This window comes from Mycobacterium sp. OAS707 (assembly GCF_014873705.1).
Taxonomy (GTDB): domain Bacteria; phylum Actinomycetota; class Actinomycetes; order Mycobacteriales; family Mycobacteriaceae; genus Mycobacterium.
Genome location: NZ_JADBDS010000005.1, coordinates 399392 through 514418 on the forward strand (window position 1 = coordinate 399392; position 115027 = coordinate 514418).

The 115027-nt window shown below is 64.6% G+C and carries 108 protein-coding genes and 3 pseudogenes (2 of these 111 cut by a window edge); 59 read left to right on the top strand and 52 right to left on the bottom strand.

Annotated elements, in window-relative coordinates:
- The 4 genes in view from GGC64_RS30460 to GGC64_RS30475 are tightly spaced (at most 4 nt apart) and all read right to left on the bottom strand, a layout consistent with a single transcriptional unit that may run on beyond the window.
- On the bottom strand, nucleotides 1-13 hold the 5' portion of the coding sequence (locus tag GGC64_RS30460; RefSeq protein ID WP_192726304.1) for a hypothetical protein. Its footprint begins 200 nt before the window's first position; the window shows 13 of its 213 coding nt (coding positions 1-13); its start codon is at nucleotides 11-13; its stop codon lies beyond the left edge, outside the window.
- Entirely contained in the window at nucleotides 6-440 is a 435-nt protein-coding gene (locus GGC64_RS30465; RefSeq protein WP_192726305.1) for a Zn-ribbon domain-containing OB-fold protein, read from the bottom strand. Before GGC64_RS30465 ends, GGC64_RS30460 begins: the two co-directional genes overlap by 8 nt.
- On the bottom strand, nucleotides 437-1636 hold the full coding sequence (locus tag GGC64_RS30470) for a thiolase (protein ID WP_192726306.1): 1200 nt from the start codon (nucleotides 1634-1636) through the stop codon (nucleotides 437-439). Before GGC64_RS30470 ends, GGC64_RS30465 begins: the two co-directional genes overlap by 4 nt.
- 4 nt (nucleotides 1637-1640) lie before the next feature.
- Entirely contained in the window at nucleotides 1641-2780 is a 1140-nt protein-coding gene (locus tag GGC64_RS30475) for an amidohydrolase family protein (RefSeq protein ID WP_192726307.1), read from the bottom strand.
- Nucleotides 2781-2955: 175 nt separating this feature from the next.
- On the opposite strand from GGC64_RS30475, the gene GGC64_RS30480 reads away from it, so the two are divergent.
- The 7 genes from GGC64_RS30480 (at nucleotide 2956) to GGC64_RS30510 (ending at nucleotide 9354) form a co-directional block, all read left to right on the top strand.
- Nucleotides 2956-5427 carry a CoA transferase gene (locus GGC64_RS30480; RefSeq protein WP_192726308.1) on the top strand — a complete coding sequence of 824 codons (2472 nt, stop codon included), beginning with the start codon at nucleotides 2956-2958 and terminating at the stop codon, nucleotides 5425-5427.
- Nucleotides 5420-6037: a TetR/AcrR family transcriptional regulator gene (locus tag GGC64_RS30485; RefSeq protein ID WP_192726309.1), complete on the top strand. Its 618-nt coding sequence runs from the start codon at nucleotides 5420-5422 to the stop codon at nucleotides 6035-6037. The genes GGC64_RS30480 and GGC64_RS30485 overlap by 8 nt, the downstream gene beginning before the upstream one ends.
- A 53-nt stretch (nucleotides 6038-6090) precedes the next feature.
- The gene (locus GGC64_RS30490; RefSeq protein WP_192726310.1) at nucleotides 6091-6897 is read left to right on the top strand and encodes an NAD(P)-dependent oxidoreductase; all 807 of its coding nucleotides are present in this window, start codon (nucleotides 6091-6093) and stop codon (nucleotides 6895-6897) included.
- 213 nt (nucleotides 6898-7110) lie between these two features.
- Nucleotides 7111-7842, top strand: a complete 732-nt coding sequence (locus tag GGC64_RS30495; protein WP_192726311.1) for a hypothetical protein — start codon at nucleotides 7111-7113, stop codon at nucleotides 7840-7842.
- Complete coding sequence (locus GGC64_RS30500; protein ID WP_370582418.1) at nucleotides 7839-8447, top strand: cytochrome c oxidase subunit 3; 609 nt, start codon at nucleotides 7839-7841, stop codon at nucleotides 8445-8447. Before GGC64_RS30495 ends, GGC64_RS30500 begins: the two co-directional genes overlap by 4 nt.
- A 3-nt stretch (nucleotides 8448-8450) precedes the next feature.
- A complete protein-coding gene (locus tag GGC64_RS30505; protein ID WP_192726312.1) occupies nucleotides 8451-8717 on the top strand; it encodes a cytochrome C oxidase subunit IV family protein in 267 nt (88 codons plus the stop codon).
- Between the two features lie 10 nt (nucleotides 8718-8727).
- On the top strand, nucleotides 8728-9354 hold the full coding sequence (locus tag GGC64_RS30510) for a TetR/AcrR family transcriptional regulator (protein ID WP_192726313.1): 627 nt from the start codon (nucleotides 8728-8730) through the stop codon (nucleotides 9352-9354).
- A 149-nt stretch (nucleotides 9355-9503) separates the two neighbouring features.
- Here the strand turns inward: GGC64_RS30510 and GGC64_RS30515 are convergent, their stop codons facing one another.
- Entirely contained in the window at nucleotides 9504-9701 is a 198-nt protein-coding gene (locus GGC64_RS30515; protein WP_192726314.1) for a hypothetical protein, read from the bottom strand.
- A gap of 659 nt (nucleotides 9702-10360) precedes the next feature.
- Here GGC64_RS30515 and GGC64_RS30520 point away from each other — a divergent pair.
- The 3 genes and pseudogenes from GGC64_RS30520 to GGC64_RS30530 all read left to right on the top strand — a co-directional run.
- Nucleotides 10361-11029, top strand: coding sequence for an Mce protein (locus tag GGC64_RS30520; RefSeq protein ID WP_225952647.1), 669 nt, complete (start codon nucleotides 10361-10363; stop codon nucleotides 11027-11029).
- A complete protein-coding gene (locus GGC64_RS30525) occupies nucleotides 11026-11676 on the top strand; it encodes a hypothetical protein (RefSeq protein ID WP_192726315.1) in 651 nt (216 codons plus the stop codon). The genes GGC64_RS30520 and GGC64_RS30525 overlap by 4 nt, the downstream gene beginning before the upstream one ends.
- 2 nt (nucleotides 11677-11678) lie before the next feature.
- Nucleotides 11679-11903: pseudogene (locus GGC64_RS30530) on the top strand (alpha/beta fold hydrolase); the annotation flags it as partial.
- A 561-nt stretch (nucleotides 11904-12464) separates the two neighbouring features.
- On the opposite strand, the gene GGC64_RS30535 reads toward GGC64_RS30530, so the two are convergent.
- Nucleotides 12465-13319 (bottom strand): DUF2637 domain-containing protein, encoded by an 855-nt coding sequence (locus GGC64_RS30535; protein WP_192726316.1) that lies wholly within the window; start codon nucleotides 13317-13319, stop codon nucleotides 12465-12467.
- A gap of 269 nt (nucleotides 13320-13588) precedes the next feature.
- Between GGC64_RS30535 and GGC64_RS34885 the strand changes: the two genes are divergently transcribed.
- Both GGC64_RS34885 and GGC64_RS35205 read left to right on the top strand, forming a co-directional pair.
- Entirely contained in the window at nucleotides 13589-14521 is a 933-nt protein-coding gene (locus GGC64_RS34885) for a DUF4226 domain-containing protein (protein WP_370582421.1), read from the top strand.
- Between the two features lie 578 nt (nucleotides 14522-15099).
- Entirely contained in the window at nucleotides 15100-16128 is a 1029-nt protein-coding gene (locus tag GGC64_RS35205) for a hypothetical protein (protein ID WP_192726317.1), read from the top strand.
- A gap of 212 nt (nucleotides 16129-16340) precedes the next feature.
- On the opposite strand, the gene GGC64_RS30550 is transcribed toward GGC64_RS35205, so the two are convergent.
- Complete coding sequence (locus tag GGC64_RS30550; protein WP_192726318.1) at nucleotides 16341-18842, bottom strand: hypothetical protein; 2502 nt, start codon at nucleotides 18840-18842, stop codon at nucleotides 16341-16343.
- A gap of 766 nt (nucleotides 18843-19608) precedes the next feature.
- Between GGC64_RS30550 and GGC64_RS30555 the strand changes: the two genes are divergently transcribed.
- The 4 genes from GGC64_RS30555 to GGC64_RS30570 all read left to right on the top strand — a co-directional run bounded on the left by GGC64_RS30555 (nucleotide 19609) and on the right by GGC64_RS30570 (nucleotide 24329).
- The gene (locus GGC64_RS30555; RefSeq protein ID WP_192726319.1) at nucleotides 19609-19983 is read left to right on the top strand and encodes a hypothetical protein; all 375 of its coding nucleotides are present in this window, start codon (nucleotides 19609-19611) and stop codon (nucleotides 19981-19983) included.
- Nucleotides 19984-20452: 469 nt separating this feature from the next.
- Nucleotides 20453-22225, top strand: coding sequence for a PQQ-binding-like beta-propeller repeat protein (locus GGC64_RS30560; protein ID WP_192726320.1), 1773 nt, complete (start codon nucleotides 20453-20455; stop codon nucleotides 22223-22225).
- A 505-nt stretch (nucleotides 22226-22730) separates the two neighbouring features.
- Nucleotides 22731-23387: a PGRS repeat-containing protein gene (locus GGC64_RS35210; protein ID WP_304611135.1), complete on the top strand. Its 657-nt coding sequence runs from the start codon at nucleotides 22731-22733 to the stop codon at nucleotides 23385-23387.
- A 666-nt stretch (nucleotides 23388-24053) separates the two neighbouring features.
- On the top strand, nucleotides 24054-24329 hold the full coding sequence (locus tag GGC64_RS30570) for a hypothetical protein (RefSeq protein ID WP_192726321.1): 276 nt from the start codon (nucleotides 24054-24056) through the stop codon (nucleotides 24327-24329).
- An 853-nt stretch (nucleotides 24330-25182) separates the two neighbouring features.
- Here the strand turns inward: GGC64_RS30570 and GGC64_RS30575 are convergent.
- Nucleotides 25183-25551: a hypothetical protein gene (locus GGC64_RS30575; RefSeq protein WP_192726322.1), complete on the bottom strand. Its 369-nt coding sequence runs from the start codon at nucleotides 25549-25551 to the stop codon at nucleotides 25183-25185.
- Nucleotides 25552-26699: 1148 nt separating this feature from the next.
- Here GGC64_RS30575 and GGC64_RS30580 point away from each other — a divergent pair.
- From GGC64_RS30580 to GGC64_RS30605, 6 genes and pseudogenes are all read left to right on the top strand, one after another.
- Nucleotides 26700-26789: pseudogene (locus GGC64_RS30580) on the top strand (pyridoxamine 5-phosphate oxidase); the annotation flags it as partial.
- Between the two features lie 275 nt (nucleotides 26790-27064).
- Nucleotides 27065-27646 carry a hypothetical protein gene (locus GGC64_RS30585; RefSeq protein ID WP_192726323.1) on the top strand — a complete coding sequence of 194 codons (582 nt, stop codon included), beginning with the start codon at nucleotides 27065-27067 and terminating at the stop codon, nucleotides 27644-27646.
- A gap of 128 nt (nucleotides 27647-27774) precedes the next feature.
- Nucleotides 27775-29010: a toll/interleukin-1 receptor domain-containing protein gene (locus GGC64_RS30590; protein WP_192726324.1), complete on the top strand. Its 1236-nt coding sequence runs from the start codon at nucleotides 27775-27777 to the stop codon at nucleotides 29008-29010.
- A 69-nt stretch (nucleotides 29011-29079) separates the two neighbouring features.
- Nucleotides 29080-30309, top strand: a complete 1230-nt coding sequence (locus GGC64_RS30595; RefSeq protein WP_225952728.1) for a toll/interleukin-1 receptor domain-containing protein — start codon at nucleotides 29080-29082, stop codon at nucleotides 30307-30309.
- A gap of 69 nt (nucleotides 30310-30378) precedes the next feature.
- Nucleotides 30379-31560 carry a toll/interleukin-1 receptor domain-containing protein gene (locus tag GGC64_RS30600; protein ID WP_192726326.1) on the top strand — a complete coding sequence of 394 codons (1182 nt, stop codon included), beginning with the start codon at nucleotides 30379-30381 and terminating at the stop codon, nucleotides 31558-31560.
- Nucleotides 31561-31946: 386 nt separating this feature from the next.
- On the top strand, nucleotides 31947-32087 hold the full coding sequence (locus GGC64_RS30605) for a hypothetical protein (protein WP_192726327.1): 141 nt from the start codon (nucleotides 31947-31949) through the stop codon (nucleotides 32085-32087).
- Between the two features lie 9 nt (nucleotides 32088-32096).
- Here GGC64_RS30605 and GGC64_RS30610 read toward each other — a convergent pair whose 3' ends face one another.
- Entirely contained in the window at nucleotides 32097-32501 is a 405-nt protein-coding gene (locus GGC64_RS30610) for a hypothetical protein (RefSeq protein WP_192726328.1), read from the bottom strand.
- 667 nt (nucleotides 32502-33168) lie between these two features.
- Between GGC64_RS30610 and GGC64_RS30615 the strand changes: the two genes are divergently transcribed.
- Complete coding sequence (locus tag GGC64_RS30615) at nucleotides 33169-34695, top strand: hypothetical protein (protein ID WP_192726329.1); 1527 nt, start codon at nucleotides 33169-33171, stop codon at nucleotides 34693-34695.
- 1707 nt (nucleotides 34696-36402) lie between these two features.
- On the opposite strand, the gene GGC64_RS35400 is transcribed toward GGC64_RS30615, so the two are convergent.
- The gene (locus GGC64_RS35400; RefSeq protein WP_192726330.1) at nucleotides 36403-36924 is read right to left on the bottom strand and encodes a helix-turn-helix transcriptional regulator; all 522 of its coding nucleotides are present in this window, start codon (nucleotides 36922-36924) and stop codon (nucleotides 36403-36405) included.
- 695 nt (nucleotides 36925-37619) lie between these two features.
- On the opposite strand from GGC64_RS35400, the gene GGC64_RS30625 reads away from it, so the two are divergent.
- Nucleotides 37620-37865: a hypothetical protein gene (locus GGC64_RS30625; RefSeq protein ID WP_225952648.1), complete on the top strand. Its 246-nt coding sequence runs from the start codon at nucleotides 37620-37622 to the stop codon at nucleotides 37863-37865.
- Nucleotides 37866-37902: 37 nt separating this feature from the next.
- Here GGC64_RS30625 and GGC64_RS30630 read toward each other — a convergent pair whose 3' ends face one another.
- The 12 genes and pseudogenes from GGC64_RS30630 to GGC64_RS30685 form a co-directional block, all read right to left on the bottom strand.
- Complete coding sequence (locus GGC64_RS30630) at nucleotides 37903-39498, bottom strand: MFS transporter (protein ID WP_370582423.1); 1596 nt, start codon at nucleotides 39496-39498, stop codon at nucleotides 37903-37905.
- A 48-nt stretch (nucleotides 39499-39546) separates the two neighbouring features.
- The gene (locus GGC64_RS30635) at nucleotides 39547-39882 is read right to left on the bottom strand and encodes an ANTAR domain-containing protein (RefSeq protein ID WP_192726332.1); all 336 of its coding nucleotides are present in this window, start codon (nucleotides 39880-39882) and stop codon (nucleotides 39547-39549) included.
- Nucleotides 39879-42827: an FAD-binding and (Fe-S)-binding domain-containing protein gene (locus GGC64_RS30640; RefSeq protein WP_192726333.1), complete on the bottom strand. Its 2949-nt coding sequence runs from the start codon at nucleotides 42825-42827 to the stop codon at nucleotides 39879-39881. Before GGC64_RS30640 ends, GGC64_RS30635 begins: the two co-directional genes overlap by 4 nt.
- A gap of 23 nt (nucleotides 42828-42850) precedes the next feature.
- Nucleotides 42851-43975, bottom strand: coding sequence for an enolase C-terminal domain-like protein (locus GGC64_RS30645; protein WP_192726334.1), 1125 nt, complete (start codon nucleotides 43973-43975; stop codon nucleotides 42851-42853).
- A 15-nt stretch (nucleotides 43976-43990) separates the two neighbouring features.
- Nucleotides 43991-45784, bottom strand: a complete 1794-nt coding sequence (locus tag GGC64_RS30650; protein ID WP_192726335.1) for a thiamine pyrophosphate-requiring protein — start codon at nucleotides 45782-45784, stop codon at nucleotides 43991-43993.
- 194 nt (nucleotides 45785-45978) lie between these two features.
- Nucleotides 45979-46332, bottom strand: a complete 354-nt coding sequence (locus tag GGC64_RS30655) for a hypothetical protein (RefSeq protein WP_192726336.1) — start codon at nucleotides 46330-46332, stop codon at nucleotides 45979-45981.
- Nucleotides 46329-47357 carry an SDR family oxidoreductase gene (locus GGC64_RS30660; RefSeq protein ID WP_370582424.1) on the bottom strand — a complete coding sequence of 343 codons (1029 nt, stop codon included), beginning with the start codon at nucleotides 47355-47357 and terminating at the stop codon, nucleotides 46329-46331. Before GGC64_RS30660 ends, GGC64_RS30655 begins: the two co-directional genes overlap by 4 nt.
- Before the next feature lie 159 nt (nucleotides 47358-47516).
- Nucleotides 47517-48077: a hypothetical protein gene (locus GGC64_RS30665; RefSeq protein WP_192726337.1), complete on the bottom strand. Its 561-nt coding sequence runs from the start codon at nucleotides 48075-48077 to the stop codon at nucleotides 47517-47519.
- A gap of 165 nt (nucleotides 48078-48242) precedes the next feature.
- A pseudogene (locus GGC64_RS30670) lies at nucleotides 48243-48537 on the bottom strand (DUF4193 family protein).
- 318 nt (nucleotides 48538-48855) lie between these two features.
- Nucleotides 48856-49293: a hypothetical protein gene (locus GGC64_RS30675; protein WP_192726338.1), complete on the bottom strand. Its 438-nt coding sequence runs from the start codon at nucleotides 49291-49293 to the stop codon at nucleotides 48856-48858.
- A gap of 93 nt (nucleotides 49294-49386) precedes the next feature.
- Nucleotides 49387-51198, bottom strand: a complete 1812-nt coding sequence (locus GGC64_RS30680) for a glycoside hydrolase family 15 protein (protein WP_192726339.1) — start codon at nucleotides 51196-51198, stop codon at nucleotides 49387-49389.
- 2 nt (nucleotides 51199-51200) lie between these two features.
- The gene (locus tag GGC64_RS30685; RefSeq protein WP_192726340.1) at nucleotides 51201-52259 is read right to left on the bottom strand and encodes a glucose 1-dehydrogenase; all 1059 of its coding nucleotides are present in this window, start codon (nucleotides 52257-52259) and stop codon (nucleotides 51201-51203) included.
- A 371-nt stretch (nucleotides 52260-52630) separates the two neighbouring features.
- Between GGC64_RS30685 and ctaD the strand changes: the two genes are divergently transcribed.
- The gene (gene ctaD, locus GGC64_RS30690) at nucleotides 52631-54445 is read left to right on the top strand and encodes a cytochrome c oxidase subunit I (protein ID WP_192726341.1); all 1815 of its coding nucleotides are present in this window, start codon (nucleotides 52631-52633) and stop codon (nucleotides 54443-54445) included.
- Nucleotides 54446-54487: 42 nt separating this feature from the next.
- On the opposite strand, the gene GGC64_RS35405 is transcribed toward ctaD, so the two are convergent.
- The 3 genes from GGC64_RS35405 to GGC64_RS30705 all read right to left on the bottom strand — a co-directional run bounded on the left by GGC64_RS35405 (nucleotide 54488) and on the right by GGC64_RS30705 (nucleotide 55615).
- Nucleotides 54488-54667: a lipoprotein LpqH gene (locus tag GGC64_RS35405; protein WP_192726342.1), complete on the bottom strand. Its 180-nt coding sequence runs from the start codon at nucleotides 54665-54667 to the stop codon at nucleotides 54488-54490.
- 295 nt (nucleotides 54668-54962) lie between these two features.
- A complete protein-coding gene (locus GGC64_RS35410) occupies nucleotides 54963-55457 on the bottom strand; it encodes a DUF3618 domain-containing protein (RefSeq protein ID WP_370582426.1) in 495 nt (164 codons plus the stop codon).
- 2 nt (nucleotides 55458-55459) lie between these two features.
- Nucleotides 55460-55615 carry a hypothetical protein gene (locus tag GGC64_RS30705; protein ID WP_192726343.1) on the bottom strand — a complete coding sequence of 52 codons (156 nt, stop codon included), beginning with the start codon at nucleotides 55613-55615 and terminating at the stop codon, nucleotides 55460-55462.
- Between the two features lie 1413 nt (nucleotides 55616-57028).
- Here GGC64_RS30705 and GGC64_RS30710 point away from each other — a divergent pair.
- Nucleotides 57029-57916, top strand: coding sequence for a SigB/SigF/SigG family RNA polymerase sigma factor (locus tag GGC64_RS30710; protein WP_192726344.1), 888 nt, complete (start codon nucleotides 57029-57031; stop codon nucleotides 57914-57916).
- A gap of 104 nt (nucleotides 57917-58020) precedes the next feature.
- On the opposite strand, the gene GGC64_RS30715 is transcribed toward GGC64_RS30710, so the two are convergent.
- Complete coding sequence (locus tag GGC64_RS30715; protein ID WP_192726345.1) at nucleotides 58021-58593, bottom strand: TetR/AcrR family transcriptional regulator; 573 nt, start codon at nucleotides 58591-58593, stop codon at nucleotides 58021-58023.
- A gap of 170 nt (nucleotides 58594-58763) precedes the next feature.
- Between GGC64_RS30715 and GGC64_RS30720 the strand changes: the two genes are divergently transcribed.
- The 4 genes from GGC64_RS30720 to GGC64_RS30735 all read left to right on the top strand — a co-directional run bounded on the left by GGC64_RS30720 (nucleotide 58764) and on the right by GGC64_RS30735 (nucleotide 61631).
- A complete protein-coding gene (locus GGC64_RS30720) occupies nucleotides 58764-59696 on the top strand; it encodes a sigma-70 family RNA polymerase sigma factor (RefSeq protein ID WP_370582427.1) in 933 nt (310 codons plus the stop codon).
- Nucleotides 59697-59790: 94 nt separating this feature from the next.
- Nucleotides 59791-60297: a MarR family winged helix-turn-helix transcriptional regulator gene (locus tag GGC64_RS30725; RefSeq protein WP_192726346.1), complete on the top strand. Its 507-nt coding sequence runs from the start codon at nucleotides 59791-59793 to the stop codon at nucleotides 60295-60297.
- A gap of 192 nt (nucleotides 60298-60489) precedes the next feature.
- The gene (locus GGC64_RS30730; RefSeq protein WP_192726347.1) at nucleotides 60490-61203 is read left to right on the top strand and encodes a sigma-70 family RNA polymerase sigma factor; all 714 of its coding nucleotides are present in this window, start codon (nucleotides 60490-60492) and stop codon (nucleotides 61201-61203) included.
- Nucleotides 61200-61631 carry an SPW repeat protein gene (locus GGC64_RS30735; protein WP_192726348.1) on the top strand — a complete coding sequence of 144 codons (432 nt, stop codon included), beginning with the start codon at nucleotides 61200-61202 and terminating at the stop codon, nucleotides 61629-61631. Before GGC64_RS30730 ends, GGC64_RS30735 begins: the two co-directional genes overlap by 4 nt.
- A gap of 847 nt (nucleotides 61632-62478) precedes the next feature.
- Here GGC64_RS30735 and GGC64_RS30740 read toward each other — a convergent pair.
- Nucleotides 62479-63411: a DMT family transporter gene (locus GGC64_RS30740; protein ID WP_192726349.1), complete on the bottom strand. Its 933-nt coding sequence runs from the start codon at nucleotides 63409-63411 to the stop codon at nucleotides 62479-62481.
- A complete protein-coding gene (locus GGC64_RS35095) occupies nucleotides 63408-63533 on the bottom strand; it encodes a hypothetical protein (RefSeq protein WP_255529009.1) in 126 nt (41 codons plus the stop codon). Before GGC64_RS35095 ends, GGC64_RS30740 begins: the two co-directional genes overlap by 4 nt.
- A gap of 259 nt (nucleotides 63534-63792) precedes the next feature.
- Between GGC64_RS35095 and GGC64_RS30745 the strand changes: the two genes are divergently transcribed.
- The 4 genes from GGC64_RS30745 (at nucleotide 63793) to GGC64_RS30755 (ending at nucleotide 67472) form a co-directional block, all read left to right on the top strand.
- Nucleotides 63793-64593: an endonuclease/exonuclease/phosphatase family protein gene (locus GGC64_RS30745; protein WP_192726350.1), complete on the top strand. Its 801-nt coding sequence runs from the start codon at nucleotides 63793-63795 to the stop codon at nucleotides 64591-64593.
- Between the two features lie 93 nt (nucleotides 64594-64686).
- On the top strand, nucleotides 64687-64839 hold the full coding sequence (locus GGC64_RS34900; RefSeq protein ID WP_225952649.1) for a hypothetical protein: 153 nt from the start codon (nucleotides 64687-64689) through the stop codon (nucleotides 64837-64839).
- Between the two features lie 36 nt (nucleotides 64840-64875).
- Nucleotides 64876-65343, top strand: coding sequence for a hypothetical protein (locus GGC64_RS30750; RefSeq protein WP_225952650.1), 468 nt, complete (start codon nucleotides 64876-64878; stop codon nucleotides 65341-65343).
- A 56-nt stretch (nucleotides 65344-65399) separates the two neighbouring features.
- Nucleotides 65400-67472: a phosphatase PAP2 family protein gene (locus GGC64_RS30755; RefSeq protein WP_192726351.1), complete on the top strand. Its 2073-nt coding sequence runs from the start codon at nucleotides 65400-65402 to the stop codon at nucleotides 67470-67472.
- 156 nt (nucleotides 67473-67628) lie between these two features.
- Here GGC64_RS30755 and GGC64_RS30760 read toward each other — a convergent pair whose 3' ends face one another.
- Nucleotides 67629-68552 carry a Rieske (2Fe-2S) protein gene (locus tag GGC64_RS30760; protein ID WP_192726352.1) on the bottom strand — a complete coding sequence of 308 codons (924 nt, stop codon included), beginning with the start codon at nucleotides 68550-68552 and terminating at the stop codon, nucleotides 67629-67631.
- A gap of 72 nt (nucleotides 68553-68624) precedes the next feature.
- Entirely contained in the window at nucleotides 68625-68858 is a 234-nt protein-coding gene (locus GGC64_RS30765; protein ID WP_192726353.1) for a CsbD family protein, read from the bottom strand.
- A gap of 210 nt (nucleotides 68859-69068) precedes the next feature.
- Between GGC64_RS30765 and GGC64_RS30770 the strand changes: the two genes are divergently transcribed.
- On the top strand, nucleotides 69069-70520 hold the full coding sequence (locus GGC64_RS30770) for a sugar porter family MFS transporter (RefSeq protein ID WP_370582428.1): 1452 nt from the start codon (nucleotides 69069-69071) through the stop codon (nucleotides 70518-70520).
- A gap of 19 nt (nucleotides 70521-70539) precedes the next feature.
- Here GGC64_RS30770 and GGC64_RS30775 read toward each other — a convergent pair whose 3' ends face one another.
- Entirely contained in the window at nucleotides 70540-71292 is a 753-nt protein-coding gene (locus GGC64_RS30775; RefSeq protein WP_192726354.1) for a GAF and ANTAR domain-containing protein, read from the bottom strand.
- A gap of 450 nt (nucleotides 71293-71742) precedes the next feature.
- Nucleotides 71743-72495, bottom strand: a complete 753-nt coding sequence (locus GGC64_RS30780) for a ZIP family metal transporter (protein WP_192726355.1) — start codon at nucleotides 72493-72495, stop codon at nucleotides 71743-71745.
- Between the two features lie 193 nt (nucleotides 72496-72688).
- Here GGC64_RS30780 and GGC64_RS30785 point away from each other — a divergent pair, with 193 nt between their 5' ends.
- The 3 genes from GGC64_RS30785 to GGC64_RS30795 all read left to right on the top strand — a co-directional run bounded on the left by GGC64_RS30785 (nucleotide 72689) and on the right by GGC64_RS30795 (nucleotide 76100).
- The gene (locus GGC64_RS30785) at nucleotides 72689-73624 is read left to right on the top strand and encodes a cation diffusion facilitator family transporter (protein ID WP_192726356.1); all 936 of its coding nucleotides are present in this window, start codon (nucleotides 72689-72691) and stop codon (nucleotides 73622-73624) included.
- A 63-nt stretch (nucleotides 73625-73687) separates the two neighbouring features.
- Nucleotides 73688-74257, top strand: a complete 570-nt coding sequence (locus GGC64_RS30790; protein WP_192726357.1) for a hemerythrin domain-containing protein — start codon at nucleotides 73688-73690, stop codon at nucleotides 74255-74257.
- A 127-nt stretch (nucleotides 74258-74384) separates the two neighbouring features.
- Nucleotides 74385-76100 (top strand): molybdopterin-dependent oxidoreductase, encoded by a 1716-nt coding sequence (locus tag GGC64_RS30795; protein ID WP_192726492.1) that lies wholly within the window; start codon nucleotides 74385-74387, stop codon nucleotides 76098-76100.
- Between the two features lie 6 nt (nucleotides 76101-76106).
- On the opposite strand, the gene GGC64_RS30800 is transcribed toward GGC64_RS30795, so the two are convergent.
- The 4 genes from GGC64_RS30800 to GGC64_RS30815 all read right to left on the bottom strand — a co-directional run bounded on the left by GGC64_RS30800 (nucleotide 76107) and on the right by GGC64_RS30815 (nucleotide 80044).
- A complete protein-coding gene (locus GGC64_RS30800; RefSeq protein WP_370582429.1) occupies nucleotides 76107-77063 on the bottom strand; it encodes a YihY/virulence factor BrkB family protein in 957 nt (318 codons plus the stop codon).
- Between the two features lie 341 nt (nucleotides 77064-77404).
- Nucleotides 77405-77854, bottom strand: a complete 450-nt coding sequence (locus GGC64_RS30805; RefSeq protein ID WP_192726359.1) for a PPC domain-containing DNA-binding protein — start codon at nucleotides 77852-77854, stop codon at nucleotides 77405-77407.
- Between the two features lie 129 nt (nucleotides 77855-77983).
- The gene (locus tag GGC64_RS30810) at nucleotides 77984-79195 is read right to left on the bottom strand and encodes a cation:proton antiporter (protein ID WP_192726360.1); all 1212 of its coding nucleotides are present in this window, start codon (nucleotides 79193-79195) and stop codon (nucleotides 77984-77986) included.
- A 360-nt stretch (nucleotides 79196-79555) separates the two neighbouring features.
- Nucleotides 79556-80044, bottom strand: a complete 489-nt coding sequence (locus tag GGC64_RS30815) for a lipoprotein LpqH (protein ID WP_192726361.1) — start codon at nucleotides 80042-80044, stop codon at nucleotides 79556-79558.
- A gap of 441 nt (nucleotides 80045-80485) precedes the next feature.
- Between GGC64_RS30815 and GGC64_RS30820 the strand changes: the two genes are divergently transcribed.
- The 3 genes from GGC64_RS30820 (at nucleotide 80486) to GGC64_RS30830 (ending at nucleotide 82583) form a co-directional block, all read left to right on the top strand.
- Nucleotides 80486-81688, top strand: a complete 1203-nt coding sequence (locus tag GGC64_RS30820) for an AI-2E family transporter (RefSeq protein WP_192726362.1) — start codon at nucleotides 80486-80488, stop codon at nucleotides 81686-81688.
- Between the two features lie 228 nt (nucleotides 81689-81916).
- Nucleotides 81917-82219 carry a DUF3040 domain-containing protein gene (locus GGC64_RS30825; protein WP_192726363.1) on the top strand — a complete coding sequence of 101 codons (303 nt, stop codon included), beginning with the start codon at nucleotides 81917-81919 and terminating at the stop codon, nucleotides 82217-82219.
- Between the two features lie 73 nt (nucleotides 82220-82292).
- The gene (locus GGC64_RS30830; protein ID WP_192726364.1) at nucleotides 82293-82583 is read left to right on the top strand and encodes a hypothetical protein; all 291 of its coding nucleotides are present in this window, start codon (nucleotides 82293-82295) and stop codon (nucleotides 82581-82583) included.
- 270 nt (nucleotides 82584-82853) lie between these two features.
- On the opposite strand, the gene GGC64_RS30835 is transcribed toward GGC64_RS30830, so the two are convergent.
- From GGC64_RS30835 to GGC64_RS30845, 3 genes are all read right to left on the bottom strand, one after another.
- A complete protein-coding gene (locus GGC64_RS30835) occupies nucleotides 82854-83663 on the bottom strand; it encodes an ion transporter (protein WP_192726365.1) in 810 nt (269 codons plus the stop codon).
- 203 nt (nucleotides 83664-83866) lie between these two features.
- Nucleotides 83867-84412: a bacterioferritin gene (locus GGC64_RS30840; protein WP_370582430.1), complete on the bottom strand. Its 546-nt coding sequence runs from the start codon at nucleotides 84410-84412 to the stop codon at nucleotides 83867-83869.
- Between the two features lie 200 nt (nucleotides 84413-84612).
- Nucleotides 84613-84915 carry an ANTAR domain-containing protein gene (locus GGC64_RS30845; RefSeq protein WP_192726366.1) on the bottom strand — a complete coding sequence of 101 codons (303 nt, stop codon included), beginning with the start codon at nucleotides 84913-84915 and terminating at the stop codon, nucleotides 84613-84615.
- 396 nt (nucleotides 84916-85311) lie between these two features.
- Between GGC64_RS30845 and GGC64_RS30850 the strand changes: the two genes are divergently transcribed.
- Together GGC64_RS30850 and GGC64_RS30855 are read left to right on the top strand one after the other, a co-directional pair.
- Nucleotides 85312-86226 (top strand): aldose 1-epimerase family protein, encoded by a 915-nt coding sequence (locus GGC64_RS30850; RefSeq protein WP_192726367.1) that lies wholly within the window; start codon nucleotides 85312-85314, stop codon nucleotides 86224-86226.
- A gap of 325 nt (nucleotides 86227-86551) precedes the next feature.
- Nucleotides 86552-86923, top strand: a complete 372-nt coding sequence (locus GGC64_RS30855) for a hypothetical protein (protein ID WP_192726368.1) — start codon at nucleotides 86552-86554, stop codon at nucleotides 86921-86923.
- A 115-nt stretch (nucleotides 86924-87038) separates the two neighbouring features.
- Here GGC64_RS30855 and GGC64_RS30860 read toward each other — a convergent pair whose 3' ends face one another.
- Together GGC64_RS30860 and GGC64_RS30865 are read right to left on the bottom strand one after the other, a co-directional pair.
- Nucleotides 87039-87470 (bottom strand): hypothetical protein, encoded by a 432-nt coding sequence (locus tag GGC64_RS30860; RefSeq protein ID WP_370582432.1) that lies wholly within the window; start codon nucleotides 87468-87470, stop codon nucleotides 87039-87041.
- Nucleotides 87471-87594: 124 nt separating this feature from the next.
- The gene (locus GGC64_RS30865) at nucleotides 87595-87960 is read right to left on the bottom strand and encodes a hypothetical protein (protein WP_192726507.1); all 366 of its coding nucleotides are present in this window, start codon (nucleotides 87958-87960) and stop codon (nucleotides 87595-87597) included.
- Between GGC64_RS30865 and GGC64_RS35415 the strand changes: the two genes are divergently transcribed.
- Complete coding sequence (locus GGC64_RS35415) at nucleotides 87955-88107, top strand: hypothetical protein (RefSeq protein WP_370582450.1); 153 nt, start codon at nucleotides 87955-87957, stop codon at nucleotides 88105-88107. The genes GGC64_RS30865 and GGC64_RS35415 overlap by 6 nt on opposite strands.
- Before the next feature lie 63 nt (nucleotides 88108-88170).
- Here GGC64_RS35415 and GGC64_RS30875 read toward each other — a convergent pair whose 3' ends face one another.
- Nucleotides 88171-89235 (bottom strand): sodium:calcium antiporter, encoded by a 1065-nt coding sequence (locus GGC64_RS30875; RefSeq protein ID WP_192726370.1) that lies wholly within the window; start codon nucleotides 89233-89235, stop codon nucleotides 88171-88173.
- A 359-nt stretch (nucleotides 89236-89594) separates the two neighbouring features.
- On the opposite strand from GGC64_RS30875, the gene GGC64_RS30880 reads away from it, so the two are divergent.
- The 3 genes from GGC64_RS30880 to GGC64_RS30890 all read left to right on the top strand — a co-directional run bounded on the left by GGC64_RS30880 (nucleotide 89595) and on the right by GGC64_RS30890 (nucleotide 92792).
- Nucleotides 89595-90020: a low affinity iron permease family protein gene (locus tag GGC64_RS30880; RefSeq protein ID WP_225952651.1), complete on the top strand. Its 426-nt coding sequence runs from the start codon at nucleotides 89595-89597 to the stop codon at nucleotides 90018-90020.
- Nucleotides 90021-90568: 548 nt separating this feature from the next.
- On the top strand, nucleotides 90569-91540 hold the full coding sequence (locus GGC64_RS30885) for a glycosyltransferase (RefSeq protein ID WP_192726371.1): 972 nt from the start codon (nucleotides 90569-90571) through the stop codon (nucleotides 91538-91540).
- 13 nt (nucleotides 91541-91553) lie between these two features.
- On the top strand, nucleotides 91554-92792 hold the full coding sequence (locus tag GGC64_RS30890; protein ID WP_192726372.1) for a glycosyltransferase: 1239 nt from the start codon (nucleotides 91554-91556) through the stop codon (nucleotides 92790-92792).
- A 5-nt stretch (nucleotides 92793-92797) separates the two neighbouring features.
- Here GGC64_RS30890 and GGC64_RS30895 read toward each other — a convergent pair whose 3' ends face one another.
- The gene (locus tag GGC64_RS30895; RefSeq protein WP_192726373.1) at nucleotides 92798-93676 is read right to left on the bottom strand and encodes a glycosyltransferase family 2 protein; all 879 of its coding nucleotides are present in this window, start codon (nucleotides 93674-93676) and stop codon (nucleotides 92798-92800) included.
- Nucleotides 93677-93716: 40 nt separating this feature from the next.
- Between GGC64_RS30895 and GGC64_RS30900 the strand changes: the two genes are divergently transcribed.
- The 10 genes from GGC64_RS30900 to GGC64_RS30950 all read left to right on the top strand — a co-directional run bounded on the left by GGC64_RS30900 (nucleotide 93717) and on the right by GGC64_RS30950 (nucleotide 104864).
- On the top strand, nucleotides 93717-94700 hold the full coding sequence (locus GGC64_RS30900; RefSeq protein WP_192726374.1) for an NAD-dependent epimerase/dehydratase family protein: 984 nt from the start codon (nucleotides 93717-93719) through the stop codon (nucleotides 94698-94700).
- A gap of 10 nt (nucleotides 94701-94710) precedes the next feature.
- Nucleotides 94711-96324, top strand: coding sequence for a carbamoyltransferase C-terminal domain-containing protein (locus tag GGC64_RS30905; protein WP_192726375.1), 1614 nt, complete (start codon nucleotides 94711-94713; stop codon nucleotides 96322-96324).
- Nucleotides 96321-97811 carry an HAD-IIIA family hydrolase gene (locus tag GGC64_RS30910; RefSeq protein WP_370582433.1) on the top strand — a complete coding sequence of 497 codons (1491 nt, stop codon included), beginning with the start codon at nucleotides 96321-96323 and terminating at the stop codon, nucleotides 97809-97811. The genes GGC64_RS30905 and GGC64_RS30910 overlap by 4 nt, the downstream gene beginning before the upstream one ends.
- On the top strand, nucleotides 97808-98830 hold the full coding sequence (locus GGC64_RS30915) for a glycosyltransferase family 9 protein (protein WP_370582434.1): 1023 nt from the start codon (nucleotides 97808-97810) through the stop codon (nucleotides 98828-98830). Before GGC64_RS30910 ends, GGC64_RS30915 begins: the two co-directional genes overlap by 4 nt.
- Nucleotides 98823-99392: an SIS domain-containing protein gene (locus GGC64_RS30920; protein ID WP_192726377.1), complete on the top strand. Its 570-nt coding sequence runs from the start codon at nucleotides 98823-98825 to the stop codon at nucleotides 99390-99392. Before GGC64_RS30915 ends, GGC64_RS30920 begins: the two co-directional genes overlap by 8 nt.
- Nucleotides 99385-100737 (top strand): PfkB family carbohydrate kinase, encoded by a 1353-nt coding sequence (locus GGC64_RS30925; protein WP_370582435.1) that lies wholly within the window; start codon nucleotides 99385-99387, stop codon nucleotides 100735-100737. Before GGC64_RS30920 ends, GGC64_RS30925 begins: the two co-directional genes overlap by 8 nt.
- Nucleotides 100738-100756: 19 nt before the next feature.
- Nucleotides 100757-101443, top strand: coding sequence for an SDR family oxidoreductase (locus GGC64_RS30930; RefSeq protein WP_192726379.1), 687 nt, complete (start codon nucleotides 100757-100759; stop codon nucleotides 101441-101443).
- The gene (locus GGC64_RS30935; protein WP_370582436.1) at nucleotides 101434-102381 is read left to right on the top strand and encodes a glycosyltransferase family 9 protein; all 948 of its coding nucleotides are present in this window, start codon (nucleotides 101434-101436) and stop codon (nucleotides 102379-102381) included. Before GGC64_RS30930 ends, GGC64_RS30935 begins: the two co-directional genes overlap by 10 nt.
- A complete protein-coding gene (locus GGC64_RS30940) occupies nucleotides 102378-103676 on the top strand; it encodes a UDP-glucose/GDP-mannose dehydrogenase family protein (RefSeq protein ID WP_192726380.1) in 1299 nt (432 codons plus the stop codon). Before GGC64_RS30935 ends, GGC64_RS30940 begins: the two co-directional genes overlap by 4 nt.
- Before the next feature lie 240 nt (nucleotides 103677-103916).
- A complete protein-coding gene (locus GGC64_RS30950) occupies nucleotides 103917-104864 on the top strand; it encodes a 2-hydroxyacid dehydrogenase (protein ID WP_370582437.1) in 948 nt (315 codons plus the stop codon).
- A gap of 758 nt (nucleotides 104865-105622) precedes the next feature.
- Here the strand turns inward: GGC64_RS30950 and GGC64_RS30955 are convergent.
- From GGC64_RS30955 to GGC64_RS30990, 8 genes are all read right to left on the bottom strand, one after another.
- A complete protein-coding gene (locus GGC64_RS30955; protein WP_192726382.1) occupies nucleotides 105623-105826 on the bottom strand; it encodes a hypothetical protein in 204 nt (67 codons plus the stop codon).
- A 265-nt stretch (nucleotides 105827-106091) separates the two neighbouring features.
- Entirely contained in the window at nucleotides 106092-107033 is a 942-nt protein-coding gene (locus GGC64_RS30960) for a pentapeptide repeat-containing protein (protein WP_192726383.1), read from the bottom strand.
- A 385-nt stretch (nucleotides 107034-107418) separates the two neighbouring features.
- Entirely contained in the window at nucleotides 107419-108144 is a 726-nt protein-coding gene (locus tag GGC64_RS30965) for a DUF5995 family protein (protein ID WP_370582438.1), read from the bottom strand.
- 693 nt (nucleotides 108145-108837) lie between these two features.
- Nucleotides 108838-110025, bottom strand: coding sequence for an IS110 family transposase (locus tag GGC64_RS30970; protein WP_225952652.1), 1188 nt, complete (start codon nucleotides 110023-110025; stop codon nucleotides 108838-108840).
- A gap of 353 nt (nucleotides 110026-110378) precedes the next feature.
- On the bottom strand, nucleotides 110379-111305 hold the full coding sequence (locus tag GGC64_RS30975; RefSeq protein WP_192726384.1) for a hypothetical protein: 927 nt from the start codon (nucleotides 111303-111305) through the stop codon (nucleotides 110379-110381).
- A gap of 242 nt (nucleotides 111306-111547) precedes the next feature.
- The gene (locus tag GGC64_RS30980) at nucleotides 111548-111934 is read right to left on the bottom strand and encodes a glyoxalase (protein ID WP_192726385.1); all 387 of its coding nucleotides are present in this window, start codon (nucleotides 111932-111934) and stop codon (nucleotides 111548-111550) included.
- Between the two features lie 43 nt (nucleotides 111935-111977).
- Nucleotides 111978-112262 carry a hypothetical protein gene (locus tag GGC64_RS30985; RefSeq protein WP_192726386.1) on the bottom strand — a complete coding sequence of 95 codons (285 nt, stop codon included), beginning with the start codon at nucleotides 112260-112262 and terminating at the stop codon, nucleotides 111978-111980.
- 42 nt (nucleotides 112263-112304) lie between these two features.
- Nucleotides 112305-112574, bottom strand: coding sequence for a hypothetical protein (locus tag GGC64_RS30990; RefSeq protein ID WP_192726387.1), 270 nt, complete (start codon nucleotides 112572-112574; stop codon nucleotides 112305-112307).
- 388 nt (nucleotides 112575-112962) lie between these two features.
- Between GGC64_RS30990 and GGC64_RS30995 the strand changes: the two genes are divergently transcribed.
- Entirely contained in the window at nucleotides 112963-113145 is a 183-nt protein-coding gene (locus GGC64_RS30995) for a hypothetical protein (protein WP_192726388.1), read from the top strand.
- Between the two features lie 41 nt (nucleotides 113146-113186).
- On the top strand, nucleotides 113187-114932 hold the full coding sequence (locus tag GGC64_RS31000) for a hypothetical protein (RefSeq protein WP_192726389.1): 1746 nt from the start codon (nucleotides 113187-113189) through the stop codon (nucleotides 114930-114932).
- Nucleotides 114933-114948: 16 nt separating this feature from the next.
- Here GGC64_RS31000 and GGC64_RS31005 read toward each other — a convergent pair whose 3' ends face one another.
- Nucleotides 114949-115027: the 3' portion of a hypothetical protein gene (locus tag GGC64_RS31005; RefSeq protein ID WP_192726390.1), read on the bottom strand. Its footprint extends 440 nt past the window's final position; the window shows 79 of its 519 coding nt (coding positions 441-519); its start codon lies off the right edge, out of view; it ends in the stop codon at nucleotides 114949-114951.

Sequence of the window (115027 nt, forward strand, 5' to 3'; positions counted from 1 at the left end):
CGTCGTCAGCCATGTCGGAACACCGGAAGCATCCAGCCGTCGGCGATTGGTGAAAAGTCAACGCGCAACGGCATTCCGATCGAAACGTCGGCTGGCGCGATGTCAATGATATTGCTAATCAGCCGCGCGCCCGGTGCATCAGGAAGGTCAACAACTGCCGCTACCAAGGTCAGATCCGACATCCCAGGGATGCCGTGCACAACCGCGAAGCTGTAGACGGTGGCGTCGCCACTGAGTTCCACCCAGTTGACGGCCTTGGACTGACAGCCAGGGCAGAACGGCGTGGGCGGCAGCCGGAAGGTGCCGCAGTCTGGGCACTGCGGCGCGATCAGCCGTTGGTCTTTCGCTGCCTGCCAGAAGGGTTCGGTGTCTTTGTTGACCGCGATCCGCACGTGCTCACCGGGCAGGGTGGTCGCTATTGTGGCGGGAGGTGTGCTCATGCTGCACGCCCCAGGATCAGGCCGCTGACCGGCAGACTGGCAGGCCCCCCGGTGACGAGCGCGAGTTCGGCGCCGGTCACCTGATTGATGGCCGTACCGCGCATCTGCTCCACTCCTTCCATGATGTGGGTCATGCCGATGACGTAGGCCTCCGAGAGTTGGCCACCATGTGTGTTGACGGGGATCGAGCCGCCGTTGTAGCGGATGGCTCCGCTTTCCACGAACGCGCTTCCCTCGCCTTTGGCGCAGAAGCCGTAGTCCTCGAGTTGCATCAGCACCATCGGTGTGAAGTGGTCGTAGAGCAGCGCCACGTCGATGTCGTCGGCGGTGATGCCTGCCTGCCGGTAGAGCCGTTCGGCGATCGGCTTATTTCCTGAGGAGGCGAAGTATTCGTCGGGCATCCCCATCCAGGCAAACGCCCGGCCCCAATCCTTGACCCCACCGTGCGCGGCTGCCACCACCGGCACTGGGGTCTGGCGAAGGTCGCGTGCGCGGTCCATGCCGGTGGTGATCACCGCGACGGCACCGTCGGTCTCCTGGCAGAAGTCGTAGAGGCACAACGGTTCTGCGATCATGCGCGCGTCGAAGTAATCCTGCAGGGTGAGCGGCTTGCGGTGCATCGCCTTGGGGCGGTTCACCGCATTCGTGCGTGTGGAGATCGCGATCTCGGCGAACGCCTCGCGGCGGGTGCCGTAGAGGTGCATGTGCCTGCGCGCCAAGACCGACATGAGCTGACCGGGGCCGAACAGGCCGGACGGCTGCAAAAACGAGTTGATGGGGTCGGGCTCTAGTGCCGAAAACACCGATCCCAGACGCTGTTTGGACTGCTGCAGCGCCATGACAGTGACGACGACGGACGCATCGCCGGCCACGATGGCTGCGCGGGCCAGCCCGATCGCCCCTGCGGAGCCGCCACCGCCGGACGTCAGTGCCGCGGTGAATCGGACCTCGGGAATACCGAGGGTTTCCATGAAGTCCGCGGTGTCCATCTTCTCTGTGTAGCCCGCGCTGGCGCCCGAGTAGTACGCGAAGCCGTCGATGTCGCGAACCGACAATCCGGCGTCTTCGCAGGCCCCGAGGATCGCCTCGCCTGCGAGTTCGGTGATGGACTTCGGCAGCGATTCGCCGCGCTTGTAGTAGGGGGTGCCGCCGATTCCGACGATCGCGACGTCACGTAGGCCGGTGGGATTCGGCACTGGCTCAGATACTTTCGGCCGGCACGGGCGGGACATCGGGGAACAGTTCGTGGAACGTCCCCTGCGTGATCCGTAATCGGGTCTCGTCGCTGACCCCGTCGAACAACCCCTTCAGCGTCTCCTGGGTGTGGCCGAACGTACCTTCCATGTGTGGGTAATCGCTGCCGAACATCACGTTGCGGTAGCCCATGTGGTCGAAGGCGGCGATCGCGGTCTCGTCATGCTGGAAGGACGCGTACACCTGGCTGAAGAGAATATCTTTCGGATTTCGGGTCAGTTTCGGCCTGACCGCCATGTGGTGCTGGCGGTACCCCTCGAGCAGCCGATCACCCAGGAATGGAACCCACGTTGCGCCACCTTCGGAGATCAGCACCTTCAGATTCGGATGGCGGTCCAGGGCGCCGGAGGCCACCATCTTCATCGCGGCGCGCTGACCTGAGAACGTTGTCTCGGCGTAGTTCATGATCGCCCCACCAGGACCGCGGTACAACTGACCTGCACCGCCAGTAGCGCTGTTACCTGCCTCCACGTCCACCGGATCGGTGCCGATGTGGAAGGCGATCACCATGCCCGCCTGGTCGGCGGCGGCCCAGAAGGGCTCCCACTCCTTACGGTGCCAGTCCGGGGCGCTCGGGTGCGGAGTCGTCGGAAGGAAGACTGCCTTGAAGCCATGCTCCGCAGCCCAGTTCAACTCTTCGATGGCATCTTCGACCACCAACGTGGACACCTGTGCGGTCACCACGTACCGCGGCGAAACCGCGCAGATCGCCTCGAGGGCCCACTCGTTGCTCGCTCGCATGCAGGCCTTGAGCAATTCCGGCGTACGGAAAGTGGAGGCCCACATTCCCAACGACGGGAAAATTACCTCGCCCCACACACCTTCGTTGTCCAGATCCGCGAGTCGTGCTCGGGCATCACGAATGCCCTGCGGCTTGGAACTCAGTTCGGCGAAGGCAACCATCGCCGACGACGGAAGCTTGCGTCGAAAAATCTGGCCGTCGACGTGAACGGTCTCGTATTCGCCGTCGGGATCCTTTTCCGCCCGCGGCGTCAGATCGGCCAGTCGCTTGGGTAGCCGCGACTGCCAGAGATCGTCGGGCTCCAGGAAGTGGGAATCTCCGGAGTTCGTCCAGATCTTCGTCATACGTTCTCCCGACGTGAAAATGCGTTTTTCAGAGGCTATGCGTCGATCGGGCGGAGTGTCAACCGCCACCCCATTCGAATTCTCCCTAGAATCGGCAATTTGTCTGCGTTAGCATGCGAACGAGCTCACATGTGTGGCTCAACTCGAAAATTGTCTTTTCACCCCGGGAGTTCGGATGTCAACCTCAGCCGGCGCCAAGGGCGCGCGAGAGCCAGTCGAGCCCCTGGCCGGAATCCGCGTCGTCGATCTATCCACCACGCTGCCTGGTGCTATCTGCACCCAATTCCTGGCCGATGCCGGCGCAGATGTCGTGATGCTCGAGCGGCCCGGCGGCAGCCCAGTGCGCACACAGCGCGGTTGGCCGGCGCTAGGGCGAGGCAAACGCAGCCGGGTCGCCGATTTGAAAACCGGGACCGGCGCGGCTTTGCTCGACGAGGTGCTCGCGGCCGCCGACGTCCTGGTCACCACGTTCAGCCCTACCGGGCTTGCCGACATCGGCGTCGATTCCGCGGAGTTGCTCGCCCGTCATCCGAAGCTTGTGATCGCTCACATCACTGGGTGGGGCCGAAGTGGTCCCTGGCAGGATTTCAAGGGATACGAGGGTCTGGTGTTCGCGAAGGCTGGCCTGTCGCACGCCGTGCGCCGCATGTCGAATCCGCCGCAGGCGTCGTTTGTCACAGTTCCCTACGCGAGTTATGCCGCGGGACACATTGCCATCCATGGCATCTTGGCTGCACTGCACGAAAGGCGCCGCAGCGGCATCGGGCAGATCATCGATGCCGATCTGGTTCGCGGCGCTCACGCCATCGATGCATGGAATTGGTTCGGGGAGATGGTCGGAATTCGGTGGCCCGAGGCCTACAACACCGTGGAGGCGTGGACCGCGCAGGGCGATCCGCAGAGCCCGATGCTGTTGGCACTTCTGGCCGGCCCTACCAAGGACGGTCATTGGCTGCAGTTCGCCCAGGTATCTCCGCACTTGTTCCAGGCGATGCTTACCGAGTTCGGGGTGCTTCCCCTTCTCGCTGATCCGAAGTTCAAAGGCTTTCCCGCACTGGAAGATCCGGCGTTGTACAGGGAAATCTGGGGCATCCTGCTATCGAAGATCTCAGAGCGCACGCTGAACGAGTGGCAGCAATGCTTCGATGCAAATCCGAACCTTTGCGCCGAGCTGTTCCGCTCTGGACCACAGGTCTTCGACCATCCGCAGCTGGTTCACGACGGGCGTTCGGTCATCGTGAGCGACCCCGACGTCGGCTCGGTCCGCCAGCCCACCACCCTGATTCACACCCCTAATGGACCATTGCGGCAACCGTCTCCCGCACCCCGCGTCGACGACGCTGCCGCTGGCGGCTGGCGGTCGCCGGACCCGGTCGCGCGGCAGAGCGGCGGCGAGACAAGCACCCAGGAGTCGCCGCCCCTGGCGGGAATCACCATCCTCGAGTTCGGTGAGATGTTCGCCGCGCCCTACGCATCGAGTGTCCTGGCCGATCTTGGTGCTCGCGTCATCAAGTTCGAGGCCATGAAGGGCGATAACATCCGATCCCTTCTGCCGTTCCCGGAAGCCGCCGGCGCCAAGGTGATGCAGGGCAAGGAAAGCATCCAGGTGGATTTGCACTCTGAGGAAGGTCGCCACGTCGCTCACCGGCTGGTCGCCTCCGCCGACGTCGTCCTGCAGTCGATGCGGGCGGGAGCCGCTGACCGGCTTGGCATCGGCACGGCTACGCTGCTCGCGATCAACCCGGATCTCATCTGCGTGTCTGCGCCTGGATACGGCAACGATGGCCCCTATGGCGATCGGCCTGCCTACGCCCCTAGCATCGCCGCCGCCGGCGGTGTTGCGCTGACCAATACTCCGGATGCCATCTGCGCGACGGCGGGTCTCGACGACACCATGTATCACGTGCCACGGGTGCTGACCGCCGGGACGGCCCCGGAGCTGCAGTGCGATGGGCTGGCGGCGCTCGCCGTTGCCTCTGCAATTCTCACCGCCGTTGTTGGCCGCGACCGGGGGCACACGCTCAGAGACGTGCGCACCTCGATGCTTGCCACTGCTACACACGTGCTCACCGACTGGGTCGTCGACTATCCGAACGCCGCTGAGCCGTTAACACCGGCGCATGGGGGCAGAGGGCTGTCGGCGCTGTACCGGATGTACGACGCCGGCAAGGGACGCGTATTCCTGGCAGCGCCGCAGCAGAAGGAATGGCAGACACTCGTCGCGTCGCTGAGCGACTTCACCGACTTGGGTGACGACGAACGGTTTTCGACACCGGACGGGCGGAGGGAGTTCGATGAGCACCTTGCCCAGCGGTTGGCCACGGTGTTCGTCAAGGAATCCGCTGAAATGTGGGAGAAGCACCTCAGCGCTGCCGGCGTCGGATGCGTAGAAGTCTATGAGGGCGCCCCCGCGCGGCTTATGCAGGTCGACGCGCAACTCGCGGCGGAATACACGGTGCAGGCGTCGAGCCCAGTATTCGACGAGCACCTCCGGCTGTCGCCGTTGGTGGGAATGAGTAGGTCATCCACCCAGGCGGCGGGTGGGGGCCTCGCCGGCCAGCACACCTCTTCGGTGCTTCGGGAGTTCGGTTACGATGACGCCACTATCGCGAATTGGCAGGACGCCGGTGTAATCCACTGTGGCTGAGACAAAGACGGTCGATCGCTCGCTGGAACGACAGCACATCATCGATGCCGCGTATCGGTGCCTGGACCGCAATTCCGGTTCTTCGACGTCCATCACCGAGATTCTCGACGAGGCCGGGCTAGGCACCCGGGCGTTTTATCGGAACTTCGGTACCAAACACGATCTCCTGTTGGAGATGTTCCGGCGGGATCGGGAAGCGGTGCTCGCGCAGCTTCGTGAGATCATCGCGCGCGCCGAAACTCCGATCGAGGCGCTGCGCCTCTGGATGACTCACATGTTCGGCCTCGTCTCGGATCCCCGTAAACGCAAGCGGGTGGCCACCTTCTATTCCGAGGAGATGCGCCGCACGCCTGGGTATCAACGCGAACTGGAGCTTTTCGCGACTGCAGAGGAGGCCGCACTCGCCGCCATCCTGCACCAGGGGCGGGCGGACGGAACATTTGTTGCATGCGCGCCAGAATCGGACGCCCGCTCGATACGCGCCGCCTTTGAGGCCGCATTTCTCAACCGGTTTCAGCAGAAAGCGACCACGGATGCTGCCGAGGATGTGGAGCAGCTGCTGGGATTTGTGTTACGCGGTCTTGGGACCGTAAACGCCGGTGCGCCATAGCATTGCCTGTCGCGCGGGGCAGAGTGTGGTCATCTTCGGGAATGGGAGTGCGCATGGCCAAGGTCATAGGTTTCGTCGGTGCGGGGCAACTCGGAGAAGCTATGGTTTCGCGGTTACTCGGGGCGGGCCACGACATGCTGGTGTACGCCCGTCGACCCGAGGTGCGCGAATCGGTGGCATCCCAAGGCGCGACCGTGGCCGACTCGGTGGCCGACCTGGCCCGGCAGAGCGACATCCTGATCTCCTGCCTGTTCTCTGACGCCCAACTCAATGAGGCCGGTCTCGGACCCGACGGCTTCATCGCTAACGCCAAGCCAGGCTCGATATTCGTTTCACACACGACCGGCACCGTGGCCACCCTGACTGCGTTGCGGGACAGCGACCCCTCCCCGCCCGTCATCCTTGATGCTCCTGTCAGCGGTACCGTCGACAGCATCGTCGCCGGTAACCTGACGGTGTTGCTCGGGGGACCGAGCGATGCGGTGGAGCTGGTCACGCCCGTGGTGGCCGCGTATTCCGATCCGATCGTGCCGACGGGCGAATTGGGTAGCGCCCTGGCCATCAAGCTTGTCAACAACCTGTTGTTCTCCTGCAACGCTCAACTTCTGGCTGCAGCAATACAATTGGGTCAAGCACTTGGTGTCGACCGCGCGTCACTACTCTCGGCGCTACAGGTCTGTAGCAGCGCAAGCCACGTGGCTGCGCAGGCCCATCGCGTTGGCGGAATCGAGAACTTCGCGGAGCGAGCGACGCCGTTTCTACGTAAGGACATCGCCGCCGCATCGGCGGCGGCAGGCGAGTCGGGCGTCGATCTCGGTCTGCTGGGCATGGTCGTGGCGGCGGGCCCTTTGGACCTCTGACGTGATTGGCGCGCAACAACATTCGCGTCACCGCATCGGTGCCGACCCCGGGTCGTGACCACGATGATCGTCGAAAATCTAGGGGTGTCGAATTGATCGAGAAACCCGTGGAACGTCGCATGATCGTTCGTTAGTCAATCAATGGTTGACTAACGTCGGGCGCCCGGCTTACTGTGACGGACGTCGCACCGCTACGACGGTAGGAGCACGTCCATGCACGTGAAGGTCGAGAAAGCCTCTATCTGGCTCGGATTGGGCATGACGGCTGCATTCATGGTCATGTTCTGGTTCATCGCAGGGGTCATCCCGCCGCTGAACCCCAACGACACCGCGGAGCAGACCGCGCAGATCTACACCGACAGACAGCTGCGCATGCAGATCGGCTTCGCGCTGATGATCTTCTTCGCGTATCTCTACGCGCCGTTCTTTGCGGTGTTGTCGCGTCAGGTGCGGAGAATCGAAGGCTATTGGGGTGCTATGTCGGTCACCCAGATCCTGCTGAGCGTGACTTTCCCGTTCGGGTTCTCGTTGTGTTCGGTCTTCGCCGCTCTCGCCGCCTACCGCCCGGAGCGGAATCCCGATGTAACTCAGGCGCTTAACGATGTGTTCTGGTTCATCTTCGTCGGACTGGTCGGGCCGCTCATCACCCAGGTGGTCATCGTGGCCCTCGCCACGTTCATCGACAAACGCGAAGTTCCCAGCTTCCCTCGGTGGTTCGGCTACTTCAACATCTGGTATGCCGTGCTTGGTGTGCCTGGTTGTGCGATCTATGTGTTCAAGACCGGGCCGCTGGCGTGGAACGGGATATTCGCCTTCTGGATTCCGCTGACCGTCTTCGTCATCTGGATCATCGTTACGGCTGTGGTGCTCTTGAAGGCGACCGACATCGAAGCCGTCGAACGCGAAAAGGCTGCGGCGGAACGGACGTGGGAACCTGCGGCGTGAACCAAGTGACTCTGAGCTCGGCCGTCGACGACGGCCCGATTGCGAAGGCGGCTCGCCATGTTCCGGGCGAGCCCGGCGTGTGGATCTTCCTGTTCGGCGACATGGTTGTGTTCGGGATTTTCTTCGCGACCTTCATGTACCAGCGATCCTTGGCTCCAGAACTTTTCGACCAGTCGCGTCACGCCCTCAGCATCGGCATCGGCCTGACCAACACGCTCATCCTGCTGACCAGTTCGCTGTTCGTCGTAACGGCGGTGCGGGCGATCCGCAATTCCCAGCGTCGGGCCGCGCAGGCGCTACTCGCCGGCGCGCTCGTGTGCGGACTGGCATTCGTCGGATTCAAAGCCATCGAATACACGGCCAAAGTGTCGCAAGGCCACGTTCCGACCGAGAACAACTTCTACCTGTATTTCTTCATCCTGACCGGGCTGCACCTGTTTCATGTGCTGATCGGCTTGGTCGTGCTGATCCTTCTGTACACCCAAGCACGTCGCACCGAACTCAGCGCCACCAGAATGACCTTCGTCGAGGGCGGGGCGTGCTTCTGGCACCTTGTCGACCTCTTGTGGATCGTCCTGTTCCCGTTGCTGTATCTGGTGAGTTGACCGATGACCCTTTCACTTCTACGCGCCAAGTCCACCTTCGTTTGGCTGGCGCTCGTCGCCGTCACGATCCTCTCGTGGGCGGTGGGCGCCGACCACGAGGTCGGCTCGGGCATCGCTGTGGTTGTTCTCGCTCTCGCGGCGATCAAGGTGCGGTTCGTCGGTCTGGATTTCATGGAGTTGCGCGACGCGCCGCTCCTGTTGCGCGGTGTCTTCGAGGCATACTGCATCATCTTGTGGATGGTTCTCGCCGGTATGTATCTCCTGCTCTGAGGAATTCGCGATGGCTGGTCAGACGCGACGTGTTCGGCGCGGCAGCGCTCCAGGACTACTCGAGGAGGCCGCTCGTGAGGTGTTCGCAGAGCGCGGTTATGACGCGACAACGCGCGAGATCGCCTCGCGCGCAGGCGTATCCCATGATCTGATCTTTCGGTACTTCGAGAGCAAGGAAAAGCTCTTTTTCGATGCCGTGGCGACACCATTGCTCGATGCTGTAGGGGGACTGCATCAACAGTGGCTCGATGATCCTGCCCTGACGACGATGGATCACGACCGCCTGGTGCGGCGCTTCGTCACCGGCTTCTATGGATTCATGTCGGAGAATCAGCCCATCGCACGCGCGATGGTGCACCTGTTCGTTAGTTCCTCGACTGAGGGAGCACTGCAGCGCTTCCGCGAACTAATCACTGAGACGCTGGGGCCCATGATCGCGCCCGTGGGCGGATATCTGGCGGCGCAGGGTCTTCGGCACTCGTCGACGGCGCTGCAGTTGCGGCTCATGATGCTGTTCGTCGGAGTGACAGCGACCTTCCTTCGCGGCACATATGCCACCGATGACGACGTCCCGGACGCCGAGGAGATCATCGACGAATTGTCGAGATTCATCTCGAACGGTCTGCGCGACCGATAAGCATCGACGCCTGCGACCCCCCGGACCAGGGACGGGGTAATCGTTGCGCGGCCGACCTCGTCACCCGTCCTCGCATCCCCCTTACGGCCCAAAAAAAGAGATAGATAGTTATATAATTATCTGATACCGTGACCTGGTGTCGACGATCCTCAGAGCCCCGGTATGGTGTGCGGACGTCGGATGCCCGCCGCTGGTGGCCATGGCCGGGAATCGAAATGGTTGACACCGAGTTGGCGTGGGAACTGGCCGATGCTGCCCGCGGCCATCTCGATGCCTGCCAGCGCGACAGGGTTTATATCGACATCGCGGTAGGTGACGCTTTCGGGACCGTGACGTTTTTGCTTCATACGATCGTGCGGGACGGGCTCCCTGTTCGGGCTGACTTGGCGCCGAAACTCTTGCGGTGGATTGCCTCCTACAATGACCATCCCGCCCAGGCGCACCTTCGTTACCTCGTCGGACGTGTCAGGATCCAACCTTCTCATCCGCCCAGGGGTGTCCCCTCGCCCCCGGTACGGTTGGCGGCGCTGAGGCGTCACGCCTCATCCGGCTCCAAGGGGGAAGTGGTTAGTAATGACGATTTACGGCGGTAATGATGTGGACACTCATCACCAGTGATGGCCGGCGGCTAGCGAACATCCGCTCGGAGGAAGATGCGCGCCGTAGTGTGCATGCGCTGGGGACTACGCAATTGCGCGGCCCTTTTTCGTGGGACGTTATCGACAACCAGGGGCGTCGGTTCGTCGCGGAGATCAGGCATCGGGTCGGTGTGCGCGGCAAGTAGGCAGCGGCGCGGGACTCAAGGTCGGACCGGACGGAACAAGGGGAGCCACACCCGGTTGTCCTCTTCATCAGACATCGCCAAATAGTAAACTATTTATCGCCGTGACAAACAGCTGGTGGCGCCCGAGCATCGCTAGTTAGCGCAGCGCGTGAGCTTTAGCCGACCTGTGTACTGACCCGACCTGGGCCCCCACGGCACGTAGAGGAACCGAGATGGCAGACGATGCAACCCGCTGAGGCGGAAAATAGCCAATCAACGCCCACCATCGATGGTGGGGTGCAAGAAGGTGAATCCGCGGTTGCTGAGCCTGCTGCGTCCGCCGGCGATGACACCTCCGATTGGGGAGAACGTGAAGCCGACGTAGCCGCTGACTCCGAGGAAGCCGCATCGGCCAAGCCGCGGATGTCGCACGTGCGGCTGGCGTTGATCGCCGGTCTGGTTCTGGTGGTCGCACTGGCGGGCTTGACGGGTTGGTTGGGCTTTCGCGCGTATCAGTCGCATCAGGCCGATGAGCAACAGAAGCTGTTTCTGTCCGTCGGCAGGCAGGGTGCGTTGAACCTGACGTCGATCGACTGGCAGCATGCGGACGCGGATGTGCAGCGCATCCTCGACTCTGCGACCGGCACCTTCTACGACGACTTCCAGAAGCGCGCTCAGCCGTTCATGGAGGTCGTCAAGCAGGCGCAATCCAAGTCGGAGGGCACCATCGCCGAGGCAGGGCTCGAGCCGCAATCCATCACCGCCAACGGTGCTCAGGTCTTGGTTGCGGTGACGGTCAAAACCTCCAATGCCGGTGCGCCCGACCAAGCGCCGCGCGGGTGGCGAATGCGCCTGACGGTGCAGAAGGTCGGGGATGAGGCCAAGGTCTCCAATGTGGAGTTCGTGCCATGAGTAACCACAGCCAAGACCAGACCACAGAAGAAGAGACCACTGTGCCTTCCGATACGGATACCGAGCAGGTCGAGGATGCGGTTGCCGAGGCGGACGCGCCCGACGACGCCGAAAATGTCGATGAGTCAACGGAACCCGCTGAACCGGACAAGCCCAAGCGGAAGATCCAGTGGGCGCGGGTTTTCGCCTTCGGGGTATTGCCCGCGATAGCGCTGCTGCTTGCGCTGGGTGCCGGATACCTGAAGTGGATGGACAATTCGGTGCGCAACGACGAGTCGGCGCGCGATGAGTCGCTGAAAGCCGCCAAGGACAGCACCGTCGCGTTGCTGTCCTACAAGCCCGACACCGTGGAGCAGCAACTCCACGCGGCACGCGACTTGTTGACCGGAGACTTCCGCGACTCGTACACCTCGCTGACCAACGATGTCGTGATCCCGGGCGCCAAGCAGAAGCAGATTTCCGCGGTGGCAACGGTTCCGGCGGCGGCGTCGGTGTCGGCGAATCCTCGGCATGCCGTGGTGTTGGTGTTCGTCAACCAGACGGTGATCGTCGGTCAGGACGCGCCGACCGATACCGCCTCGAGTGTGCGGGTGACGATGGACAAGGTCGGCGATCACTGGCTGATCTCGAAGTTCGACCCGGTGTAGCAGTGGTCGAACCTCAATGGCTCGACGTGGCGGCGCCGACCGTGCAGTTGCGCGCGTTGACGTGGGGTCCGGCGGATGCACCAGTAGCGTTGTGCCTGCACGGTTTTCCGGATACCGCGTACGGGTGGCGCAAGGTCGCGCCGACCTTGGTCGACGCGGGATGGCGGGTGGTGGCACCGTTCATGCGCGGCTACGCGCCCTCCTCGTTGCCCTCGGATGGCAGCTACCTGTTGTGAATGTGCCGCCGAAGACAAGTAGCCACGGTCCCGGGTGGCGCCCCCCACATTCCCGTGAACATCGCGCTGGCATCGGTGACTGGCGGGACCCACGTCTGAAACACCTCAGCCGGGCCCGCGACGTCTAACAGGGTCACACCCTCGTAGACGAGGATCGCGACCCGCCGTGGCACCGGCTTCGCGCTGCGACCGACGGTTTCCGGAGCAGCAGTCGGCCGTGGAGAGGGCCGGCGTTGTGAGGGCCGGGCGGTCACGGGAATAGCGGATGGGGGCGCACCCATCAGCCGATTATCGTCGGCTCTTTCAGTGTGATACCAGACTGTCCCGTTGGATGTTCTGATCGCACCATGGCCCGCGTCGGAATACTGCCGATGACGCCGTTGGCATTATCTGGGTGTCCCGCGGTTCTATGAGGCTTGCTTATTGCGTCCGCTCCGAAAGCTGGTCTCCGACAGTAAGAACATCGGCAACGGCGCCAAGCCTCCTTCGAAGTCCACGGTGATCGACCGGGGAACGTGAATGGCGTACACCAACGTCCGTGTTTCAGTACGGCTATCGCGCGAGATCGGCTGCACCGGCCAGGATGCGGCCCACAGTACTGTGGTGCACACCGCGCCGACGGCTGATAGTGCTTGGTGGGGTGCCAGCCGCGTGTTCGGCGAGAATCGCGGCGACTATCTCCGGGTCTTTGGATGTCGTCCCATTGCGGACAAGCTGATGCGCGGTGTGCCTCCATCGCCTGGTTTCGGTCTTGTTCGCCGGCACCGTGGCAGCGTCATTGACACTTGTCGCGACGTCGATCGTCTCATCTGCTGGGTGCGCGGGAACTGCGCAGGGCTCCTCGGCGAGTCGACCCGCGCCTACTGTCGCGCCATTGCAAGGCAACTGTTGTCGCGCTCGTGGCTTCGGCGGTGGGGGCACCACGGCTGGCTCATCTTCGACACACGTTGGCGGTGGATGTGCCGAATGAGTGGTTTCGGGCGTCAGTGACAATAGCCCGAAGGTCGCCTGGGCAATCGAAACGTCGATCGCGACCGGAAACAGCCACGCTCTGTCTGGCGGCCACCCGAGAATCACCGCGAGCGCGCGCAGCGCATCGAAGGAGAGAAAAAACGCGCACGCGGCGATGCCGATCGTCATCAACAGCCCCATCACGTAGGCCATGGCGAAACGGCGGGTCCGTAAGCTCAGCGCAACCGAATGTGTGGACCCCAATACGAAGGCCGGCGGCACGACAGATGCCACAGCCGCGAGCAGCCGAAAGCCGCTCGGCGCGACCAGAAGTGCGTGAGTGATGTTGCCGAGCACCGACACCGAGGTCGCGAAAACCAGCCAGCACCAATAGAACCGTGCGACACCACGGGCCGCGCCGCCAACCGCCGGAGTGGCTGCGGGGCTATTGCTCATTGACCCTTCTTTCGCGCGCATGACGAATCCATCTGCCGCCCTTGACATCTAGTGCCGTCAGCTATCCTGACTCGTAGTGCACCTGTTCCATACAGACAGGATGCCGATCTCACTTCACAATATTCGAGGCTGACGGCAGTTCCATGCACAAGTTCAAGCCCCCCAGCCGCCATCGACGACCGCGCCGTAGGCCCACCACTAACAACTGAGCGGCCCCACGCCGCCATTTGGTGTCGCGACCACGGCGGACTCTAAGGGATACTTGATGGGTGTCCGTTGCGCAGGCAGCTGCCGAAGTCCAGGCTGTGGTGGATCGCGCACGCTCATTGTTCGCGTCGTCCCCCGAGTCGGTGCCCCAGGCAGGTGCGCCGCTTCAAACAGCCGGGCGATCAGCCGCCGACGCAGGGGAGCGCGCGGCGGAGCTGTCCGGCGACTTGATCAATCGGCATCGTGACTTTGTCACCACCCAATCCCAGAGCCTGACGAATGCCAGTGGAACCGACTCCGCGTTGCAGACGCAGCTCAGCGCTGCGGCGATGGCGACCGAGACAGGCGCAAGCCAACTGGACGCGATCGCCGCACAAACACGCACGATCGCACAAGCTGCGGAGACAGCCCAGACACCCGCAGCGCAACGGACCATCCTCGCCGCGCTGCGCTCTCAGGTGGCCCAGGCCAACGAGGTCGTGAGCGCGGCCCGGCAGCAAGCCGGCGATGTCGCCGGACAGGTCCGCGCACTGAACTACGGGCACGGGGACGTGCCGCAAGCCCCACCGCTGGACGACCCGCCGCACGGCAAGGATCCGCGCTATTGGATTGACGTCACCAAGATCATTCACGTCCCCGAGGGGCAGAAGGCGCCCTCTGGATACACCCAGATTGGGCCCGACCTGTACTACCCCTACCAGGACAACTCACTGACGATGCACGACCCGCCGCCCCCGGCGCAGTACCCGCTGGACATCGCCAAGATCACGACGGTCAAACCCGGGGATCTCGGCCCCTACGGCACCAGCGAACTCGTACCGGGCGTCTTCGTTCCTGACCCGCGCCAGAGCTATCAGCCCGAACCTCCCTGGGGGACACCGCAACAGCCGATTGATGTCCGCGACATCATTCACGTCGCGCCTGGGCAGCTCGCCCCATCGAACTACGTCGAGTACCTACCCGGCTGGTGGTGCCCGCGGTACCACCAGCCGTAGAATCACCATCTGTCGAGATCGGTGAATTGACAAGGACGCATCTGTTGTTCGACAACGTTGTCAGTCGCACTTGCTTCGTCAGGCCAAATTGCACTTCATCGACTGAATCATCATCACGGCGGGGCCGCACTTCGGGGTTCGCCTGGCGGTACTGACGCCTCGCCGCGGGCGATTGCGCCGGCAATAGACTCGTGGTGGCGCAACTCTGGCTAGAGGGCGGTCCATTGAAAAATGACTGAATAATCATGCAGCACAGTGCAACTCGCGACGGTTAGCCGGTGCCGCACGTGCTGCTCACGTGCTGCGAGTGAATGCCATCAACGTCGGGAAGAGTGGATGTCGGTTGATGCACGCTCTTACGTACGACCGTCTTTGCGGCAGGGCACGTGCAACTACACAGCCGTAGCCAACGACCACCTCCGCGGTAGGAGATAACTGGAAGTTGACGGGCAGCTAGCTGTGAATTGCGCTAATTGACTGTGCCGTCACACTTTTGAAAGAAAGTCGACTCCCGACATGTGCAGGGACCACCGAGGTATTATTTGCTGGATCGTTGCATGCGCAAACGGGAGTTCCCGATGGTCAGATCCGTTCGGCCCTACCTCACTGCTGGACTTGTCATTGCGGGAGCAGGGTGTTGGCTCGCCGCCACCACCCACACCTCACCGCAGACTGCCACCAGGGCGGTACGGCTGGCATCGATCGAATCGACCCCGGTGTCGTCGTCACTTTCGCCGGGACACACCACCGTGTGTGACGGCGATCCGTTATGCATCATGACCGCGCACGGCATCGGCACCCCGCCGAAGCTGGCCGCGGTGCTGATGCCCGCAGCCGACCCGGCGGTATCGGCGAATGATCCGATCACGGCTTTCATCGCGGTGTTTGTCAGTAACGGCACTGCCGATCACCCCAACGCGGGTCTACTGATCGGCAACGGCTACCAAGGCGGACCCGGACGAAACGGTGGGCACGGCGGATTGTTGTCGGGTAGCGGCGGAGCCGGTGGCCACGGCGTGACTGGGATCAACGACGGCGCCGGCGGTAATGGCGGAAACGCTGGGTTGTTCGGCAACGGCGGCGCTGGCGGTAGAGGTGCCGATGCCACCGCCACCACAGCGGCCGGTCGGGGTGGTAACGGTGGAAACGCTGGGTTGTTCGGTAACGGCGGCGCCGGTGGTGCTGGCGGGCTCGGGGCCCCGGGCGCGCCGGGTGTTAACCCGACCCCGACCGGCGAGGTGGCGCGCGCAGGGGACAACGGCCACAGCGAGATCGCCCCGTTTGACTGTCTGCTGTGCAATCCAGAGTTCCCGGCGGAGGGCGGTGACGGCACGAGTGGCGCCGACGGCGTTGCTGGCGTCGGCGGTGGCGATGGGGGGCGGGGTGGTGGCGCGGCCAGCGTGCCCAGCGCTACCGGTGGCGGCGCAGGAGGAACGGGCGGAGCCGGTGGTAGCGGCGGAAACGGCGGCGCAGGCGGAACGGGGGGACTGACCGGCCACCCGGGGACGCCAGGCGCGACTGGAGCGACGGGCAACCCCGGAACCGACGGAGCCAAAGGGTCAAACGGCACTAACGGTGCCCCGGGCCAAGTCCGCCCACCCCTCTGACACAACTCACAGCGCCACCAGCCGTCCGCCATGGACGAATTCAACAGCTCCCCGCGCCGCCGGCAGTGCCCCCGCGCAACCAAACAGGGATAAGAACGCCCCGGCGGAGAAGGACGAAATCCCATGGCGCTCAGTCAAGGCGATGTCAGCACCATCAATGTCGTCACGCGGTGATCCTGGCGATCACAAGAAACGCGAGGCGACCCGTCACCTCACGTGACCTCGCCAGTGGCCTTTCCCGATTGTTCGGCTTGCGTAATCTGCTGCTGCGCCCAGCTCTGCACCGAGGACGCCGGAATCCACACCAGCAGCGCGATACTGGCCTCGGTCGACTGCCTAAACAGGAGCTCGAACTTGCCGCAACTGTAGTGGAAGTTGCCTTGAGTGACGTAGTAGGTGAGTTCCCGTGTTTCGAACAGAAACACCGTCCACTTGTGGGGGCTCTGCCAGAACGTGCTGGCTGGGTCCGGCTCGCCGACCTTGCTGAAGTCGAGGAAGAAGCGCAGCGGGTTCTGTTCGCTTCCGACTGTGCTCCCCGGCTGGTCGTATCGCAATGTGTTCCATTGCAGCTGCGGCTGTGTGGTGTCATCATCGACGAGCTGTTGCAGCTGCCAGAAGAAATTTGCGCCCGCGGTGGTGGCCATGTTCTGAAATTCCAGCATTCCGGTCTGGTCGCCGGCCTGGATCTGCCCCCCCACATTGGCCTGTCCCTCGATGGTGCCGTGCCCCTGCAGAATTCCGCCGGGGGCAGGAGAGGTGGTGCCGGCGGGGGCGATGGACAGGGACCCCCGCACTGTGCCACCGGTCAGATTGAGGGTGGCGCCCTCGGCCACAGTTACTGCGCTCGGCGCGATGCCCGAAAGTTCTAGGGTGGCAGTGCCTTGGACGATGATCTCGCTCGCGCCGGTGCCCGATCCGCCGGGGGCGCACGAAACCAGCGCGCCCTCGTTGATGGTGATCGGTCCGGTCAGAGTGCTGGAGTTGTCGGCTGACAGCATCACGGTGCCGGGCCCGAAAATCGTCAGTCCGTCACTGCCCCAGATGTTTCCGCTGATTTCCAGGGCACCACGTCCCGCGCTCGCGTAGAGGACGCCTTCGGAGTCGGCGAAACGAATGGCCGTTTCGATGATCGCGTTCTGGGCAGGCATCGTGTCGGCACCGTTGAGGATGACTCCGGGGTGTGCGCCGGACAGCACGACCGTGCCGCCCGGTCCGAGGACAGCGCCGGGCGCGTCGACTTCCAGACCGACGAGGGTGACTGTGCCGCCGTCGGGAATCGCCTGCTCGTCCACCACTTGATAAAGGTCGCCGGGTGCAACTTTGCCGATCGGCGTTGTCGTGGATAGAACGGTGCTCGCTTGGCTCAGGCCGATCGCCGAACCGTAGGTCAAGAATTTGCCGCACCCCAGACCGGTGTCGAGGCCGAGGATGTAGGCGGGCACGATGCCCTCGCTGTATCCGTCGATCAGGATGTTTTGGCCGTTGCCCAGCTGCGCGATGCCGGGGTAGGGGACCACGGCCAGTGAGCGACCGGCCAGTGTTCTCAGGCCGCCGATCTTGACTTGGAACTTGTTCGTGCCGTAGAGCGCAAGCGAACCGCCGCCGGATTCCAACGTCACACCCTCGCTCGGTGCGATGTCGACGACGACCGCATCAGCCGAACCGGGTTCGAGCATCAGCACGCCGCCGTTGGTCAGCGTCATGGCGCCGGTGCCGAATGGTGTGCCAGCGGTTTGGCTGCTGGCCAGTGTCCCGGCTATCACACTGTGGGCGCCGGTCAGTGCGTTGGTGTTGGCGAGCAAAAGGGTGCCTGCCCCCGTCTTTGCCAGGCCGCCCGCGCCCTGCAGTTGGGCGAGGACTTCGAGCTGTCCGCCGTTGGTGTTGATCGTCTTGATGGTGTCGATTTGCCATGGTTGCGGGTCGTAGCCGGAGGGCGGCGGACACGCCGACCTGTTGATCGCCCACGCGTATCCACCGGTAAGAACCGCCCATCGATCGGTTCCCAGTGTCGGTGTCACGATTTGGCAGTACGGCGGGCTGGGAAAAGGCAATGGTGGCGTTGTCGCGGCGACCACGACGGTCTGCGGGTTGCTGCTCGGGATGTTCGGAACATCGAAGAACGACGCCGGAAATGGATTGTTCAGCATCAGCCAGTTGCCACCGACAGGCTCAACGATCAGCGGGGTGAGGAAGTGGCCGCCGCGATGCAGCGGCGCATCGTTGACTTCGACATACCAAGCCACTCCGAACACCGCCAACGTGACGACGTCGGAATCCGGGGTGACGTTCGGTGTCAGCGCCGCCGCGAACCATTGCAGATCCGGCGCATCGGTAAACGACGTCGTGTACGGGACCGGATCCGATCCCCCGATGCCCCGGGCGGCGAAATAATCCTGCACCCCTTGTTCGAACATGTCCCGGCCGGTGCCGCCGCCGTCCACGGACGTGTTCATCAGTCCAGCCAGCACCTGCTCGAGGTTGAGCGCGGCTTCGAATGATTGGAGGTCGTCCGGGTCGTAGGCCGTCGGTGCAAGTTGGGTGAAACCGTTGGCATACGGCCAATAAATCCCCATCAGGGCCGCCGTTGGCCCGCAGTAGGTCAACCCGTCGCCGGGCAGATCCTGCCCGTATGCGCCGAAACCGTCCTGGATGATCGACGGTGTGTTGTTTATCGGGTTAACGGAGGACTCCGTGTGAGCATCGGTAATCGCCATTGATCTCCCCTTACCGCAGGCATCGCGATTTGCAGAGTAAACCTGAATTAGCAAGCCCGACAGTGGATTAGCCCGACAACCCGCACGAGTCGTTGACGTGTCGCAACGGCATGCTTCGACGCCGTGTCGCGGCAGTTTCGCTACTGTCTGGCCGGCAAGCGGCTCGCCACGCCACACTGACCTGTCACGAGGCCACCTGCCTGGTAAACTGCACCACTGGCGAATTGAGGCGGCGTCGCTATTCGTCGGCATCTGGTGCCAAAACACCCGAAACGGTTGATATAATTGACGTTTGGGAAATGCGGTCAGTTGAGTGTTTGCACCTCACGGCCGAGGCGCTGGGCGATCTCGTCTAGCATCGTGCAGTCGCCGATCTCGGCTCTCACGGCGTGGATGTCGATGAACATTGCTATGCCTCCAAGCTTGGCTGTGTCTGCGAAATCCTATCGGCGCCGGGTGTATCGGTTGCCCCCTGATAATCGCGACGAGGCGGTCCGCCGGCGCGTTCGCCGCCGGTTTCATCGGCTACGTGCACGAGTGGGGTGATCCCGCGGTCGGGGCATGCGGCTTCGCTGCGCCCTAGACGCCCCCGTCGTAGTACGACCGGGCCACGATCGCCAGCGCGGAATGCGGTCGCCCCTCAGCAGAGTGGTGGCTCGATTCCTCAAAAAATTCTCCTTCAGAAAGTGTGGGAATTGGTGCGGCTAGTCGCTCCTAGGACGTGAACGCAGCCCACAAGGGGCAGTGACCAGTCAAGGAGAACACCATGAACACCAACCACAACAGTTCATTACGCCGCCGCAAGTTCGCAGCGGCCACCATGCTGCTCGCCAGCAGTGCCATCGCTGTCAGCGCCCTCGGGACGGCCGCATCCGCTAACGCCAGGTTCGACACCGACAAACTCAACAAATTTTATGACTGCGTTTGGCACGCACAGCAGATCTCTGTGCCCGGCTACGACCGCAATGCCCTCATGGAGAGCTGCTGCTTCTCGGCCGGCGGCGCCCCGAGGTACGACGAGGACGGCAATTTCTCCGAGTGCTACACCGGCGACGATGCCGCGGGTAGACCGACGACGCCGCCCAAGCCGGGAACCGTCATCGCGGGACACCCGCCAACCAACGTCGGAGGTTTGCAATAGGCCGCCATTTCACGGAGCCTTCCGCGCTTGGTCGCTGTCGATTACAGCCAGTTGACCCGGTACAGCGACGGCCCTTGATTCAGGTGGCGACAGGTGGATCCGTGCCCTACACCCATTACGGGTGATACCCCGGTGCACGGGACCTCAACCCAGCCCTCGAGGGCCGACAGCGGCGCCCGTTCGCAGTCGCATTGCGTGGATCATTCAGGCCCGCCCAAGTTGGGTGGGATCAGCCAGATTCGACTGTAGCGCCACATCGGACGCCGCATCTGGTGCACGGCGCATTGCGCTACCGACCCTAGGATCGGTTGAGTGAAGCGCCTTCGTGCCTGGCCGCAGTCGGTATAGGTGACATGAGAGCCATCCCATCCCGGCGGTGCGGCGAGCACCATCGCCGTCGTTGCGCCGCTGCGCGGCGCATGACACCTGTCATCGGCTAACAGCAGTGACGAAGCCATAGGAGTGTCGTATGCGACCCGAAACCCACGCCCCGGTAGGGGACAGAGCGCAGCAGCTGCGAGGAAGCCGAATCCGCAACGGCTGCCTGGGATTCGGTGTTACTGCGCTGCTCGGCGCGATTGCGGTCGGCGTCTACGGGCTGAGTTCCAGTCAGGCGCACTGCCTTGACCGTTGTGCCGCGCGCACAAGCTTCGCGGCGTGGGGTTGGGCGGCGGTCAGCGCGTCGGTCGTGCTGGTTACCGCGGCCGCGGTAGTCGTGGCACGGGGCCGCGACCGCGGTCCGCGCGAATCGGGCATCGACGCCGTCGCTTGGCTATCGACGATGTATGTGATCAGCGCCGCGGTGGCGGTTGTCGCGCTGGCTCCGTGGGCTGTGCTGCATGATGCGCTGACGCTGGGACCGCCAAGCATGCAGGGCCCTGCGGTGGCGGGCGCCGTCGTGCTCAGTGTGCTGGGCGCCCTCGCATTGGGACTTGGCCGGCGCGCCCTGTTGGAGTCGCGGAAGGCGATGCGGCGCAGCCGCGTTGGCGGCAGCGTGCTAGCGCTTGTCGTGATCCTCGCGCTCAGCGCGACGGGGTTGCACGCTGGCGACGACGGCCGCTTCGTCCAAGCTGACACCGCAGACCCGGCAGCCGTCTCGCCGACGCCGGCGCAATTCGGTCAGCAGCGCTTCCACATCAAAATCGGCGACCTGTCGGGTGCCGATGTCTCCGCCCTCGATCAGACGCAGTTCCAGTTCTTCGTCGCCGGAGCCGGTTTCGTCGTCTTCGATGGCGTCGGTGGTGAACTGGTTGCCTACGACTCCGCCGGCCGACAGCGCTGGCATTACCGGCGCACCGGTCCCGACGCGGTACGCGTACGGGCGGTGCACGCCTACGACGGAGGAGCCACCCTGGTGGCCCTTCTGTACAACGGAAATGCCGGCCCCGACGCCCCCGAGACATTCGTCGGGTTCGACGCTGTCACGGGCCGCCAGTTGTGGAGCGGATCCGGTGAGCTTCTCGAGCTCGCCTTCGGCAATGTCGCTCACCCGGGCCCGTACTTTGTTGCGCGCCAGAAAGACTCGTGGACCTTGGTCGACGCGCGCACCGGGCGGCAGGTGTGGCGGATGCCCAATCCACAGACGTGCGGAGACAATTCGGGCGATATCTACGCCGTCGGCGGTCTGCTCGTGGAGGCCTATGGGTGCCAGGATCACGAAGACGTCGTCGACACGCTGCTCACTGTGGAGGCGGCCACCGGCAAGGTCGTCCGTCAACAGCAGCTGCGCCGCATCGACGCGGCCAGCGGGCCGGTCGACATCATCGACATCAGTCGCGGCGGGCGCGACGGAATTCTGTGCATGGTGAAATGGGTCGACGGCCGGCGCAGCACCCTCTACGCCAACGCCGTCACAGGCCAGATCGTCGACCTCGGAGATCGCCTCGCGCGTTCCGACACCGTCGGCGACGGGAACTTCTTCGCGCTCTCGTTCACCACACACATGTGGGACATGTTGGGCACCAACGCAGTTGTGCATTGCACGCTGCCCCCCTCTGAAGGGCAGAGCATCGACGAGTGGATGGACGTCGGCATCGCCTGGTATCCAAACCAATTCGCCTACGTCGCCCCCGGAGGGCGGTTGGTAATCGCCGACCGCGATTCCTGTCAGACCCTGACGACCGTGCCATTGTCGGGTGACCCGTTCGCGCTGCGCGTCGCGGGCGGCGTGACGCTGCTGGTGAGTGGCGAAGGCGCCGACTTGTATGTGACGGGATACGCACCTAACAGCCCGGCCGCATAGAGCACCAGCGCGCATTACAGCCCCAAACGCCGCACACCATCAGTGCGGGGCCGGTGCACGAAAGAGCCGTTCGCACAGCACAACTCGCGTGCCACTGTGCCGACAAACGCAGCATGGAATCGTGCCGGCCAAACGGTGGCTGCGCGAAGGGGACGCAGGCTCATCGTCTCCGCGTAAGAAGTTGGCTTGTGAGTCGCCGTCTGTCTGGAAGGTAAGCGGGTTTCGCCGCTGGCTGTTGCGGTGAGATCGCGATCGGAAAGGGAGGACCTTCCGGAGCTTGGAGATGCCGGCGCAAGTCGATGTCGGTCGACAACTGGCGGTTTCGGACGGGGGAGGCCGTCCGCAGCGTCTAGGACTGCGAGGTTGCTGTGTGGGACCGCGGAGGAGTACGCGGCAATGATGAAAACGCAACGAAATCTCGTTGAATGTGCAATAAATACGCCGCCGCCGTGATAAGGATGAATGCCGAGCATGTCAGGTCAGCTAAGTAGCTAAGGGATCGCTGATGCCCAATTTGATTCGCCCGTCCGTCACTGCTGGGATCGCGATCGCCGGGGCCGGGGTGTGGTTGGCCACCGCTCACGGTGCGCCTGCACCATCGGGCAGCCCGGCGGTGCAGCTGGCGTCGGTGCAGTCGATGCTGCCCCCACCGCCGCTGTCACCACCAACCAATGTCGCCTGCACCGGCGTGTTGGTGTGTGACCTTGTTGGCAGCAGCGCTTCTGGCCCCAGCCCCCGCGCGCTTGTCGCCGCGGTTACGCCCGCCGTTGATCCGGTTACAACCGATCCGCTCGACGCGTTGGTAGGGGCGTTGTTCAACAGGTGCGGGCTTATCTGCAACGGCGCCAATGGCACCGCAGCCAACCCGAACGGCCAAAACGGTGGCTTGTTGTTCGGCAACGGCGGCGCGGGTTTTAGCAGCACCACCGCGGGGGTGGCCGGCGGCAACGGCGGCAACGGCGGGTGGCTGATCGGCAACGGCGGCAACGGCGGGGCTGGCGGCCAAGGCGGCAGCGGCGGCGCCCCCGGCACACCCGGCGCCGGCGGCAGCGGCGGCACCGCCCACAACGACGCGGAAGGACCGGCCACTAACGGCACGCCCGGGAGCACCGGAAAGACCGGCACCGCCGGCAGCACGGGCACCGCGGGCGCACACGGCTAGCGTGAACTCCTCGGTACTCAACTCGAGATAATCCGTGTAGTACCTCGTGGCCGAAACCATCTGTGCCACAGGCCGAATCGCCATCTTGTTTTAGCGCGCCTGCCGCCACCGGGTCCTGAGCGTGTCGCGCGAGAGACTCCACCACCGCACCGGCGAAGATCTGCATCGGCGCTTCCGGCGCGCGGGGCTTAGCCGCGCCGACACTGACTATCAGCGCACCGGTCGGCACCGGCAAAGACACCGAACACGCTGTCTACGTTGCTAATTCATGGCGACTCATGCGGGCGTTCGCCGAACAACTCGGCGACGTTGACGGTTGGCTCGCCGACCTAGAGACTCTGCAATCCAACCTGAGCAACGAAATCGCCACCGCAGATGGGATTGCCGTGCGCCAGCATTGATTACTGCCTGGTCTCGGCGTTGAGCCGCCGACGGACCTGGATCGTCGTGGTTTGATGCTTTGTTAATGAGGGCACGGCGCTGGCCTCCAACCTGTGGAACGTCCGGGCTGTCGCCCCAATCTCCTCAGTGAGAACATCGCAAACGGCGCCAAGCCCCACGCCGAGGTCGGTGATCGGCCCGGGAACGCCAACGGGGCACATCAGTGTCCGTGTGATCGAATCGGTACCACAACGGTTGCGCCACTTGCACGTTCATCAGGGCCACATGATCGAGATGAACGACGCGGATCAGGAAGCGTGGCATCCCGGTGGCTATCTCTCGGTTCAATCCGCCACCCTTACCGGATGCGCCGACACAGTCCGACAGCGGTTGGCCGACATGGTGGATGCTGGCACCACCGAGATCATCATCGAGCCCTCAGGCCCTGACATCACCCGGGAAATGAGTGCCTTCATGACTGCCCTGGGCCAGACAGCCCCACGGGCATCGAGTCATGCTGATACACAACCGGACTCGGTCCATACCCGTCAACCGGTCTAGAGGCTCCTGCGCCGTAACCCGTCCACCGCGCGGCCGTATGTAGTGAGGCGATGCCATCGACGTACACGAGGCCCTGTACACCACGCGAATGATGCGACAGGTGCGCCCTGAGTCGATACCATTGCCACCCAGGCGCGGATTCTCGATGCCGCCATCCGCGCGCCCAACGGCGGGAACACCCAGCGGTGGCATCGTTGCCGTGGACGATTTGCACTGAAAAGCCGTTTGGGCCAGATCTATCGCCGATGCCGGGCGCGTGAATACGAAGATCGCAGCCGCCCGGTTGGGGACCAGCACCCACGATCCGGACGAGCATGCCGAAAGCCTGCGCAAGATTAAGGCGCGTCTGTCGAATAATAGCGGCGCCGGGTATATCGGTTGCCCGTGATCGCGGCGACCTTCGACGCCCGCCGAGCAGAGGGCTGCTCATGCACTTGGTCGAACCTCAACCAGCACTTGACGAAATGGCGCGCGTGAGCCGACCCGGAGGCCGAGTCGGTGTGGTCGACTTCGACCAGACCTTACTGATCGATCCTATGACGAGCCCACCACCGACGCGCTGGTGCGCGGCTTCGCCGATGACCCGCGATATTCGCATTGGCCGCAAACTTCGCCGCATGTTCGTCGAAGCCGGGCCGGGCCCACCAGTGGTCCAATAGACATTACAGCCGCCGGGGGCTGCCCGAGCAGTGCCAGAAGGTGCATGAAGACAGCTGAATGTGCTTGCCGCACAACATTTTTCGTGACTGAGCCGTCAGCGCAACAGTGCGGACCTGATCGGCCAGTGAAGTGATTGGCGTGGACATGCAGAACGCCCGCTTCGTGCGCGCCGCGAATCAGGGGCCCAGGCGAGTCAGGTCGCCCTGGCGCAGGCCGCGATAAGCGCGTCAGGATCGTCGACGCTGACAGTAAGCTTTCTCAGTTCGATTGACATGCGGACTCCCTGTGCGGGCACGGGTGGTTCGATGACCAGATCGACAAGGCCCCGAGACGATCCGTTGACCAGCCAGCCACGTCGCGGCGAGCCGTGCACACCCCAGCCGAACACTCGGCGGGTACTTGGCTGAGCGCTGGCAATCGACGCGAGCGGAATGGTCGCGTCGAATGCCCAGCCCATCTTCACCTGCAGATTGGCGCCCGAAACGGCGACGGTGCTGGCTTTCGGCCCTAGTCCCAACGGAATAGTCAGCGGAAGCATCCAGCGGTCGTAGCGAAGGTTCATTCTGGGGTGATCTCCATATCGTTGGTCACCGCACCGGCACATCATCTGAGACAAGAGTCAGCGCACGTGCTTGAGTTCGAAATCATAAGTGCTAGTAAACGGCCGTGTGAACGCATCGGAATTAATTGCCTGAGTTGTCCTCTCGCCAGTACCTTCCGCATCACACACCGCCCACACGTCGGCAGGTCGTGACATGCGCCGTAAACGCGATCGGGCCGGTTACATTCGTGCTTGCCGTTAATCCACGGTGTCGGCATGCAGAGGCCGTACACCATTTCCGCGTTCGACCGCTGTATGCCAGGACGCTTCGAGTGCCTAACGACCGAGGATATTGGGATCGGGCCCTGTCGGTGACGCGAGCACGGCCGGCGGTGCGGATTCCAGCAAGTAACGTCGGATTCTTCGCAGCACGAACGATTTATCAGAGCGATCGATGTACAGACACAGACGTTAGCGTTGCCGCACAAGCTAGTTCGTCATTCTGACGAATCGCGGCGCTGGGACCCAGGAGGTGTTCGAGGCGGTGCCAAATTCGGGGATCCAGTGCGGCTTTTGTCGTGATGATGGACTGTGGGGCGGGGTGACGTCGAACTCCGATTGCACTGGTGCAGAGCAGATGTCACGCGCGGGTAAGTCCGCCTGGGCAGTTTGGGTTGGATCGTTGACGAGTTGCCCACCAAGCCGGATGTTTCCTGTGAACTTGCTGGATCTACCCGCAATTTACCTGATAGCAAATAATACTTGCGTTGGAATGATCCCTCAAAACGCTTGGCCTACACACAAATGATGTGATAGTCGAGGAGCAGCGAATCGCCACGTAGCTAAGGATCGATGATGGCCGCTATCGTTCGCCACTCCTTGACAGCCGGTATCGCCATAGCGGGAGCAAGCTTCTGGTTGGCGGCCCCGCACGGTGCGCCGGCTGCGTCGGCTCCGCCGGCGCTACTCCTGGTCTCGATGGATTCGCCGCTGCCCCTGGCGCCTGTGCCAAAGCCTTCTCGGCCCCCCTTTCAAGGACGCTAGGCAGCGCTCCCGTCGGGCGACTCCCGGTTAGAGACGAGACACCATCGCGATATAGAAGCCGCGAGCCGGGCAATAGCGGTCGACTTGGGCATCGTTGGCATGCGACGGTGAACCCATGGCGGCCGGCCTTCGCGCGCAGCATGGAAGGCGTCGAAGAAGTGCTGTTCACCATCCACCCCGACCGCTGGCTCACCGCCGACTTCACCGGCGATCTTCAATCACTCCACGGGAATGTTGCAGGGCAGGCATCGGGTTTGCCGATAACCGTGTCGGCAACTCGACACCGTGCAAAAATTGACGCTGACGTAGAGAGATTGGGCCATCGTACGCAGCACGGGGGATGAGCGCATGAAAGTCGGACTCGCAGTCTTCGGGATGCCCGGTGGGGGCGCCATATGCCTCGCACCACTGTCGATAATCACGTCTGGAGCAGTCCGGGCCGACTCGCGCGTTGCGATGAATCGGAGATCCCGCAGCACGGTGGGCCACCATGACTGACGGACCACAGGGGCGCGATTGGTGGCAGGCGTCGGACAAGAAGTGGTACCCCCCAGAGGATCACCCTCAGTACATAGCATCGCTACCGCCCCCACCCGTCGCCTCGACGGCCGCCCAGCTGCGGGCGGATCCCCAGCGGCTCAGCGACGCCGAACGCGCTCGAATCCTGACCCAAGAACTGGCGTTTGTTACCCAGCCCACCAGCTACACCGGAACAGTCGGCCCTAATGGGAGAGTCAGCTTGGGCGCACGCGGCCCGAAAATTAAGCAGCGTGGCCAGTTCTCGGCCGTGGTTTGGACGGGCATGGATTACGCGCACCCGGCGTATATCGTCTTACACCTGCTATTTACCGTTATGACCTGCGGTACCTACTTGCCGTTCTGGTGGTGGGGACTGCGCAAGAAGCCCAAGGTGTACACCGTGGCCGTCGATGAGCACGGCAACATCACTCACACCCAGCACGAAATCTCTTTAGCCCAACGTATCCAACGCTGGTTGGTGCTGGTCGTGTTGGTGTGGTGGCTCTGGCAGGTCATGCAGCTGCTGAACGCATATGGACAGATGCAGACATGAGGTTTGCCGTCATCCTGGCGGCGGTTGGCTTAGCGGTTCTTCCGCCTGCGTGCGGACAGCGGTGATCGCGCCGGTGCTTACCGGGCGATCTGCCGCCGGTAGATCTTCTGCGCCACGAGGTGAGAGTGGTGCAACCAGTGGCCCATGACGTGTTCATCAGTCATTCCTCGTTGGACAAGACCGCCGCCGATGCCGTCTGTGCGGCCCTTGAGGCCAGGGGCATTCGCTGCTGGATCGCGCCCCGCGACATCAGGCCAGGTCAAGATTGGGCCGCTGCGATCGTCGATGCGATCCGCGGCGCCCAGATCCTTGTGTTGGTGTTCAGCGGGCACGCCAACGACTCGCCGCAGGTCCGACGCGAAGTCGAACGCGCGGCCAATCTGGGCAAGGGGCTGCTTCCGCTGCGCATCGAGGATGTCAAGCCGCAGCAGTCCCTCGAGTACTACCTCAACGAACCGCACTGGCTGGACGCGATCACCAAACCCTTTGCCGCGCATCTGGATAAGCTGGCCGATGCGTGCGTGGGCATGCTGGACTTCACCGGGCGATCACCCCAAGATATGCCAACTATTTCACGTCGGCCGGCCGACGACCGACTGGCCATGCCGTGGTGGCGCCGTCAGCGCAAGGCGGTGACGGTAGCGCTTATCGCCGCGGCAGTGGTGGCTGTGGTCGTCGCTGCCGGCATCACCGTGCACCTGCTGACACCCGTTCCAACACACGACGCCGCACCGAGTCCCACCCCAACCGCCCCAGCCCCTGTTCCCTCGGTCGCCGCGCCCGTCCCAGCCGTCGCCCCAGCCGGGAACTCCGACCCGCGCGCACAGATCGTTCAGCTCACGGGCTCATGGTCCGACCAAGGCTTCACCGACGCCATCATCAACCGCGACACCACCATCGTCGCGCTGTACCTCAAGTCGGGCATGAAGGCAACGACCCTTCACCAAGGCGCGAGTGCCATCCTCTACGGATTTCAAGGCGTGCCCCAGAACGGCGATCCAGTCGATCTGGTCAAAACCTTCCAAGCCAACGGTTTCCAGCTCGACGACCAGCTGCAAGACAACGTTCTGATGCACAAGCTGATCGACGTCTTTCCGTTGCCATTCGATACGCCCCTGACGCCGAAGGGCTACACGGGCGGATATCAGGATGGAACATTCGTCGGCTCTTTGCTGTTCTGGATCGTCCAGCGGGCGGCCGGGTCGGGGCCCACCGACCAAGACACCCAGGTCATCGACTACTTGACGAGCCAAGGCGCGGATTGCAAAGTGCCACTGTCCTTTTTGGAATTCAACAAGAACATGCTAGACGACACGAGTCCATATCAGCCGCTGCTCACGATGATGCAAAAGTGTGCAAAGTGAACAAACGACCAGCCGGTCATCCAGCGGCGTATCCGAATGTGGTGCCACAACGTGGAAGCGGTATCGGCGATGGCCCATGACGTGTTCATCTGTCATTCCTCGTTGGACAAGGCCGCCGCCGATGCCGTCTGTGCGGCCCTTGAGGCCAGGGGCATTCGCTGCTGGATCGCACCCCGCGACATCAGGCCAGGTCAAGATTGGGCCGCTGCGATCGTCGATGCGATCCGCGGAGCCCAGATCCTTGTGTTGGTGTTCAGCGGGCACGCCAACGAGTCGCCGCAGGTCCGACGCGAAGTCGAGCGCGCGGCTAATCTGGGCAAGGGACTGCTTCCGCTGCGCATCGAGGATGTCAAGCCGCAACAGTCCCTCGAGTACTACCTCAACGAACCGCACTGGCTGGACGCGATCACCAAACCCTTTGCCGCGCATCTGGATAAGCTGGCCGATGCGTGCGAAGGCATGCTGGCGGTCACCGGGCGATCGCCACAAACGATGCCAGGTATTTCTCCGCGGAGCGCTGGCACCGACCGGGCCGGGCGGTGGTGGCGCCGTCGGCGCAAGCCGGTGACGCTGGCGCTTATCGCCGCGGTAGCGATTCTGCTCGCCGTTGCCGGCATCACCGTTCACCTGCTCCGACCAGATCCAACACACCGATCCCCGTCGAGTCCCGGGGCGGCCGCTACTGGTCCGTCTTTTGGCTCACCCACCCCGGTCAGTCCTGCGGAGAGCAACGCGGCCCGCGCCCAGGTCGTTCAGCTCACCGGCTCTTGGTCCGATCAGGGGTTCGTGGATGCGATCGTCGGCCGCGACACCAACATCGTGGCGCTGTACCTCAAGTCAGGCCTGAAGGCGACCACCCTGGAACAGGGCACAAGTGCGATCGTCTACGGATTTCAGGGGGTCTCACAGGACGGCGATGCCGTTGACTTGGTGAAGACCTTCCAAGCCAACGGCTTCAAGGTCGACGACCAACTGCAAGACAGCTTTCTCCTGGGCAAGCTCACCAACGATTTCTTACCGTTGATGTTCGGCTCGGAACAGGCGCCGAGGGGCTACACGGGTGGCTATCAGGATGGAAAATTCGTTGGCTCCCTGCTGTTCTGGATTGTCCAGCGGGGCGTCTGGATGGGTCCTACCGACCAAGACATCCAGGTGATCAACTATTTGATCAGTCAAGGCGCGGATTGCAAGGTGCCCCTTTCATTCCTCAACTACAACGGCAGAGAAAGAACCAATAAGGTAACAGGCACCAATCCATACGACCAGCTGATTCCGATGATGCAGGACTGCGCCAAGTGAAGGGCCGGGGAATCAATCCCCGAGCGGCGCAGGCGAATACGGCGCCACTAAGGGCGGGCGGTATCCGCTATGGCGCATGACGTGTTCATCTGTTATTCCTCGTTGGACAAGACCGCCGCCGATGCGGCCTGCGCGGCCCTTGAGGCCAGGGGCATTCGCTGCTGGATCGCGCCCCGCGACATCAGGCCAGGACAGGATTGGGCCGCTGCGATCGACGAGGCGATCCGCGGCGCCCAGATCCTTGTCTTGGTGTTCAGTGGCCACGCCAACGACTCGCCGCAGGTCCGACGCGAAGTCGAACGCGCGGCCAATCTGGGCAAGGGGCTGCTTCCGTTACGTATCGAGGATGTCAAGCCGCAACAGTCCCTCGAATTCTATCTCAATCAACCGCACTGGCTGGACGCGATCACCAAACCCTTTGCCGCGCATCTGGATAAGCTGGCCGATGCATGCGTGGGCATGCTGGACCTCACCGGGCGATCACCCGAAGACATGCCGAGCGTTTCTCCACGACTCCCGCGGCCTCAGGCAGCCGTGCCGTGGTGGCGCCGTCAGCGCAAGCAGCTCACATTGGCGCTCATCGCCGCGGCAGTGGTGGTTCTGGTCGTCGTAGCCGGCATCACCGTTCACCTGCGGACGCCAACTCCAGCACCAGATGCCGCACCGAGCCCCACCCCGGCCACGCCAACGGTCAGCCCCGCCGAGAGCAACGCTGCCCGCGCCCAGGTCGTTCAGCTCACCGGCGCCTGGTCCGACCAGGGATACCACGATGCGATCGTCAACCGCGACACCAGAATCGTTGCGCTGTACCTTAAGTCGGGTAAGAAGGCGACCACTCCTTACAAAGGTGCAAGTGCCATCCTCTACGGATTCCAAGGCGTCCCCCAAAACGGCGACCCCGTCGAGCTGGTCAAAACCTTCCAAGCCAACGGCTTCAAGGTCGACGACGAACTAGAAGACAGCTCCCTCATGAGCAAGCTCACGAACTCCGCGTTTCCGCAGCAATTCCATACGGACCTGACGCCGAAGGGCTACACGGCCGGCGTCGCAGGCGGGACATTCGTCGGCACCTTGCTATTCTGGATCGCCCAGCGCGACCTTTGGGTTGGCACCGACCAGGACATCAAGGTCGTCAACTACCTGATCAGTCAAGGCGCGGATTGCAAGGTGCCGTTGTCCTTCGAAGATTCCACCCACAATGCGAACGCTGGCACCTCGCCTTACAAGGAGTTGCAGAGCTGCGCCAAATGAGCGCCGGGAAGCCACTTCTCGAGCAACCCTTGCAAAATTGAAGCAGCGCCAGTCGACGCGGCTAAAAAAGGCGCAAAGCCATAACGGCTGAGCGGCTGCCGCCGACCCACAGGATGTTTGGATCGACTCCACGCAGCCAATCACATAGCGGGACTCGGGAATCCAGCGCCGACCGTCAAACGGTCGCCCTGTTCTTGAATAAGACTGGTCGTCGCCTCAAGTTCCGCTAAAAAGTCCGCCTGCGCACAGGAGAAATCTGTCGCCTGGCCTCAGTGACACCCGGGCGTAGTCAATATCCGCGTCCGGACCGGGGCCGATCGCCCGAGTACGCGTGCGACGCGTCGGGATCAAAGATTCGTGTGATCAATGTGTGATGAATAAGGAAGGTGCGGTCGTCCTCCGTCATTCTGGTCGTGTCCAAGCCGACCCGGTTTACTCGAACGGAGTCGATCTGGGATCTCGCCTACGGCGACCCGCTACGGATCGCCGCACACCGAGTAGGCATCGCGGCGGCGGCCGAGGGGTAATGCAGACGTCTACTTGCGTGGGTCCGGCCACGGCGGCGGCCCATTGTGCTCTCCTCGCTGAGGCGGCGAGTTCCACTGCGGTGGCGGGGGAGGAGGTGCAGCGCCGTGGTTTTGAGGCCAGCCCGTCCCGGGCGGCGGGTACGGCGGCCGCTGATATGACTGCCATCCGGCTGGCGGGTATCCGGCCGGTCCATGCCACCCCGGCGGCGGCGGATACTGCCCTCCCTGGTAGGGCACATCGTAGGGCGGCCATCGAGGCGGAGGCTGTCCAGGCTTCCCGGTGTTGCGCGACCGCATCACGAGGATGACGACGGTGATAGTGACCAACGCGATCGGCACCGCCATGTACCCGATTGCGCGGAAGGGATGGCTACCGGCGTCGGGGCCAGCCACGAAGATCAGATCAACAGGCACACACCCATTGTGGGGCAACATCGTGTAACCAGTGATCCTCAATCCAAGGCCGACCGAGAAGCGGCAAGTAGGCGCAGAAGTCCAGACTTGTTGAAGCCGCATCGCGGCGGGACTGGTACGGCGCGCAATACGGTCCCCGCGTCAGTCCCCCCAAAGGGGGAGAGGCATCCCGGTGAAGCCACCGTCGGGGCCGTTGCTAACTAGGGCGCGCCTCCCACTGTCGGACCGAATAACCAATTCCAGGCCTGTCACGTCGCTGATGTCGATAGATGTACATACCGACATTTAGCGTTGCCGCACACGCTGATTCGTCATTCCGACGGATCACGGCGCGGGGAAAGTCAGGTGGTGTTCGAGGCGGTGCCAAATTCGGGGATCCAGTGGCTCTTGTCGCGATGATCGCCTGTGTGGGGCTCGGAGATGTCGAACTCCGATGCACTGGTGCAGAGCAGATGTCACGCGCTGGCAGGTCCGTTTCGGCAGTTGGTCGGATCGTTGACGAGTTGCCCACCAAGCTGGATGTTTCCTGTGAACTTGTTGAATCGATCCGTAATTAACCTTCTAGCAAATATTACTTGCGTTGGAAAAATCATCGAAAACGCTTGGCCTACATATAAATGATGTGCTATTAAGAGTCAGCGAATCGTCCCGTAGCTAAGGACCGATGATGACCGCTATCGTTCGCCACTCCTTGACAGCTGGTATCGCAATAGCGGGAGCAAGCTTCTGGTTGGCGGCCCCGCACGGTGCGCCGGTTGCGTCGGCTCCGCCGGCGCTACGGCTGGTCTCGGTGGATTCACCGCTGCCACTGGCGCCCGCGTCGGCAACCCCGTGCGGGGAGCTGTTCTGTCCCAGTTTGTTCGGGTCGGCGTTGTCCACCCCGGACCGGCCTAGGTCGACGGCCGCCGTTACCGTGACAGCCGCGCAGCCGAGCGATCCCCTCAAAGCGCTGATCGGGCTGTTCATCAGCAACGGCACGGCCGATCACCCGGATGCGGGACTGTTGATCGGCAACGGTTATCAGGGGGCACCCGGACAGCGCGGCGGCAACGGCGGACTGCTATTCGGAAACGGCGGCGCCGGCGGGGTCGGCGTCGCCGGAGTCAACAACGGGGCCGGCGGCCACGGCGGCAACGCCGGCTTGATCGGCAATGGCGGCGCTGGCGGCGCCGGAGCGAACGCCACCGCGACGAGCGCCGCGGGGGCTGGTGGTAACGGCGGCAACGCTGGACTCCTAGGCAACGGCGGGGCCGGCGGGGTCGGCGGCAACGGCGCCCGAGGCGCCGATGGAGTCAATCCTGTCGAGAACGTGACAAATGGCAAAGCCCCGACAGGCGATCACGGTGCCAGCGCCGCACATGACTTCGGCGACATCACCGGGGGTCAAGGCGATCCCGGGACTGCCGGAGGTCCTGGACAGATCGGCGGCGACGGCGGTGGAGGCGGGGCCGGGTCCACTTTTTCTGGCCACGCGACCGGTGGAGCTGGGGGTGCCGGTGGGGCCGGAGGCGAGGGCGCTCCGGGCGGCAACGGCGGTGCGGGCGGCACAGGCAGTTCCGACGTCGGCGAGGGCGTCGGTGGTGTCGGCGGCGCTGGTGGCAACGGAGGCGCGGGCGCTTCCGGTGGAAACGGCGGTTTCGGCGGCACAGGCATCACGACCGATGGCACAGGCCGCGGCGGAACCGGCGGCGCTGGCGGGAACGGCGGGACAGGCGCCAACGGTGGCAACGGCGGAACGGGCGGCGTCGCTCAAGGAACCGACGCTATCGGCGGCAATGGCGGCGCCGGCGGTAACGGAGGTAGCGGTGCGCCCGGTGGCGCCGGCACAAACGGGGCGCCGGGCGGCCAGGGTGGCCGCGGCGGCGTCCTCGCCGGCACCGGAGGCGCGGGCGGTGCCGGCGGCACAGGCGGTACGGGCGGCACCGGTGCCAACGGTGGCAACGGTGGCAATGGCGGCGACGCTGGGCGGGTGTTCGAAAACGGCGGGAAGGGCACTGGCGGTATAGGTGGCGCCGCGGGTCTTGGCGGAGCTGGCGGAGCAGGAGGTGCCGGTGGTAGCGGCGGTTCCGGGGGCGCCGGCGGTGCCGGCGGCCTGATCGGAGGCACTGGCGCAACAGGGTCTAATGGCACTAACGGCACCGCCGGCGACAACGGCCAATCCGGCAGCGACGGCACAGCGGGGCACAACGGCTGACACGGTCGACCGCGTTAAATAACGAGTTGTGCGGAGCCAGGCTGGGGATCCTCGGGTGTAGGCCGAGCGGTCGCCGTCGCAATCTCGACGTCGCACTCGGCATGACCGTGCTGATCCACCAGCTGCCTCGGCATATGCGGGGTTCAGTGCAATTCGTCGCTCGCGGTCCTGCCATCGGGGGAGCTCCTAGCCACAGGAGGACTCAACCGACGCGAATAGTCATGTACGGCCACATCGTCGAAATCGTTGCGGCACTTATAGTCGAGGCCCAGCGAGGACTGCAAGAGTCGGCACGGCACCGTCCAAGCTGCCTGTCGCGGACGGGTGCGTCAGTCCCCCGGCGGGGGAGCGGCGCCCAAGGTGAACCACCATCGGGACTTGTTCCTCACCACAGTGCCCCGGCCGTGCTGGATTCATCCGATGCATTAACCCGCTGCGTTATTGCCGCGCACCCGCACCGCTTCCAATTCGGGACTATCTCGTTAACGGTGTTTCCGGCGGTTTTCATCAGTAGGTTTCGGCCACCGAGGCGGCGGTCGCCGAAGGTGAGCGCTAACGCGTCGAGCGCTGGCTTGCACCCCGTCTTCGGTGGTGCCAACCGAGGAAGGGCAACTGAGAACACCGTTTGGGAATTGAAATGCCTTGTAGAACAGCGGATGTCACGTCGAGCTTAACATAATCTCTGTTATCAGGCGGACTCCTTCACAAGCCGTGGTGTAGTGGGGAGTGGAGGCAATCTGGGCGCGATGGAGGAGGCAATTTATCGGCGGATCTCTCACCGAATCTCGCCATGGGCTTGGCGTGGTCGCGCAACGCAACTGAAGACTGATTGCCTGTTACAGCACGTCGAACCCTTCTCACTCATTCTGATCCGTGCACGTCACAGAAACCGGCCCGGCGGAGAGTGGTTGAAAGGGACGTCCCGTAGAGGACGGTGGCAGGCGGCAACTATCGACGGAGTTGAGCACGCGATGCCTCAGCCACGCCGTGTCCGTGATGGTGGGGTCTGGGCACAGGTGGAGGTCGTTCCGCGCTTATCTTCGCAGTGTCATGTGGAGAAATGAGCGATCAATCACCTCAACGGATTTCTTGTGGTCGTGCCCTGAAAAGACGGCATCCACCCCTACCTCGACAGCACGCTATTTCACATCGCGTGCGCGCGATGTCAGACCGCGAGGTCGGTTCTCTACGCCAGCCACAGTCCAGTTGTTTACCGACGAAAGACTTCACTATTGGACGAGCCGCGGCCTCACCCCAGGGAGATGAACGCGTCGCGCGCACGGTCGAGCATCGAAGCGAACGGATCAAGTGTCGCACTGGCAGTCGCGAGGTTTGCGCTCTTGTGAGGCCGAGTGGGTGCGATGCTTTCTTTCGGCCATCCGCGCGCGCCCTCGTGACTGCCCGGTCGAGGTCGTCATCATCGAAGACGTCGCGCAGCTTGCTGAACTCTTCAGCATCTTCGTGCTCTGCGTGGGTCAGCACGGCCCTCTGAAGTTCCTTGGCGTTCTTTTCCTCCTGGAGACGCGCATTGGCGATACCTTCACCGTACGGGACTTTTCGGCGTGTCATGGGGCGGATCACCAATCCGCGTCAGATCGCCAGCGGCGCCGACCGTGGGTGGAGCGCAGCGGGACCACGCTGCAGCACGCGAGCCAGCCAGCGACTGGCACCGATCATCGAGTAGACCGTGCGAGACCAGCGTCGGTCCTATCTACGTGCCTGCAGTGGACGGTCTGTAGTGGTACGTCGGTTGTGGACAGCCTGCAGTGGCCTCCAATTACCGTTCCAGACAGCGGTTCTCGGCGTCGTCGTGGGCTCGGGCCGTGGATTGTGCGCCGAGCTGCTGCTGCTTCTGATCTCTGCTAAGCATTTGGTGGGAGGATCGGTTGGATCCCGTCCGGACGTCGAAAATGGTGCGCTGCGCAAGGTCTCATCCGGATTGTGTCCGTAGGTTTGGCGGTAAAGGCTGGCGAATCGACCTGGGTGGGTGAAGCCCCAGCGTTCGGCAATGGAGCTGACGCAGGTCTGGTGCCGGTTCGATGATGACAGTTCGCAGTGCGCGCGTTCTAGTTTGACTCGCCGCACATATGTCATTGGTGTGGTGTTGAGGTGTTGGCGGAATAGGTTCTGCAGCGTTCGAGGTGTGACGTAGGTGGCCGCCGCGATGTCGGTAAGAGCGATCTTGTTGTGGAGGTTGTCGTCGATGTAGTGCAGCGCGGCGCGCAGCACGGTGCTGTCGACCCGTGCGGCCGACTCGCATTTCTGGATGGCATCGTCTGCCTGGGAACTGATCTCGATCGCGGCGAGCAGGCGCAGTGCGGCGTCGATGATGGGTGACGGTGTGGTAGCGCATTGAAGGACGGTGGCCGCGAAGTCGGCAGTGTGTCGGCGCAATTGTTGCGCTGACACATCGGTCGTGGATCCGAAAACGTCGACGGAATGCGCCGTTGTGGGGGGGTCGGGCGCATTCTGGTGGTTTGCGTGGGAGGGGCTGCGGCGGATGGCTTGGTGAGCTTTGGCGGGCCCTGTTGTGGGTCTTCCTGGTCGTGCGGGGCCTGACTGCTTACTCGTTGGCGCGAACATGGTTGGGGGGACGTCGGGATGTGTGATCCACCCCGGTGTAAAGGAATCGACGGTGCCCGGCCGCTGGCCGCCCCGGGCTTCTGCTGGCGATCTCATCGCCGGTTTATTCCCCGGGCTGAAGTTGCGTATACGAAATTCGCTGTGCGAAATTCGCCGGGACGACCATGTCGGCCGAGCTCCAGTGGCGGGGTTTGGGTATACGACTGGAGCGGACGGGGAATCGACACACTATGGTGCTACGGCGCATTGGGCTGTTTTTGGGAGCGGTGGCAGTGCTCGTTGGGGTTGTGGGGCTGCTTACGCCGGTGTCGGTTTCTGCGGATCGACATTCTCTGCCCCGGGTGGATTGCGGAACGGCGGTAGCGCCTGATCTGTCTGCTGCCCGCGCCCATGACGACGGCAACGCCGCCAACGTTCCGGTGGGTGATGTGGTCGTGGTGGATACCGATTTCACGCGGTTGTGTCGGATGGAGCTGGAGGATCGCCGGCTCTGGACGATTCCCTTGGCGGCAGCGGGCGTGCTGGCTGCGGCGGCTGCCGCCGTCGGGTTAGCGCGTGGTGCGGGCTCGCGCGCTCAGCCGGGCTGACACCGATGCCGTCGCGCCGACCAGGTTTGTCGGCTGGTCACGGCGGCGGTGCGGTGGCGTGCTCGGAGGCCATGGCGGTGGCCACATCAGGTGGGTAGGTGCGCCGGGCGATCGCAAGGATGAATGCGCCGCCGCTCACCAGCGGGATGAGCATGACCAGGAATGCCTGGTCCAGGCCGGTGCCGGTGGCCGCTGTGATGTCGGACGAAGTGCTGTCGGTGCCGGCTAAATGTGCTGCGTTGGTTGCGTATTCGGGGTGTGTCGGTGCGCCGAGGTGGGTGGAGACAATCCCGAACAGCAACGGTGCCAGCGCGGTAGCCAGGGAGCGCAGGGCGGTGCGGACGGCTTCGGCGCGTCCCCACAGCCCTGAGTGCATGATGTCGAGCCGTCCGGCGTCCAGCGGCGGGTTGGCTCCGCCCAGCCCGATTGCTGACAGCGCCGCCAAACCTATTGTGGCGACCAGGCTATGGGAGAGCAGGGCGGGCAGTGCGAACAGGGCGGCGAGGAGAAACGCGGTGCCGGCCACTGTCATGCGGGCGCTGATGTGGCCGCGGCTGATGAGCCAGTCGGCGAGTCGTCCGCTGGTCAGTGCGCCGATGAGCGCTCCCACGCCGATGAGCCCGATGAGCAGCGTGGCTTGTGCTTGGCCGATGTGGAAGCGGCCGCGCAGTAGCGCCAGCCCGAAGGTGCCCAGGCCGGTGAAGAAGAAGTAGCCCAGTGAGGAGCCGATGATCAGTACCACGTTGGTGCGGACGGACAGCACATAGCGCAGCGCCCACCACAGTGATTGGCGTTGGGGGTTTTCGGTGAGGATCAGGTGGGTGTGCGGCTGGACGTGCTGTGCCCTGACCTGGTGGGCGACCGTGTCATCGCCTGTGGTGGTGCTGTTGTCACCGGCACCTGGTGGCGCCGCTGTGGGGTCCGGGGCAGGGGTGGGCGGTTCGTCGATGAGCCGGATGTGGGTGGCGCCGATCGGGGTGCGGCTTGTGCCGCCGCGGGCCGGCTCGGGTAACCATTTGGCTACAGCGACGCCCAGTGCCAGCCCGCAGATCGCCAACCACCAGAACCCGAGTCGCCAGTTGAGCGTGGCCAGCACTCCGGATAGTTCCAAACCCGCTGCAGTGCAGATCCCTTCGCCGGCGAGCACGTATCCGTAGATCCGGCCGCGTTCGATGATCGGGAAGTAGTCGCCCAGCAGCGAGGCCACCGCGGGCCCGGCCACGGCCACCAGCGCCCCAAGCGCCACGCGGCAGCCCAATAGCCAGGTGTAGCCGAATCCCAAGCCGCTGAACACCATTGCTACCGACCAGAACAGGATCGCCGAACACAGCAGTCGGGTGCGGTTGATGTGGTCGGTGAGGACACCGGCGGGCAGGGTGGCCGCCACGCCGGTGATGGTTGAGGCGGTGACTAGCAGTCCAATTTGAGTGTTGTTGATGTGGAATTCGTTTTTGAGCGGTACGACCAGGGCTCCGATGGTGCCGTTGTCGGCGGCTTCTAGCCCGACTGTCAGCGCCAGCAGCGCGGCGACGCGCAGCCGCGCCGGGCCGCCGACCGCGTCGGCCAGCCGGGTGGGGATCTGGCGGGCAAAGCAGTTGCGCAGGCTCATCGTGACGGCGTCGTGTCGGTTCACCAGCAGCCCCTGCGCCGCGTGCCGACCCCTCGGTACCGGTGGCGCGGTTTATCTGTTGAGGGCCTCACGGTTGCGCGGGCGGCCATTGTGGGATGCGATTCTTGGTGAGGCGGCCAGCAGCTGGGCCCATTCGGCGCGTGCGGCGGCGTCGGCGGCGGCGGGCAGGTCGCGGCATTGGTGGTTTCCGGCGGCGAGCTCCACGAGTGCGGAGGCGATGGTGAAGATGGGTACGCCGTGGTTGTGTGCGGCGTGTACCAGTTCGTGAAACGCGGCGTCGGTGTCGCAGCCGCGTAGTCCGATCAGGATGCCTTCGGCGGTGTCGAGGACGCGCCGTCCTTGTAGCGCTTGCAGTTGGCTGCCGGTGGCCCAGTCGTCGATGGTCATGGGTGTACCTCCTGGGGCCTGCTGTGGTGGGTGGGCTGCTTCGCGCTGTGGTGCAGCGCGGCGGCCAGCAGCTGCACGGTGTGCAGCGGTGTGTGCTCGGCGGCGAGCTGGCGGATCTGGGTGCGGCAGCTGAATCCGTCGGCCAGCACGGCGGTGTCGGGGTCGGTCTGGCGCAGCGTGGGCAGCAGCTTTTCTTCGGCGACGGCCACCGATACGTCGTAGTGGCCGCGTTCGAACCCGAAATTGCCTGCCAGTCCGCAGCATCCGGCGTCGAGCATGTGGGTCGACACACCGGCGTCGTCGAGGAGGTGGCGTTCTTGGGTGTAGTGCAGTACGGCGTGCTGGTGGCAATGCTGCTGCACGACAGCGCTGGTTGCCAGTTGTGGTGGGCGCCAGTCGGGGGCGTAGTGGCGCAGGATTTCACCGATGGTGTAGGTCTGCTTTTGCAGCCGGTGGGCGTCTTCGTCGCCGTAGAGCAGGTTGGGCAGATCCGAGCGGAACACCGCTGCGCAGCTGGGTTCAAGCACCACGACCGGTGTACTGGCCTCCAAGGCGGGGCGCAGAATTTTCAGGGTGCGCCGCAGCACGCGCTTGGCGGTGGCCAGTTGCCCGGTGGAGATCCAGGTCAGTCCGCAGCAGACGGTTGTGTCGGGGACTTGCACGTCGAAGCCGGCGGATTCGAGCACGGTGACCGCGTCGCAGGCGATGTCGGGGTCGAAATAGTTGGTGAAGGTGTCGGGCCATAGCAGCACGGGGCCACGCGGCGCCTGCTGCGTGGTGCGCGGCCGCTGGGTTAACCATTGGGTGAATCGCTGCTCGGCGAAGCGGGGAAGATCGCGGTGTTCATCGATGCCGCCCGCGGCTTTCATCGCGGTTGCTACGGCATTGATTGCGGTGAGCGCGTTGACCGTTTTGGGCAGCGTGGTGGCCAGCCGCGACCACAGCGGAATCCAACCCATCGAGTAGTGCGCCATAGGACGGGGCCGCCAATGGTAATGGTGGGAGAGGAATTCGGCTTTGTATGTGGCCATGTCGACGTTGACCGGACAGTCGGACAGGCAGCCTTTGCAGGCCAGGCACAAGTCCAGGGCGTCGCGTACCGCGGTGGAGCGCCAGCCCTCGGTGATCACGTCGCCTTCGAGCATTTCGAACAGCAGCCGTGAGCGCCCGCGGGTGGAGTGTTCTTCTTCGTGGGTGGCGCGGTAGCTGGGGCACATCACGCCGGATTCGTGGCCGCGGCATTTGCCGACGCCCACGCAGCGGCCCGCGGCTTGGCTGAACCGGTGCTTTTCTTCGGGGTATTGGAAGTAGGTTTTCGGTTCCCAGGGGCGGTAGTCGGCGCCCAGGCGCAGGTTGGAGTCCAGTGCAAAGGGGTGCACGATCTTGCCGGGGTTCATGTTGTTGGCGGGATCGAATAGTGCTTTGGTTTTTTCGAACGCCTCGATGACACGGTCGCCAAACATGATGGGCAGCAGTTCGCCGCGGGATTGGCCGTCGCCGTGTTCCCCGGATAGTGAGCCGCCGTAGTCGACGACCAGGTGGGCGCCGTCGGTGACGAAGCGGCGGTATTTGGCGATGCCGTCGGCGGTGGTGAGGTCAAACGGGATGCGGGTGTGCACGCAGCCTTGACCGAAGTGCCCGTACAGCGATGCGCTGCCGTAGCCGTAGCGCTCCAACAGCTGGCGGAAGTCGCGCAGGTAGTCGCCGAGGCGCTCGGGGGGGACGGCGGCGTCTTCCCATCCTTCGTGGGTGTCGGGCCCGGTGGGCGGATAGGCGGTGGCGCCCAGACCGGCTTCGCGGGCGGCCCAGACTTCTTTTTTGCGGGTGGGGTCATCGAGGATGATCCCGTCACAGTGGGTGGCGCGGTGAAGATGGTCGAGCAGCTGTTTGGCTTTGTGGTCGGCGTCGTCTTGGCTGTCGCCGTCGATCTGCACCATGAGCCACGCCCTGCCGTCGGGCAGTTGGCGGAGCGCTTTTTCGGCCAACCGGCGCGAGTGTTCCAGTTCGACCAGGCGGTGATCGAGCCCTTCCAACGCCGCGGGATCATGTTCGAGCACGGTGGGCACCGCGTCGGCCGCCTCGGTAATGTCAGCGAACCCGAGAATGGCCAGCGCGCTGGCGTTGGGTACACGGACCAGGTCGATGTCGGCGCGTAGCACGGTGATCAACGTGCTCTCGCTGCCGACCAGCGTCTTGGCCAGATGAAATCCGTTCTCCGGTAACAGTTTATCGATGTTGTAGCCCGACACGCGGCGCGGAATGTCGGGGAAGCGTCCGCGGATATCGTCGGCGTAGTCGCCGATGATCGTCTGTAGGCCGCCGTAGATCTCGGCGCGGCGGCCCCCAGCGGCGGTGATGGCGGCCAGTTCGTCGGCATCGGTGGGTCCCACCCACATGCGCAGCCCGTCGTAGGTGATGATTTCCAGGCGGCGCACCGAGTCGGCCATCTTGCCGTAGGCCTGCGCGGTGGACCCACAGGAGTTGTTCCCGATCATGCCGCCGATGGTGCAGCTGACGTGGGTGGAGGGTTTGGGGCCCACCATCCAGCCCGAGGCGCGCAGCGCATCGTTGAGCACGTCGAGTTTGATGCCGGGTTCTACGACCGCGGTGCCGGCGTCGTGGTCCACTGAGACGATGCGGGTGCAGTATTTACTCCAGTCGATCACCACGGCGGCGTTGCAGCACTGCCCGGCCAGGCTGGTGCCACCACCGCGCGACAGCAACGCCACGTCGTGGGCGCGGCACACCTCGATGGCGGCGGCGGCGGCCTCAGGGGTGCGGGGCACCACGACACCGATGGGCACCTGCCGATAGTTGGAGGCGTCGGTGGAGTAGGCGGCCCGCGACCCGGGATCGAAGCGCACTTCGCCCTCGACACGCTCAGCCAGCGCCGCGGCCAACACTTGATAGGGCAGCTGGGTGCGGGTGTGCCGGGTGCCGCTCATGGGTGCGTTCTCCTGTCGGATCGTCAACGGACTTGGTAGATTTCGAGCTCCTCTGAGCGCAGCGTCAAGCCGTGCCCGCTGCGCGTGGCATCCAGGCGCATCATCCCGTCCAGCGGCAGCACCGACCCCTCGAAATACAGCATTTCGATGCGGGCGTGGTCGTGAAACCACTCCAGGTGGCGCAGATTCGGGGTGGCCAGCGCGACCGGGGCGTGCAGGTGCGGTGCGCAGTGCCCAGAGATCTGCAACCCGTAGGCCGCCGCGACGGCCGCGGCGTGCAGCCAGCCGGTGATGCCCCCGCAGCGCGAGGCGTCTGCCTGAAGGCAGTCCACCGCGCCGGCTTCACACATCCGGCGGAAATAGTAAGGGTCATAACCATATTCGCCGGCCGCGACGTCGGCGCGCACCGCGGCGCGCACTTGGGCCAGGCCTTCCAGGTCATCGCTGGAGACTGGTTCTTCCAACCAGCGCACATCCAGATCGGCGGCCTGGTTCATCACCCGCACCGCTTGTTTGCGGCCGTAGCCGCCGTTGGCGTCGACGTAGAGTTCAACGTCATCGCCGATGACATCACGGGCTTGGGCCATGCGCGCCAGGTCGCGGTCCACCCGGGCGCCCCACGATTCGCCGATCTTGATCTTGACCCGGGGGATGCCCAGCTCTTTGGCCCAGGCGGTGAGCTGCTCGCGCAGCTGGCCGGCGTCATAGGTGGTGAATCCACCGCTGCCGTACACCGGCACCGCGTCCCGCACCGCGCCGATCAGATGGTGCAGCGGAACCTGCAGAACGCGCGCCTTGAGGTCCCACAACGCGACATCGACCGCTGAAATCGCTTGCCCGCCGACACCGCCGCGCCCTATGTTGCGGATCGCCTTGACCATCGCATCAAAGCAGCCCGCGACGTCGAAAACGCTGCGCCCCTCCACCGTTTCGGCCAGCAGCTCATTGATGATGTCGACACACGCTGGGCTGCCGTAGGTCCAGCCAAGGCCGATGACGTCGGCCCACCGTGCTTGCGCGACGATCAGTGTGGTGTTGTCCCAGGCGATGGTCCCGTCGGCTTCGGGCGCATCGGTGGGAATGGTGTAGGCGGTGGCCGACACGTCGGCGACATGGGCGGCCGAGGCGGCCAGCGTGCTGGTGGACATGGCAGCACACCCCTTCTAGCTGTTTTTGTGCGGCAGGAATTCTTGGGCTTTGGTTTTGATGCCTTCCTTGATGAATCCCCACCGGTCCTCGTCACCTTCGAGTACCGCAGTCGCCGCGGCCTTGAACTGCTCGAAGGTGGCGTGCGGCGGGATGGGCGGCATGTCGGGGTCGGTGCGCACGTCGAGCACGGTGGGCCGGTCGGCGGTCAGGGCCGCACGCCACGCGTCGGCCAGCTCGTCGGGATCTTTGATCGCGGCGGCGTTGAAACCCAGGCTGGCTGCGAAACCGGCGAAGTCGACGTCGGGAAGCGCTTGGGATTCCACGAATTTGGGGGAGCCGGCCATTGCACGCATCTCCCAGGTGACTTGGTTGAGATCGTTGTTGTGTAGGACCGCCACGATCAGCCGCGGATCGGACCACTGCTGCCAATAGTGTTTAACGGTGATCAGCTCGGCCATGCCGTTCATCTGCATGGCGCCATCGCCGACGAACGCGATCACCGGCCTCTCGGGGTGGCCGAACTTCGCGCCGATCGCATAGGGCACGCCGGGACCCATGGTCGCCAGGTTTCCTGACAGCGACCCGCGCATGTTGCCGCGGAACCTTAGTTGGCGGGCATACCAATTGGCCGACGATCCTGAGTCGGCGGTGACGATCGCGTTGTCGGGCAACTGCGGGGACAGCTCGGCGAACAACCGTAGCGGGTTGACTGGGTCGGCGCTGACCATGGCTTCCATGTGCATGGTCTCCCACCACCGGGTCACGTTGTCTTCGATCTGCTCACGCCAGGACCGGTCGGTTTTGCTTTGCAGCCGCGGAATCAGGGCTTGCAGGGCTGATGTGGCGTCGGCGACGATGTTGACCTCGTAGGGGTAACGCATGCCGATCATCTTTGGATCGACGTCGATCTGCACGGCGCGGGCTTGATCGAATTGCGGCAAGAACTGGGTGTAGGGGAAACTGGAGCCCACGGTCAGCAGCGTGTCGCAATCGCGCATCAGCTCATAGCTGGGCCTGGTGCCAAGCAGCCCGATCGAGCCGGTGACCCAGGGCAATTCATCGGAGAGCACGTCCTTGCCGAGCAGCGGCTTGGCCACACCGGCGCCCAGAAGGTCGGCCACCTCGCTGACTTCGGCCGCAGCGCCGCGCGCGCCGCTGCCGACCAGCATCGCGACTTTCGTGCCGGCGTTGAGGATGTCGGCGGCCTTGGCGATCGCGGCGTCGTCGGGGTCGATGCCCGGCCAGTCGATGCCCAAGCTGGAGGGCACCATTTTGAACGCGTGGGTGGGCGGGCTGTAGGGCAGCTCCTGAACATCGGAGGGAATGACGATCGCGGTGGGGGCGCGCTGAGCCAGCGCGATGCGGATCGCGCGGTCGATCACGTTGGGCAATTGTTCGGCCACGGTGACCATTTGGACGTAATCGCTGGCCACATCCTTGAACAGGCTGAGCAGATCGACTTCCTGCTGATAGGAACCACCCATGGCGCTGCGGCTGGTCTGTCCCACGATCGCGACCACCGGAACGTGATCCAGTTTGGCGTCATACAGGCCGTTGAGCAGATGGATCGCGCCCGGTCCTGAGGTGGCCATGCAGACGGCGAACCCTCCGGTGAATTTGGCGTAGCCGACCGCCTCGAACGCCGCCATCTCCTCGTGGCGGGCCTGGATGAACTGCGGGTCGTCCTCGGCGCGGCCCCAGGCGGCTAGGATGCCGTTGATCCCGTCACCGGGGAAGGCGAACACATGACGTACGCCCCAGTCGCGAAGCCGCTCCAGCAGATAGTCGGCGACATCCTTACTCGACATGGTGAATTCCTCCTACCCGCGGTGTTCGCGGGTTGATCTCTCAATCGTGGTTGTGAGGCAACAGTTGCTTAGGGGCACGCACTCGCGCCCTGGGTGACACGACGCGCCACGTGTAAACCCGCTGTGGATGATCGGACCCGCGGCGGGGGCCGCCTGACCCCACCTCGGACAGATCTCCGTCCCGTTCATCACGCTCAACCACCCGCGGTTGCCCGGTGCTGCTGTGCTTGGGCCCATCCGGCGGCCGCAAGTGAGCTGGCCACAGCGGCGTCGCCCAAGGCGGCGCGACGGCGGCGGTCATCAACGGCGGCCAGCCCCAGCATGGAGGTGGCGTGCAACGCGTCAACGACGCTGCCCAGCCGCAGGATCAGGGGTCGGGCCGAGGCGGCGAGCACTGCGGCCTGAAGGAGGTGTCGGGCCCCCAGGATGCGCACCACCAGCCGCGCCCGCGAGTCCAGTCGCAGGCCCCACAGCAGACCTGGAATCCATTGCGGCACCAGCAGATAAGTTGCGCCCACGACGGCGCGCAGGACTGTCAGCGCTCTCATCGGCGCATCATCCATCCGGTCACGCCGGCCGCGGCGGCGACCGCGCCGGCCGCCACACCGCCGAGGACGCCATGGTGTTGAGACGCCCACAGCTGGTAGCTGCGGCTGGTCGACTTGTCGTCGAAAATGCCGTGGGCGCCGAAGTCGCGGCCGGCCTCGCCGTCGGCGGGCTCGAACAGGTTGGCCGGCTGATCGGCCGGACGGGGCTGGTTGGTCTGCTGGGATTTGTAGCCGGTGCGCGCCAGGTAGCGGTCCAGCAGGCCGGGGGCGAACTTGTTGGCGATCAGCGTGCCCATGGTGGTGCCGCCGACCCAGTATTCGCGGCGGCGCGGGTGATCGGCGGCGTAAACCACCGCGCGCGCGGCGACCTCGGGCTGATAGATCGGCGGTACCGGCTGGGCTTGGTTGGGTAGCTTTGACAGCACCCAGGAAAACTGCGGGGTGTTGACCGCGGGCATCTGCACCATCGTGACGTGGACGTTGCTGCGGTCGTGCAGCAGTTCGCAGCGCAGCGACTCGTTGAAGCCCTGGATCGCGTGCTTGGCGCCGCAATACGGGCTTTGCAGCGGGATGCCGCGATAGGCCAGCGCCGAGCCCACCTGGACGATGGTGCCGCGGTCACGGGGACGCATGCGGCGCAGCGCCGACATGGTGGCATACGCATAGCCCAGGTAGGTGACCTCGGTGACTCGTTTGAATTCCTCGGGGCTGACTTCGGTGAAGGGAGCGAACACTGAGGTGAAGGCCACGTTGATCCACACGTCGATGGGGCCGAACCGCTCCTCGACGTCGGCGGCGGCCTGTTCGACCTGATCGGCGTCGGCGGTGTCGACCGAAAGCGACAACGCCTTTCCTCCGGCGGTTTCCACGTCGTGGGCGGCGCCGGCGAGTCCCTTCTCGCCGCGGGCCAGCAGGCCGATGCTCGCGCCGCGCGCCCCGAAAGCCCGCGCCGTGGCGCGCCCGATGCCGCCGCTGGCCCCGGTGATGACCACGACTTGGCCTTCTCGTCCTGAGCTTGTGTTCACCGTTCACCTTCCTGCATGGCAATGATTGCGTCTGAGCACCTTTCTCAAAGACCGCGGAGGACACCGCAGTGCCCCGGCGGCGTGCCATCGAAGTAATTGCCCGAACCACTGTCCGCTATCCCTGTGGGTGTGCTGAGGGTTTGTCTGCCGGGCAGGTGCTCATGGTGTCGGGCTTGGCGCGGGGCAGGCTTCCACCGGCACCGGCATGGTGATGGGTCCGGCTTGGCCGAAATGGAAAGTGACGTCAGCGGCCATGGCGGGCCTGACCGACTCTTTTACCCCTTGCATGGTCACCTGCATGTCGCCGCGGGGCTGAAGTGTGGCATTGGGCTCGGTGTCGGGCTGTCCTGCGGCGATGGTCGCCTTCGCTGGAATGACAATGGGCAGTGGCGGGGAGACCGACACGTTGTCGGCGCCGGCGGTGGTGATGTCGAGTAGCCGTTCGTCTTGGGTTGGTCGACTGTTGGTGATGGTGAACGTCAGCTGCGCGGTGTCGCCGACCTGGATTGCGCAGTGCCCGGGTACGAATCGCGGCACGATGTAGGCGTTGATGACCGAGGTGTCAGTGGTGTGTGATTCCGAGCCCCGGTTTGATGACCGGTTATGCGCGTCGTCGTGACATGCAGTGGCCAGGCCCGCGAGCAGCGCCAGCACGGCGGCCAAGACAATCGGCCGCGCGGCGCCGCACCGGCCGTTGGTGAGACGGGGTTTTGGGGGCACAACCGTGGGACGGTGCGACGGTGGACGTGGGCTCATGCTGAGGGGTTCCCAACGCGGCGCGCGCCCATACCGGTGAGCGTCAACTATCGCACTGTGAAGAGACCTGCCCGCCAAGCCGTGGTGGCCGAGTGGCTCGGCTGCGCTATCGGGCGGCCTGGACCCGGCTTAGGCGCAGTCGACACAGATGAGGGGCGCCGTCGCTGCTGTGCCTCTGACGCGATCGGTGCTGGATCAGAAAAGCAGGCGGTGCAGATGAATTCGTCCCGCTGCTGGGGAAACCCTCGCACTGACAGCGCTTCACCGGACAAGTCGGCTCCGGGCAGCTCGAAGGATCTGCCTCGTCGATGTCGAGCACATCGGGGGGTTCGGCGGCGGCCCGCGAACGCAGCTCCTCGAGCGATTCGTGGAGCGCCTCATCGTCGACCTCACGCACGGGGCGCGCGTCAAAATCTCTTTTCAACACCGGGCCTGACCGCCTCGCGCCTGCACCGAAGAGGCCAGCGCCTGAGGCTAGAACCGCTCACCGTTAACGCTGAGCCGGCTGATTCGCTCATCGATGACTTCAACGCGCAGTACCTGATCCACCATCACGTCGCCTCTCGGCGGCGCTGACTGAAAGCGCGTGGCGGACCACATCTTTCGGTTTCCCCAAGGCGCTGAGACAGTCGTGTACCGCATTCGGGCGATCAGGGTCGTTTCGCGGCGCACAGCGCCGAAGACACTGGACGAACATTGTGCATGCGGTCGCCGACGCTGGGGGCCGGACGCTGCGGCGGTGTTAGGGTCCAACTCGGCGCGTCGAATCCCAGGTGCTGACCGCCCAGATCACAATGACGTCCAGCGCGATAACTACCAGACTCCACACCGGGTAGTAGGGCAGCCACAAGAACATCACCACAATCGAGATCGCGGCCATGACGATCGCGGCGGCGCGAGCCCAACCGGCCCCGACGAACAGCCCGATGGCCACCGCACCGAGCAGCACTCCCACCACTATGTGCACCCATCCCCACCCGGTGGTGTTGAACTTGTAGATGTAGTGCGGGCCGATTACCAGTAATTCGTCATTGACCAGGGCCGAGATTCCTTGCAGGACGGTCAGAACGCCGCAGGTCAACAGGAGCGCCCCGGTAGCCAGGGAAGCGCCGGCCGCCGCGGCCTGGGTGACTTCACGGTCGGTAACGTCATGATGGTTCGCCGAAGTGGTTTGAGTCATGGGTCCTCATTAACCCCGAACCGCCGCCGGTTATACCGACTTTCCGTACCGCCCTGCGGCATGTGCCGTTGCATAGATTAGTGGAGGTGCGGCTCACCTGGAGGCGGGGCTGAGGTCTTGTTCGTGGCGGCGCGCGTCGGTCGTGGTGCGGCTGCCCGCGAGGTTGCGTGCGGTGTTGATCAATCCGACCATGGAGAACGCCTGTGGGGTGTTGCCGATCTGGCGGTGCTGTTGGGTGTCGTATTCCTCGCTGAGCAGCCCGACATCGTTGCGCAGCGCCAGTAGGCGCTCGAACAGTTCGGTGGCCTGCTGGACGCGTCCGATCCCGGCCAGCGCGTCGGCCAGCCAGAAGCTGCACGCCAGGAAGACGCCTTCCCCGCCGGGCAGGCCGTCGTTGCTTTCCTGCGGGCGGTAACGCAGCACGAAACCGTCACTGCACAACTGGTTTTGGATCGCGTCGATGGTGCCGATGACGCGGTCATCGTCGTAGGGCAAAAACCCCACCCGGGGGATCAACAGCAGCGCGGCGTCGAGTTGATCAGAACCGTAGGCTTGGGTGAAGGTGTTGTGCTCGGCGTTGTAGCCGTTGGTGCACACGTCGTGGTGAATCTGATCGCGCAGGTGACGCCATTTGTCCAGCGGCCCGTCGAGGTGGTGGTGTTGCACGGTGCGTACAGCGCGGTCCACACCGGCCCACGCCATCACCTTGGAGTGCACGAATTGCCGTGCAGGGCCACGGATTTCCCACAGGCTTTTATCGGGGTCACGCCAATGGCCTTCCAGGAAGTCCAGCAGGGCTTGTTGGACATCCCAGGCCGTGTCGTTGAGTTCCATCCCGGATTCTCGGGCCAGGTGCAGCCCGTCGAGTACCTCGCCCCACACGTCGAGTTGAAACTGTTGTGCCGCGGCGTTGCCGACCCGCACCGGCTTGGATCCTTCATAGCCGCCCAGCCAGGGCAGTTCTTGTTCGGGCAGCCGGCGCGCGCCGTCCAGGCCGTACATGATCTGCAGCTTGGAGGGGTCACCGGCCACCGCGCGCACCAGCCATTCGCGCCACGCTTTGGCTTCGGAGACGAAGCCGGTGCCCAGCAGCGCCTGCAGCGTGAAGGTGGCATCGCGTAGCCAGCAGTAGCGGTAGTCCCAATTGCGGGGGCCACCGAGCTGCTCAGGCAGCGACGTGGTGGCCGCGGCGACGATGCCCCCGGTGGGGGCATAGGTCAATGCCTTTAGCACCAGCAGCGAGCGGCGCACTTCCTGTTTCCACGGCCCGTCGTATTTGCAGGCTGAAATCCAGTCGCGCCAATACTTTTCGGTCTCTTTGAGCGACTGATCGGCGTCGACGATTTTCGGTCGCGGCTGCCACGACGGTCCGTAGGTCAACACGAATGGGATGCGCTGGCCGGCGTCGACCTCGAACTGGGCGACGGTGGTGAAATCCTGGCCGTGCAGCTGAACCGGGGTGCGTAACCAGACCGCGTCCGGGCCCGCGATAGCGGTCAGGTCCTGGCCGTCGCGGCGCACCCACGGTATGTCGTGGCCATAGTCGAAGCGCAGCCGCAGCATCATCTGCATCGGCACCCGCCCGCGCACGCCTTCCACGACGCGCACCACGTCGGGGGCCTGTACGCGCGGGGGCATGGTGTCGATCACCCGGACCGTGCCCTCGTCGGTGTCCCACTCGGTTTCCAAAACCAGCGAGTCGTCTCGGTAGTGGCGCCGCGTGGCCGGCCCGCCATGCGCTGGCCTCAGCTGCCAGGTGCCGGCCGCCTCGCCGCCCAGCAGGGCGGCGAAACAGGCCGGGGAATCGAAGCGGGGCAGGCACAGCCAGTCGATAGCGCCGGTGCGCGACACCAGCGCGGCCGAATGCAAATCACCCAGCAAGGCATAGTCTTCGATGCGGGCCATCGCTAGCTCGATTCCTCCAGGGTGATGACGACTTTGACGTCCTCGGGGTCGGCGGTGAACGCGTCGGTCGCCTGGCTCAGCGGCACCCGGCGGGTGATCAGGCTGGCCAGCCACGGCTGATCTGCTTTGGCCAGCGCGTCGGCAGCCTGCCGGTAGTGGCGCAGGTTGGCGTTGACCGAACCGACGACTGCGTCGTTTTCCAGCACGATGTCGCGATTGAGGCCGCCGGCATCCACGGTGAGGTTGCGCCCCGCCGGGGACACGCCGGTCAACGCGACGATGCCGTAGGAGCCGGTGACGGCCATCGCGTCAAAGACCAGCGCGCCCACCCCGGTGGCTTCGATGACGATGTCGGGGCGGATCTTTCCGACCGCCTCCTCGATGCTGCTGTGGTGGTAGGTGGCCTGCAAAGCCGCCACGATGGAGGGTTTAGGCCCGGTGGTGACCCGGTCGAGCACGTGGACCTCCAGTCCGTGCTGGACGCCGAGCAGCGCGGCCAGCAGGCCGATGGGGCCGGCGCCGGTGACCAGCGCGGTGTGCGGCTCAAACCAGGACCGCTGCCCGATGCGATACACCTGCTCCCAGGCTTTGGCCACCACCGTGGTGGGCTCCATCAGCATGCCGACATCTTCGAGTCGGTCGTCGAGCTTGACCGCGTAGTCGGCTTCCACACACCAGATTTGGCTGCCGTAACCGTCGATCTGTTTGATGCCGCGTTCGGTGTACTGGCCGTTGCGGCACATGTCGAATTCGCCGCGCGCACATGCCCCGCACGGCACCGGGTCGGGTCGGCGCACCACCCCGACGACGAGATCGCCTTCGGTGAAGTCGCTGTGTGGTGGTGCGCTGAGCACCCGGCCCAACGACTCGTGTCCGAGCACCAGCCGGTCGAGCCCGGGCGGCGCCCACCCGTACTGGCCGGCGGCGATCTCCTTGTCGGTGCCGCACACCCCGATTGCTACGCCGGCCACCTGCAACTCGCCGGGACCGGCGGCCGGTTCGTCGATGTCCTCGACGGCAAGCGAATCAGCCTGCCCTGGTTGCACTGTCAACGCCAGCATGCCCACCTCCGTACCCACCGCGCGCCCCGCTCACTCCAGGACGCGACCGGTGCGCTGTTGCCGCTGGCCGCCCGGGCCGATCCCGTCCGCACCCGCACCTCCACCGCGTGGGTCAACGACGTTCGATGTCGATGGATAACTACCCCGCACGGGCGCCGCCGATACCCGACACCGTGCAGTACTCGGGCCGGTGCACACCTTGGGGCACCGCGGTGCCGCCGCGCCGGCCCTGTTGCCGCTCCGCAATGATTGTGGCCCCACAACGGGTTATCAGCCTGCTTGCGGCTACCCGGTGTGCGTATAACCGCTGCGAGGTGGGGGAAAGTGTTGATCGGCCGTTGACGGCTGCCCGTCGCTGTTTGGAGATCGTGATGACCGCCGAAGCACCTGCTGCCACCCTGGTGGCGCGCCGCCCGTACCCGCAGCGCCTGAACCCTAAAGGCAGTTTGGTGTACAAGCTGGTCTCCACCACCGATCACAAGTTGATCGGGGTGATGTATCTGGTTACCTGCTTTGGTTTCTTTTTTCTCGCCGGATTGATGGCGCTGTTGATCCGCACCGAATTGGCCGCACCCGGTATGCAGTTCTTGTCCACTGAGCAGTACAACCAGTTGTTCACCATGCACGGCACCATCATGTTGCTGTTCTACGCGACACCGGTGGTGTTCGGTTTCGCCAATTGTGTGCTGCCGCTGCACATCGGGGCGCCCGACGTGGCGTTCCCGCGCCTGAATGCGCTGTCCTACTGGCTGTTCTTGTTCGGCGGATTGATCGCCACCGCCGGGTTCATCACTCCCAGCGGCGCCGCGCACTTCGGCTGGACCGGTTACACCCCCCTCTCGGATGCCGTACACAGTCCCGGTCCGGGCGCCGACCTATGGATCATGGGTCTGATCGTCGGCGGGCTGGGCACCATTTTGGGTGCGGTCAACATGATCACGACAGTGGTGTGCCTGCGTGCACCGGGGATGACGATGTTCCGGATGCCCATCTTCACGTGGAACATTCTGGTCACCTCGATCCTGGTGCTGATCGCGTTTCCGTTGTTGACCGCGGCGCTGTTCGGGCTGGCCGCCGATCGCCATCTCGGCGCCCACATCTATGACGCCGCCAACGGCGGAGCGATTCTCTGGCAGCACTTGTTCTGGTTTTTCGGTCATCCCGAGGTCTACATTGTCGCGTTGCCGTTCTTCGGGATCGTGACCGAAATCTTTCCGGTGTTCTCCCGAAAGCCGGTGTTCGGTTACACCATGCTGGTGTACGCCACGATCGGCATCGCGGTGCTGTCGGTGGCGGTGTGGGCGCATCACATGTTCGCCACCGGCGCTGTGCTGCTGCCGTTTTTCTCGTTGATGACGTATCTGATCGCCGTACCCACCGGGATCAAGTTCTTCAATTGGATCGGCACGATGTGGAAGGGCCAGTTGACATTTGAGTCCCCGATGCTGTTCTCGATCGGTTTCCTGGTGACCTTTTTGCTAGGCGGCCTGACCGGGATCTTATTGGCCAGCCCACCGCTGGACTTCCACGTCACCGACACCTATTTCGTGGTGGCGCACTTTCACTATGTGCTGTTCGGCACGATCGTGTTCGCCACCTTCGCCGGGGTGTATTTCTGGTTTCCGAAGATGACCGGCCGCCTACTGGACGAACGGCTGGGAAAACTGCACTTCTGGTTGACGTTGATCGGCTTTCACACCACGTTTTTGGTGCAGCACTGGCTGGGAGATATGGGGATGCCGCGCCGCTACGCCGATTACCTGCCCAGCGACGGGTTCCAGCCGCTCAACGTGGTCTCCTCCATCGGGGCATTCACCCTGGGTGTCTCGATGCTGCCGTTCGTGTGGAATGTGTTCAAAAGCTGGCGCTACGGCGAGCCGGTGACCGTTGACGATCCGTGGGGGTTCGGCAACTCGCTGGAGTGGGCCACCAGCTGCCCACCGCCGCGGCACAACTTCACAGAGCTGCCCAGAATCCGTTCAGAACGGCCCGCTTTCGAGCTGCATTACCCCCACATGCGCCAGCGGATGCGGCGAGAGCTCTATATCGGCGCGCACCCGTTCAACGATCCCGGCATGGGCCAGCAGCGCGACCGGACCCCGCCCGAGGCCGGCAGCGCTGAATCCGATAACGCCAGCCCCGCAGAACATTCCGGCTCCGCCTCCGCGCCGCACCGTGAGCACTGACTGCGGCTCCGAATCCGCCTATCTAGGGTCTACGTGGCGGTTTCAGCACACCGCGACGAGACGAAAAGCGGTGGTCGTCGGTGTTGGCCGACCGTGGTCTGTGACGCAGTAGGCGCTTCCGCTGACGATCAGCTGCGGTCCTGACCGGCCGGCCTCAGCCTGCCCGACACCACCCCTCCAATAGTCACCCGTGAAGCCCTCGACGTCGCGAATTTTGACCACAGCGGTTCGATGATGTCGCCGTTGATGCGCAGCACCACGGTGAGTGTCGGCGTGCCGGTCGCCGCTGGGTGGCGATGAGATTCACCGGGCTGCGACCGACGCCCGCTCAACACTCCCGGCCGCTGCCAGGTGCCCGGCGTGCCCACAGTGCTCGTCGGATCCACGCGCAGCCACGGCCTGGCGCGGCGAAAGGGGTGCACAGCGACAGGCACAGCCCGGGGTCGCCCACCCGCGGCCGTACGTTGAGCTGATGTCGCACCCAGAACAGCAGCAACGAAGCCACCCCCAGCGGTGTTCAGGCTCGGCGCTTGGGGGGTTTGGCCGCTACTACCAGCACGGTGCCCAGTACAACCGCGGCAGCCAGGTAGACCGCGGCTTTGAATGATCCGTCCGGATTGGCCATGGCGGTGATGGTGTGCGAGAGCATGTCGTCGGCCTTGCTGCCCGTGGTGTGCAGTATCCGTTTTCGGGCGGCGCGGGTATCGGCTGCCAGGCGGCCCTTAACATCGAGGCGGGCGCTGAGCGCAGCCACCGTGTCACGAAGTTCCGCGCGGGTGTGTTCAATGTCGGACTCCAGATCATCGATGCCGGTCTGTGGCGCTGGGCCCGCTGACCGTGCAGCGTGGCTGCTGTGCGGACGCTGCGGATGATCTGTGCCCTCTTCGGGTGGCGGCCATGGCCATGTCCACGAGTTTCTCGGTTGCTCGTCGGGGCTTTGCACCCAGTCGGCATCCAGGGTCGACGGGGGTGGCGGCGACACGGCGGGGTCGGTGTCAGCGTCGTGTTCCACGGCTAGGGCTCCGGTGTGGGTTCGGCCTCGGCGGGCTTGTGCGGCGTCGGCTCGTCCTCTCCGTCACCGGGTTGTCGCTCCCAGCGGGTTGCGGTGCCCTGTGGCGGCGGGCTTGTCAGGTAGCCGTCGTCAGCGGGATCAGTTGCGGTGCGCTGCATCATTCCTCCTGGTGTGGCTGCTAAGGAGATTCCCCGCTGCCCCGCGCGCCATACCCCGCCAATCCGATCACCCTGCGCCACCGCCGAATCGATACCGGTGAGCCCACCCGCCTGATCGGGTCAGCCGGCACGAGGAGTCGCTTTGCCGGTCGGGGGTTACATCACAGCACAACCGTCGTTATCGGCGTGTGGGGCCGGCGTCGATGAGGGCATGAAATGCGGCATGCTGATCAAGGCGGGCATCCATGCGGGCCGCCCACTTAACGATTGCCTCATACCTTCCGTCGACCCGCGCGCGCTGCAGACGCATGTAGGCCCGATAGATGCGCCGGTGCAGCAGCGCGTCGCTCGCCGCCGACCACCGCCGGCAGCGATCAGCGTTTGGCCCTCGCGGTCTTTCGGCAGGCCCGACGGGGACTGCCCGGATGAGAGTCCGAAGTGATGTACCCATGCGGATGACGCCGTTTCTTCGCAGCAATAGTTGCTCACATGCACACAAGGAATTTCCCACCGCGGCAGTGCTATTCATCACAGCCGCCCCTTACAGCGGCAGAGGGGTCGCCAGCGAATCGCGAACCGCCATGAAAGCACCACTGAACTCACGCTGATCATTACGGCAACTCCCAGGCGGTCATCCGATCGGTTGTTCAGCTGCTGCGCGACCCGACAGTGCCGCTGACCCGCTGCTGGCCATCGCGGACAAACCACATTTGTCTGCGTGCCCGTATGGCTGGCGCGCCCATTTAGTCCTCACGGTGGCGACCCGTTGGTCACCGCGGCCATCGCCGCGTTATCGCTGCTACTACCGATGCGGGCGTGAGCGCTCATCGGCGCCGTCGCGCTGTTCGCTGCGGTGCTGGGTCGGCATGTTCGCGCGTCGATCGGCCACGACGGCCTTGACCGCTGCCGCCTACAAGCTTCGCCCGTATCAGCGCTGATGTTCGCGCCGTCACAGAACCGCTCCGCAGCGGCACCTAGTCGCCGGGTTGGGCCGACCAGGATTCCACCACATGCGTGGTGGCCCAGACCTGGCCGACCCGCCGGTGGGCTGCGGGGAAGTTAGTGGGCTGCGGCATTGATAAGCAATTTCTGACCCTCAGCTCAGCCCCTCTTCAGCACGCCCGGGTTGGCTGGTCTGTAGGTGCCGGTGTAGCGATCTCCCAGGGCCGGTCCAACACCCCCCGGCCACCACGCGCCGAGGGCCATGGGCCGGACCTCGACGCACAACAGCGGCTGCCGTCACCAGTGGGCTGATTCAGTCGAGCAACAGTTGCTGGCGATCAACGGCACCGCGCGCTACTCTGGGAGACAGACCGGTCTGTATCTCAGCGAGGGTCGCGTCGCCCAAGCGGCGTGTTCGTGGCGCGCGAAGGAAGTGTTGAGCAGACAACCGCAGGAAGGCGGTCGGCGACGATGATCGATACGACGGGGCCACACAACGCGATAGCCGAGGGCCGCGACGACGACTATTCGCAGGTTGAGCAGTGGTTTGACCAACTGGCTGGTGCCGGATCTGAGGAGGAGCAGCGCCGCTGGCGCTGCCGGATCGTGTCGTGTTGCATGCCGTTGGCCGACCACATCGCCTACCGTTTCGTTGGACGTGGTGAACCGGCCGAGGACCTGGTACAGGTGGCGCGGCTGGGTCTGGTCAAAGCTGTCGATCGGTACCGGCCGGGCGCGGGACGTTTCCTGGCGTTTGCCGTGCCGACGATTTTGGGGGATTTGCGTCGTCATTTCCGTGACTGCACATGGGGCATGCATGTGCCCCGTAGCGTCAAAGAGACCCACCGGCGGATGCGGTCGGCGATCGACCCGCTGTCGCAGCGCCTGGGCCGCGCCCCGACCGCCACCGAGCTGGCCGCCGAACTGGGTGTGCAGCGCAGCGAGGTAGTGGCCTGCATACAAGCCGCCTATGCGTACCGTCCGATGTCCCTGGACGGCGCGCTGAGCCATTGCGACGACGGCGAGCAGCCGCCGCTCTCTGAGCGGCACGGCGCCATCGATGAGGGCTTTGAGCGCATCGATGACGGGTTGACCGTGGCCGCGCTGGTCAGCGAGCTCTGCGAACGGGAGCGGACCATCCTGGCCATGAGGTTTGAGGAGTGCCTGACCCAAACACAGATCGCCCAGCGTCTGGGCATTTCCCAAGTCCACGTGTCGCGCCTGCTCGGACTCATCCTCGACCATCTCCGGGACCGGCTGGCCGAGGAGCCACCGATCTCCATGGATACCCGCCTGTCACAGCACGGCGACATCACCCCCCTACCGGTGCACCGCGAACGGGACAACGTTTACGCATAAGTCGTTGGGGCCGCTCAGCAATCAGGATGGCTGGCGCTGCGAGAGGCGACGCAGACCTGCTCACGGCCGTCTGCGTCAGGCCGGCCAGCCGAGCGCGCGGCGTGTTAACGGTAGTGCTCGATCAGCCAGGCGCCCATGGTCTTGGCGCGTTGGGCGGCTCGCAGGTCCCCTTCGGCGGCCGAGACGATGCTGCCCTTCATCAAGATGTTGAAGTCGCAGGAGAATTCTTTCGGGTCTTTGAGGCCGGCCAGCTGGGCGCGCTCACAGACGATTTGGCGGATGTTGTCCAAGTGGCGGATACAGGCCTGGCCGAGCGCGCCCTCGGTGCCCATCTCGAAGAGCACCTTGATGAACGAGCAGGCCTCGTAGTCACCCTCGTTGTGGAACCACTCGTCGAAGACATCCAGGATGGCAAGAATCTGGCCTTCTGGATCGGCGGCACGTTCGCGCGATCGTCGTTCCACGATATCGATCGTCCACTGCGATTCGCGCTCGTCGAGGAACGCCAGCACCAGATCGTCTTTGGAAGGAAAATGACGGTAGAGCGTCGCTTTGGCTACGCCGGCGCGCTCGACAACCTCATCGACGCCGACGTCACGGATGCCGCGGCGGGTGAACAGCTCGTAGGCGGTGCCCACGATGCGCTCGCGCGCGTTGGGCGTTTGTGTGTCAACCATTTTGGTGTTTTCCCTGTCGGTTCAAGGCCTCCTTATTGTACCCCCGATACAGACCCGTCTGTTTACTATTCGGTTTGGACCGGGCAGGCCGATCTGTTGTCGCGATAGCGAAGGAGGTCGGCCATGCATGACAATTTCGACGGAGTAGGAGCCCGCGCCCGCACGGCGCCGTGACCGCCCCGCGATCCTCGGCGTTGGATCGCTCCGGCGCCGTGTCCATGGACGAATTCGCCGATGCTGATCGGCTTTTCGATCAACTGCGGGCCGCCAGCGACGAGCAGGAGCGTCGCCGGTGCCGGGCAGCCATCGTGACACGATTCCTGCCGCTGGCCGATCGCATCGCTTTTCGGTTCGTGGGCCGTGGTGAGCCCAGCGACGATCTGCAACAGGTGGCCAGACTGGCTTTGGTTAAGACGGTGGATCGCTTCGATCCGGCCAAGGGCCCGTTTATGGCATTGGCGGTGCCGACCATACTGGGCGACGTTCGTCGCCATTTCCGCGACAACACCTGGACAGCGCATGTGCCGCGCCGGGTCAAAGAGACCAATCGCCGGGTGCGCGCCACCATTGATCCGCTGTCGCAGCGGCTGGGCCGGGCACCGACAGCCACCGAGTTGGCTGCCGAACTCGATGTCGCGCGCGAGGATGTTGTGCAATCGGTGGGGGCGGCCTACGCGTATCGGCCCGCGTCGTTGGACACCGCGCCGCTGGGCGCCGACCCCGACCAGGGGCACGCCACGGCTACTCTCGGTGTCGAGGAGCAGGGCTTCAGCCGGGTCGAGGACGCCATCACGGTGGCATCGCTGGTCTGTGAACTCTCCGGGCGGGAGCGTGAAATCGTCCACTTGCGGTTTTGTGAGTGCCTAACCCAGACACAGATTGCCGCACGGCTGGGTCTCTCACAGGTGCATGTATCGCGACTGCTCTCGACGATCCTGGATCAGATGCGCGCACGGCTGGGAAGCGAAAAGCTCAGCAGCCACCCGCCTTACCGCTTGACCGGCTGCGCGAACGAGATTCGGCCGGCCGGTGGTACTCGCGGCAATGGTCGCGAAACCCGATGCGGTGAGAGCGCGAAGATCGGAGCTGCCCAACACAGTTGAGCACCGACTGCCACAACGACCCCGGCCCGGGTAACGCCCCGCGGCAGCCCGGCAATCATTTGCGCGAGTCAATTAATGCGGGCATGATCCCGGCATGACGTCTGCGAGCCGTCGTTCTGCTGAGACCAAAGTTTCCACCGAACAGGTCGATGCGGTCATGCGTTCGTGTCGCGCCTTGGTCGGCATTGCCGCGGCCTCGATCGCCGCGGTCGACGACGTGGTGACCGTTCCCCAACTTCGGGTGCTGGTGATGCTGTCCACCCGCGGGCCGCTGAACATGCTGGCGATAGCCGATGAGCTCAAGGTGAGCGCGTCCAACGCCAGCCGCATCTGTCAGCGTCTGCTACAAGCCGGCCTGCTGGACCGGCGCGAGGATCCCGTCGATCGCCGCAATGTGACCGTGCGCCTCACCGCCCAGGGACGTGCGCTGGTGAATCGGGTGATCAGGCACCGGCGCACCGCGATCGGGCGTGTGCTGCGCAAGCTCAGCCCCCAAGAACGCCAACAGATCGCCGATGCACTCGATCGGTTCGCGGTCGCCGCAGGTGAACCCGCCGACGAGCACCACCACACCACGTTGATCTCCCTGCAGAGCGTGTAAGCCCCGGGCGGCCCCAATGAGCGAGCCACCCTGTTAGTGCACGGTAGCGACAAGCCGTTCTGCGGCAGAGCATTCCGGATCGATAACGAGTGCATAGCCGCAATGGTTGCGGGGAATTAACTAGTTGTCGGCCCGATCCGGCCGGCCACCACGAGGGTGGCTGAACGTTCGACCGATGCAGCAGGAGGCACGATGGGGATCCCCACAGGCTGTGCGGTTAACGCCGGCAAACCCTCTCCCAGTGGCATCAACGGATTTGGCCAAGCGTTCATCGGTGATGTCGTGGTCCTGCGCCCGCAGCTGTACCGTCGCGCGCTCGGCATGACCGCAAATCGCCACGATGCCGAAGACCTGGTGCAGGACACGTTGTTTCGGGCCTGCATCGGGTTCGGCAGCTTTGAACCGGGCACCAATTTGGCGGCCTGGCTGCATCGAATCATGACCAACTCCTACATCAACGGTTATCGCAAGCTGCAGCGCCAGCCGCCGACCTGCTCCATCGATCTGCTCGGCGATCACCGGATGGCGGCGGTGACACGCGATCGGAGTCGTTCGGCCGAGGAGCAGGCCATCGACAACCTCACCGACGCCCGCATCGTGGCGACGATGCGCCGGTTACCGGCGCAGATGGCCGAGGCCGTGTTCTATGCCGACGTGGCCGGGCTGCGCCGACGTCACATCGCCCAGATCACCGGCGCCCCGCCGGGCACGGTGATGACCCGGCTGCACCGAGGGCGCCACCAGCTTCGCGTGCTGCTGGCCGATGTCGGCGACGAAAGGGGATGGCGGGCCAGGAACCCGTCGACAGCCGCACGGCCGCGCACAGCCACGTCGGCGAATATATGTCGCGGCAAGGCGAAAGGACTTGTCGGACAAGAGAAAGGAATAAGAAAGGACGCGAGATGAGCACTTCCATTGAGCAGCATCCCGACATCTTGGCGTTACGCGCCGGCTACGAACGGGCCGCTGAATCGGCCACCGCGCAGGCAACATTCGGCCTGACGCTGCTGACAGCGGTGTATGCCGCGCTGTCGCCATGGATCGTTGGGTTCAACATGTCGGAACCTCGACTTGCGGTCAACGATCTGATCGTCGGCCTGACCGTCGCGGTATTGGCGCTGGGCTTTGCCTCAGCACTGGACCGCACCCACGGTATCACCTGGACACTGCCGCTGTTTGGGGTGTGGACGATTATCTGTCCCTGGATCCTGCGGGGCGTGGACCCATCCGCGGGCATGATTTGGTCGAACGTGGTCGCCGGCGCACTGATCACGATATTCGGTCTGGCCGCACCATATCTGGGGATGCGCGGCCGAAGCCTGGCTGCACGCTAAGTCAGTAGGTGCTGCGTCCGGTCAGGTACTCCTGACCGGACGCAGCACCATGAAAGCGCGCCTGTTACGGGTAAGGCGCCCAACATCGGGGCGGCGCGCACTTCCGGGAGAGATTCAATCCGATCAGCCGCGCGCGGGCGCTGCAGACTCGCCTCGATCAACCGGGCAGCTTTTGGCAATCGCTGCCCATCCGTATAAAAGTGTGGTCACCGCGCTGAGGAGGGCGCATCGCCACTGTCCTCGGCGGGCGGGCTGGTGTGAGCGCTTACGAGGGCAGCGCGCGATGCGCTGAGTGTTGGCAATGAGGACATGAACGCGCCGGTCCACTGTGCAACGTGAGGTGACGACACGACTGGCACCGAACCAGATAGAGCCCGCCCAGCATGCCGACCAACCCGAGATAGAGGGCGGCGGTCGTGAAAAGCCCTACGATCACTAAGAAAAATGCCGTGATGAGCTCCGGCTGCGACATCCACTCCACCTCCAATCGCGACTATCCATACCCTCATTATCTTACCGCAATCATTGCTGTATAGCACGTAATGTATTGAACGCTGGGCGCCGCGATGCCCTGAGGTGGTCAGCGCCTTTGCCGCGGCTTGTTCGGCCACCCCTTGGGTGAGAAATCGAGCGGGATTCTATGGGGGCCACGGTCTTGCGGCTGCGATACGATGGCAGCGGCAACGGGACAAGCTCGGCTGCATCTGTGCTCCGATGCAAGCAGACAAGCGGGTGCAGCCCCGTCGTTGAAACGACAGCGGCGAGCCGGTTTTCGCCGCTCCACAGCGTCGGCGGATCGCGTGTCGCTGTGCGGTGGCGCCGCAGGGTTCGTCGCTGTCGAATGTCGTTATTTTTCATCCGCCGCAGCGGCTGCCGGCGCGTCGCTGGCGGGCGAGGCTGGTGGCGTATACATCAGCCGCGCACTTGGGGCGTGAGCCAGACCGATAACCCCGGCCGCGATCAGCAGCACCGCGACGGCCAGGGCCGATAGCGAACCCGGTGTGGTGGATATCGGCGCGTCGAACGCCAGGAGACCGGCTACCAGAGCGACCATGGGGTTGGCCACGTTGATCGCAGCCACTTCCGGGGGCAGCGCGCCGCTGGCGAAGGCCAACTGGCCCAGCAGCAGCCCGCACAGCGTGCACAGCGCTAGGGTGTATCCCGGCCAGTCCCGCGCGGTTGCCGCAACGCCGGCGACGGTGAGGTCGTGAATGGTCATCTTGATGAACACCGCATTCATGGCATGACACACCCCGGCGCCGGCGCCGAGCAACATGCTCGCCACCCATGAAGTGGCGCGCCGACCGACCGCCACCAGCAGCACCACCAACGCTGCGGTGCAAACCGTTGCCCACAGGACCTGAGCGCGTTTGGGTGCGCCGATCAACGGTGGCTGGCCTTCGGTGGTCAACAGCACCACCAGCCCGGCGCACACGGCCAGCGCGCTCAACCAGTCCAGGGCCCGGGGCCACCGGCGCTGCTCGGCAGAGGCCAGCCCGACGGCAAACAGCAGCTGAGCCGACATCAGCGGTTGCACCGTGGCCACCGACCCCATCTTCAGCGCCGCCGCTTGCGCGATCCAGCCGCACAGGTTGGCCGCCCAGCCGCGCAGCCAAGTACGGCTGCGCGGCAGTGCATGCAGGAGCCGGCGTAACCCTCTGCGCTCCATCACGATAGAGGTGTCCCCGCCGGTGGCCAACCGCGCTGCGCGCTGCTGCAGAAACGCCGACAGCGCGAACAGGAAGGCCGCCGTCACACCCACGGCCGACGCCCCGATCACCCCGGCCCTTCCCAGTGCCAGTCGTCGTCGGCCATTGTCAAATCTGGGCGGCGGTCTGGCTGGCCGTCGAGCAGCAGCGATTCGGTCACCCGCAGCCCCCACCGCCCCCGCGGTTCGATCACCTGAGGGTGTGCGTCGTCGGTGACGGGTGCGAGTGGTGTTGCGTTGCGGGGCTCATCTGGCTGTCGTGCCCGTTCAAGTGTGGGGATCTGTCACCAAGGAAATACCCCCAGCCACCCGAACTGATACCCGAGGGTGCAGGGTCCAGCCGTCGCGTCCCTACGGGCGGGTTGGCCTGGCCGCGCGTCGCGTTGCCGCTTGCCGGCCTGTGCTCATAGCGACGACGCAGCGCCCGTGCTGTGGTGGTGCACCATTGAGGTGATGGGCACTTTGACGGTGATGACACTGAACATTTGGAATGTCCGCCAGTGGGAGCACCGCCGAGACGCGGTGGTGCAGTGGGTCAATGAGGTAGCGCCCGATGTGCTGGCACTACAGGAAGCCGTGCGCATGGATGGCTTTTGTCAAGCGTCCTGGATTGCCGAACAGACCGGCATGGCGGCGGTTTTTGGCGCGGCGGGCAGCTACTCGGGCGCGGAATTCGGCAACGCCGTGCTGAGCCGGTTTCCTGTCACCCGGTCGCATTGTCGATCGCTCGAGCAGGCTTCCACCCGTGACGTACCCCGAGCGATCCTTACCGTCGAAGTCCAGGCCTACGGGCGAGCGGTCAGTGTGTCCTCGACACATCTGTCCTATCGATTTGACGAGGGCTGGGTCCGCGAACGCCAGGTCCAAGACATCGCCGACGTTGTCGAGCAGTTCTCCAGCAGCGATTTCCCGACGATCGTGTGCGGCGACTTCAACGCCGTTGCGGCCGCCACAGAAGTGCGGTTCCTCAAGGGTCTGCACGCCCTGGATGGCCGCAGTTGTCACCTATGGGATGCCTTCGAGGTCATGCACCCACACGAGTCCGGTTTCACCTGGAGCAATGTCAACCCGTACGCCGCCGAGGACCAAAACCCCGACCGGCGAATCGATTACATCTTCGCCGGAGCCCGCACTGGTGGCGGGGCCGGCCGGATCATCGAGGCCCGCCTGGTCTGCGACCAGCCGCGCCACGGCGTGTGGCCCAGCGATCACTTCGGTGTCGCCGCAGTGCTGTCCTGCCCGGCCCGTTCCTGATCCCCATCGCGCGGCGTCGCCGCCAACTGTGCCCGCTTCTCGGTGTACTAGCGCGACGTCGGCGATGTCGGTGAAGCTGCCATAGTGAGAGGCATGCAGTTGGAGGCCGCACCCGGTCCGCACCACATCATTGAGGTCGCCAACCTCAAACCCACTCTGGTGCTGGGCGCGCTGCTGCTGCTCGAAACCGTCGTGGTGCCCACCTTGCTGCTGTACGCCTGCAACGCCACCGTGGGCGGATCGTAGGGCCTGATCGCGGTCCTGGCGTGGTGTGCGGTCACCGTGGCCACCCGCCTCACGCTGCGCCACCCGGTGCCGGTAACGCTTCTGCTGGCGGTGGGCGGTCTGGTGGGCCGCAGCACCGTCGCGTTGGTGTTCTCCAACGTCTACATTTTTGTGCTGCAGCCCATTGCGGGATCACTGTTCATGGCCGCCCTGTTCCTGGGCAGCGCCGCTATCGGCAGGCCGGTCACCGCAAGGCTGGCCCGCGACTTCGTCGTTTTGCCCGCGCACCTGGTCGCCGATCGCAGGGTGCGTCGCATCTTCATCAACGTGTCCCTGATCTGGGGGACCTCCCGTCTGGCCGACGCCGCGATGAGTGTGGGCAGCCTGCGCTTCGGCCTGGGGGCGGGGCTGCTGTCCCGCGGGGTGGGCAGCACCGCTTTAACGATCGCAACCATTGCGCTGTGTGCAGTATGGGGGTGGCGGCGGATGCGTCGGATTCCCGGCGTGGCTTTCACGCTCACCTGATCGGTCGGTGCGTCTCGCACGGTTAGCACTCTGGTTGGCGGGCAAATAGATACAGGGTGAACGCGGGAGTGCAGCGGCTGAGCCGGCCGCCGTTACAGCGCGACGTCGCCGTCGGGCTTACTGTCTTCAGCGCCTACGTGGTGGTGGCCGCCTGGTCATCGGCGGGGCGCCGTGGCGTGGCTGACCGCAATGCGGCCGCGCTGTTCGCCATAGAGCGCTGGGCTCACATTGACCTCGAGAAGATGCTCAATCAGTGGCTGGCGGGGCACCCGGTACTGACGGTGCTGGCCAATTATGAGTACGCCTACACCTATGTCATCAGCGCATTCGCCCTGTTGGGGTGGCTCTACGTGCGTCATCCCGACGATTACTGCCGGGCCCGGGACTCCTTCATCGTGCTCAACGTGCTGGGCATCGCGTGTTTCGCGGTGCTACCGGTCACCCCGCCGCGCATGCTTACCGGCCATCAATACCTCGACACGGTTGCCACCGGGGCCACGTTCGGCTCCTGGGGGACACCGCTGGTGTCCTCGGCCAACAAGCTGGCCGCGATGCCGTCGCTGCATCTGGCGTGGGCGTTGTGGGTCAGTGTGGTGCTGGCGCGGCTGGCGCGCGGCATCGGTGTGCAGCTGCTCAGCGCCGCGCATGTGGCAGTGACGCTGCTGGTGATCATCACCACCGCCAACCACTACGTGCTGGATGCGGTGGCCGCTGTCCCGTTCGTGTGGGTCAGCGTCGCCGTCGTCGACGCACAGCGACGCCGACGCGGCGTGGTGGTGCCAGCCGCCGACGCGTTCTTCTTGCATGTGGAAACCGACACTGCACCCCAACACGTGGGGGGCATGGTGGTGTTGGCGCCCAGCGGTGGGCGGCCCAGCGTTGAGCAGCTGCGCGGGCTGTTGCGCGAAGCTATCGTGACCATGCCGCGGTTCCGGCAACGGCTGTATCGAGCGTCGCGGTGGCGGCGCTGGCGCTGGGTCGATGTCGACATCGAGGATATGGATTGGGATTGGCACGTCAGCGGACGTGCCGCTAGCCACAGCAGCCGCAACGACGACCCCGACTCCGCGGTGGCCAGCTTGAGCCAGGTGGCGGCCGAGGTCGCCATGGAACCGATGCCCCGGGACCGCCCGATGTGGCGGCTCATCCTGGTGCGTGACATCTCGCCGGGTCGGTGCGGTGTGCTGTTCATCGTGCATCATTGTGTCGCAGACGGTTTGGGCGCCGTCGCCCATGCGCTCACCGTGCTGCGCCCTGCACTGCAGTTGCCCGCTGACCAGCGTCCCGGCATCGGGGCGTGGCGCGCTGCCGCCGCGACCGTCGTCGGACTGGCTCAACTCGGTGGTGATGGCAAGCCGGCTGCGCGGCTGCCGGCCGGTTCTGCGTTCCGCCAATTGGCCACCGCGAGTCTGGATTTGCACATTGTGCGTTCGGTCGCCCACGACCGCGGTGTGCGCGTCACCGATGTGGTGCTGGCCGTGCTGGCCGCCGCGCTGCAGGCCACCCATCCACGATTTGCCGCAGCGGTCAGCCAGCGGCTTCGGGTGTCGCTGCCCGTGCTGGTGGCACCGCCGGGTGTGTCGGGCAGCGGCAACGGCACCGCGGCGGTGATGATCGACGTGCCGCTGGACTGCCCAAACACCGCAGCGATGCTGCGCCAGATCAGCGCCGACACCTCCCGCGTGCTCACGCTATCCCGGATATTGGCGTCCCGTTTCGTGATGAACCGGGCGCTGGGCGCGCTGCCCGCACCACTGCAGGCAGTGTTCGCGCGCACCGTGTACGGTCCGGCATTCCTGCAAGCGATCGTGTCCAATATGCCGGGCCCGGCCATTGAGCTGTCGTTGGCTGATGTGCCATTGGAACAAGTTGTTCCGATCCTGCCGCTGGCCCCCGATGTGCCGGTCGCGGTGGGCGCGCTGAGCTGGGCCCGGCGTCTGTATGTGGGTGTGGTCGTGGACCCCACATTTCTCGACGCAGCCGCGCTCACCGGTGCGATCGCCTCGTCGCTGCACGATCTTGTCGGCGCCGCGGACCACACCGGCCACGACGGGCGGGCAGCCGCAGCTCTCATGCACATGCCAGCGCACGGCGCCGAGGGCGCGCTGGACATAGCCGGCCCCTCGTGAATCGGACAATTTGGTGTCACCGTAGGTGTCAACAATGTTGTCGACATCGATTGGGCCGCTGGGTGTTTGAGCTTCGATGCTCAAACGGCGGTCCCCTTGGTCAACATCTGTGCGGCTGTGGCCGGTAACCGGCTAGGGGTTAGGGCTACGGCAACGTTATTGGCGGCGCGGGCTTTCGGCGCGAATGTACACCGGCGCGGGGGCGGGGTCGGGGCGGATTTCCACCTGGTCATCGCGCTGCGCGACGCGGTAGCGCGGCTGGGCGAACACTGCGGGCCCGTCGATGACTGCTCCGCTGCGCAGATCAAAACGTGACCGGTGCCACGGGCACAGCACCGTGTCGCCTTGGCGCTCACCATGATCCAGCGGTCCTCCCAAGTGGCTGCAGGTCGCGGCGATGGCGCACACTGTGCCGTCGGCGCATCGCGCAACCAGCACCCGGGTGCCGGCGATGTCAACGCCGTGCAGCGCACCGTCATTCAAACGGCTGGCTGGCAGTCTGACGACGTCATCCTCGTCGGCGTCGGATCCGTTGGGCGGGTTGGGATTGACCCGCAGACCCATCGCGAAGGTCAGCTCGCCGCCCAGATGAGCGGCCAGCCCGGTCACCGCCAGCCCGGCCGCTGCCAGTCCTCTTCCCAGCCATCGCCGACTTCGCCGGCGCGCCCACAACGATGTGACATTGAGGCCGACACCGCCAACGTTGAGTAATCCGTGCAGTGTCGCGGCTCGCCGCACACCGCCCTGCAGCCAACGCCACTCGGCCAGTCCGGTGGCCGCCGCAGCGGCCGCGCCCAGCACGGACACGGTCAGGGCGGCGTCGGCGTGAGCGTCGGTGTGTTCAGATCTGGTCAGCGCCGCGCAGCCGTCGAGGGCTGCGGCAGTGACCGCGGCACCAATGGGCACGTCGGTGAGCACTGGATGCAGCGGCAGCGAAAGCCACACGCCGTCAAGGGCATTGGCCATGGCGCGGTTGCGGTGATCGAGCAGCCAACGTAGCCGCGACTGCACCGGTGATGCCGGCTTGTCCAGTGCGGCCATGGGCCGGTCGGCCACCGCGGCCGAGATCTGCACATTCATCGCGGCACCCCTTTGTTCTGGGCGGGGCCACGGCGCGAGCGGCGTTGGCCGGCGCGCGTGGCCGTCAACCGGCTACTGATGGGATTGTTCGCGCTGCTCAGCGGCTTGGGCCGCGCCGCGCGCCGATTCGGCTTGAGCTTCGTCTTCGGAGGCGTGGCGCTCGGCGTCACCTTTGTCCTGCTGGGCCTGGCCCTCGCGGGTGAGGCCGTCGCGTCCGGTGACGGTTCCTGCGACTTCTTTGAGCTTGCCCTTCACGTCTTCGACGACGCCTTCCACACCTTCCTGAGTTGCGTTGTCGTCGGCCATGGTTTCTCCGTCCTGTCGTCGGTACTGATGGTGGACGGGTGAGCACCAATTGGGGTCGTGTTCGGATGCACCCGCCGCTAACCGACGATTTCCCGGCGATGCGCGCCGCTATACGTGCAGCGGCGAAGCGATGCGACAGCCGGGTGCTGTCCAACGCTGCAAAACCCCAGCGCCTTTGGCAGACCCGTTCGAGGTATGCGGTAGCGGTGAGTGGGGAATCACTGTGGGTGCAACGGGCGAAAAGCCACACCGAGCACCACAACGATCAGTGAGGAAAACCACACCGTGGCCGGGTTTGTCAGGGAGTTACGCCGGACAGGTAACGGCCTGCTGGTGCGGGTAGCCGTCATCGCCGCGATCGGTGGACTGTTGTTCGGTTATGACACCGGCGTGATCTCCGGTGCGCTGCTTTATATCCGAGATGATCTGCATGCCAACGATTTTGAGCAGGAAGCCATCGTGTCGGCGGTGCTGCTGGGCGCGATGCTGGGCGCCGCAGGCGCAGGTTATCTCGCTGATCGGATCAGTCGGCGCTGGACCAAGGTGATTGCGGGCTCCGTCTACATCGTGGGCGCCATCGGGTGCGCGGTGTCGGTGAACGCGGCGATGCTGATCGGTTTTCGTTTTCTGCTCGGGTTGGCGGTGGGCACCGCCTCGTTTGTGTCGCCGCTTTATATCGCTGAGATGAGTCCCCCTCGTATCCGCGGGGGATTGGTGTCGTTTAACCAGCTGGCGATCACCTCGGGAATTCTGATCGCCTATCTGACCAACTTCGCGTTCAAGGATGTGGCCGGCGACTGGCGCTGGATGCTGGGAGTGGCCGCGGTGCCCGGTGCGGCGCTGGCCGTGGGCATGCTCTCGGTGCCCCAAACCCCGCGGTGGCTGGTGGGGGCCGGGCGCCGCGATCAGGCCCGACGGGTACTGACTCGGTTGCGCGACGGCGACCCACGCGCTGACGTGGACGCTGAGATGCGTGACATTGTCCGGGCCAATCAGCGGCAACGCCGAGCGTCGCTGCGCGACCTGGCCGGAAAGTCGTTGCGTCCGATGCTGTTGATTGGGGTGGTGCTGGCGGTGTCCCAGCAGTTCGTCGGGGTCAACACCGTCATCTATTACGCGCCAACGATCCTGGCTGACACCGGGCTGTCCAACAGCGGGTCGCTGGCCCGCACGGTGGCCGTGGGGGTGACCAATCTGGTGTTCACCATTGTCGCGGTGCTGCTGCTGGACCGGGTCGGTCGCCGCAAGCTCCTCATCGGCGGCACTGTCGGTATTGTGTGCGGGCTGCTGGTGCTGGCGGTGTTTTTCACCTCGGCCACGTTGCAGCGTGACGCCGGCTATCTCGCGCTGGCCGGGTTATTGATCTTCATCGCGTCATTCGCCATCGGTTTGGGCCCGGTGTTTTGGCTGATGATTTCAGAGATCTTTCCGATCGGGGTGCGCAGCGCCGCCATGTCGGTGTGCACGATCATCAACTGGGGCGCCAACTTTCTTGTGGCTCAAACCTTTTTGACCCTGGGTAATGCGATCACCCGTCAAGGGCTGTTTTATCTCTACGCCGCGCTGGCGGTGGCATCAGTGCTGTTTTTCGTCGCCAAGATCCCTGAGACCCAGGGGCGTTCCCTTGAGGACGTGCAAGCCCAGCTCTCAGCGAAGTCGTAGGCCGACTGCGGTGAGCTGGTTATGCGTCGGTGGGCGGCAGGTAGCCGTGCGGTACCTGGCCGCGGCGGTTGATCACGTCACGGGCGATGTCGACGAGTTTGACGTTGAGGTGCTGGGAGACGCGGCGCAACAGGGTGAACGCTTCGGCATCAGAAATGTTGTGCAGCAACATCAGCATGCCGATGGCCTTGCCGACTTCTCGGTTGCTGATCATGCCGTGGTGCAGCAGCTCAGCCTGTTCGCCGCGGGCCACGGCCATCGCTGCCACACTGGCGAAGGCGGCCAGCACGATAGCCTGGTCAGCGGCGTTGGCGTCGAACGCGTTGCGGGTGTCGCTGAACAGGTTCAGCGCACCGACCTTACGGTTGTTGACCAGCAGCCGAAAGCCCATCGCGCCGCGCACCGGGGTCTGGCTGATCACCTCTGCGGCCAGGCGGGGCCAGCTGCTGCCCCTCGTCCAGTCCGGTTCGATTTGCGGTGTTTCGTCGCGGATCGCATCCACGCAGGGTCCGTCGCCGACGCCACGCTCGAGGGTGTCGATGTGGCGCGCGATGTCGTCGCTGGCCGCGGCGGTGAAATACCGTGGATGCTGGCGCAGCATCACGCTGGCATGGTCGCAGCCATCCACCAGAACCGGGGCCGCCAGACAAATCGCGGCGTACACCTCGGCCGGTTCGGAATCGTTGTACACGATCTTGGCCAGCGCGCTGAACACGCTGGGCGGCTCGGCATCGCGCCAGGCCGGCTGGGGGTGCGCTTGGTTGTCGGCCATGGCGTAGTCCCTTCCCTTGACGGTCGTCGGTGGTAGGCCAGCCGTGGTGCCCGACGCGGATCCACACGAAAACAACGCAGCGCGCTGGTGGGCACTGCCCGGTGGGCGTGTAGCTCCATCTACCGGTTACCACTGGGCGCCCTGCTCACCATTCAGCGGCAAAGCGGCTGGAGTTGCCCGGATCCGGTGAAGCGCTGTCGCCACGCTCTCACCGGCCACTGCTGCACCGCGCGTGTGCGGTGTTGGTCGCGTCGACTGCAGCGCGTCCATGTGGTTAGCTGCCGCGCCGGCGGGGCATTGCTGTGGGGCTTTCCTCAGCGGCGCTTCGATCAGGATGGGCTGCAAGGCGGGCCAGCGGCGGGCGCCACTGTGGTCGGCGGCACCGCGCGACATCCTGACCGACTGCCCGGCTGCCCGCTTCAGGAGGATCCGATTTGTCATGCTCAAAGATCAGCCGGTTCGCTCAATGGCGAAGGCGATGAGAAATCCGATCGTAGTGATGAATCCGGTGAGGATGTGGGTTTCCTCGAACGCCTCCGGGAGCATCGTGTCGGCGATCATCGCCAGGATGGCGCCAGCAGCGACCGCGGTGATGACGGCGATGAGAACTGGCGAGGCGCCATCCAAGGTGAGATAGCCCAACAGGGCGGCCGCCCCGCTGAGCAGCGCGATCGTCGTCCAGACGGCGAACACGTAGGCCGCGCTGCGCCCGGCCTGTTTCATACCCGCAGCGCTGGACAGTCCTTCGGGAAGGTTCGAGATGAACACGGCGGCCAGCACCGGGATGCCCACCCCGGCACCGCCGATCAGCGAGACACCCAGCACCACCGATTCCGGGATGCCGTCCAGAAGCGCACCCACAGCGATGGCCAGTCCGCTGCCAGGAGCTTTGTCCTCGGCGGGCTGGCGGTCATGGGACCGCTTGCGGTGCTGGGCACCAAAACGTGCCAGCACACTGTTGGCCGCAACATAGGCGGCCGCTCCGCACACAAACCCCACCGCGGCGGCAACGATCCCTCCGGTGCGCTCGGCCTCGTCGATCAAGTCGAACGCCAGCGCCGAGATCAGCACCCCGGCACCAAAGGCCATCACCCACGCAATCAGATGCTTGGGTACCTGCACGAGCCAGGCGATCGCCGCACCTACTACCAGCGCAGCACCAGCAACCAGGCCCCACCCTGCGGCTTGCAACCAGCCCGGCATGGATCACCTCCTGATCGGTCGGCTCGCAGGTGCAGGGACCCGATGATGTGCACAGCTACCCGCCTCGGTGGTGTTGAAACGTTGCCGTCCAGCAGTGCCCGGCGGCCGGCGGCGATGGGCCTCGACCCGGAGCCGCCAAAGGGTGGCGGGGTGTTTGTCGTCGCGGTCAATGCTGGCTCCATGGAGGTCGCAGATGTCTAGCAGGGCCAGCACCACAGCGGTGCTGGCCGCGATGGCGGCCAACGCCGGCATCGCGGTCGCCAAGTTCGTCGGTTTCCTGTTCACCGGCAGCTCCTCGATGCTCGCTGAGGGATTGCACTCGGTGGCCGATACGTCCAATCAGCTACTGTTGATGTTCGGTCAGCGTCAAGCCCGCAAAGACCCTGATGCGTTGCACCCGTTCGGATATGGGCGCAGTCGCTACTTCTACGCCTTCCTGGTCGCGGTCGTGCTCTTCACCCTGGGTTCGGTGTTCTCGTTTTACGAGGGCTATCGGAAGATCAGCCACCGCCACGACGTGTCGGATCCGTGGGTGGCGCTAGTCATTCTCCTGGTGGCCGGATGCCTGGAAGGCTTCAGTCTGCACACCGCGCGCCAACAATCCCAGCAAGTCAAGGGGTCGGGCAGCTGGTGGGAGTTCATCCGCAACTCCCGCAACGCCGAACTACCCATCGTGCTGCTCGAAGACACCGCCGCGCTGATCGGGTTGGTGCTGGCGTTTAGTGGTGTCTTCTTCAGCGCGCTGACCGGTGATCCGATATGGGACGGGATCGCCACGATGGGAATCGCGGTGCTGCTGGCTGTCATCGCGGTGGTGTTGATGATCGAGACCAAGAGCTTGCTGATCGGTGAGGGCGCCACCAAAGAACAGCTCAGCGTGATCCGTGATGCGCTGCTGCACAGCAGCCACGTCAAGCAGCTGTTGCATGTGCGCACCCAATACCTGAGCCCCGACGAGCTGCTGGTGACCGCGAAGGTCGCGGTGGCACCCGAGCTGCCGAGCTCCACCATGACCCACGTCATCAACGAGGCCCAAGCCCGGGTGCGCGCCGTTGTGCCCGCAGCACGGGTGATCTACATCGAACCCGACTCAGCCGACGCCGCCCATGACAGCGGTGGCCACCCGTAGATCCGTGCGGTGTGTTTGAGGTTTGAGGTATCACGGGCCGGAGCAGCGGGAAAGTAGTCGGTGATGGATGATCCAGCAATCGACGTGTTGGCGCTGTTTCGCGCCGACCATAGTGAACTGTTCACGCTGATGGCCTACCTGCAACACGCCGTTGATCACCGGCTTTTCCACCAGGTCGATTCTGTGCGCGGTGATGTGCTGGCACTGTATGCAGCCCATGAAGCCGTTGAGCAGCAGTGGTTTTGGCCCGCCGTGCGAATGGGAGTTGATGGCGGGGCCGCGTTGGCTGAGCAGGCCATCGGCGAGGAGGAGTCGACCAAAGGCCTGCTGTACCGTCTGCGCGCCGAGCATCCCACCGAGCCCACCTACGGTGAGGCCGTTGGCGATTTCGTCGGCGCAGTGCGGGCCCACTTGGTTTTCGAGGAGGCGGCTGTGTGGCCACGGTTCAGTAGCGATGTCAGGCCAGCGCAGCGAGCCTCGCTGAGTCGCTATGTCGCCCAGATGCGGCCCAGCGCACCGCGCACCCCTCATCCCCGGGCTCCGTCGGGGTCGACCGAAAAACCTGTCGTGCGCGATGTGCTCGCCCGGCCAGGGCCCTGCCGACCGACAGCGCAGTACCCGTGGCGGCGGTGAGGACTCGACAGCGTGGCGGTATGGCAATTGTTGCGCAGCAGCATGTGGAGTGGTTGTGAGCACTGACCGTTCGGGTCGCGCAGCAGAGCCGGGCGGCGACCGCCCTGCCGCGGTTACCGCCGGCGCGATGGGCGATGTGCGCGCCCAGCTCAGGCAGCCCAGCGGTGCTGAAGATGGGCAGCAGTGGTCCTCGGCGCTGCCGGCGCGCTACGGTACACCGCCGCACGTGCGGCTGGGCTCGGCGTGGTTGAACTTGCTGTGGTTGGCGCCCATCGGTTTTGGGTTGCTGATTGTGGCTGTGGCCGCCGCCCGTGAGCTGCGTCAGCTGCCCGAGGTGGCCGCTTTCATCGCTGCGCATCCCGGCACGCTGGCGGCCCCTACTCAGGTGCGTGGAATTCCGGCGTGGATGGCGTGGCAGCACTTTTTCAACCTGTTGCTGATGACGTTCATCATCCGGTCGGGTTGGCAGATCCTGGCCGATCACCCGCGGCTGTATTGGACCCGGCACTGCACTCCGGGCTCGGAGTGGTTCCGGTTCCAAAAGCAGGTCCCCGCAGACCCGTTATGGACGGCCAAACAAGACTCGGTGACGTTGCCGGGCCAGATCGGGCTGCCCGGGGTGCGACATTCCATCGGCTTGGCTCGCTGGTGGCATCTGGGCATCGACATGTTGTTTCTCCTCAACGGGGCGCTGTTTTACGTGCTGTTGTTCTGCACCGGTCAGTGGCAGCGCATCGTGCCGACCAGCTGGCAATATCTGCCCAACGCGGCGTCGGTGGCGTTGCAGTACCTGTCGCTGCAGTGGCCGACCGAACACAGCTGGCAGGCCTACAACGCGCTGCAGGTCATCACCTACGGTTTGACGGTGTTCGTCGCCGCACCGGCGGCCCTGGTAACTGGGCTGGGCATGTCACCGGCCCTCTCGACGCGGTTTCGCCGGCTCAACCGGGTGCTGTCCAGTCAAGTCGCCCGCTCGCTGCATTTTCTGGTGATGGTGTGGTTCGTGGTGTTCATCTTCGTGCACGTCGGAATGGTGTTCTCCACCGGTATCCGCGACAACCTCAATCACATGTTCGCCGCGCGTGATGATTCAAGTTGGATCGGTGTGTGGTGGTTCTGTGCGGCGATCGCCGTGGTGGCCGCCGGCTGGGTGGCCGCCAGCCCGTTCACGTTGCGCCATCCACGTGTGGTGCAGCGGATCGGATCGGTGCTCACCGGCCCGATGCAGCGGCTGTTCGAGCACGTCGACGCCACACCCGGCCACTACGGCGGCGCCGACGTGTCGCCGTATCTGTGGCATAACGGGACCTATCCCGACAGCGAGGAATATAAGGCGCTGTGCGCCAACAACTTCGCCGATTACCGGTTGCGCATCGGCGGGCTTGTCGGCAATCCGGTCGAGCTGGACATGGCGGCGTTGCGCCGACTGGGCCGCCAGGAACAGATCACCCAGCACTTGTGCATTCAAGGCTGGTCGGGCGTGGCCAAGTGGGGCGGTGTACCGATGTCCACAATCTGCGATCTGGTGCGTCCTGGCCCGCGGGCGCGGTGGGTGATCTTCTACTCGCTGGCACAAGGTTCCCAAGGCGGGCTGTATTACGACGCCCATCCCATCGAGCAGATGTACGCGCCACTGACGCTGCTGGCCTACGACATGAACGACGCCCCGTTGAGCTACGGGCACGGCGCACCGTTGCGGTTACGCAACGAAGTGCAGTTGGGCTTCAAACAGGTCAAGTGGATCAGCGTCATCGAATTCGTTTGTGACTTCACCGATATCGGCGCCGGCAACGGCGGATACCAGGAGGATCACGACTTTTACGGCTACCGTCAAAGCATTTGAGGGCTGTCAGCGAGAATGCGAAGCGCCGCTCATGCGGCGTATCCGTTCGGCGAGGGCACGCATGTGTCGATTCTTGGCGCGGTCTTTATTGATGAGTTCGGTGTCGCGGCACGGCAGCTGCACCCGCTGCTGGGCCGCCATTCCGGCCTGCAGTTCACGACCGCGCTCCAGTTCGGCGTTGACTTCGGCGCCCAGCAACAACGCCAGGTTGGTGATCCACAGCCACAACAAGAACACCACAATGCCAGCCAGTGTCCCGTAGGTCTTGTTGTAGCTGCCGAAATTGCTGACATAGAAAGCGAACAACGCTGATGCCGCCACCCACACCACGATGGCCAGCGCGGCGCCGAAGGTGATCCACCGAAACCCCGGCTGTTCGATGTTGGGTGTGGCGTAATACAGAATGTCGACCACGACAATGACGAACGCCAGGATGACCGGCCAGGGGGCCACCGCCCACGCGGTCATCGCGGCGTCACCGGCGCCGATCAGTCCGCCGATGGTCTTGGCCAGCGGCCCGCTCAGCGCCAACATCAACGCCACCGCCGCCGACACCAGCAATGTCAACGCGGTCAGCAGCACTTGCCGCGGAAGCAGTTTCCACCACGGGCGGCCTTCCTGCACACCGTAAATGCGGTTCAGTGCTCGCCCGAAGGCACCGACGTAGCGCGACGCCGTCCATAATCCGATCACCACGCCCGCGGCAAGGGTGAACCCGGCTGACGGCGAGGTCACCGCCTGCTGCACCGGGCTGCGCAGGATCTGCACCGCCGAGGGCGGGGCGAGCTGCCCGATGATCTGCAGCACCGTATTGGTGGTGGTTTGTCCCTGCCCGACAACCCCTAGTAGCGATACCACCACCATTAGCGCCGGGAAGACCGACAGCACACCGTAATAGGTCACCCCGGCCGCCACATCCGGACACTCATCTCGCAGGAACTGCCGCGCGGTCGCCCGGGCCACAAATCGACGGGTAGTGACGGTCAGATCGCTGGGCCACTGGGGCCTGCGATCGGCATCGGCTTGGTATGCGTGTGTTTCAGCGCTGCCCACCGTTTTCTGATACCCGCCCCGAGGCCAGCAGATACCCCCTCCTGATACCGATACCGAGCGCCGTGATGCCGGCAGAGGATGGGACCCAGGACCGCAATCGGTTTGACGGCAAATGTCTACCGTGCGCGGTCAGTGGGAAGAACTTCGATTCCCCGACGGGTGCCGGCACCCGCCCATGACGATCACTACGACGAGCACTGACCCGGCGAGCAGTTCGGCTGCAGTCTGACGGTCGACGCCGCAGCGTGGCGCTAAGCGGTGGAGGCGTTGACCGAGATCAGCGCCAGTCCGGTCACCGGATCGATCTGCTTGCGCAGCTGCACCGGTGTCTCGGTAAGTATGACTTCCATAGTGGGAAAGATTTCGATGTGTTGCAGGTGACCGCCCAACGTCGTGGAATCGCTTCTGCCCACAACGATGTGGGCATGCAGAACCGGCTGATCGTCCTTGGTGGCGATGTCACCCAAGCACGACAGGATCTCGAGTTGCTCGGTGAACTGGTTGCTTCGGTAGCCGTTGATCTGTGGGTCGAAGTATCCCAGTGTGACTGCCCGGCAGGCACCTATGGCCGTGAGGCTGGCTGCGGTGATGTGGTTGTGCCGCGCGAATGTGGTGACCTCGCTGACCGCTTCATCTCCGGTGTCCATGACGAGCACAAAGCTGCGCAGCCCATCGTTGGAGTACAGTTCGGTGCTTTTCACATGAACCTCCCGGAGTGTTTGCGCGTGCTGAAGCCCGGTATCAGGGTGTCTTGAGCTTTATACCCGGCTAGTCGGGCACTGATACGCCATTATCGAGGCGGTGTATGCCGGTCGGGGCGTCGCGGTCAGTTACTCGCGGGCGGCCCGGGCGGCGGCGTTGTGGCGGTGCGTTTTTGGCTGTTGGGCGGCGGCGTCAAACAGCAGCCGCGCCACCGAGGCGTCGATGGTGGTGTGGATCACGATGGATGCCGTGATGGTGATGGCGACGAGATCGAATACTGTTGTGCCATCGGGCACCGCTGAGCGCAGCACCACGAGTCCGTACACCACCGAGGAGAACCCTTTGGGTCCAAACCATGCGGCGGCGAGCCGCTCGGGCGTGCACAGGGGCGTGCGCAGCAGTGCCGGCAGCAGCGCCAGCGGCCGTGCGGCGATGATGATGAATCCGGCCACAAGCCACTGTTGCAGCGACAACTCGGTCAATCGGCCCGGCGTGATCAGCGCCCCGAAAACCAACAATGCGCCATACTTGGTGGCTTCACACAACTGCTGACCCAAGCGTTGGAACTGTCGGCTGGTATCAGAATCGACGGTCGCCAGTGTGGCGCCGCCGGCGAAGGCGGCCAAGTAGGCGTTGGCGCCGCTGAGGTGCGCGGCCGAATACAGGACGGCGGCAATCGCGAAGGGCCCCAGGGGTTTTAGGGCGGAGCGGGCGGCGAAGAGGCGCAGCCGCCAGAGCAGTGTGGCGGCACCCGTCAGACCGGCTCCCAGTACCAGCCCGAAAACCAGCTCGGCGCCGACGCGCAGGAGGTGCCAGTGCTGGCCTTGCGCGGTTGCCAAAAAGATCAGGACGAACGGCAGGGCAAGTCCGTCGTTGAGGCCGGATTCGACATTGAGCAGCCGCCGCAGCTGCATCCGGATGCCACGGTGGTGCAATGCGGTCGCGGCGAACACCGGATCGGTGGGTGACAGTATCGCAGCGAGCAGAAATGCTGTGGCCCAAGACATGTGTGCTAGCCAGTGTGCGGGCATGGCGATGATGCACATGGTCAATGGCATGCCTAGCACCAAGGCTCGGCTGGCCAGTCGCCAGTTTTGCTTGAGGCCGTGCAGGTTTGCGCGCTGTCCGTCGGTGAACAACACTGCCACCAACGCGACATCGGCGAAAATGTGCACGATGGGGTCCGTGGCGCGGATGGCTTGAATCTGCAAACCGCCGGGACCGATCACCGCACCAGCGACCAGGGCCAGCAACGCCGTGGACAGCGCCGTGCGCGCCGCCAGCTGTGACAGCGAGACCCTGATCAGCAGGACTATCCCGAACGCCAATATCAGCGCCACCCTGCCTGCCCTTTCGCCCGGTTAACCGCCTCATTGGGTCATCGGTGTATTTCCCAGCCGTGGGTCGGCTGATTCGTGTTTTCGACGCCGGGCGGCCCGTGCCGCCTCGTCGCCAGAATGTGTAGGTGGCTGCCGGGTTTGTGTGCGCCGCGATCGCCAGAGGGACCGCAGCCGTGGTGATTCTGGGGGTCGACGCCGTTGGGCCCACATCGATGTGGTCGCCCAGATAATAGGGGCGACTGTGCAACGCCGATGCGGCGTGCAATCACCGCCGTGGGTGAGGCGTCGCAATGCGCGGATGTCGATTGCGCCGCAGCGCCTCGGGCCTGGGTGCATAGCCGCTGTGTTAGTTTCGATGGCTTAGCAGTCGGTGGTGATCTCGAAGGTCGCGGTGCTGCGGTCATTTGGGTTGTTGTGGTAATAGCCTTCGGCGGTGCCGCGGATGGTGAATGTTCGCCGGTCCACGCTGGCTTGTGCGTTGCCAGTGGTGCCTTCCCAGAAGTCGCCGGTGAAGCCGGCCACGTTGTCGATCTGCACTGATTTGGCCACGACCGTCTTTCCGGTTTGCACCTGTGCGGTCAGGCCGGGGTCTGACTTGAGCGTTTGAATGTTCCAAAGCCATTGCACCTGCTGGCATTTGACGAGATGGTCACCGGTGCGCTGACCGTTGATGCGCACGTCGATGGTGTGGGTTTGCAGCAGTTGCGTTGAGTGTGGTGAGCATCCCGACCCGGCTGCGATCAGGACGGCGACCAGCGGCACAAGCAGTCGCTGCGTGCGGGGCCGCAACCTTTCGGGTGTGTGGCCGGGCCGACGGTGGCTAGGGCGGTGAGCTATGGCGATGCCCATGGCGGCTCATTCCGGCGGTTAGCGCGTGTCATCTGGTGGAGGAGATCCGTGGCGCTCGGATGGCGTTCTAGGCTGCGGAACGACGACGCCGCTAGGACCACCGAGCGGCCCGCATCCCGACCTCCCGTTGAGCGTCCACGGATGCTCCTTAGTGATTGATTCCCCCGCTTGGCGGCCCGTATACATCGACGCCGGCCCAAGCACAGAGGTTCTCAATCGTCTTGTTGCCTAAGGTGAAACGCTGGCGTGCGGTGAGTCAATGTCAGCCCTGGTCCCGTGCTGGTGGTGGCCGCCGCGGCGGCAGGGCAGGCGCGGTGTGGGTTGAGTGCGTGAAATTCCGAGAGCGGCGGCGATGCCGGGTCAGCGTGCGGTATGGCGCCATCGGCGGCGGGGTAGTTGTCAGCAGGGTGGTGTTGACGCTAGGCCGATGAAGGGAACGCGATGGGCTGCTCCGGCGACGATGACACCGGTGGTGGCGAAGACGTGCCACAGGTCGGCGCACCAGGATCGGTGCCCTCGGCTGCATTTGCACACGCCGACCCGTGCGGCTGCCTGCCGTCTGCGAGGAACACCTCACGCCACGGTGAGAGCGGTTCAGGCGTGTCGGGCGCGATGCCGGCGTGGCTTTGCCAGCTTGGTGTTCGGTGTGCGGTGCTGTTGGTGATCGCGGCCGCGGTCTGGCTGATGGCGACGCTGGCCCTTCGGGTCGCCGTCGTATCGTTCACCTTAGCTGTGGCCGCTTTGTTGGCGGCGTTGTTGTCACCGGCGGTCGGCTGGCTGCAACGGCTCGGCGTGCCGCCGACGCTGGCCGCAGTGGCGGCGATCGTGGTGCTGCTCGGTGTTCCCACCGGTGTTGTGCTGCTGATATGGAATCGGATCGCCGAGCAGATGGACGATTTGGTTCCGACGGTCACCGCCGCCGTCGACAAGCTTCACCACTACCTCGTGGCGGGCCCACTGGCGCTGGACTCCCACCAGATCGATCTGCTGCGCAGCAACATCATTGATGCGCTGAAGCGGCTCGTTCCCGATCCGGCGGTGGCCGCCGGCATCGCCGCTGACCTGCTGGCCGCGATGGTGCTCGCGGTGTTCACTGTGTTCTTCTTCATCAAGGACGGCGAGTCGATGTGGCGGTGGGTGCTGCAGAGGGTGCCCGGTGATCGCCGCGACCGCACCGACGGCGCAGGTCGCTGCGCGTGGAGGACACTGACGAAATACATGGTCGGCACCACCGAAGTCGCCCTCGTTGATGCAGTGTTCATCGGCGCCGGGCTGCTGGTGCTCGGTGTGCCCACCTGGCTGCCGCTGACGCTGCTGACATTTGTCGGCGCCTACGTTCCGCTGCTGGGTGCGGTGCTCGCCGGGACCCTGGCAGTGCTGGTCACTTTGGTCACACAGGGACTCACCCACGCATTGATCATCTTGGCGGTGGTGCTGGCTGTGCAGCAGATCGAGGGCAATCTGCTGCAACCCGTGCTGGTCGGTAGGGCCGTGCACCTACATCCTGTCGTGACACTCGTGGCGGTCACGACGGGAACTCTGCTTGCCGGCATCCCAGGCGCGGTACTTGCCGTTCCAGCGCTGGCCGTTGCCTATCAGACCGCAGAATATCTGCGTACGCAGCGCCGGTCAGCAGACCCGTAGGGCCGCGGCGCACCCAAGACAATGTCGGCCAGCGTTTGGCACACGACACTCGCCGGCCTGCCGAGCGACGTGTTGGGTGCGGCGTGCCCGCGATGATGCTCAGCGTCAGCCCATGTTTGGTGGTCACCCGGTGGTATAGCCGGCTGCTGGTATGGGAATCGACTCTTATCGCTGCACTGATGCACAGCGCCTGCGCGGCTTAAACACCGACCGGAAGGGAGACCCACAATGCCACTGTCCGATCGTGAGCAGCGGGTGCTTGACGCGCTCGAGCATGACCTGGCCGACGTGGCGCCTCGCTGGAATAAACAGTTGCACCGCAGAACGCGTGCCCGGGTGGTGTATTTGAATATCGTTGCTGCGCTGCTGTTTTCGGTGGGATTCGCTGTGATGGTGGCGGCAGTGGACTTCGGGGCTCAGCGACTGGGCGTAATGCTGATTGTGTGCATCCTTGCCTATCTGAGCATGTTCGCCGCGCTGCTGATTTTGCTCCGCGGACACGGCGGGCGCCGCCGTCGGTCAAGCCGGTAGGCCACGCAGCGGGAGCTGGGCGGCCCACGAGAGGCCAGACATGCCACAGCCCAAGATGTTTCCCTAAACCGTGGTGTCGGCCAGGGAATTCGGCGGTACCTGGCACGCTGCTGGGATCAGCGCCGCCTGGCAATGGTCTATGCGTGCGCTGCCGCTGTCGCTTCCCGAAACGCCGTTCCTGTTCAACAGCGACGAGAACGGCGTAGGAGATGACCTGCCGCGACCCAACGCCGCTCGGTACTTGGCCAAAGCGCTGCGACGACAGACCGCTGGCCACAGTGGGGCTGCTATTCAGCGCCATCCACCGGTCAACCTCGCCCACACCGACGTCGAGATCCACTTGGGTGCAGGACCATATGGGTGAGCTCGTCGACGTGCTGAGCAGCAACAGTGCCGGCCACCCACGATAACCCGCTCGACCGCCCGGCTACGGCTACCGGTGGCTGGGCCGACGAGGCCAGCTCGTTTTGTAGATTCGGCTGCGGTGCGGCGCCTCCCAGTGGCGGGCAGGGCAGGCCGTTTGACCCAGCGAGCGGTGGGGTCGGAGCCGGAAAACCCCAGCGACCTAGGGGCACCGATTGCTGCCTACCGTTGTGTCAGGGGAGGTTTGAGCGGCGTTGGCCGCACAACAAGGTCACTGTCCACGCTTATCAGCGTCGCCGACTGAGATGAATGTTGAGTGGGTGCCACCGGGACGGGGCATGGTTTGGCTACGCGGCGCAGACCGCAGCCTGACATGGTGTGTGGCGGATCCGTCCCACGGCGTGGGGCGATTGTTGGCCGTGGTCTTGTCGCTGCGGCGTGTCTCGGTGAAGAAGGCGCCAAGCAGGCCCGCTAGTGCGCCGAAGACCACCACGGAGAAGGCGGCGAGAAACACTTCAGTCACCTGAGCGAAGCCGTCGCTTTTGGCGAGTGGCTCACCGGTAATCGCGGCCAGCGCCGCGGCGTGAAGAGCATCCGAGTAGTGGCGGTAATCGCTGAACTGATATAGCAATTGGCTGGCGCCCAAGATGATGATCGCCACCACCGACGCCAGCCCTGCCAGCCTGCTGCCCAACACTGCTTGAGCTGACCGGGTACCGCGCACCGCCCCGGACAGCACCCGGCCGCTGCGCAGCAGCTTGACGGTGCGCACCAGCCGCACCAGACGAAGAAACGGCAGTACGAGAAAGATGATCTGCCACCAATTGTGGCGAAGGAAGCGTGAGGTGTCAGGTGCGACAACAAGGCGCGCAATGAACTCGGCGGCGAAGACACCCGACAGCAGCCAGCCCAGGATCGACAGCACCGTCGACAATGCGGTGTTTGGGCGCGCCAGCTGCTCGCCAAACACGATGAGCACGAAGACGATGCCCAGCAGACTCATGATCGGAGTTAACCGGTCCACGATGTCGTGGGCCCAGCGCTGCCGCTCCTCGGCGGGGCCGTTCAGGACTGTCCGCACGTCCATGCCCCTCCGCGCGAGAGGCCCCACACTACGGACCGCACACATGGGCGCCGCCCTACTACCCATCGAGCGTAATGGCGATGCCCACTGCTCTCCTGGCGCCGACCGCGACGAACCACCTGCATGCCACTTGTCATCTCTGGCAAGCCAAGTGGGAAGTGGTCGGCTGTTGTGTGACGGCGCGCGGATCGGACCGACTGTTAGTTGCCCAGGAGATCATTGAGGTCATCGGCGTGTTCTTCTTCTTCCTCAAGAATTTTCTCCATCAGCCGACGGCTGGTCGGATCGGCATCGCCGATCCAGCGGATGATCTGCTGATAGCTGGTAATGACGATGCGTTCGGCGACCAGATTCTCCCGCAGCATCTGCTTGAGGTCGGAATCGTCGACTGTGACGTAGTCGGTGTGGCTGCGCTGCGTCAGGGTGGCCGGGTTGAAGTCGGGGTCGCCGCCGAGGTGGCTGACACGTTCAGCGGCCCACACACCGTGCTGGCGCTCCTGGCGTGCGTGTTCTTCAAACTCGGCGGCGACCTGTGCGCGATTTAGACCGCTGGCGGCGATTGCGTGCTGGGTGTAGCGCAGGTAGCAGACGATCTCGGTGGCGATGACTTCGTTGAGTACCTGGATCAGCCGCTCAACGTCGATCTTGTTGCCGACGGTCACCGCTCCCTGTTCCATGTGGCGGCGGGCCTCATCGCGGATTCGCGTCACGTCGATTTCGAATTGGTTGGTGGTGGAAACGCTCACGCCGTCCTTCTTTCGTGCAGGGACCGATTGCAGGGACGTAATACCCTTAGGCGCCAAGGGATATACGAGCGCGCTGACCTAAGGCAGGCCAATCCGGCAAGCCGGCACACAACCCGCGGTGACCCCGGTGTTGTCGTCTGCAGCGCCCCTGGCACGGGCGGCACACCATTGTGCAGGCGGCCGGCGGGCCGCCCGGCCGACTAACCTCGTTCTGGCAGCGGGACTTCACGTACTCGGCGTATCCGCTGACCCCACTCCTGGCGCGCGGCGGCGTGGCCAGGGCGAGGGTCATCGGAGCGGCCGCCGGCACAAGCCAAATCGACGAGCCCCGAGGCCAGGGTGAGAACCGGGACGCGGTGACGTTGGGCTGCGTTGACAAGCTCGTGCAGGGCGGTATCGACGTCGCACCCGTTCAACATGACCAGTATTCCCTCGGCCGTATCGAGGTCTCGACGCGGATGCAGTGAACGGACCACGTGTCCATCGGTCCATTCCTCGGCCATGGTCGTACCTCCCTTGCTGTGCCACAACACCGTTTTGCCATGTGCACCTCTTTGGCGTTGCCCCTGCCACAACAAATTCCCCTAACGGTTGCTGGCTATCCGTGTGCCTCGACCAGGGCGCTATAGATAAGCGGCGACGCCGAATGACCGAATCCTCATAAGCTGGCCCTCGACCCTTGGTTGCGGCTTGGTGCATCGGCGGGCAGCGGCTGCGACCAAGGCCACCCGTCCACCGGTACCGTCGACGAAACAGCGCCTTGGCCAGTGGATTCGCGGCTGACACAGGCTTGCACCCATGGGCGGGTGGGCCGCCGCGGGCGTGGCTCACGATCACGCCACCCAACATCGCCCGGCGGCCAGGGCTAAGGCGATCGGGGATTGGGAATCTCATCCCACATGAGCACACCAGTCCCCTCGGGGCGCCAGCTTGAAATCTCCCATGGTGGCCAGCGCGCCACTGTGGTGGAGGTCGGTGGCGGTCTGCGCCAGTATCACGTGAACGGTCGGGAGGTCCTTGACCGCTATGGGATCGAAGAACGGTGTACCGCGGCGCGCGGTTTACCGTTGGTGCCCTGGCCAAACCGGATCGCCGACGGGCAATACTCGTTCGGCGGACACACCTATCAGCTGCCGCTGACCGAGCCGGAGAAGAACAACGCTATCCATGGACTGTTGCGCTGGCGCAACTGGTCATGCCAGGCCCACGAGGTTGATCGGGTGCGGATGGCGATCCGGCTGTATCCGATGATGGGTTATCCATTCACCCTGGACGTGGAAGTCGAATACCAGCTCGCTGACACCGGATTGACCGTGTCGACCACTGCCACCAACAGAAGCGATGAGCCGTGCCCCTACGCTGCGGGCCAGCATCCCTACATCTCATCGGGTCCCGACCGGGTCGATCAATGCCATCTGCAATTCGACGCGACCCAATGGCTACCCACCGACACGCGCGGGATACCGACGGGCATCGAACACATCGAAGGCTCGCCGGTTGATTTCCGCGCCGGCCGTCTGATCGGCAGCCAGGACATCGACTACACCTTCACCGATCTGCACCGCGATGCCGAGGGACTGGCATGGGTGAACATCACCGGACCCCATGGGCAGCGAACATCGGTGTGGCTCGACGAACACTACCCGTACCTGGAGATCTTTACGTCCCACACCTTGGCGTCACGGCACTGGCGCACCGGGCTCGGCGTGGAGCCAATGACCGCTCCGCCCAACGGTTTCCGTACTGGGATAGGGGTGCTGAGCCTCGAACCCGGACAGTCGGTGACCTCGTTGTGGGGCATGCAAGCCGACTAGAAGTGCAGCATCATAAGCGAGACGCCTGTCACCAAACCAGACCGCGGTGAATTGCATGAGGCCAACAGATGTAGCGCCGCCGCACTGTCCTCGACCACCGATGACAATGTTTGCCTGGCTTTGACGGCTACTCGGCTGGCCCGGCCCCCTGCGCAACGCAACCACTCACCGCACACCCAGCCCAGCGCACCGTCACCACCGATACGCATCGCTATTGCCTGGCCGTTACCTCAGCCACCGGACACACCAGGTACCACCCGAAAGACTACGCAAATCTCTAGGGCCACAGCGGGTTTGATGACGCACGTGCGGGGTATCATCTCCTATGTCAACCGATAGGCCCGGCGCCGATGATGTGGGCGGCCCCGACAACACCCTAAGCCCCAGTGAATCATTGGACTCTGATGACGTTCGCAACGACGACGGCGACGTCGTCGTGGAGCCCCCCGATACGTGGCTGGACCCCGGAGATGACGAATCGTTGGAGCAGCGACTAGCTGCCGAGCAGCCCGAGATCACAGCCGACACGCCTCACAGTGCCCTACCCCTGCCGGCGGAAGGGGTCGCCTCCTGCGCCGAGGCGATCAAGGAGTCCGACATCGTCGACGGCGTCATTGTGGAGGACTCGCGCATACACCGCGGGCAGGTCGACGGCGCTCCGGAAGACGGCGACTCCTTCTTTCCCATCGGGCACTAGCACCGCACGCCGCTGTCACTGTGACCGGTGCTCGGAATGGGGCGAGGGCATCAACCGGTCAGGACAGATTGCTGCTGCTCCTCGAACGCGACGTGGCGCCCCGCACAGCGCTCTATTAACGGATGCGCCGGCGCATTGTCGGGTCGGCGATGGTCAAGGCAATGAGGGCCAACACACCCAAGATGATCGGCGGGACAGTCCACAGCGGGTAGTAGGCAAGCCAAATAATCATCAGTACAGTCGACCCCAGCGCCAACGCCAGGGCTGAAACGATTGCCCACCGGGCGCCCGACATCGCGGCAACACCGGCGAGGATCATCAGCGCGCCCAGCACGACATGGAGTGAGCCCCACCATGATTCGTTGAACTTGAACACCCACCGCGGCCCGTAGCGAAGCAGCTCATCGTAAAACAGTGTGGACAGCCCCAAACCCAGAATGAGCAGTCCTGACAAAGCCACGAATACGCCTCCGGCCAAGGCGGCGCCAACGGGTCGCGCACTGATCCGATCACCACCACGGACGGTATTGGGCACCTCGTCGGTCACTATGATCATCTCCTGGTTGGCCAACGCTGCAGCGTGGCAGTGAAATCGCGATCGCACCGACCGGCTCGTGAGGTAATGCCCCGCGGAAGGGCACCTCATACGCAGGCCGCCCGAACCGTATAGCTCAGAGCCTGGCGGGGAAACGGTTGGTTATGTACCCGGCAGTAGTTTCGCGGCTCAACACCGCTGGCGGACATCCCGACTGGTCATTGCCAGCGTCGCTGTGCCGGCGCCGCGGCGGGGCGGTCGCAACCGCTGCACGCAGCGCCATGGTCGCGATACTGGTGGTGTCGGCTGGCTGCGGAGAGCGCGACACGAACCACAAGGCCGCCCACTCACCGGCATTGACGAGCTCATCGAGCGTCGGCCGCCCGCCGCCGCCACCGCAGCCAGGCCCGTTCGCGATCACCATCGAGGACTTTTGTACACATTCCTTGCCGTCGGTGAGGGGACACAAGTCAGCATCGTCAACGACGACAACGTCGTGCACAGTGTCACCTCCGACAGTCCCGGCGTCTTTGATGTGACTGTGCAGCCACACGATAAGGCATTCCTGCTGGCACCAACCCGCCCCGGCCATTATGGCTATCACTGCACCTATCATCCCGGCATGCATGGCGAACTCGCCGTGTCCTAACCCCACGGCCCAATGGCCGCCGCCGCACCAACTCTGCCCAGCCGGGTGGCAGCGCTGCTGGAATCAGCCGCTGATCAACGCCAACCCGATGACACCGAGAATGTAGAGCACGACAACGGCAAGGGAATCCACACCCATCCGCAACCATTGCCGCTGTGGGCGAAATATCAACCCGGCCATGTACACCACGGTCAGCAGGCCCGCGAGCGCGGTGAGATAGATGTCGCTGTGATGGGCTAAGGGTAGTACGGCTGAACCCGACAACAGCGTCGCGAACAAGAACAGAACCGGCAGGAATGCGTTGCCACCGAAGATGTCGCTCATCGCCAACTTGTAGTCACCCATGCGCGTCGACGTGAGCCCCGTCGAGAGTTCAGGCAGCGCGGTGGCCGCCGCAAGCACCGTGGCCCCGAACACCACCCCCGACATACCCCACCGGCCGAACACCTCCTCGCCGCTGCGTTCAATTACCACACCGGCGATCAGCGTTGCGGCCGCCGCGGCGGTGAAAACGAGCACCGTCCGGGCAGTGCTGACACCTTTTTTGCTGGCGGTCTTTTCCTTCGTCGTCGTCGAGTGCCCGGTGGGCTTTTCTTGACTGTCGGGCGCATGGCCGGCTTCCTGCCATGGCAGCCCTCGCCCGGCGCGGCGGATCAACATCAATCCGACCGCCCACACGATGGCGATTAGCACGACACCTGGAGTCAGCCGCCAGGCGATCAGTGAACGCGGCAGCTGTGTGGACATCACCACGATCACCAAAAGCGCCACCACCAGCCCGGCCTCGAGTACGAGAGTGAGCGAGGCGGCCAGATACGTCAGGGGCTTACGCGGCCGAGTACCAGCAGCGTCCAGCACAGCGAGCACGACGGTCTGGATCGCAATGCCTCCCAGGATGTTGCCCACCGCCACGTCGAGCTGGTGGGCCAGCGCGGCGCTGGCGGTTATGGCGATCTCAGGCAGGTTAGTTGCGATCGCCAACAAAATGACGCCGCCGAGCGCCGAGCCCAGATGCCAGCGTTCGGAGAGGACGTCTGTGCTATGCGACAACGTGATTCCGGCAATCCATATCACGGCGGCACACGCCACAAAGATCGCCACGAGCGCTAGCGAGGGCAATGATGTCATCGGCAGGCTCGCGTCCGTCGGCGGGCGAACCGGTGCATCGCTATTGGCTCCTCGATAATTCGGCTTTGGCATGCGGGCGGCACAGAAATGGGCCGGCCATCGCACAGATATATTGCCCACTGCCCGCTGAACTAACCCGGTCGAACGTGCCTCCCGGTCAATCGGACGCCGTACCAGCGGCGGTGGCCGAGCATATGCAGCGGCAACGTGGGCCGTTCTGCCGCAGTGACGGTGAGGGCATGTATAGCGCCAGTCCCAGGCGGGAACAGTTTTATTGCTGGCGCACTGCTGGTGCTGACGAGGCAAGCAGGCCAGCCGGCGCAGCGTCGGCACGTCAGCGAAGAAAGGGTGGAACCGCTATGTCTGGCTCGTCGATCACCGCGCCACGCAAACAACCGGGCGAGATGCCAAGCGATGTCTCTGATCAGTTGTCGATCTTCGATCGTTTCGCGTCTAAGGTCAGCTTGTGGGTGTCGCGGGCGTGGTTCTTCTCGTTCTGTGTCCTGCTGATCATCGTGTGGGCGCCGTCTTATCTTGTGATCAAGCTCAACACCTGGCAATTGATCATCAACACCATCACCACGATCATCACGTTTCTGTTGGTCGCGTTGCTGCAGAACACCCAGTCACGAACCGACCGCGCCACCCAACACAAACTCAATGCGCTTGCCGACGCGCTCTGGGATTTGATGGGAGAGCTGGGACAGCAGTATCCCGAACTGAGGCGCCACCGCGACGAGCTAGCCGCCGCAGTCGGACTGGAAACCCGTGAGGGCTCGGGTTAGCCCCGCCCGGCGGCTGCGGCGCCGACTGGTCTTGAGAGCCGCGAAGTGGTGAGAGGGGCCAATTCCTCAGGCGACCCTCAGCGATGTCGATGAATGCAGCCGCTCTCATCGGAGATGTCGGTGAACGTCGCGGTCGGGTTCTGATACGCGACGCTTTTGGCCAGGATGTCGAGCCCAGCCCAAAGTTTTTGGTGGTGCGCTCTACAGTCTCACTGCACCAGTGATTGCGCCCCGTGGTCATGCCGGTTGACGATCCAGCGCAGCGTACGAAGTCACATCGACGCCAAGTGTGCTGGGTCGGCGAGGCGCAAGCCTCTTCGTCGGGAACCGGTTCGCTGGATGGCCGGTGTTGCTCGACGGCATCGGCGACCGGGACGCCGTCGGGGAGCTGCGCGTTGTCTTGCATGGCCGCAAAAACACTCGGTGTGCGTCAGCTGTGAACCGCCCCCGACCAGCGTGGCGTCCGGAATGCGAATAGAGTGAATCAATTTTACGAAGAGTCGATCGCTGTCCCGTTAGGCCGAATTGAATCCGGGTAAGTGGTTCTCATGGCGCGATCTGATGCCGTCCGTTCGGTTTTGGTGTGGCACGTGCACGGGTCGTGGATGGAGTCGTTCGTCGCTGGGCGTTATCGCTGGGTGATTCCTGTGAACGACGACCGCGACGCCTATGGGCGCGGCTTGTGTGGTCGCAATTGGCCACGCGCGCAGGAGGTTCCGTCGTGGCGCCTGCGTGACGAAGACATCGACCTTGTGGTGTTGCAGCGCCCTCACGAGATCGAGCTGGCGACACGTTGGCTCGGGCGTCGGCCCGGCATCGACGTCCCTGCTGTCTACGTCGAACACAACACGCCACGACCCTTCGCCGTCGACAGCGTTCACCCACTCGCGGCGCGTGACGACATTCAATTGATACACGTCACCGACTTCAACTGCTTGATGTGGAACAACGGCGTCGCCCCCACCGGGGTGATCAATCACGGCATCGCCGATCCCGGCCACCTCTATACCGGCGAATTGCCTGTCGCGGCAACCATGATCAATGAACCGTTGCGGCGCGGGCGCACGGTCGGCACCGATTTGCTGGACGAACTGTCGATCGCCACGCCGATCGACGTGTGGGGCATTGATACAGAAGCGCTATCTGGCAACGGGCGTGTGCGGGGCAAGGGCGACGTGCCGGCGCCGCGGCTGCTGCACCAGGTGGCACGGCGCAGGGTGTATCTGCATACCGCTCGCTGGACATCGCTAGGCCTATCCCTGATCGAGGCCATGTACCTCGGCATGCCGGTGGTGGCGGTCGCGTCCACGATGGCGCCACTAGTGGTGCCGCCGGAGGCCGGCGTGGTCAGCGCGGACGTCACCACGCTGGCGCACGCCCTCGAGGGGTTCGTCACCGATCGTTCGGCAGCTGCGGCGGCGGGCAAAGCGTCCCGTGACTTCGCCATGGCGCACTTCGCGCTCGAGCGGTTCCTCGCCGAGTGGGAGGACGTCATCGACACCAGTTGCGAGAGGGTCTGAAAGGAGGATTGCCGTGAAGATCGCCATGGTCTCCGAACACGCCAGTCCGTTGGCGGTGCTGGGCGGCGTCGACGCGGGCGGCCAAAACGTCCACGTCGCCGAACTGTCAGCGGCGCTGACGCGGCGCGGCCATGCCGTGACCGTCTACACCCGTCGGGATGATCACGACCTCCCCGAACGTGTCGAGATGCCGCAGGGTTACACGGTTGTTCACGTGCCGGCCGGCCCTCCTGAACGGCTGCCGAAGGACGAATTGCTGGCCCACATGGGCCCATTCGCTCAGTTTCTGGATGCGCAATGGCGCGCCGATCGGCCGGACGTCACGCACGCCCATTTCTGGATGTCGGGAATCGCAACCCAATTGGCGACACGGCACCTCGATCTGCCTGCGGTACAGACCTTTCATGCGCTCGGCGTCGTCAAGCGTCGGCACCAGGGTGCCGACGACACCAGCCCCCGGGAGCGACTGCGCCTCGAGGCCATGGTCGCCCGCAGCGCGACCTGGGTCGCGGCGACGTGCACCGACGAAGTCTTCGAGCTGATGCGGATGGGCCGGTCGCGCGCCCGGATGTCGGTCGTACCCTGCGGGGTGAATCTCGACCACTTCACGCCCGATGGGCCGACGGCACCACGTGGCGAGCGGCATCGCATCGTCAGCGTCGGAAGATTCGTCCCGCGCAAGGGTTTCGACACCGTCGTGCGTGCGCTGCCGGCGATACCGGGCGCCGAACTCGTCATCGTCGGGGGCCCTGAAAAGGCCCAACTGGCTTCAGATCCCGAGGCGCGCCGACTGCGAGCGCTGGCCGCCCAACTGGGCGTTGCCGACCGGGTAAAACTGTATGGATCCGTTGCGCGCGAATACATGCCGGCGATCTTGCGGTCCGCCGATGTTGTCGCGTGCACCCCGTGGTACGAGCCGTTCGGCATCGTGCCACTAGAGGCGATGGCGTGCGGTGTCCCGGTGGTCGCCTCCGCGGTTGGCGGCATGATCGACACGGTCGTGCACGATGTGACCGGGCGGCTCGTGAAACCGAAGAGCCATACCGAAGTGGCCGACGCGATCAATGACCTGTTGCACAACGACTTCCTGCGGAAGGGCCTGGGCGCGGCGGGCCGGGATCGCGCCAAGGCGCGTTACTCGTGGGACCGAATCGCCGCCGACACACTGCGCATCTACGACCGTCTGGTGCCCGCGGCCCAAGAGCCCGCGAATCAGCAGGCGACCGATCTGTCGTCACTTTCGTCCGGATGACGGGCTCACTGCGACTCCAGTGCCGTCAGCGCGCGCTCGACACTGACAGGCAACCGCTTGCGCTCGTTGACGACGTCCGGCAGGCGGGCGATCGCCTCGGCGGCCGCCCGCGCATGCTCGCGATCACGAAGCGCGGCCCACAGCAGCGCGGCAGTTGCTCTCATGCACCGCGTCATCGGGCGACGAAGCCATGTGGTCAACACCGCATTGCGCATCTGACGGGCGTTCTGCGTCGCCGTGCTGGCGCGGTGCGCGGAGGGCTGGTGAATGGCGACGAGGTCCCGGCAGTAGCACAAGTCCCACCCGAGCGCGGCGAGATCCATGGCGAGCAGCTGTTCCTCGCCGCGGAAATGCAGGATGCCGCTGAAGCCGCCTGCCGCCTCGAATGCCTGCTTGCGCACCATCGACGCACAGCTCATGAATCCGAGCACAGATGGGCCGGGCAGGCCGGGCCGATGCCCGAGCGCGCTGTTTGCCAGCAGGGCGCAGAAGGGGTCCTCGCGGCGTTGCGGCCAAACGATGGTGCGCGCTGCCAGCAGGCCCAGCGTCGGGTGGCGATCGAAGAGGTCGGCCCCGGTCGCTGGTGCGTCGGACATCCACCACGAGTCGTCGTCGCAGAACGCCACGTACGGAGTGCGGGCCGCAGCCACACCGACGTTGCGGCCAACTGCTCCCCGGTTTTCGTTCAGCTCGATGACGCGCAACCTGCCACCCGACGTCGCAGCGATCCGATTCATGATGGCCACCGAATTATCTTGAGACGCATTGTCCACCACAATGATTGGGCACGGTGTGCTGTCGAGCAGCCTGGCCACCGTGGTCGCCAGCTCGTCTGCGCGATCACGGCTGGCAATGACGAACGAAATGCGGTGCGTGGCATCCATAACGGGGCCGACTACCCGCCGAAACGGAGGGCAAACACCGATGCGTGAACTCCGACGGGTCATGGTCACGGGCGGCGGGGGCTTTCTCGGCGGCCAGCTGTGCGAGCGGTTGCTCGAGTCAGGGGCGGAGGTGATTTGCGTCGACGATCTGTCCACGAGTGCACCGACTGCGGCGGATCGGCTGCGCGGACGGCAGGGTTATCGGTTCATCCGCCACGACATCAGCCATTCGCTGATCGGCGGCCCGACCGACGTCGACACCGTATTCCATTTGGCCTCACCGGCGTCTCCGGTGGATTACCTGCGCATGCCCGTGCAGACGATGCGCACCGGCGCACTGGGCACCGCGAACGCGCTCGACATCGCCGAACGTGCCAACGCCCGCCTGGTGCTTGCGTCGACCAGCGAGGTGTACGGCGATCCGCTGCGGCATCCGCAACCGGAAACCTATTGGGGCAACGTCAATCCCGTCGGCCCGCGCAGCGTCTACGACGAGGCGAAGCGGTTCGCCGAAGCGTTGACGTTCGCGTATCGGCGGGCGCGCTCCGCCGATGTCGGCGTGGCGCGGATCTTCAACACTTACGGTCCGGGGATGCGCAGCGATGACGGGCGCATGGTGCCCACGTTCTGCAGTCAGGCGCTCGCCGGACAGCCGATCACCGTGACCGGCACCGGTCAACAGACGCGGTCACTGTGTTATATCGACGACACCATCGATGCGTTGGTTGCGCTCGCTCAATCGGATTTCGCCGGACCGGTCAACGTCGGCAACCCGACGGAGCTGTCGGTGCTGCACATCGCCGAACTCGTCCGTGACCTGGCAGGCAGTCAGTCCGCGATCCGTTTCGTCGCTGCCGCGGAGGACGACCCGCAGCGGCGCTGCCCTGACATCACGTTGGCTGGCGAGCAGTTGGGCTGGCAACCCCGGGTGGGCTGCCGCGCCGGGTTGGAGCTGACCGTGGACTGGTTCCGTACCCAGCGACGCCCACAGCCGTCGGCATCTGCTGCGCTGCAAGGAAGTTAGGAGATATCGGGTGCGAATCCTTGGAATCAACGCAGTTTTCCACGACCCCGCCGCCGCGGTGGTTGTTGACGGCCACATCGTCGCTGCCGCCGAAGAGGAGCGGTTCTCCCGGCGTAAGCACGGTAAGCAGGCGGTGCCGTTTTCGACGTGGGAGCTGCCGATCCAGTCGGCGCGGTGGTGTCTCGAGCAGGCCGGCCTGCGGCCTTCTGATCTTGACGCGGTTGGCTATTCGTATGACCCGCGGCTGATGGACGACACGACCGCCGACCTCGACGGGCTCGACCGCGATTGGGAGTACCTGCGCACGATGTATGCACAGCGGGCCCCGCGGTTCCTGCAATCAGCGCTGCCCGGCCTCGATCCGGGAATCGTGCGGCACGTTCGGCACCACGTCGCACATGCGGCGTCCAGTGCGCTGGCCTCACCTCACCCCGACTGTGCGGTGCTGGTTGTCGACGGCCGCGGTGAGCGCTCCTCGATGCTGGCGGGCACCTATCGGGACGGCAAGATCGACGTGCTGGCCACGCAGTCGCTGCCGCACTCGCTGGGTCTGCTGTACGAGAACCTCACCGAACATCTGGGTTTTCAGCGATCAAGCGACGAATACAAGGTGATGGCGATGGCGTCCTATGGGACGCCGCGTTTCGCTGACAGATTGCGCGAGCTGGTTTACGCGTGTGGTGATGGCGGCTTTCGGACCGAACCGGTGGATTGGCAGTCGTTCGGGCCACGCGGTGAGCATAACGTCGACTTGGCGTGCAGTGTGCAGACGGTGCTCGAGGAAGTGCTGCTCGGCCTGGTCCGTTGGCTGCGACAGCGTACCGATGACGAAAAGCTCTGCCTGGCAGGAGGAGTGGCACTCAACTGTGTGGCCAACTCCAAGCTGTACGCCGATGGCGGCTTCACTAATGTGTGGGTGCAGCCGGCCGCGGGCGATTCGGGCACCGCGCTCGGCGCCGCGCTGGCGCTCGCCGGAGAAGCCGGTGAGTCGATCGCCCCGATGCCGTCCGCTCAGCTGGGTCGCGGGTTCTCCGATGAGGAGATCGAGGCGACGCTGCGCGAGGCGGCGCTGCCATATGAGCGGCCGTTCGATTTCCCGGCGACCGTCGGCGACGCCCTGGCTGAGGACCAGTTGATCGGCTGGTTTCAGGGTCGCGCGGAGTTCGGGCCGCGGGCACTTGGCGGACGCTCGCTGCTTGCCGACCCGCGGCGGGTCGAGAACCTCGAGCGACTCAACACCGTCAAGGGCCGCGAACAGTTCCGCCCGGTGGCGCCGATGGTGCTCGCCGAACGAGCCGACGAGATCTTCTCGGGCGGCCCGATTCCGAGCCCGTACATGTTGTTTGTGCACGACGTCGTCGACGCATGGCGGCCGAAGATTCCCGCTGTCACCCATGTCGACGGCACTGCGCGAATCCAGACTGTCGACAAGGCCAACCCGGTGCTGCACGCCACCATCGCTCGGTTCGCCGAGCGTACGGGTGTGCCGGTTGTCGTGAACACCAGCTTCAATACGTCGGGCCGTCCGATGGTGGACAGCCCGCGCGACGCGCTCGAATGTTTCGGCAGCGCACCGATCGACATGCTGGCGATCGGTCCCTTCATCGTGAGGCGGCCCAGGTGACCGACTACACCGTCGTGATACCGACCATCGGACGCGAGTCGCTGTATCGCCTGTTGGCTGAACTCGACGGCTCGGCCGGTCAGCGGCCGTCGGCGGTGATAGTGGTCGATGACCGCCCCGACGCGATCGAGTCGTTGCACGTCGAAACGAGCCTGCCCGTCACGGTCTTGCGCAGCGGTGGCCGTGGACCGGCAGCGGCGCGCAATGTGGGTTGGCGTGCCGCGCGCACGTCGTGGGTGTGCTTTCTCGACGATGACGTTGTGCCGCAACCTAATTGGTTCGCCTCGCTGACTGATGACCTGGCTGAGGCAGAGGGGTCCGGGGCGGCCGGGTCGCAGGGCGTCATCGAGGTGCCCCGGGTGGCCGGCCGCAGGTCAACCGATGACGAACGCCGCACGCTGAGGCTGGCCGAGGCGAAATGGATCACGGCCGACATGGCTTACCGGCGTTCGGACCTGGTGGCGGTCGGGGGATTCGACGAGCGCTTCCCCAGAGCCTACCGGGAAGACTCGGACCTGGCACTACGGATCACGCTGTCCGGCGGCAGCATTGTCGGGGGCAAGCGCCGCTGCAGCCACCCCGTTGCCCCGGCGACGCTGATGAGTAGTGTGCGCGCGCAGATCGGCAACCGGGACAACGCGCTCATGCGCCGCAAGCACGGTAGGGCATGGCGTGCGGCCATCGGCGAAGGCCGCGGGCGGCTTCCCTTGCACGCACTGACATGCGCAGCGGCCGTTGCCGCCGTGTTGGCGGCCTGCGCCGGTCGGTGGCGTTTGGCCAGGGTGTGTGCCGAAGGGTGGGCCGCGCTGACCGCCGAGTTTGCGGGGCGCCGGTTCTGGGCGGGCCCACATACACCCACCGAGGCCGCTCGAATGCTGTTGACCAGCATCCTGATTCCGCCGGCCGCGGTCATGCACCGGATCCGAGGGGAGTGGACGTTCCGATCGGCGCGCGGTGACCCGCCCCTGGCCGTGTTGTTGGACCGCGACGACACGATCATCGAGGACAGGCCGTATCTCAACGATCCCGCCGGGGTGCAACCGGTGCCCGGAGCGCTTGACGCGTTGGACCGGTTGCGTGACCGCGGATTGCTCCTAGCCGTTGTCACCAACCAATCAGGGGTGGCGAAGGGACTCATCACACCGGATGAACTGAAGGAGGTCAACGCGAAAGTCGATGCGATGCTGGGCCCGTTTCACTCCTGGCAGGTATGCATACATGGCGACGATGACGGCTGCCGATGCCGAAAGCCTGCGCCGGGAATGGTGGAGGCCGCCGCCGAGGCCCTCGGTGTTGACCCGGCCCGCTGCGTGATGATCGGTGACACGGGCGGCGACGTCGAGGCCGCACTGTCGGCACGCGCGGACGTGGTGCTGGTACCTACCGAGCGGACCCGGCGTCAGGAGATCAGCGAGGCCAGGGACCGCGCCAGGGTGGCCGCCACGCTGGAGGATGCGGTGTCGCTCGTGCTGAAGGACTGCCGGTGAATCGCGCACTGGTGGCCAGGCTCGACAGCGCCGGTGACGTTCTGATCACTGGTCCCGCGGTGCGAGCGGTCGCGTCGTCACACGACGGTGTGACTTTTCTGGCCGGGCCGCGCGGGCGCGCCGCGGCAGAGCTGCTACCCGCGGTCGACGAGATCATCGAATGGCAGGCGCCCTGGGTCGATTTCGATTCCGCGGAACTCACAGCGACACACGTCGAGTCGCTGATCAAGCAGTTGCGCGACGTCGCGCCGAAGCGGGTGTACATCTTCACGTCGTTTCATCAGTCGCCGCTGCCGCTGGCGCTGATCTGCCGGATGGCGGACGTGCCGTGGGTCGGCGCGATCTGCGAGGACTACCCGGGGACCCTGCTGGATCTGCGGCACCACGTGGAGGCCGGGATACCCGAACCGTTGCGTGCGCTTTCGCTGGCCCGCGCTGCCGGCTGCGAGCTGCCGTGGGGCGACGACGGAATGCTGGCCGTGCGCGAACTCCCGCCGCTGCCATTCGACGTCTCCGAAACCATCGGTGGTGCACCGTTTGTCGTGTTCCACCCCGGAACTGCGGTGCCTGCGCGCAGACCGACTGCGACACGCAGCGCGCAGATGGTGGCCGCGCTCGCCGCGGCCGGCCACCGCGTTGTCGTCACCGGTGCTGAATCCGAGCGCGAACTGACCGCCGCGGTCGCGGGAGCGGGCGGGATCGACCTGGGCGGTCAGACCACATTCGCAACCCTCGCAGCGGTCTTCGCGGCGGCCGATGTCGTCGTCGCGCCGAACACCGGACCCGCACATCTGGCCGCCGCGGTACGTGCGCCCGTGGTGTCGCTTTTCGCGCCCGTCGTGCCGGCGTCGCAGTGGAGCCCATACGGCAACGACGTCATCCGGCTCGGAGACCAGGATGCCCCTTGCCGGGCGTCCCGTGCCCGCAGCTGTCCGGTGCTCGGCCACCCCTGCCTGGACGGCATCGCCGACGCGGAGTTGCTTGCAGCAGTCGATGAATTGAGAGGCAATCATGATTGAAACCCACATCGCCGCGCTGGCTGACGCGGTAGATCACATCGGTGTCGAAGCACCTCGCCTGCAATCGTGGGGCGCGCACTTGGCCGAGGTGCTGACCACGGGCGGGCGGCTACTGGCCTGCGGTAACGGCGGCAGCGCCGCGGAGGCGCAGCATCTCACCGCTGAATTAGTCGGCCGCTTCCGCGACGAACGAATGCCGTTGTCGGCCATCTCATTACACGCCGACACGTCCGCGCTCACCGCGATCGCCAACGACTACGGCGGCGACGAGATCTTCGCCAGAGGGGTGCGCGCCCACGGTCGACCGGGAGACGTCCTGGTGGCGCTGTCCACCAGTGGCACCAGTCCCAACGTGCTGTGTGCGGTCAAGGCCGCCCGCGAAACAGGTTTGCTCACCTGGGCGATGTCCGGGCCTGCGCCCAACCCCTTGGCAGCCATGTGCGACGACGCGATCTGCGTGGACGCGCCGACTACCGCAACCGTCCAGGAGATTCATCTCCTTCTCGTGCATGTGTTGTGCATCGCGGTCGATGACGTGCTGGTTGGAGCGGGCCGTGTCTGAGCCGCTGGTCATCGTCGGCGATTCGATGCTCGACGTCGATATCGAAGGCGATGCAACCCGGCTCAGCCCGGAGGCGCCGGTGGCGGTCGTCGACACAAAACGGATGTGGCGCCGCCCAGGCGGCGCGGGCTTGGCGGCGGTACTCGCGGCACGCCTCGAATCCGACGTGAAACTGATCACCGCGCTGGCAGACGACGCCGACGGGCGAGCACTGACAGACCTTCTCACCTCGGCGGGTGTCGACGTGGTTGGGCTGTCGTCGTCCGGTAACACCTTGTGCAAGACCAGAATTCGAGCCGCAGGCCAGTCGATGCTGCGATTGGACCGCGGTGACGGGACGGCGGCGCATGGGCCACTGCCCGACCGGGCGGCCGCGCTGCTGCGCCGGGCAAAGGCGATCTGCGTAGCCGATTACGGGAACGGCGTCACCGCCCATCCAGGCATCCGGGAACAGCTGGAAGCAGCGGCGAAGCGGGTACCGGTGGTGTGGGACCCGCATCCCCGCGGCACCGCTCCCGTCGCCGGCTGCTGGTTGGTCACTCCGAATGAAGCCGAAGCCGAAGGGCATTCGGCCGAATCGCTTCGCAGCCAATGGGATGCCCGAGCCGTGTGCGTCACGTTGGGAGGAAGGGGAGCGGTGCTTGCCACGGCCGAAGGCAATACGAACATCCCGGTGCCATCGTGGCCTGCAGGCGGCCGAGGAGACACCTGCGGTGCAGGAGACCGGTTCGCGGTGGCCGCCACGATAGCGCTGTGTGCGGACGCGGATGCGAATGCGGCGGTCACCTCGGCAGTCACCGCGGCCAGTCGCTTTGTCGCCGCCGGCGGCGCCACTTCAGTCTCCACTGCTGCGACCCTCGAAACCCCGCAACCTGCAGAGGAATTCGACGCCATCACCGGCGACATCGTGACCGTACGTGACCGGCTGCGCAGTCGGGGCGGCACGCTGGTCGCGACTGGAGGCTGCTTCGATCTGCTGCACACCGGCCACGTGCGACTGCTACGCCAAGCCCGCCAGCTCGGTGACGCGCTTGTGGTGCTGCTTAACTCCGACTCCTCGGTGCGTGCATTGAAAGGTCCTCGGCGCCCGGTGATGCGCGCCGAGGACAGGGCGCGGGTGTTGTCCGCGCTGGCGTGCGTCGACGCTGTGGTCATCTTCGACGAGAGCTCGCCGGAACGGGCCTTGGAGCAGCTACAGCCCGACGTGTGGGTCAAGGGCGGTGACTACACCGAGGCGCAGCTGCCCGAAGCCGCGGTCGTACGTGCTAATGGCGGCGAGGTAGTGCTTCTGCCGACCGTCGCTGGTTACTCGTCGTCGAACCTGATCACCGCCGCGCGATCGTAGTGAAAGAGAGGAGCTACAAATGGGATTGGGAAACATCATCATCACAGGGGGAGCATCGGGGCTCGGAGCAGCCACGGTCGACGCCGTCACCAAACACGGTGGCACCCCGCTGGTGATCGACCGAAAGACCCCACCCGCTGATGTGGCCTTTGCACAGGCCGACCTGGCCGACACCGACGCCGTCGACGCCGCGGTGCGTACGCTGGCCGATCGCGTCGATGGACAGATACACGGCTTGTTCACCGCTGCCGGCATCGACTCGTGTGGAAAGCTCGGCGACGTCCCCGCTAAGGATTGGGAGCGGGTCATCCACGTCAACCTGCTGGGCACTGCGGCCGTGGTGCGGTCGGCGCTGCCGTACCTGAAGAACGCGGGGGGCAGGATAGTCACCTGCGCATCGACGTTGGGTATCAAGGCGGTGAGCGACGCGACCGCCTACTGCGCCTCCAAGTTCGGCGTCGTCGGCTTCTCCCGGGCACTGGCCGCCGAACTGGCCGGCGAGGTCGGCGTGACGACGCTGATCCCCGGCGGCATGTACACACCCTTCTTCGACGGTCGCGACGAACAATACAAGCCACCGCCCGACGCGAAGCTCAACAAGCCCGAAGACGTCGCCGAAACGGTGGTGTTCGCACTGTCTCAACCCGCGGGCTGCGAGGTGCGGGAGATGGTGGTGTGCGCCTCGACGGAGTCCTCGTGGCCGTAACCAGCTCGCCGCAGTCGATTCTGGTGCTGCGCGCGCTGGGCCTGGGCGACCTGCTGACAGGCATACCCGCGCTGCGCGGCATCCGCCGGGCCTACCCGGACGCCCGCATCGTGCTCGCGACGCCCGAGCACTTTCGCCAGCTCGCAACGCTCTCAGGCGCTGTCGATGACGTCCAGCCCACCGCGGGACTCGGCGAGCTGAACCCATGGCGCGAACCGCCGAATCTTGCGGTGAACCTGCACGGCAGTGGGCCGCAAAGCATCGCCGACCTTGTCGCGGTGCGGCCGCAGTCCCTGCTGACTCATCGGCATCAGGCCCATCCCGAACTGGCGGGTCCGCCATGGCGACCCGAGCTCCACGAAGTCGACCGCTGGTGCCACCTGCTCGAGTGGGGCGGAATCCCGTGCAAGCCAGAGGAACTCAGTATTCCCCGGCCGCCCGGTTACCCCGACCGCTCCGGGGTGGTGGTGATCCACCCCGGAGCCGCCTATCCGGCCCGGCGGTGGCCGCCGCAGCGATTCGCCGCAGTAGCCGCAGCATTGTCCGCCGCGGGCCACGAGGTCGTCGTCACAGGGGACGCCACGGAGGTGGGGCTTGCTTGCGCGGTGGCAAGCGGCGCCGGCCTACCGCAATCCTCGGTGCTGGCAGGCCGTCTTGGGCTACTCGAATTGGTCGCCCTGGTCGCCGATTGTCGGCTCCTCATTTGCGGTGACACCGGTGTCGGGCACATCGCCACCGCGACCGGCACACCGTCGGTGCTGCTGTTCGGCCCGACCCCGCCGATCCGCTGGGGCCCGCGTGGATCCGGCCCCCACGTCACATTGTGGGCAGGCGACAAAGGCGATCCGCACGGCGACCGTCCGCACAGCGGGCTGCTGCTGATCACCGTGCCGCGGGTGCTGCAGGCCACCGAGAACTTGTTGCGGGATTGCGCATGAGTGCCATTCGGACAGCAGTGGTCGGCGCCGGCTACGTCGGCCTCACCACGGCCGTGTGCCTGGCCGAGCGTGGGCACCACACCGTCTGCGTTGACATTGACGCCGCACGCGTCGCGCAGTTGAGCCACGGCGTCGCGCTCATCGACGAGCCGGGGCTCTCGCTGTTGCTGCGCGAGGGTCTTGATCGGGAGACGCTGGCATTCTGTTGCGACTACGAAGGTTTGGCCGATCGCGACGTGGTGTTCATCTGCGTGCCGACGCCGAGCGCGCCCGACGGTGCCGCCGACCTGCGGGCCGTGGACAACGTCGTGCACCGACTGGCGCCGGTCCTGCGGCCAGGTGCTGTCCTCGCGGTCAAGTCAACGGTCCCCGTCGGCACCACGCGCCACATCGCTGACCGATTGCGGCCCATGGGAATTCGAGTCGTGTCCAATCCCGAGTTCCTGCGTGAGGGGCATGCCATCTACGACTTCCGTCATCCCGACCGCGTCATCATCGGTGGCGACGACGACGCGGCCTGCGACCTGGTGGCTGAGGTCTACGGCGCAGGCGCGACGGCGCTGAGGATGACCGCGGAGAGCGCCGAGTTGGCGAAGTACGCCAGCAATGGGTTTCTGGCGGTGAAGATCTCGTACGCCAACTCGCTGGCGCGGCTGTGCGCACGAGTGGGTGCCAGCATCGCCGAGGTCACCCGCTGCATGGGCGCCGACGTGCGCATCGGGCAGCATTTTCTGCGACCGGGCCCGGGCTGGGGCGGTTCGTGTCTACCCAAGGACACCGCTGCGCTGCTGCACACCGGACGCGTCAATGATGTCGCGCTACCCGAGGTGGAGGCCGCACGCGTCACCAACGCCGCGCAACCGGGCCGGGTCACGGCCGCGTTGACCGCGACAATCGGCACGCCGTTGAACCAGACCCGGGTCACTGCGCTGGGCTTGACGTTCAAGGCGGGGATCAGCGACGTGCGTGATTCACCGGCATTGACTGTCTGCGCGAAATTGGCAGACTCCGGTGCGCAGGTAACGGGCTACGACCCCCGACTGGCCTCGATCGACCACACGCAGCTGCGCCGCTTCGCCATCGTCGCGGTCGACGACCCATATCTGGCGGCCAAGGACGCCGACGCGATCGTGGTACTGACCGAATGGCCGGAATTCCGCGACCTGAACTGGCCGCGCATCGCCGAGCAGGCACCCGGGGCGGTCGTCATCGACACCCGCAACCTGCTCGACGCCGACACCATCCGCGACGCCGGACTGAGGTATCTGGGAAACGGAGTCCCTTCCGGCTTCTGAGGGGCTAACCCTTGGCCACCTTGCGAATCCACCGCGCAGTGCTGCTTTCCAGGATGGCCTGCCGCTTCGCAGGAACCCTGGTGCGGTTGACCCGGCGGACACCCGCGGCAATGGTCAAGCCAGGCTCGTATCCCTCGACCACCAGCCGGATCGACGTACGACGACGATGCCGGCACTAGGTCAATGTCGGCTCTTTGGCACCGTGGGCGATCGCGGAACCGCAAGCGGCACAATGACAAGGTGACGCTGCTACAGGTTGGAGAGCTGCAGCCGGCGCTTGCCTCGGTGTTATCCAGCGACTACAAGGCATTGCGGCTGCCAGACGGTCGGCAGCGTGCGGCGTTCCTCGCCGAACAGGGCCGGCACATCACCGTTGTCGTGGACGGCGGAACAACGCCCATCGACGCTGAACTGATGGGCGCGCTGCCCAACTTGGCCGCCATCGTGCACTATGGCGCCGGCTACGACACCGTTGACCTCGACGCCGCCCGCCGGTTGGGCATCGGCGTGAGCAACACCCCCGACGTGCTGACTGATACCGTCGCCGACACCGCCGTTGGTCTGCTGTTGGCGACCGTGCGCCGGCTCTGCGACGCCGACAGGTACGTGCGTGCAGGTCGCTGGACTGGTGACGATGCGTTCCCGCTCACAACCGACGTCAGCGGCTCCCGCGTCGGCATCCTCGGTTTGGGTCGCATCGGACGCGCCATCGCAGCACGGCTCAGCGCCTTCGACTGTCACATCGTCTATCACAACCGCCACAAGATCCACGGCTGCGACTACCGCTACGCCGCCAGCCCACGAGAACTAGCCGACGCGGTGGACGTGCTGGTCGTGGCCACAACCGGCGGCACAAGTACCCAGCAGCTTGTGGACCGCACCGTGTTGGAAGCCCTGGGACCCCAGGGCTTTCTCATCAACATTGCTCGTGGAAGCGTCGTCGACCAGTCGGCGCTCATTGATCTGCTCCAGTCAGGACGGTTGGCCGGCGCAGGCCTCGACGTATTCGCCGATGAACCGAACGTGCCCCAAGCGCTGACAGCCATGGACAATGTCGTGCTGCTTCCCCACATCGGAAGCGGAACAAAGCGCGCCCGAGAAGCAATGAGCGAGCTGGTGTTACGCAACGTGAACCAATTCCTCACTGACGGGACACTTGCCACACCGGTCATCGAAGTGGCCAAGTAACACCATGACGGTCAGCAACGCTGCCTTGACAAACCCGGCACCGACACATAAACCCGCACGATGACTTTCCGGCGTGATCTCGCTGAGAAGTGCCTCTGTCGTTACTGTCTCGCGTTTTGAATGCGTGCGAGCAGCTCGGTAACGATGTGCGGCGTGTGTTCCCGCTGGCCACCCTGGGCAGCAGCGAACCGCATTGTGAATGGCTGTTCGGCCACCGCGCGTACAGAAGGATCGAAATCCAGCGCAATGAGATTGTCCCTCTCACACCATGATTCGAATGTCACGTGACGTTTTGTGCGAGCGAACCACCAGAAACCGCAATAATTCCGCTGACCCCGAAAGGGCCGAATGCATCGCTGCGGCGCGGTGCAATCAAACGCAATCGCACCCGCACTGGTCGCAGCAACGCAAGCCTCACCTGAACTCTGCGGGAGTCGATAAAACACCGTGGCCGACTCGGCCGCAGTGCGCGCCCAGTGGTTAGCAGCTGCCGCAGCAGTCACAAAGTCAACCTAAGCACCACTTCGGCTAGAAGTGCGACATCTTCAGTGAGCGTGTCGGAACAAATGCGACAACTAAAGTGAGCAAATCACCGATTCACTGAGCCGGGACATCACGTCGCAGAAGATGCTTAGACAGTTATCGGTAGCAGCGAGAGTGCCAAACACATTGCTGCAGAGCATGATACGCGAAGAGCGTGGCGCTAGTTGACATAAGATAAGTTATCGGTTCCCGAAATAGGTTGGGCGACAACGAAACTAGATATAGCCGATTTCAATTTCGCGACGGCCGTTGACGTGTCGGTTTGAAATCATCACCGTGCCCGCCGCCGTGACAACCTCGATACAGTCAACTCCCAACACCGTTTTTACGGACTGGCCCAGTCGCTGGGCAGCTTCATCGAGCATGGTGCAACCCGCGATTTCAGCGACAACAGCATCAATATCGACAAACAATCCCATCGTCTCCTTCGGTTGCGCGGCACTCCACCATATCATTACGTCACAGTGACGTAATGATATGGTGCTAACACATGCCTAAAACTTGGATCGAGATCCCCTGTTGCCCAAACTATCTCGTTGCTCACAGCCGGATCACTGCAATGGCCGACGCCCTCGCGAGCGTCGGAGGTGTCATCCTGCGTCACCAAAGGCAGATGCTTGGATGCGGCAATAGCTGCGATCCAGGCTGAATGTTCTGACGCAGCTGAATGCTCTGATGGCCGACTCAGATTTGATCCTTATGAGGCCGGCTCGGCGGTGGTCTGAATCTCAGGGGCCACTGCGTCGTGGAGTCGTAGAAGACATCTACCAAATTCGCACCCGCTAGATTGGCGGCCGCCATGTTCGCGTTGGAAAGGTCTGCGGCATATAGGTTGGCGCGGCTCAGATTTGTGTGGTCTAGGAGCGCGTAGTACAGATTGGTCATCCTCAAGTCAGAGCCGGTCAGATTGGCATCAGTGAACTTCGCCCCGTTCAAGTTCGCAAGCTGCAGGCCCGCATTGACCAGGCTTGCAGACGGCAACCAGGCACCGACCAGATAGGCCGCGTTCAGTAGCGCCCCGTCGAGGTAAGCCCCCGTCAGTATCACGTTCGCCAAGCACGTGTTCTGCAGGTCGATCTTTTCGAATTGCGATCCCCCGCGCTCACGTCGCCCGATCACGGTAAGCGCGGCTTGCACGTCGGGCGGCGGGATGGAAGAAGCATTACAGTCCTTCCCCGGTCCGGCGTGGGTGCGAATGTAGGCGCTGAGCACTTCGAAGATCACACTTCGGTCTTCGCGCGAGTCTCGGGCGAGGCGTTCTAACGAGTAGATGCCGCCCAGCCGGATGTCGACCTTGTCCGAACCGAGTTGTTCAACCGCTCTGGTGAACCGCTCAGTGACCTGCCCCTGCTCGGAGAGGTTGTACTGCTTTTCGGTCGATCCCAACGATTTTGCCGAGAACCACAGGGCGGCGACGGCTGTCAGAGCCGTCGCGACCGCGGCGAGCCTCGGCCAGCCGCTCCACCCGAATAGCCGGTTGAGTGCCCGCCTGACGGTGGCCGCAGGCCGTTGCCAGCGGCTTGCCGGCGGTGGCGGTTTCCTCAGCCGCAGACGGTCATCGCGAGCAAATCGACCCGCAGCAGCCCGATAGCGGGGTTCACGCGCGGCGGCAGGCAATGGGCTCATGTCTACTAATGATCTTCCGATCACGGTCAAACACGCGCGTAGCGGACTACCTGTGTCGTAGCAGGGCGACTCCGCCTGGAGCCCATTTCGAAAGGGGCATCGTCAGCCACTGGCAGTGCCGCCCTCGGGGCATGTCCGAGCAGTCTCCGCCCGTCATCACACGGCCACGAACCTCGACCTTCGAGTCAGACAGGCAGAGCATCTCGCTCGACACGCCGAGCGTCACGCTTGACACACGTCTTGCCACCCGGATGTCTCGGCCAACTAGTCGTGAGCTGCGGGCCATGTAAAGCACATTCGTTGAAGCAGCCTGCCGCTACGGCCCCCGCCCGAAGGACGCCGCAGTCGATCACGCGGAGCACGTTAAATGCCTTCGTACAGTAGATTATTTGCGTAAAGGGGTGAGCAACAGCCGTGAACCCATTCCGACCGTATGGGCCAGCGTCGCCTTATACGCCTCAAACAATGGCCCGGCTCCTCGGAGCTCCCACAGGATCTGGGCGGTCAGCCACGCGAAGTCTCGCGCTTTCTCGATGTCCCACGAGGTGACCATGTGTGCGATCGACTCGAGGCTGTCATCGACGGACATTTCTAACTCGGAGCGAAATGAACGTCGGATCTCCGCCTCAACGCTGGCGAGCAACTCGTTGACTTTGTCGAAGTCATCGTGAACACCGGGGCTGCCCGGGGTGCGGCCTCGCGCCACGCACGTTGCCACCACTGCCAGCGGCAGATCGTTTTCGATGTGGGCGTTCATCCCGGCAAGCGCGAACTGTATTGGCAATATCCCCTGCTCTGCCCGAGCGTCGAACAGCGGCGCCCAGGCCTTGGGTTTGTCCTTCGTAGCGTCAAAAGCCTCGAACCAGTGCGCAGCGAATCGCACATCAAGGTCGGTGATGAATGCGTCGTCGTGAAACTCGCCGCCGCGTGCCAAGCGGTCCACCATCATTTCGGTGACACGCAAGTAGACGCGATTGAACACACCCGCACCGTCTCCCGCCGACAGGTCTGAGGCGATTGCTCGCATACGTGAAAGCACTTCGTCGACGGTCGTTGCTGCCATATACCCATCACAGCAGACAGACTCCCCGCAGGAATGCAGAACCAGCACAAGGCCACCGCGATACCGATAGAGAGTCAGAAGACAGCCTCCGCAGACCGTTGCCCTGCATATCGAATCACCTGCACCAGAAATAGTTTCTCCCATGTGAGACAAGCGGCGCCGCACATCCCTGCCCTGCGGGAATCGCTACGCCGCCTCAGGCAGCAATCCTCAAAACCCATGGGGTGCAACGCCGACCGGCGACTGACCCGCGACAAAGACCTCCCTTATCGCGCACGTGCTATCGCTGGCGTTCGTGTCCGTCGAACGTCGGACACGCCGGTCGCAGTCACATCAGCGCCTCAACTGGACCGTTCCATCTGTTTGCTGAACGGGCCCGCGCAGAGGCTTGTAGGCGCTAGTATCGCGGTGCCCGGGGTCTTTCCTGCCAGTGGCCACTGCTCACCGGCCGTCAGGCCCCGGCCCTTACTTTGAACAGGTGGCCGGTCGGTGCGCGGGTACCGTGCACCGAGTTGCGGTTGGCATTGTCCGTTGTGCCGCCCCGCTTTCACGGTTACCCCGCCTACCTTGGGACCGCTTCCATGGCTGCCCCCGGCAGCCCGCACTCATGGCCAACCGCAGTCGCAGCCGAAGGGCCAGAGCAAGCTCGGTCGTTCACTGCGGTGTTCGAGCACTAGCTGAACGACGTCGTCACCCAAGTACTGACCACGCTCAGGGCCACGACTCAGAGACGATCGCCGTCTATTCGTCGTCTGTCGGCGGTAATTCGTCATCATCGTCTTCTGCAAGTTCGTCTTCGATCCGGTCTTCGGTCTCCAGTGACGCAGCGAGGTCCATGGACGCCTGCCATGCGGGCATGCTGCTTTTCACACCAGTAAGGGGTTCAGCCGCGTCGACGACAGGCCCTGTGCGGCGCGCGTAATCGGCGCGTAACCGGTTGTAGACGATTCTGCAGAGTCGGCGTTTCAAGCAGCGCAGCGCCCCCATGCCGGAGTCGCCGTCAGCGCGTCGGCGTTGGTAGTACGCCCTTCCGGGGCCGTCCAATCGGATCTGTACGACCGCAATGCGATGAATAGCACTGTTGCACTGGCGATTTCCGGACCGCGCCAAGCGCAGGCGGCACTCTGTCGAGCCCGACCACATCGGCACGGGAGCGATTCCCGCGTAACGTGCGAACGCCGCCTCGTTGCGGAACCGATCCACATTGGCGGTTTCCGAGATGAGCTTGGCCGCAATCAATTCCGCACAGCCCGGCAGTGATAGCAGCGTGGAGCCGAGCTCGTGGACACGGATCGCGATCTGCTTTGTGAGGACCTCAATGCTGTCGCTGAAGTAGCCGATATCGGCCACCTCTTGACGGGAAAGCTCGGCCAGTAGTCCCGGTTGCTCCAGTAGCCAATCGTTGAGCGCCTGCCGACGCGTCGCCCACTGTAGTTTGACTGGTTTCGGTCGCTCGGGACTCAGCTGATGAAGGCGCCCGAAGAGACGATTCATAGCCTCGACTCGCTGGCCGACCAGGTCGTCGCGACGATCGACCAGAAGCTTCAACTCCCACGACGCCTGATCGTGAAAGGCCACCGGTAAATCGGGTTCCCTCAACACCGCTCGCGCCACGGCGATCGCGTCGATGGGGTCCGACTTGCCCCACGCGCGGGCGGGCCCGCGGCTGCGCGCCATCAGATGCGGTGGGACGCGTACGACCCGCTGGAAGGCCGCCATCAGCTCGCGCTCGAGCAAGCCGGTCACCGAGCGGTTGTCCTCCACGGCCCACAGCAGATCGGGGCCGAACTTGCCTAGCGCCCAACGCAATGCCTCCGCGTGGCCGGCGCTGGTCGCTTCGACCGTCTTCTCCCCCAGCTTCGCGCCGCCGCTGTCAACGGCGACCAGGGTGTGGCTGTGCTTGTGCGCGTCGATGCCGACCACCGCCATGCCCGTTACCTCGCTTCCGTATTGATGGCGTTAGGTCCGGTGGGTCACCCGGTGCCGGCATGCACTCAGAAAGCCAGTCCGCAGACGGCAGCAAAGGGGCAAGCTCAGGCCCCGGATGATCACCACCGGTGGCTGTCAGGCGCACGGCCGTCGAGCCGGTCCCTGCACACCCCCGAACCGGCAATGCGACAGTCAGCCATCCCGCAAGCGGGCGGCACTAATCCATGAAAGCCAAGAAGAGGTGATCAGGGACCCCATCACGCTAACCCGCGGCAACCGACAACGCGACGCGACCGCATCGCGTACTGCGCCGGATCGCGTGCCGTATAGCTCCGCCATTTCCTATCGGGCGGCTACCGTCTCCACACGTGAACTTTGTCTGTCTTGACCGGTGCATCGGGCGGACCTTTTGTGTACTCGGTGATGTACACCGGTTTGCGTTGTGACCATTGAGGACCGCACGCTTGTTGACGCCAGTGCGGTTCGACCGTCCATCGCGACCGATACGTGCGCCCAGATCCGGTTACCGACTCCTCCCGTGGGTGGGATAACTGCTTGCGCAGCACCACCATTGATACTGGCGAGGGCTCGAGATCACTCGGCGCCCCGTTGCCTTCCATTCGCGCCTCGAGGGTTCGTGTTTCGGCCACGGTCCGTTGATCCATCAACAGCCAGGTCGCGCCGAGGATGCTGACGCACTCTGAGGCGTCCGCGCTGCCTTCGACTTCAGCGGTGCGCGGCGCGCTCGGATTGACCAACAGCGTTGTGCCAGACCATAACGGTGCCGACACATCGTATGACGCAAGGATGTCTTGGCGTTGCGTGAGCCGCGAGCCCACCTGGATTTGCAGGATGCCGTCGCCACGCCGCCACCACCAGGCTGCGTCCCACGGCACCTTTTCGTGCCCAGCGAACGGGATGGTGCCGGCCGGTTTGGCCCAACACAGGAATCCGGCGTCGGCGGGAAGAACGAGATCGGGTGTCCACTCCGGCAATGTGGACCCGGCGGTAACAGCGACGGGCACCATGTCGCGAGCTACCCAGAACAGCTTTGCCCGGTCGAGAGCCTGCACTTCTTCCCGTATCGCATCCAGTGAGGTGGCGAGCTCGCGCACCAACGTGTTTCGTTTGCGAAGCTGCGCTGGATTGCGCATCCTCTTCTTGTCGGGATCGTCCTGCAGCACCACCGAGTAGCGGGCGATCATGTCGACAAAAGCTTGACGTAGCGCCGCGCGGATATCCGGAACGGCAGGAGCGGCCCACGGCGCAGTGCGTTTCATCGACGATCGAGCCTCGCATAGTCGGCGATATCTCGCCACGGCGCCGCGCTCGAACGCATCCACCAAAGCGTCTGCTCGCTGGGTACGGCGCTGGATTGGACGAGCTCGGCCTGACCCGGCGGTCGTGATACTCCACGACGCCATCTCCGCCGACCGCATGCCGGACCCTCTCCCCTGCTCCGCAATTCGGCACTCACTAGCGCCCATTCGGTGCGCCAAATGTGTCCCATCCGGGCGCGATCTCAGCTCCCCGGCACGCGCGTCGTCATTTCTTGGAGCAGCCATCTGTTGCGGCCGAGGTCGGAGAACGGCGTGGACGAGCGGTAGCTGGTCCGCTGCGGCTCCGGTCCGGGTAGCCGCCCTTCGTTTCCGCCGTGGTGGAATACGCCGCCGACGTCATGGAAAAGTTCACTAACGTCGACGCCGCGGTTTTCCAATTCGGTTCGGGCGGCTTCGATGTCGTCGACCACCAGGTGCAGGCCTTCGGCGGATCCGGGCGCAGTCGATGTGACCTTCGAACCGAAAATGACCGAGCACGGTGAGCCCGGTGCAGTGACCTGAACGACGCGCAGCCCGTCGTCGGCGGTGAAGTCGGCATCGAGGCGCCAAGCACAACGCGGCAAAAGCATTGGGCGCGTGGGTCAACCGACCCTAGTCGCGCGGGTTGTCGGACTAGGGCTGGCCCTGACCGGCTGCTGGTGTGTTGGTCTTCACGATCTGCCCCGGTGAAAACCCAAGCGAGCCGGGCGGCTTCGCCTGCGCGATGCCATTTACCGTACTTCCCGGTGCGCTGGTACCGGGATCGAAGCTGCTGGGTGGTGGTGGGCAGGTTCCTGGATTGCCGCCGCCGCCTGGGTCACAGGCGGCAGCGGCGACGCCTGCGGGTGCGCCCAGCAGCAGCGCGCTTGCGGTCAGGCCAGCGGCCAGCTTGCGTCGGGACTTGATGTTCTTGCTCATGGTGGTTGTCCTTTCGGGACTATGGATTCCGCCGGTTGCGGACTAGGGCTGGCCCTGGCCGGCCCCTGGTGTGGAGGCCTTAACCGTCTGGCCGGGCTGTGTTCCCGCGACCGCTCCGGGCGCGCTGTGCGCGGCCCCACTCACCGTTGCGCCGGGAGCGCCAGTGCCACCAGGGCCGGTGCCCGGGCAGGGGCACCCGCCGCTTCCGCCTGGGTCGACGGCGGCGAAGGCGGGTGCGGCAGGTGCTGCCAACAGGAGAGCACCGACAGCGAGGCCGGCGGCGGTGCGTAGGGATTTTCTGGGCATCGTCATGGCAATTGCTCCTTCTGCTCCGAGGAGCGGCTGCTGTGAGAGGACTGTGAAGACGCTACGGATTGTGTCGGACGGAGAAATCGGGTGTTTCCCTACAACCGCGGAGTTTGCTCAGTCCGCGTCCCGTTGCACTCTGTGATTTCACAAACGGTTAAACGACGTGGTAGTTGGTTGGTTCCCAGCTGGGCGGCTTGCCGGAGCTGCAGCACCAGCCTTAGCTGTGCGTTTGCTGTGGAGAGTGTTGCGGCCTGCAGTAGCGGGTTGCCCCGGCGCATAGCCGCCAGACCGCCCACGCCACTCTCGGCCGCCTACGACGCCACCCACACTCTGTAAGGGCCGGTGGCTCGCGAACAAGTTCGAGAACGGCGAATGGCCACCCGGCACCGACGTGCACGCACTGCAGCTTGCAGCCAGGGTCAGTACCGGCGCCGCGATGGCGGGCGTGATCAGCATGGTGTCGGCGGCCGCGATCCGCGCTTCGACCGGCGTCAAGCTCATCGGTGCGGTGGCCGCAGTGCTTGGCTTGCTTTACTTGCCGCTCGGGCTACTCATCGTTGGGATTGCGTTCTGAAATAGGGCTCGTCATTAGGTATAACGACGGGTGGTAACGATATGACGCCCGTAGATGAACTGATGGTGCCAGCGACGGCGCACACCCCGCTGAGGGAGCTCATCGCCGGTCTGGATACCGTCGCGGGCTTGGCGATTCCGTACGCGCACATGCCACGCCGCACAATCAAAGCGTTCGCAGGCGAGTTCGCACGCTGGTCAGACATCTCCGGACAGACGGTGAATTCTCTGCTCAGCCGCCCCGCGGCGGGCGTGGCCACGGTCCGCGCCCTGCTGACGGCGGCCAGAGACGCCGTGGCGAAGCAACAGTCGGTCGCAACGATCGAGCCCGTGGGGGCGCCCGCCGCGGTCCAGCGCCTTCTCGATGAGCTCGACGAGCGGGACCGGGTAATGGTGGCGTCTCGGCTGTGGGCGCACCCGCCGCTATCGCAAGTGATGGTCGCGCAGCGCCTCGGTGTCACCAAGGCCTGGGTGAACCGACACCACCCTCGATCAATGGCCAGGTTCGCGGAGTTACTCGCTGATCCGGCCCACCAGGAGGTCACCGGGCTCGCCGTTGAACTTGGCCGCCGGCTCGGCCCCTACGTACCCGGCGATGTCGTCGACGCCGAGTTGCGTCGCCTCGAGCTTGACCCGTCCAGCGAGGCCGCCAGGCTGCTGCTGCACCTGGCGGGACCGTATGTGCGGCGCGACGGATGGCTTGAGGACACGACAACCGGTGGAGCCCAACAGATTTCGGCCGCCGTCGACAGCGTTTTCGACCGCGATCCCGCACCGTCGACCCAATCGCTGCTGCACGCGCTGGTCGTGGAAGGGATGCCACTCGACGTCGCTGGCACCTACATTCGTTCGCGCACCGACTGGCGCTGCTTCGGTGATGACGTGTGGGTGCGGTGGGGCGAGTCCGCCGCCAGCAAGGCCGAAGCGATCCTGCATGTTCGTGGTGCGCCCGCGACCCCCGAGGAGATCCTCGCCGAGATCGACGCCAGTCCCACAACATTGAAAACTATTCGGGAAGCGTTGTACGCCGACAAGAGGTTCGTCCGCGCCAGCCGTGCAACCTGGGGTCTGCGCATCTGGGGAATCGATGCCTACACCGGTATTGCAGAGGAACTGAGCGCCCGCATCGACACCGCCGGCGGGACGATGGCGATCGAGGATCTGGTCGAGGACATGCTGTCGCACTTCCCCGACGTGGCCGAAGGATCCATCAGAACTCAGCTCACCGGCAGCCTTGCCTTCATCACCGAAGGCGCCACGGTTCGACGCCGAACCCCCGCCGACGCACTGCCTGCGGTCCCCCCGCTTCATTCCGTACGTGGGGCTTTTCGCAACGGCGACAACGAAATACGGTTGGCGATGACCGTCAACGCCGACATGCTGAGAGGGTCGGGACAGCCGATCCATCCCGCGGTGGCCTACGCGCTGGGCGTTAGCCCGGGGCAGCGGCGCCTGTACAGCACCCCGCACGGCCCAGTCCCGGTGATCTGGCGGCTGTCGTCAACCAACGGGCCCAGCATCGGGTCAATCCGCGCACCGGTCAAAGCGCTCGGCGCTGACATTGCCGACACCCTTGTTCTGGTCTTCTCGCTTGACGACACCTCACTGAACGTGCTGCGGGTCGATCCCGAAGGTTCCGGGGTTGAGCGGCTACGACAGCTAGTCGGCCACACCGTGCGCAACCCTGGCTCGGCGCTGGCCGCGAGTCTGGGCTGCAGGCGCGCAGATGTGGTCGCGGTGTTGCGCGAGCGCGGTGACCACGACCTCGCCACTCTCGCCGAGAGCTGAATCGTGCCGCGGCGGCCTATCGCGGGTGCTGCTGCGGCGGTTGCCACGGTGGCGAGTACTGCTGCGGCGGTTGCCACGGTGGCGGCGATTGCGGC

Excerpts from the sequence above, each read along its gene's own strand:
- GGC64_RS30640 (WP_192726333.1), bottom strand. The coding sequence starts at position 42,827 with ATGAGCGGCACCCGGCACACCCGCACCCAGCTGCCCTATCAAGTGTTG.
- GGC64_RS30960 (WP_192726383.1), bottom strand. The coding sequence starts at position 107,033 with ATGAGCCCATTGCCTGCCGCCGCGCGTGAACCCCGCTATCGGGCTGCT.
- GGC64_RS30595 (WP_225952728.1), top strand. The coding sequence starts at position 29,080 with ATGGCCCATGACGTGTTCATCTGTCATTCCTCGTTGGACAAGGCCGCC.
- GGC64_RS30855 (WP_192726368.1), top strand. The coding sequence starts at position 86,552 with ATGTCAACCGATAGGCCCGGCGCCGATGATGTGGGCGGCCCCGACAAC.
- GGC64_RS30985 (WP_192726386.1), bottom strand. The coding sequence starts at position 112,262 with ATGAGCAAGAACATCAAGTCCCGACGCAAGCTGGCCGCTGGCCTGACC.
- GGC64_RS30705 (WP_192726343.1), bottom strand. The coding sequence starts at position 55,615 with ATGCAGCGCACCGCAACTGATCCCGCTGACGACGGCTACCTGACAAGC.
- GGC64_RS30495 (WP_192726311.1), top strand. The coding sequence starts at position 7,111 with ATGCACGTGAAGGTCGAGAAAGCCTCTATCTGGCTCGGATTGGGCATG.
- GGC64_RS30615 (WP_192726329.1), top strand. The coding sequence starts at position 33,169 with ATGACCGCTATCGTTCGCCACTCCTTGACAGCTGGTATCGCAATAGCG.
- GGC64_RS30520 (WP_225952647.1), top strand. The coding sequence starts at position 10,361 with ATGCAACCCGCTGAGGCGGAAAATAGCCAATCAACGCCCACCATCGAT.
- GGC64_RS30780 (WP_192726355.1), bottom strand. The coding sequence starts at position 72,495 with ATGCCGGGCTGGTTGCAAGCCGCAGGGTGGGGCCTGGTTGCTGGTGCT.
- GGC64_RS30790 (WP_192726357.1), top strand. The coding sequence starts at position 73,688 with ATGGATGATCCAGCAATCGACGTGTTGGCGCTGTTTCGCGCCGACCAT.
- GGC64_RS30735 (WP_192726348.1), top strand. The coding sequence starts at position 61,200 with ATGAGCACTTCCATTGAGCAGCATCCCGACATCTTGGCGTTACGCGCC.
- GGC64_RS30680 (WP_192726339.1), bottom strand. The coding sequence starts at position 51,198 with ATGGCCCGCATCGAAGACTATGCCTTGCTGGGTGATTTGCATTCGGCC.
- GGC64_RS30785 (WP_192726356.1), top strand. The coding sequence starts at position 72,689 with ATGTCTAGCAGGGCCAGCACCACAGCGGTGCTGGCCGCGATGGCGGCC.
- GGC64_RS30555 (WP_192726319.1), top strand. The coding sequence starts at position 19,609 with ATGAACACCAACCACAACAGTTCATTACGCCGCCGCAAGTTCGCAGCG.
- GGC64_RS34900 (WP_225952649.1), top strand. The coding sequence starts at position 64,687 with ATGCAGTTGGAGGCCGCACCCGGTCCGCACCACATCATTGAGGTCGCC.
- GGC64_RS30685 (WP_192726340.1), bottom strand. The coding sequence starts at position 52,259 with ATGCTGGCGTTGACAGTGCAACCAGGGCAGGCTGATTCGCTTGCCGTC.
- GGC64_RS30765 (WP_192726353.1), bottom strand. The coding sequence starts at position 68,858 with ATGGCCGACGACAACGCAACTCAGGAAGGTGTGGAAGGCGTCGTCGAA.
- ctaD (WP_192726341.1), top strand. The coding sequence starts at position 52,631 with ATGACCGCCGAAGCACCTGCTGCCACCCTGGTGGCGCGCCGCCCGTAC.
- GGC64_RS30815 (WP_192726361.1), bottom strand. The coding sequence starts at position 80,044 with ATGGGCATCGCCATAGCTCACCGCCCTAGCCACCGTCGGCCCGGCCAC.
- GGC64_RS30650 (WP_192726335.1), bottom strand. The coding sequence starts at position 45,784 with ATGTCGAGTAAGGATGTCGCCGACTATCTGCTGGAGCGGCTTCGCGAC.
- GGC64_RS30895 (WP_192726373.1), bottom strand. The coding sequence starts at position 93,676 with ATGGATGCCACGCACCGCATTTCGTTCGTCATTGCCAGCCGTGATCGC.
- GGC64_RS30930 (WP_192726379.1), top strand. The coding sequence starts at position 100,757 with ATGGGATTGGGAAACATCATCATCACAGGGGGAGCATCGGGGCTCGGA.
- GGC64_RS30975 (WP_192726384.1), bottom strand. The coding sequence starts at position 111,305 with ATGAAACGCACTGCGCCGTGGGCCGCTCCTGCCGTTCCGGATATCCGC.
- GGC64_RS30635 (WP_192726332.1), bottom strand. The coding sequence starts at position 39,882 with ATGACCATCGACGACTGGGCCACCGGCAGCCAACTGCAAGCGCTACAA.
- GGC64_RS31000 (WP_192726389.1), top strand. The coding sequence starts at position 113,187 with ATGACGCCCGTAGATGAACTGATGGTGCCAGCGACGGCGCACACCCCG.
- GGC64_RS30550 (WP_192726318.1), bottom strand. The coding sequence starts at position 18,842 with ATGGCGATTACCGATGCTCACACGGAGTCCTCCGTTAACCCGATAAAC.
- GGC64_RS30845 (WP_192726366.1), bottom strand. The coding sequence starts at position 84,915 with ATGGCCGAGGAATGGACCGATGGACACGTGGTCCGTTCACTGCATCCG.
- GGC64_RS30730 (WP_192726347.1), top strand. The coding sequence starts at position 60,490 with ATGGGGATCCCCACAGGCTGTGCGGTTAACGCCGGCAAACCCTCTCCC.
- GGC64_RS30505 (WP_192726312.1), top strand. The coding sequence starts at position 8,451 with ATGACCCTTTCACTTCTACGCGCCAAGTCCACCTTCGTTTGGCTGGCG.
- GGC64_RS30920 (WP_192726377.1), top strand. The coding sequence starts at position 98,823 with ATGATTGAAACCCACATCGCCGCGCTGGCTGACGCGGTAGATCACATC.
- GGC64_RS30955 (WP_192726382.1), bottom strand. The coding sequence starts at position 105,826 with ATGGGATTGTTTGTCGATATTGATGCTGTTGTCGCTGAAATCGCGGGT.
- GGC64_RS30825 (WP_192726363.1), top strand. The coding sequence starts at position 81,917 with ATGCCACTGTCCGATCGTGAGCAGCGGGTGCTTGACGCGCTCGAGCAT.
- GGC64_RS30745 (WP_192726350.1), top strand. The coding sequence starts at position 63,793 with ATGGGCACTTTGACGGTGATGACACTGAACATTTGGAATGTCCGCCAG.
- GGC64_RS30490 (WP_192726310.1), top strand. The coding sequence starts at position 6,091 with ATGGCCAAGGTCATAGGTTTCGTCGGTGCGGGGCAACTCGGAGAAGCT.
- GGC64_RS30940 (WP_192726380.1), top strand. The coding sequence starts at position 102,378 with ATGAGTGCCATTCGGACAGCAGTGGTCGGCGCCGGCTACGTCGGCCTC.
- GGC64_RS30885 (WP_192726371.1), top strand. The coding sequence starts at position 90,569 with ATGGCGCGATCTGATGCCGTCCGTTCGGTTTTGGTGTGGCACGTGCAC.
- GGC64_RS30990 (WP_192726387.1), bottom strand. The coding sequence starts at position 112,574 with ATGACGATGCCCAGAAAATCCCTACGCACCGCCGCCGGCCTCGCTGTC.
- GGC64_RS30795 (WP_192726492.1), top strand. The coding sequence starts at position 74,385 with ATGGGCGATGTGCGCGCCCAGCTCAGGCAGCCCAGCGGTGCTGAAGAT.
- GGC64_RS30475 (WP_192726307.1), bottom strand. The coding sequence starts at position 2,780 with ATGACGAAGATCTGGACGAACTCCGGAGATTCCCACTTCCTGGAGCCC.
- GGC64_RS30710 (WP_192726344.1), top strand. The coding sequence starts at position 57,029 with ATGATCGATACGACGGGGCCACACAACGCGATAGCCGAGGGCCGCGAC.
- GGC64_RS30510 (WP_192726313.1), top strand. The coding sequence starts at position 8,728 with ATGGCTGGTCAGACGCGACGTGTTCGGCGCGGCAGCGCTCCAGGACTA.
- GGC64_RS30715 (WP_192726345.1), bottom strand. The coding sequence starts at position 58,593 with ATGGTTGACACACAAACGCCCAACGCGCGCGAGCGCATCGTGGGCACC.
- GGC64_RS30675 (WP_192726338.1), bottom strand. The coding sequence starts at position 49,293 with ATGACTCAAACCACTTCGGCGAACCATCATGACGTTACCGACCGTGAA.
- GGC64_RS30525 (WP_192726315.1), top strand. The coding sequence starts at position 11,026 with ATGAGTAACCACAGCCAAGACCAGACCACAGAAGAAGAGACCACTGTG.
- GGC64_RS35205 (WP_192726317.1), top strand. The coding sequence starts at position 15,100 with ATGGTCAGATCCGTTCGGCCCTACCTCACTGCTGGACTTGTCATTGCG.
- GGC64_RS30465 (WP_192726305.1), bottom strand. The coding sequence starts at position 440 with ATGAGCACACCTCCCGCCACAATAGCGACCACCCTGCCCGGTGAGCAC.
- GGC64_RS35210 (WP_304611135.1), top strand. The coding sequence starts at position 22,731 with ATGCCCAATTTGATTCGCCCGTCCGTCACTGCTGGGATCGCGATCGCC.
- GGC64_RS30775 (WP_192726354.1), bottom strand. The coding sequence starts at position 71,292 with ATGGCCGACAACCAAGCGCACCCCCAGCCGGCCTGGCGCGATGCCGAG.
- GGC64_RS30585 (WP_192726323.1), top strand. The coding sequence starts at position 27,065 with ATGACTGACGGACCACAGGGGCGCGATTGGTGGCAGGCGTCGGACAAG.
- GGC64_RS30880 (WP_225952651.1), top strand. The coding sequence starts at position 89,595 with ATGTCTGGCTCGTCGATCACCGCGCCACGCAAACAACCGGGCGAGATG.
- GGC64_RS30560 (WP_192726320.1), top strand. The coding sequence starts at position 20,453 with ATGCGACCCGAAACCCACGCCCCGGTAGGGGACAGAGCGCAGCAGCTG.
- GGC64_RS30875 (WP_192726370.1), bottom strand. The coding sequence starts at position 89,235 with ATGACATCATTGCCCTCGCTAGCGCTCGTGGCGATCTTTGTGGCGTGT.
- GGC64_RS30575 (WP_192726322.1), bottom strand. The coding sequence starts at position 25,551 with ATGAACCTTCGCTACGACCGCTGGATGCTTCCGCTGACTATTCCGTTG.
- GGC64_RS30850 (WP_192726367.1), top strand. The coding sequence starts at position 85,312 with ATGAGCACACCAGTCCCCTCGGGGCGCCAGCTTGAAATCTCCCATGGT.
- GGC64_RS30725 (WP_192726346.1), top strand. The coding sequence starts at position 59,791 with ATGACGTCTGCGAGCCGTCGTTCTGCTGAGACCAAAGTTTCCACCGAA.
- GGC64_RS30970 (WP_225952652.1), bottom strand. The coding sequence starts at position 110,025 with ATGGCGGTGGTCGGCATCGACGCGCACAAGCACAGCCACACCCTGGTC.
- GGC64_RS30820 (WP_192726362.1), top strand. The coding sequence starts at position 80,486 with ATGGGCTGCTCCGGCGACGATGACACCGGTGGTGGCGAAGACGTGCCA.
- GGC64_RS30980 (WP_192726385.1), bottom strand. The coding sequence starts at position 111,934 with ATGCTTTTGCCGCGTTGTGCTTGGCGCCTCGATGCCGACTTCACCGCC.
- GGC64_RS30760 (WP_192726352.1), bottom strand. The coding sequence starts at position 68,552 with ATGAATGTGCAGATCTCGGCCGCGGTGGCCGACCGGCCCATGGCCGCA.
- GGC64_RS30480 (WP_192726308.1), top strand. The coding sequence starts at position 2,956 with ATGTCAACCTCAGCCGGCGCCAAGGGCGCGCGAGAGCCAGTCGAGCCC.
- GGC64_RS30655 (WP_192726336.1), bottom strand. The coding sequence starts at position 46,332 with ATGAGAGCGCTGACAGTCCTGCGCGCCGTCGTGGGCGCAACTTATCTG.
- GGC64_RS30645 (WP_192726334.1), bottom strand. The coding sequence starts at position 43,975 with ATGTCCACCAGCACGCTGGCCGCCTCGGCCGCCCATGTCGCCGACGTG.
- GGC64_RS30600 (WP_192726326.1), top strand. The coding sequence starts at position 30,379 with ATGGCGCATGACGTGTTCATCTGTTATTCCTCGTTGGACAAGACCGCC.
- GGC64_RS30900 (WP_192726374.1), top strand. The coding sequence starts at position 93,717 with ATGCGTGAACTCCGACGGGTCATGGTCACGGGCGGCGGGGGCTTTCTC.
- GGC64_RS30515 (WP_192726314.1), bottom strand. The coding sequence starts at position 9,701 with ATGAAGCAAAAACGTCACGGTCCCGAAAGCGTCACCTACCGCGATGTC.
- GGC64_RS30535 (WP_192726316.1), bottom strand. The coding sequence starts at position 13,319 with ATGAGCAATAGCCCCGCAGCCACTCCGGCGGTTGGCGGCGCGGCCCGT.
- GGC64_RS30570 (WP_192726321.1), top strand. The coding sequence starts at position 24,054 with ATGATCGAGATGAACGACGCGGATCAGGAAGCGTGGCATCCCGGTGGC.